This window comes from Chthonobacter rhizosphaerae (assembly GCF_013839525.1).
Lineage (GTDB): Bacteria > Pseudomonadota > Alphaproteobacteria > Rhizobiales > Pleomorphomonadaceae > Chthonobacter > Chthonobacter rhizosphaerae.
On sequence record NZ_JACDIS010000002.1, the window covers coordinates 1 to 112269 of the forward strand.

105 protein-coding genes and 3 tRNA genes (1 of these 108 only partly in view) are annotated in these 112269 nt (G+C 69.9%); 78 read left to right on the forward strand and 30 right to left on the reverse strand.

The window, feature by feature from the left end:
• The 28 genes from HND91_RS03775 to rplQ form a co-directional block, all read left to right on the forward strand.
• On the forward strand, window positions 1-160 hold a 160-nt coding region (locus HND91_RS03775; protein ID WP_484482106.1), incomplete at its 5' end, for an EF-Tu C-terminal domain-related protein.
• 61 nt (window positions 161-221) lie between these two features.
• Window positions 222-530, forward strand: a complete 309-nt coding sequence (gene rpsJ, locus HND91_RS03780) for a 30S ribosomal protein S10 (RefSeq protein ID WP_181705216.1) — start codon at window positions 222-224, stop codon at window positions 528-530.
• A 28-nt stretch (window positions 531-558) separates the two neighbouring features.
• Complete coding sequence (gene rplC / locus HND91_RS03785) at window positions 559-1275, forward strand: 50S ribosomal protein L3 (RefSeq protein WP_181705217.1); 717 nt, start codon at window positions 559-561, stop codon at window positions 1273-1275.
• Entirely contained in the window at window positions 1275-1895 is a 621-nt protein-coding gene (gene rplD / locus HND91_RS03790; protein ID WP_181705218.1) for a 50S ribosomal protein L4, read from the forward strand. Before rplC ends, rplD begins: the two co-directional genes overlap by 1 nt.
• A complete protein-coding gene (locus HND91_RS03795; RefSeq protein WP_181705219.1) occupies window positions 1892-2185 on the forward strand; it encodes a 50S ribosomal protein L23 in 294 nt (97 codons plus the stop codon). Before rplD ends, HND91_RS03795 begins: the two co-directional genes overlap by 4 nt.
• A gap of 19 nt (window positions 2186-2204) precedes the next feature.
• Window positions 2205-3044, forward strand: coding sequence for a 50S ribosomal protein L2 (rplB, locus tag HND91_RS03800; protein WP_181705220.1), 840 nt, complete (start codon window positions 2205-2207; stop codon window positions 3042-3044).
• A 12-nt stretch (window positions 3045-3056) separates the two neighbouring features.
• Entirely contained in the window at window positions 3057-3335 is a 279-nt protein-coding gene (gene rpsS / locus HND91_RS03805) for a 30S ribosomal protein S19 (RefSeq protein ID WP_075216587.1), read from the forward strand.
• Between the two features lies 1 nt (window position 3336).
• Window positions 3337-3717 (forward strand): 50S ribosomal protein L22, encoded by a 381-nt coding sequence (gene rplV / locus HND91_RS03810; RefSeq protein ID WP_181705221.1) that lies wholly within the window; start codon window positions 3337-3339, stop codon window positions 3715-3717.
• Entirely contained in the window at window positions 3717-4490 is a 774-nt protein-coding gene (gene rpsC / locus HND91_RS03815) for a 30S ribosomal protein S3 (RefSeq protein WP_181705222.1), read from the forward strand. Before rplV ends, rpsC begins: the two co-directional genes overlap by 1 nt.
• 27 nt (window positions 4491-4517) lie before the next feature.
• Window positions 4518-4931: a 50S ribosomal protein L16 gene (gene rplP, locus HND91_RS03820; RefSeq protein ID WP_181705223.1), complete on the forward strand. Its 414-nt coding sequence runs from the start codon at window positions 4518-4520 to the stop codon at window positions 4929-4931.
• A gap of 165 nt (window positions 4932-5096) precedes the next feature.
• Entirely contained in the window at window positions 5097-5297 is a 201-nt protein-coding gene (rpmC, locus tag HND91_RS03825; RefSeq protein ID WP_181705224.1) for a 50S ribosomal protein L29, read from the forward strand.
• Window positions 5298-5308: 11 nt separating this feature from the next.
• The gene (gene rpsQ, locus HND91_RS03830; RefSeq protein ID WP_181705225.1) at window positions 5309-5551 is read left to right on the forward strand and encodes a 30S ribosomal protein S17; all 243 of its coding nucleotides are present in this window, start codon (window positions 5309-5311) and stop codon (window positions 5549-5551) included.
• Window positions 5552-5635: 84 nt separating this feature from the next.
• The gene (gene rplN / locus HND91_RS03835; protein WP_181705226.1) at window positions 5636-6004 is read left to right on the forward strand and encodes a 50S ribosomal protein L14; all 369 of its coding nucleotides are present in this window, start codon (window positions 5636-5638) and stop codon (window positions 6002-6004) included.
• A 2-nt stretch (window positions 6005-6006) separates the two neighbouring features.
• Window positions 6007-6324 carry a 50S ribosomal protein L24 gene (rplX, locus tag HND91_RS03840; protein ID WP_181705227.1) on the forward strand — a complete coding sequence of 106 codons (318 nt, stop codon included), beginning with the start codon at window positions 6007-6009 and terminating at the stop codon, window positions 6322-6324.
• Window positions 6317-6874, forward strand: a complete 558-nt coding sequence (gene rplE, locus HND91_RS03845; protein ID WP_181705228.1) for a 50S ribosomal protein L5 — start codon at window positions 6317-6319, stop codon at window positions 6872-6874. The genes rplX and rplE overlap by 8 nt, the downstream gene beginning before the upstream one ends.
• 18 nt (window positions 6875-6892) lie before the next feature.
• Complete coding sequence (gene rpsN / locus HND91_RS03850; protein ID WP_181705229.1) at window positions 6893-7198, forward strand: 30S ribosomal protein S14; 306 nt, start codon at window positions 6893-6895, stop codon at window positions 7196-7198.
• 13 nt (window positions 7199-7211) lie between these two features.
• The gene (gene rpsH, locus HND91_RS03855) at window positions 7212-7607 is read left to right on the forward strand and encodes a 30S ribosomal protein S8 (RefSeq protein ID WP_181705230.1); all 396 of its coding nucleotides are present in this window, start codon (window positions 7212-7214) and stop codon (window positions 7605-7607) included.
• A gap of 29 nt (window positions 7608-7636) precedes the next feature.
• Window positions 7637-8173, forward strand: coding sequence for a 50S ribosomal protein L6 (gene rplF, locus HND91_RS03860; RefSeq protein ID WP_181705231.1), 537 nt, complete (start codon window positions 7637-7639; stop codon window positions 8171-8173).
• Window positions 8174-8182: 9 nt separating this feature from the next.
• Window positions 8183-8542 (forward strand): 50S ribosomal protein L18, encoded by a 360-nt coding sequence (rplR, locus tag HND91_RS03865; RefSeq protein WP_181705232.1) that lies wholly within the window; start codon window positions 8183-8185, stop codon window positions 8540-8542.
• A 26-nt stretch (window positions 8543-8568) separates the two neighbouring features.
• On the forward strand, window positions 8569-9141 hold the full coding sequence (gene rpsE, locus HND91_RS03870) for a 30S ribosomal protein S5 (RefSeq protein WP_181705233.1): 573 nt from the start codon (window positions 8569-8571) through the stop codon (window positions 9139-9141).
• A gap of 55 nt (window positions 9142-9196) precedes the next feature.
• Window positions 9197-9400: a 50S ribosomal protein L30 gene (gene rpmD / locus HND91_RS03875; protein ID WP_181705234.1), complete on the forward strand. Its 204-nt coding sequence runs from the start codon at window positions 9197-9199 to the stop codon at window positions 9398-9400.
• A gap of 27 nt (window positions 9401-9427) precedes the next feature.
• A complete protein-coding gene (rplO, locus tag HND91_RS03880) occupies window positions 9428-9904 on the forward strand; it encodes a 50S ribosomal protein L15 (protein ID WP_181705235.1) in 477 nt (158 codons plus the stop codon).
• Between the two features lie 305 nt (window positions 9905-10209).
• Window positions 10210-11541: a preprotein translocase subunit SecY gene (gene secY / locus HND91_RS03885; protein WP_181705236.1), complete on the forward strand. Its 1332-nt coding sequence runs from the start codon at window positions 10210-10212 to the stop codon at window positions 11539-11541.
• On the forward strand, window positions 11538-12131 hold the full coding sequence (locus tag HND91_RS03890; protein ID WP_181705237.1) for an adenylate kinase: 594 nt from the start codon (window positions 11538-11540) through the stop codon (window positions 12129-12131). The genes secY and HND91_RS03890 overlap by 4 nt, the downstream gene beginning before the upstream one ends.
• 245 nt (window positions 12132-12376) lie before the next feature.
• Window positions 12377-12745, forward strand: coding sequence for a 30S ribosomal protein S13 (gene rpsM, locus HND91_RS03895; RefSeq protein ID WP_181705238.1), 369 nt, complete (start codon window positions 12377-12379; stop codon window positions 12743-12745).
• A 267-nt stretch (window positions 12746-13012) separates the two neighbouring features.
• Window positions 13013-13402: a 30S ribosomal protein S11 gene (gene rpsK, locus HND91_RS03900; RefSeq protein ID WP_181705239.1), complete on the forward strand. Its 390-nt coding sequence runs from the start codon at window positions 13013-13015 to the stop codon at window positions 13400-13402.
• Between the two features lie 76 nt (window positions 13403-13478).
• Window positions 13479-14543, forward strand: coding sequence for a DNA-directed RNA polymerase subunit alpha (locus HND91_RS03905; protein ID WP_181705240.1), 1065 nt, complete (start codon window positions 13479-13481; stop codon window positions 14541-14543).
• A gap of 97 nt (window positions 14544-14640) precedes the next feature.
• Window positions 14641-15063: a 50S ribosomal protein L17 gene (gene rplQ, locus HND91_RS03910; RefSeq protein WP_181705241.1), complete on the forward strand. Its 423-nt coding sequence runs from the start codon at window positions 14641-14643 to the stop codon at window positions 15061-15063.
• A gap of 80 nt (window positions 15064-15143) precedes the next feature.
• Here the strand turns inward: rplQ and HND91_RS03915 are convergent, their stop codons facing one another.
• Window positions 15144-17159, reverse strand: a complete 2016-nt coding sequence (locus HND91_RS03915; RefSeq protein ID WP_181705242.1) for an O-linked N-acetylglucosamine transferase, SPINDLY family protein — start codon at window positions 17157-17159, stop codon at window positions 15144-15146.
• Window positions 17160-17352: 193 nt separating this feature from the next.
• Here HND91_RS03915 and HND91_RS03920 point away from each other — a divergent pair, with 193 nt between their 5' ends.
• Window positions 17353-18753 (forward strand): DegQ family serine endoprotease, encoded by a 1401-nt coding sequence (locus HND91_RS03920; RefSeq protein WP_181705243.1) that lies wholly within the window; start codon window positions 17353-17355, stop codon window positions 18751-18753.
• A gap of 103 nt (window positions 18754-18856) precedes the next feature.
• Window positions 18857-20167, forward strand: a complete 1311-nt coding sequence (locus tag HND91_RS03925; RefSeq protein ID WP_181705244.1) for an AAA family ATPase — start codon at window positions 18857-18859, stop codon at window positions 20165-20167.
• A 102-nt stretch (window positions 20168-20269) separates the two neighbouring features.
• Here the strand turns inward: HND91_RS03925 and HND91_RS03930 are convergent, their stop codons facing one another.
• Window positions 20270-20707 carry a c-type cytochrome gene (locus tag HND91_RS03930; RefSeq protein ID WP_181705245.1) on the reverse strand — a complete coding sequence of 146 codons (438 nt, stop codon included), beginning with the start codon at window positions 20705-20707 and terminating at the stop codon, window positions 20270-20272.
• Window positions 20708-21110: 403 nt separating this feature from the next.
• Between HND91_RS03930 and HND91_RS03935 the strand changes: the two genes are divergently transcribed.
• Window positions 21111-21668 carry an AprI/Inh family metalloprotease inhibitor gene (locus tag HND91_RS03935; protein WP_181705246.1) on the forward strand — a complete coding sequence of 186 codons (558 nt, stop codon included), beginning with the start codon at window positions 21111-21113 and terminating at the stop codon, window positions 21666-21668.
• Between the two features lie 116 nt (window positions 21669-21784).
• Entirely contained in the window at window positions 21785-22792 is a 1008-nt protein-coding gene (locus HND91_RS03940) for a hypothetical protein (protein ID WP_181705247.1), read from the forward strand.
• Window positions 22793-22817: 25 nt separating this feature from the next.
• On the opposite strand, the gene HND91_RS03945 is transcribed toward HND91_RS03940, so the two are convergent.
• The 3 genes from HND91_RS03945 to HND91_RS03955 all read right to left on the reverse strand — a co-directional run bounded on the left by HND91_RS03945 (window position 22818) and on the right by HND91_RS03955 (window position 26180).
• The gene (locus HND91_RS03945) at window positions 22818-23861 is read right to left on the reverse strand and encodes an AI-2E family transporter (RefSeq protein WP_181705248.1); all 1044 of its coding nucleotides are present in this window, start codon (window positions 23859-23861) and stop codon (window positions 22818-22820) included.
• Window positions 23862-23977: 116 nt separating this feature from the next.
• A complete protein-coding gene (locus HND91_RS03950; RefSeq protein ID WP_181705249.1) occupies window positions 23978-24754 on the reverse strand; it encodes a DUF1194 domain-containing protein in 777 nt (258 codons plus the stop codon).
• Between the two features lie 148 nt (window positions 24755-24902).
• Window positions 24903-26180 carry a lytic murein transglycosylase gene (locus HND91_RS03955; RefSeq protein ID WP_246329299.1) on the reverse strand — a complete coding sequence of 426 codons (1278 nt, stop codon included), beginning with the start codon at window positions 26178-26180 and terminating at the stop codon, window positions 24903-24905.
• Between the two features lie 179 nt (window positions 26181-26359).
• Between HND91_RS03955 and HND91_RS03960 the strand changes: the two genes are divergently transcribed.
• The gene (locus HND91_RS03960; protein ID WP_181705250.1) at window positions 26360-28369 is read left to right on the forward strand and encodes an acetyl-CoA carboxylase biotin carboxylase subunit; all 2010 of its coding nucleotides are present in this window, start codon (window positions 26360-26362) and stop codon (window positions 28367-28369) included.
• A gap of 336 nt (window positions 28370-28705) precedes the next feature.
• On the opposite strand, the gene HND91_RS03965 is transcribed toward HND91_RS03960, so the two are convergent.
• Together HND91_RS03965 and lipB are read right to left on the reverse strand one after the other, a co-directional pair.
• Window positions 28706-28873, reverse strand: coding sequence for a hypothetical protein (locus HND91_RS03965; RefSeq protein WP_181705251.1), 168 nt, complete (start codon window positions 28871-28873; stop codon window positions 28706-28708).
• A gap of 155 nt (window positions 28874-29028) precedes the next feature.
• Window positions 29029-29775: a lipoyl(octanoyl) transferase LipB gene (lipB, locus tag HND91_RS03970; RefSeq protein ID WP_181705252.1), complete on the reverse strand. Its 747-nt coding sequence runs from the start codon at window positions 29773-29775 to the stop codon at window positions 29029-29031.
• Window positions 29776-29886: 111 nt separating this feature from the next.
• On the opposite strand from lipB, the gene HND91_RS03975 reads away from it, so the two are divergent.
• The 4 genes from HND91_RS03975 to HND91_RS03990 all read left to right on the forward strand — a co-directional run bounded on the left by HND91_RS03975 (window position 29887) and on the right by HND91_RS03990 (window position 33060).
• Window positions 29887-30153: a FliM/FliN family flagellar motor switch protein gene (locus tag HND91_RS03975; RefSeq protein WP_181705253.1), complete on the forward strand. Its 267-nt coding sequence runs from the start codon at window positions 29887-29889 to the stop codon at window positions 30151-30153.
• A gap of 133 nt (window positions 30154-30286) precedes the next feature.
• Window positions 30287-30371, forward strand: a tRNA-Leu gene (locus HND91_RS03980).
• A gap of 243 nt (window positions 30372-30614) precedes the next feature.
• Entirely contained in the window at window positions 30615-32021 is a 1407-nt protein-coding gene (gene mgtE / locus HND91_RS03985) for a magnesium transporter (protein ID WP_181705254.1), read from the forward strand.
• 196 nt (window positions 32022-32217) lie between these two features.
• Window positions 32218-33060 (forward strand): glycoside hydrolase family 25 protein, encoded by an 843-nt coding sequence (locus tag HND91_RS03990; protein WP_181705255.1) that lies wholly within the window; start codon window positions 32218-32220, stop codon window positions 33058-33060.
• A gap of 82 nt (window positions 33061-33142) precedes the next feature.
• Here the strand turns inward: HND91_RS03990 and thiE are convergent, their stop codons facing one another.
• Window positions 33143-33799, reverse strand: coding sequence for a thiamine phosphate synthase (thiE, locus tag HND91_RS03995; RefSeq protein WP_181705256.1), 657 nt, complete (start codon window positions 33797-33799; stop codon window positions 33143-33145).
• A gap of 8 nt (window positions 33800-33807) precedes the next feature.
• On the reverse strand, window positions 33808-34608 hold the full coding sequence (thiM, locus tag HND91_RS04000) for a hydroxyethylthiazole kinase (RefSeq protein ID WP_181705257.1): 801 nt from the start codon (window positions 34606-34608) through the stop codon (window positions 33808-33810).
• A gap of 232 nt (window positions 34609-34840) precedes the next feature.
• On the opposite strand from thiM, the gene HND91_RS04005 reads away from it, so the two are divergent.
• Genes HND91_RS04005 through HND91_RS04015 form a run of 3 tightly spaced genes read left to right on the forward strand, consistent with a single transcriptional unit; the run spans window position 34841 to window position 36714 of the window.
• The gene (locus HND91_RS04005) at window positions 34841-35470 is read left to right on the forward strand and encodes an ATP-dependent Clp protease proteolytic subunit (protein WP_181705258.1); all 630 of its coding nucleotides are present in this window, start codon (window positions 34841-34843) and stop codon (window positions 35468-35470) included.
• Window positions 35471-35492: 22 nt separating this feature from the next.
• Complete coding sequence (locus HND91_RS04010; RefSeq protein ID WP_181705259.1) at window positions 35493-35864, forward strand: hypothetical protein; 372 nt, start codon at window positions 35493-35495, stop codon at window positions 35862-35864.
• Window positions 35865-35916: 52 nt separating this feature from the next.
• The gene (locus HND91_RS04015) at window positions 35917-36714 is read left to right on the forward strand and encodes a YdcF family protein (RefSeq protein ID WP_181705260.1); all 798 of its coding nucleotides are present in this window, start codon (window positions 35917-35919) and stop codon (window positions 36712-36714) included.
• A 17-nt stretch (window positions 36715-36731) separates the two neighbouring features.
• Here the strand turns inward: HND91_RS04015 and HND91_RS04020 are convergent, their stop codons facing one another.
• Together HND91_RS04020 and HND91_RS04025 are read right to left on the reverse strand one after the other, a co-directional pair.
• Window positions 36732-37097 (reverse strand): DUF3253 domain-containing protein, encoded by a 366-nt coding sequence (locus HND91_RS04020; RefSeq protein ID WP_181705261.1) that lies wholly within the window; start codon window positions 37095-37097, stop codon window positions 36732-36734.
• A 20-nt stretch (window positions 37098-37117) separates the two neighbouring features.
• A complete protein-coding gene (locus HND91_RS04025) occupies window positions 37118-37807 on the reverse strand; it encodes a DUF599 domain-containing protein (RefSeq protein WP_181705262.1) in 690 nt (229 codons plus the stop codon).
• A 224-nt stretch (window positions 37808-38031) separates the two neighbouring features.
• Here HND91_RS04025 and HND91_RS04030 point away from each other — a divergent pair, with 224 nt between their 5' ends.
• The gene (locus HND91_RS04030; protein ID WP_181705263.1) at window positions 38032-39441 is read left to right on the forward strand and encodes an SDR family oxidoreductase; all 1410 of its coding nucleotides are present in this window, start codon (window positions 38032-38034) and stop codon (window positions 39439-39441) included.
• A gap of 78 nt (window positions 39442-39519) precedes the next feature.
• Here the strand turns inward: HND91_RS04030 and HND91_RS04035 are convergent, their stop codons facing one another.
• Entirely contained in the window at window positions 39520-39954 is a 435-nt protein-coding gene (locus HND91_RS04035) for a VOC family protein (RefSeq protein ID WP_181705264.1), read from the reverse strand.
• 260 nt (window positions 39955-40214) lie between these two features.
• On the opposite strand from HND91_RS04035, the gene HND91_RS04040 reads away from it, so the two are divergent.
• Window positions 40215-40655 carry a PaaI family thioesterase gene (locus HND91_RS04040; protein WP_343057082.1) on the forward strand — a complete coding sequence of 147 codons (441 nt, stop codon included), beginning with the start codon at window positions 40215-40217 and terminating at the stop codon, window positions 40653-40655.
• 7 nt (window positions 40656-40662) lie between these two features.
• On the opposite strand, the gene HND91_RS04045 is transcribed toward HND91_RS04040, so the two are convergent.
• Complete coding sequence (locus HND91_RS04045) at window positions 40663-40947, reverse strand: hypothetical protein (RefSeq protein WP_181705265.1); 285 nt, start codon at window positions 40945-40947, stop codon at window positions 40663-40665.
• A 94-nt stretch (window positions 40948-41041) separates the two neighbouring features.
• Between HND91_RS04045 and HND91_RS04050 the strand changes: the two genes are divergently transcribed.
• Window positions 41042-41782: an EAL domain-containing protein gene (locus HND91_RS04050; protein ID WP_181705266.1), complete on the forward strand. Its 741-nt coding sequence runs from the start codon at window positions 41042-41044 to the stop codon at window positions 41780-41782.
• 90 nt (window positions 41783-41872) lie between these two features.
• Here HND91_RS04050 and HND91_RS04055 read toward each other — a convergent pair.
• Both HND91_RS04055 and HND91_RS04060 read right to left on the reverse strand, forming a co-directional pair.
• Window positions 41873-41947: transfer RNA gene (locus HND91_RS04055), tRNA-Val, on the reverse strand.
• A gap of 101 nt (window positions 41948-42048) precedes the next feature.
• Window positions 42049-42738, reverse strand: coding sequence for an HAD family hydrolase (locus tag HND91_RS04060; RefSeq protein WP_181705267.1), 690 nt, complete (start codon window positions 42736-42738; stop codon window positions 42049-42051).
• Window positions 42739-42941: 203 nt separating this feature from the next.
• Here HND91_RS04060 and rpiA point away from each other — a divergent pair, with 203 nt between their 5' ends.
• From rpiA to gor, 3 genes are all read left to right on the forward strand, one after another.
• Entirely contained in the window at window positions 42942-43646 is a 705-nt protein-coding gene (gene rpiA, locus HND91_RS04065) for a ribose-5-phosphate isomerase RpiA (protein WP_181705268.1), read from the forward strand.
• Window positions 43647-43666: 20 nt separating this feature from the next.
• A complete protein-coding gene (locus tag HND91_RS04070; RefSeq protein WP_181705269.1) occupies window positions 43667-44173 on the forward strand; it encodes a DUF2059 domain-containing protein in 507 nt (168 codons plus the stop codon).
• Window positions 44174-44242: 69 nt separating this feature from the next.
• The gene (gor, locus tag HND91_RS04075; protein WP_181705270.1) at window positions 44243-45613 is read left to right on the forward strand and encodes a glutathione-disulfide reductase; all 1371 of its coding nucleotides are present in this window, start codon (window positions 44243-44245) and stop codon (window positions 45611-45613) included.
• Window positions 45614-45652: 39 nt separating this feature from the next.
• On the opposite strand, the gene HND91_RS04080 is transcribed toward gor, so the two are convergent.
• On the reverse strand, window positions 45653-47371 hold the full coding sequence (locus HND91_RS04080; RefSeq protein WP_181705271.1) for a methyl-accepting chemotaxis protein: 1719 nt from the start codon (window positions 47369-47371) through the stop codon (window positions 45653-45655).
• Window positions 47372-47770: 399 nt separating this feature from the next.
• Between HND91_RS04080 and HND91_RS04085 the strand changes: the two genes are divergently transcribed.
• The 5 genes from HND91_RS04085 (at window position 47771) to HND91_RS04105 (ending at window position 53287) form a co-directional block, all read left to right on the forward strand.
• Window positions 47771-48205 (forward strand): DUF1489 family protein, encoded by a 435-nt coding sequence (locus HND91_RS04085; RefSeq protein ID WP_181705272.1) that lies wholly within the window; start codon window positions 47771-47773, stop codon window positions 48203-48205.
• A gap of 172 nt (window positions 48206-48377) precedes the next feature.
• Complete coding sequence (locus HND91_RS04090; protein WP_181705273.1) at window positions 48378-49766, forward strand: class II 3-deoxy-7-phosphoheptulonate synthase; 1389 nt, start codon at window positions 48378-48380, stop codon at window positions 49764-49766.
• A 299-nt stretch (window positions 49767-50065) separates the two neighbouring features.
• A complete protein-coding gene (locus tag HND91_RS04095; protein WP_181705274.1) occupies window positions 50066-50590 on the forward strand; it encodes a response regulator in 525 nt (174 codons plus the stop codon).
• 54 nt (window positions 50591-50644) lie between these two features.
• Window positions 50645-51982: a nitrilase-related carbon-nitrogen hydrolase gene (locus tag HND91_RS04100; RefSeq protein WP_181705275.1), complete on the forward strand. Its 1338-nt coding sequence runs from the start codon at window positions 50645-50647 to the stop codon at window positions 51980-51982.
• An 81-nt stretch (window positions 51983-52063) separates the two neighbouring features.
• Window positions 52064-53287 (forward strand): MFS transporter, encoded by a 1224-nt coding sequence (locus tag HND91_RS04105; protein WP_181705276.1) that lies wholly within the window; start codon window positions 52064-52066, stop codon window positions 53285-53287.
• Here the strand turns inward: HND91_RS04105 and HND91_RS04110 are convergent.
• Window positions 53218-54534 (reverse strand): glycosyltransferase family 87 protein, encoded by a 1317-nt coding sequence (locus HND91_RS04110; RefSeq protein ID WP_181705277.1) that lies wholly within the window; start codon window positions 54532-54534, stop codon window positions 53218-53220. The genes HND91_RS04105 and HND91_RS04110 overlap by 70 nt on opposite strands.
• 225 nt (window positions 54535-54759) lie before the next feature.
• Here HND91_RS04110 and gltX point away from each other — a divergent pair, with 225 nt between their 5' ends.
• Together gltX and HND91_RS04120 are read left to right on the forward strand one after the other, a co-directional pair.
• On the forward strand, window positions 54760-56127 hold the full coding sequence (gltX, locus tag HND91_RS04115) for a glutamate--tRNA ligase (RefSeq protein WP_181705278.1): 1368 nt from the start codon (window positions 54760-54762) through the stop codon (window positions 56125-56127).
• Between the two features lie 164 nt (window positions 56128-56291).
• The gene (locus HND91_RS04120; protein WP_181705664.1) at window positions 56292-56792 is read left to right on the forward strand and encodes a CreA family protein; all 501 of its coding nucleotides are present in this window, start codon (window positions 56292-56294) and stop codon (window positions 56790-56792) included.
• A 261-nt stretch (window positions 56793-57053) separates the two neighbouring features.
• Here HND91_RS04120 and phnE (HND91_RS04125) read toward each other — a convergent pair whose 3' ends face one another.
• From phnE (HND91_RS04125) to phnC, 4 genes are all read right to left on the reverse strand, one after another.
• Window positions 57054-57929, reverse strand: a complete 876-nt coding sequence (phnE, locus tag HND91_RS04125; protein WP_181705279.1) for a phosphonate ABC transporter, permease protein PhnE — start codon at window positions 57927-57929, stop codon at window positions 57054-57056.
• On the reverse strand, window positions 57926-58804 hold the full coding sequence (phnE, locus tag HND91_RS04130) for a phosphonate ABC transporter, permease protein PhnE (protein WP_181705280.1): 879 nt from the start codon (window positions 58802-58804) through the stop codon (window positions 57926-57928). The genes phnE (HND91_RS04125) and phnE (HND91_RS04130) overlap by 4 nt, the downstream gene beginning before the upstream one ends.
• Before the next feature lie 96 nt (window positions 58805-58900).
• On the reverse strand, window positions 58901-59815 hold the full coding sequence (gene phnD / locus HND91_RS04135; RefSeq protein WP_181705281.1) for a phosphonate ABC transporter substrate-binding protein: 915 nt from the start codon (window positions 59813-59815) through the stop codon (window positions 58901-58903).
• An 84-nt stretch (window positions 59816-59899) separates the two neighbouring features.
• Complete coding sequence (gene phnC / locus HND91_RS04140; RefSeq protein ID WP_181705282.1) at window positions 59900-60697, reverse strand: phosphonate ABC transporter ATP-binding protein; 798 nt, start codon at window positions 60695-60697, stop codon at window positions 59900-59902.
• 391 nt (window positions 60698-61088) lie between these two features.
• Between phnC and cysS the strand changes: the two genes are divergently transcribed.
• The 6 genes from cysS to cimA all read left to right on the forward strand — a co-directional run bounded on the left by cysS (window position 61089) and on the right by cimA (window position 66400).
• The gene (gene cysS, locus HND91_RS04145) at window positions 61089-62495 is read left to right on the forward strand and encodes a cysteine--tRNA ligase (RefSeq protein ID WP_181705283.1); all 1407 of its coding nucleotides are present in this window, start codon (window positions 61089-61091) and stop codon (window positions 62493-62495) included.
• Window positions 62495-62887 carry a nucleotidyltransferase domain-containing protein gene (locus tag HND91_RS22425; protein ID WP_210272583.1) on the forward strand — a complete coding sequence of 131 codons (393 nt, stop codon included), beginning with the start codon at window positions 62495-62497 and terminating at the stop codon, window positions 62885-62887. The genes cysS and HND91_RS22425 overlap by 1 nt, the downstream gene beginning before the upstream one ends.
• On the forward strand, window positions 62884-63285 hold the full coding sequence (locus HND91_RS04155) for a HEPN domain-containing protein (protein WP_181705284.1): 402 nt from the start codon (window positions 62884-62886) through the stop codon (window positions 63283-63285). Before HND91_RS22425 ends, HND91_RS04155 begins: the two co-directional genes overlap by 4 nt.
• A complete protein-coding gene (locus HND91_RS04160; protein WP_181705285.1) occupies window positions 63282-63791 on the forward strand; it encodes a GFA family protein in 510 nt (169 codons plus the stop codon). The genes HND91_RS04155 and HND91_RS04160 overlap by 4 nt, the downstream gene beginning before the upstream one ends.
• Window positions 63788-64744: a prolyl aminopeptidase gene (gene pip / locus HND91_RS04165; protein ID WP_181705286.1), complete on the forward strand. Its 957-nt coding sequence runs from the start codon at window positions 63788-63790 to the stop codon at window positions 64742-64744. The genes HND91_RS04160 and pip overlap by 4 nt, the downstream gene beginning before the upstream one ends.
• 66 nt (window positions 64745-64810) lie before the next feature.
• Window positions 64811-66400 carry a citramalate synthase gene (cimA, locus tag HND91_RS04170; RefSeq protein WP_181705287.1) on the forward strand — a complete coding sequence of 530 codons (1590 nt, stop codon included), beginning with the start codon at window positions 64811-64813 and terminating at the stop codon, window positions 66398-66400.
• A 272-nt stretch (window positions 66401-66672) separates the two neighbouring features.
• Here cimA and HND91_RS04175 read toward each other — a convergent pair whose 3' ends face one another.
• Window positions 66673-67278 (reverse strand): LOG family protein, encoded by a 606-nt coding sequence (locus HND91_RS04175; RefSeq protein ID WP_181705288.1) that lies wholly within the window; start codon window positions 67276-67278, stop codon window positions 66673-66675.
• 388 nt (window positions 67279-67666) lie between these two features.
• Here HND91_RS04175 and HND91_RS04180 point away from each other — a divergent pair, with 388 nt between their 5' ends.
• The 5 genes from HND91_RS04180 to HND91_RS04200 all read left to right on the forward strand — a co-directional run bounded on the left by HND91_RS04180 (window position 67667) and on the right by HND91_RS04200 (window position 74498).
• The gene (locus tag HND91_RS04180; RefSeq protein WP_181705289.1) at window positions 67667-69304 is read left to right on the forward strand and encodes a LysM peptidoglycan-binding domain-containing protein; all 1638 of its coding nucleotides are present in this window, start codon (window positions 67667-67669) and stop codon (window positions 69302-69304) included.
• A gap of 161 nt (window positions 69305-69465) precedes the next feature.
• Window positions 69466-71379, forward strand: coding sequence for an ABCB family ABC transporter ATP-binding protein/permease (locus HND91_RS04185; protein WP_181705290.1), 1914 nt, complete (start codon window positions 69466-69468; stop codon window positions 71377-71379).
• Between the two features lie 169 nt (window positions 71380-71548).
• Entirely contained in the window at window positions 71549-72553 is a 1005-nt protein-coding gene (locus HND91_RS04190; RefSeq protein ID WP_181705291.1) for a metal-dependent hydrolase, read from the forward strand.
• Window positions 72554-72864: 311 nt separating this feature from the next.
• Complete coding sequence (locus tag HND91_RS04195) at window positions 72865-73566, forward strand: phosphatidylserine decarboxylase (RefSeq protein ID WP_181705292.1); 702 nt, start codon at window positions 72865-72867, stop codon at window positions 73564-73566.
• A 29-nt stretch (window positions 73567-73595) separates the two neighbouring features.
• A complete protein-coding gene (locus HND91_RS04200; protein WP_246329300.1) occupies window positions 73596-74498 on the forward strand; it encodes a CDP-alcohol phosphatidyltransferase family protein in 903 nt (300 codons plus the stop codon).
• A 60-nt stretch (window positions 74499-74558) separates the two neighbouring features.
• Here HND91_RS04200 and HND91_RS04205 read toward each other — a convergent pair whose 3' ends face one another.
• Window positions 74559-74795 carry a transferase gene (locus HND91_RS04205; RefSeq protein ID WP_181705293.1) on the reverse strand — a complete coding sequence of 79 codons (237 nt, stop codon included), beginning with the start codon at window positions 74793-74795 and terminating at the stop codon, window positions 74559-74561.
• A gap of 185 nt (window positions 74796-74980) precedes the next feature.
• Here HND91_RS04205 and HND91_RS04210 point away from each other — a divergent pair, with 185 nt between their 5' ends.
• The 6 genes from HND91_RS04210 to HND91_RS04235 all read left to right on the forward strand — a co-directional run bounded on the left by HND91_RS04210 (window position 74981) and on the right by HND91_RS04235 (window position 82408).
• Complete coding sequence (locus tag HND91_RS04210) at window positions 74981-75283, forward strand: hypothetical protein (RefSeq protein WP_210272584.1); 303 nt, start codon at window positions 74981-74983, stop codon at window positions 75281-75283.
• A gap of 97 nt (window positions 75284-75380) precedes the next feature.
• Window positions 75381-76304 carry an allantoinase PuuE gene (gene puuE, locus HND91_RS04215; protein WP_181705294.1) on the forward strand — a complete coding sequence of 308 codons (924 nt, stop codon included), beginning with the start codon at window positions 75381-75383 and terminating at the stop codon, window positions 76302-76304.
• Window positions 76305-76611: 307 nt separating this feature from the next.
• Window positions 76612-78216, forward strand: coding sequence for a peptide ABC transporter substrate-binding protein (locus tag HND91_RS04220; RefSeq protein ID WP_181705295.1), 1605 nt, complete (start codon window positions 76612-76614; stop codon window positions 78214-78216).
• Between the two features lie 496 nt (window positions 78217-78712).
• Entirely contained in the window at window positions 78713-79636 is a 924-nt protein-coding gene (gene oppB, locus HND91_RS04225) for an oligopeptide ABC transporter permease OppB (protein ID WP_181705296.1), read from the forward strand.
• 14 nt (window positions 79637-79650) lie between these two features.
• The gene (locus HND91_RS04230; RefSeq protein WP_181705297.1) at window positions 79651-80781 is read left to right on the forward strand and encodes an ABC transporter permease; all 1131 of its coding nucleotides are present in this window, start codon (window positions 79651-79653) and stop codon (window positions 80779-80781) included.
• A gap of 1 nt (window position 80782) precedes the next feature.
• Window positions 80783-82408, forward strand: a complete 1626-nt coding sequence (locus tag HND91_RS04235; protein ID WP_343057088.1) for an ABC transporter ATP-binding protein — start codon at window positions 80783-80785, stop codon at window positions 82406-82408.
• 294 nt (window positions 82409-82702) lie between these two features.
• Here the strand turns inward: HND91_RS04235 and HND91_RS04240 are convergent, their stop codons facing one another.
• Window positions 82703-83995 carry a capsule biosynthesis protein gene (locus HND91_RS04240; protein ID WP_181705298.1) on the reverse strand — a complete coding sequence of 431 codons (1293 nt, stop codon included), beginning with the start codon at window positions 83993-83995 and terminating at the stop codon, window positions 82703-82705.
• A 152-nt stretch (window positions 83996-84147) separates the two neighbouring features.
• Here HND91_RS04240 and HND91_RS04245 point away from each other — a divergent pair, with 152 nt between their 5' ends.
• From HND91_RS04245 to HND91_RS04255, 3 genes are all read left to right on the forward strand, one after another.
• The gene (locus HND91_RS04245) at window positions 84148-85449 is read left to right on the forward strand and encodes a capsule biosynthesis protein (RefSeq protein WP_181705299.1); all 1302 of its coding nucleotides are present in this window, start codon (window positions 84148-84150) and stop codon (window positions 85447-85449) included.
• Window positions 85446-86234 (forward strand): SDR family NAD(P)-dependent oxidoreductase, encoded by a 789-nt coding sequence (locus HND91_RS04250; protein ID WP_181705300.1) that lies wholly within the window; start codon window positions 85446-85448, stop codon window positions 86232-86234. The genes HND91_RS04245 and HND91_RS04250 overlap by 4 nt, the downstream gene beginning before the upstream one ends.
• Before the next feature lie 133 nt (window positions 86235-86367).
• On the forward strand, window positions 86368-88869 hold the full coding sequence (locus HND91_RS04255) for a cation:proton antiporter (protein WP_181705301.1): 2502 nt from the start codon (window positions 86368-86370) through the stop codon (window positions 88867-88869).
• Window positions 88870-88974: 105 nt separating this feature from the next.
• Here HND91_RS04255 and HND91_RS04260 read toward each other — a convergent pair whose 3' ends face one another.
• Together HND91_RS04260 and HND91_RS04265 are read right to left on the reverse strand one after the other, a co-directional pair.
• Window positions 88975-90927, reverse strand: a complete 1953-nt coding sequence (locus HND91_RS04260; protein WP_181705302.1) for a CHASE2 domain-containing protein — start codon at window positions 90925-90927, stop codon at window positions 88975-88977.
• A gap of 3 nt (window positions 90928-90930) precedes the next feature.
• Window positions 90931-94536, reverse strand: coding sequence for a TonB-dependent receptor domain-containing protein (locus tag HND91_RS04265; protein WP_181705303.1), 3606 nt, complete (start codon window positions 94534-94536; stop codon window positions 90931-90933).
• Between the two features lie 159 nt (window positions 94537-94695).
• Between HND91_RS04265 and HND91_RS04270 the strand changes: the two genes are divergently transcribed.
• On the forward strand, window positions 94696-95184 hold the full coding sequence (locus HND91_RS04270; RefSeq protein ID WP_181705304.1) for a Pycsar system effector family protein: 489 nt from the start codon (window positions 94696-94698) through the stop codon (window positions 95182-95184).
• Between the two features lie 77 nt (window positions 95185-95261).
• Here the strand turns inward: HND91_RS04270 and HND91_RS04275 are convergent, their stop codons facing one another.
• From HND91_RS04275 to HND91_RS04290, 4 genes are all read right to left on the reverse strand, one after another.
• Window positions 95262-96635: an aminotransferase class I/II-fold pyridoxal phosphate-dependent enzyme gene (locus HND91_RS04275; RefSeq protein WP_181705305.1), complete on the reverse strand. Its 1374-nt coding sequence runs from the start codon at window positions 96633-96635 to the stop codon at window positions 95262-95264.
• Entirely contained in the window at window positions 96635-104185 is a 7551-nt protein-coding gene (locus HND91_RS04280; protein ID WP_181705306.1) for a type I polyketide synthase, read from the reverse strand. The genes HND91_RS04275 and HND91_RS04280 overlap by 1 nt, the downstream gene beginning before the upstream one ends.
• 286 nt (window positions 104186-104471) lie before the next feature.
• Complete coding sequence (locus tag HND91_RS04285; RefSeq protein WP_181705307.1) at window positions 104472-106085, reverse strand: peptide chain release factor 3; 1614 nt, start codon at window positions 106083-106085, stop codon at window positions 104472-104474.
• A 66-nt stretch (window positions 106086-106151) separates the two neighbouring features.
• The gene (locus tag HND91_RS04290; RefSeq protein WP_181705308.1) at window positions 106152-106352 is read right to left on the reverse strand and encodes a hypothetical protein; all 201 of its coding nucleotides are present in this window, start codon (window positions 106350-106352) and stop codon (window positions 106152-106154) included.
• Window positions 106353-107206: 854 nt separating this feature from the next.
• On the opposite strand from HND91_RS04290, the gene HND91_RS04295 reads away from it, so the two are divergent.
• The 4 genes from HND91_RS04295 to HND91_RS04310 form a co-directional block, all read left to right on the forward strand.
• Window positions 107207-107280, forward strand: a tRNA-Gln gene (locus tag HND91_RS04295).
• Window positions 107281-107484: 204 nt separating this feature from the next.
• Entirely contained in the window at window positions 107485-110874 is a 3390-nt protein-coding gene (hsdR, locus tag HND91_RS04300; protein ID WP_181705309.1) for a type I restriction-modification system endonuclease, read from the forward strand.
• Entirely contained in the window at window positions 110871-111725 is an 855-nt protein-coding gene (locus HND91_RS04305; protein ID WP_181705310.1) for a DUF429 domain-containing protein, read from the forward strand. The genes hsdR and HND91_RS04305 overlap by 4 nt, the downstream gene beginning before the upstream one ends.
• Window positions 111722-112269, forward strand: partial view of a class I SAM-dependent DNA methyltransferase gene (locus HND91_RS04310; RefSeq protein ID WP_181705311.1) — the beginning only. 928 nt of this gene lie beyond the right edge of the window; only the first 548 of its 1476 coding nucleotides appear in the window; the start codon lies at window positions 111722-111724; the stop codon falls past the right edge of the window. Before HND91_RS04305 ends, HND91_RS04310 begins: the two co-directional genes overlap by 4 nt.

The following is a 112269-nucleotide window of genomic DNA, read 5'->3' on the forward strand; positions in this document are numbered from 1 at the left end:
GACGCTGCCGGAAGGCACCGAGATGGTGATGCCGGGCGACAACGTGGCCATGACCGTGAAGCTGATCGTGCCGATCGCCATGGAAGAGAAGCTGCGCTTCGCCATCCGTGAAGGCGGCCGCACCGTCGGCGCCGGCGTCGTCGCGTCGATCATCGAGTAAGGTCAGGCCAGGACGGGGCACGGGTCGTGCCCGTGCTTCGTCTCACAAGGTAGTCAAGACAATGAACGGCCAGAATATCCGTATCCGGCTCAAGGCGTTCGACCATCGCATCCTCGATGCGTCGACCCGCGAGATCGTCAACACGGCGAAGCGGACCGGCGCTCAGGTCCGTGGACCGGTTCCGCTCCCGACGCGGATCGAGAAGTTCACGGTCCTCCGCTCGCCGCACATCGACAAGAAGAGCCGCGAGCAGTTCGAGATGCGCACCCACAAGCGCCTCCTGGACATCATCGATCCGACCCCGCAGACCGTGGACGCGCTGATGAAGCTCGATCTGGCGGCCGGCGTGGACGTCGAGATCAAGCTCTGATCGAAGGGCCGGGTTGAGAGAGAACGCCATGCGCTCAGGTGTCATCGCACAGAAGGTGGGCATGACCCGCGTCTACAACGACGCGGGCGAGCACGTCCCCGTGACGGTTCTCAGGCTTGAGAACTGCCAGGTCGTCGCCCATCGGACGGAAGAAAAGAACGGCTATACCGCGCTCCAGCTTGGCGCCGGTACGGTCAAGGTCAAGAACGTCTCGAAGGCCATGCGCGGTCATTTCGCCGTGGCGAACGTCGAGCCGAAGCGGGAACTGGTCGAGTTCCGCGTCTCCCCGGACAACATGATCGAGGTGGGTGCTGAGATCACCGCCGATCACTTCGTCCCGGGGCAGTTCGTGGACGTGACCGGCACCTCGATCGGCAAGGGGTTCGCCGGCGTCATGAAGCGCTGGAACTTCGGCGGCGGTCGCGCCACGCACGGCAACTCGCTGTCGCACCGCGTCCACGGCTCGACCGGTCAGCGCCAGGATCCCGGCAAGGTCTTCAAGAACAAGAAGATGGCCGGTCACATGGGCGACGAGCGGGTGACCACCCAGAACCTCAAGATCGTGCGCACCGACGTGGAGCGCGGCCTGATCCTGGTCGAGGGTGCGGTTCCGGGTGCCAAGGGCGGCTGGATCCTGGTCCGCGACGCTGTCAAGAAGAAGCTTCCGGACGGCGTGCCGACCCCGGGCAAGTTCCGCAAGGTGGGCGACGCTGCGCCGGCGGCCGCCGCGGAGGCAGGTGAGTGATGGAACTCGAAGTCAAGACCCTCGACGGCGCCTCCGCCGGAACGGTCGCGCTCGCTGACGAGATCTTCGGTCTCGAGCCGCGCGCCGACATCCTGCAGCGCGTCGTCCGCTGGCAGCTGGCCAAGCGCCAGGCCGGCACCCACAAGACGCTGACGCGCACCGAGGTCAACAAGACCGGCAAGAAGATGTACCGCCAGAAGGGCACCGGTGGCGCCCGTCACGGCAACAAGGCGGCCCCCCAGTTCCGTGGCGGCGGCAAGGCCTTCGGCCCGGTGGTGCGCAGCCACGAGCACGACCTTCCCAAGAAGGTGCGCGCGCTCGGCCTGAAGCTGGCCCTCTCGTCCAAGGCCAAGGGCGCCAACATCCTGGTCCTCGACCAGGCGGTGGCGGCCGAAGCCAAGACGAAGGCGCTGAAGGAGAAGCTCGCCGGCCTCGGCCTCACCAACGCGCTGATCGTCGACGGCGCCGAGCCGCAGGAGGCCTTCCGCCTCGCGGCCCGCGCGATCCCGAACGTGGACGTCCTGCCGATCCAGGGCATCAACGTGTACGACATCCTGCGTCGCGAGACGCTGGTGCTGACGAAGGCGGCGGTGTCGGCGCTGGAGGAGCGGTTCAAATGAGCACCCTGAAGCACTACGACATCATCCGCAGCCCGGTGATCACCGAGAAGGCGACCATCCAGGCGGAAAACAACAAGGTGGTCTTCAACGTTGCCAAGACGGCGACCAAGCCCGAGATCAAGGCTGCGGTGGAGCAGCTGTTCTCGGTCAAGGTCAAGAGCGTGAACACGCTCATCCGCAAGGGCAAGGTGAAGCGCTTCCGCGGCGTTCTCGGCACCCAGTCGGACGTGAAGAAGGCGATCGTCACGCTCGAGGACGGGCATTCGATCGACGTGACGACCGGCCTCTGAGCGACTTGGCAGGACGACAATGGCACTGAAGACTTACAAGCCGACGACCCCGGGCCAGCGCCAGCTGGTCCTCGTCGATCGCAGCGAGCTCTACAAGGGCGGTCCGGTCAAGACCCTGACGGAAGGCCTGAACAAGAGCGGCGGCCGCAACAACACCGGCCGCGTCACCGCCTTCAACCGCGGCGGCGGCCACAAGCGGTCCTACCGCATGGTGGACTTCAAGCGGCGCAAGCTGGACGTGGTGGCGACCGTCGAGCGGCTCGAGTACGACCCGAACCGCACGGCCTTCATCGCGCTCGTCCGGTACGCGGACGACGAGCTGAGCTACATCCTGGCTCCGCAGCGCCTCGCGGTGGGCGACCAGGTGATCGCCTCGGCCTCGGCCGACGTGAAGCCCGGCAACGCCATGCCGCTGTCGGCCATCCCGGTCGGCACGCTGATCCACAACGTCGAGCTGAAGCCCGGCAAGGGCGGCCAGATCGCGCGTTCGGCGGGCTCCTACGCCCAGCTGGTGGGTCGTGACCAGGGCTACGCGATCGTTCGCCTGAACTCGGGCGAGCAGCGCAAGATCCTCGGCACCTGCTTCGCCTCCATCGGCGCGGTATCGAACCCGGATCATGCGAACGTCTCGATCGGCAAGGCCGGCCGCAGCCGTTGGCTGGGTCGCCGTCCGAGCGTCCGCGGCGTCGCCATGAACCCGATCGACCATCCGCACGGCGGTGGCGAGGGTCGGACCTCCGGCGGCCGTCATCCGGTCACGCCGTGGGGCAAGCCGACCAAGGGCAAGAAGACCCGGTCGAACAAGTCGACCGACAAGTTCATCGTGCGCAGCCGTCACGCGCGCAAGAAGACCAGCTAAGGGGGAACGACCGTGGCTCGTTCTGTTTGGAAAGGTCCGTTCGTCGACGGCTACCTCCTCAAGAAGGCGGAGACCGTTCGCGGCGGCGGGCGCAACGAAGTCATCAAGATCTGGAGCCGGCGCTCCACGATCCTGCCCCAGTTCGTCGGCCTCACGTTCGGCGTCTACAACGGGCAGAAGCACATTCCGGTCTCGGTCAACGAGGACATGGTGGGTCACAAGTTCGGCGAGTTCGCGCCGACCCGGACCTACTACGGTCACGGCGCCGACAAGAAGGCGAAGAGGAAGTAACATGGGCAAGCCGAAGCGCGAACGCTCGCTCGCCGACAACGAGGCGAGGGCGGTGACCCGGAACATCCGGATCAGCCCGCAGAAGCTCAACCTGGTCGCGGCCCTGATCCGCGGCAAGAAGGTTTCCACGGCGCTCGCCGACCTCACCTTCTCGCGCAAGCGCATCGCCGTCGACGTCCGGAAGACGCTCGAGTCCGCGATCGCGAACGCCGAGAACAACCACGACCTCGACGTCGACGCGCTCGTCGTCAAGGAGGCCTACGTGGGCAAGGCGCTCGTCATGAAGCGCTTCTCGCCGCGGGCCCGCGGTCGCGTCGGCGCCATCCAGAAGCCGTTCTCGAACCTCACCATCGTGGTTCGCGAAGTCGAGGAGACCGCCTGATGGGTCACAAAGTCAATCCGATCGGTCTCCGGCTCGGCGTCAACCGCACCTGGGACTCCCGCTGGTTCGCCAACAAGGGCGAATACGGCAAGCTGCTGCACGAGGACATCAAGATCCGCGAGTGGCTGATGGAAGAGCTGAAGGCGGCCGCTGTCTCCAAGGTCGTCATCGAGCGTCCGCACAAGAAGGCTCGCGTGACGATCCACACCGCCCGTCCGGGCGTGGTGATCGGCAAGAAGGGCGCCGACATCGAGAAGCTGCGCAAGCGCATCGGCGACTTCACCGACAGCGAAGTGCACCTCAACATCGTCGAGGTCCGCAAGCCGGAGACGGACGCGAACCTGATCGCGCTCTCGATCGCCCAGCAGCTCGAGCGCCGCGTGGCCTTCCGTCGCGCCATGAAGCGCGCCGTGCAGTCGGCCATGCGCCTCGGCGCCGAGGGCATCCGCATCAACGCGGGCGGCCGTCTCGGCGGCGCTGAGATCGCCCGCCTGGAGTGGTACCGCGAGGGCCGCGTGCCCCTGCACACGCTCCGCGCGGACATCGACTACGGCACCGCCACGGCGCACACCGCCTACGGCACCAACGGCATCAAGGTCTGGGTGTTCAAGGGCGAGATCCTGGAGCACGACCCGATGGCCTCCGAGCGCCGCGCCATGGAAGGCGGCGGCGATGGCGATCGTCCGAGCGGCGAGCGTCGGCGCGAGCGTGATCGTGACCGCGAGGGCGGCCGTGGCCGTCGGGATCGCGACCGCGATCGCGACGCCGGCTGAAACAGATAAGGACTTGGGAGAGGCGTCATGCTTCAGCCGAAGCGCACCAAATTCCGCAAGGCCTTCAAGGGCCGCATTCACGGCGTCGCCAAGGGCGGCACGGACCTGAACTTCGGGGCCTTCGGCCTCAAGGCTCTGGAACCGGAGCGGGTCACCGCGCGCCAGATCGAGGCGGCCCGCCGCGCGATCACCCGTCAGATGAAGCGTCAGGGCCGCGTGTGGATCCGCGTGTTCCCGGACGTGCCGGTCTCGGCCAAGCCGACCGAAGTCCGCATGGGTAAGGGCAAGGGTTCGCCCGAATACTGGGCGGCTCGCGTCAAGCCGGGCCGCATCATGTTCGAGCTCGACGGCGTTCCGGAGGAGGTGGCCCGCGAGGCTCTCCGTCTCGGCGCCGCCAAGCTGCCGATCAAGACGCGCTTCGTTCAGCGCATCGCCGAGTAACCCTGGCGACAGGGCCATTCAGGGCGGACAGGACTCGCCGGCGGGACGATTGTCGTTCCGCCGGTAAATCACGCTTGCAGTATTGACGACGGCACGGCATATGAGCGCCGGGTTCACTGAACCGGCGAACTGTCGCGTCAGACTCGACTTGAGGACGACACAACGATGAAGGCGAACGATGTCCGGGTGATGACGCCCGACCAGCTCGAGGACGAGCTGGTGAAGCTGAAGAAAGAGCAGTTCAACCTGCGCTTCCAGAAGGCAACGGGCCAGCTCGAGAACACCTCGCGGGTGCGGGTCGTTCGTCGCGACATCGCCCGTATCCATACGGTCCTGCGCCAGAAGCGCACGGCCGAGAACGCTTGAAGGAGACGAAGATGCCGAAGCGCGTGTTGCAGGGCACCGTCGTCAGCGACAAGACCGACAAGACCGTGGTGGTCCGGGTGGAGCGTCGCTTCACCCATCCGCTGCTGAAGAAGACCGTGCGCCGCTCCAAGCAGTACCAGGCGCACGACGAGACGAACCAGCACAAGGTCGGGGACGTGGTCTTCATCGAGGAGAGCCGTCCGATTTCCAAGACCAAGCGCTGGATCGTCGTCGGGGCCGAACAGGCCGGCTGAGGACGGAACTTAGCGTTTGGTTTGGTTTCCCCTCCTGCTGCGGATACGGCAGGGGGGACGAGAAGAAGATAAGGCGGCCAAGTCATGATTCAGATGCAAACAAACCTCGACGTGGCGGACAACTCCGGCGCCCGTCGTGTCATGTGCATCAAGGTGCTCGGCGGCTCGAAGCGGAAGTATGCCTCCGTGGGCGACGTGATCGTCGTCTCCGTGAAGGAAGCCATCCCTCGTGGTCGCGTGAAGAAGGGTGACGTGATGAAGGCGGTCGTGGTCCGCACGGCCAAGGACATCCGTCGCCCGGACGGCTCGGTGATCCGGTTCGACCGGAACGCCGCCGTTTTGATTAACAATCAGAAGGAGCCGATCGGGACCCGTATCTTCGGACCGGTTCCGCGCGAACTGCGCGCGAAGAACCACATGAAGATCATCTCGCTGGCCCCGGAGGTTCTGTAACAATGGCCGCCAAGATCAAGAAGGGCGACAAGGTCGTCGTTCTGACCGGCAAGGACAAGGGCAAGACCGGCGAAGTGGTCGAAGTCCGTCCGACCGAGGAACGCGCCGTGGTTCGCGGCATCAACATCGTTCGCCGGCACACCCGCCAGACCGCGCAGTCGGAAGGGGGAATCATCGCCAAGGAGGCGGCGATCCACCTGTCGAACATCGCGCTCGCCGATCCGAAGGACGGCAAGGCGACCCGTGTGGGATTCAAGCTTCTCGACGACGGCCGCAAGGTCCGCGTCGCCAAGCGTTCTGGAGAAACGATCGATGGCTGAGGCGAGCTACACCCCGCGTCTCAAGCGCACCTACGAAGAGACGATCCGTCCGGCTCTCGTCGAGCAGTTCGGCTACAAGAACCCGTTCGAAGTCCCGGTGATCGACAAGGTCGTCATCAACATGGGCGTCGGCGAGACGGTCGCGGACAGCAAGAAGATCAATTCGGCCGTCAACGACCTGACCCTGATCGCCGGCCAGAAGCCGGTCATCACCAAGGCCCGGACCTCGATCGCCACCTTCAAGCTCCGCGAGGGCATGAACGTCGGCGCCAAGGTCACCTTGCGCAAGACCCGCATGTACGAGTTCCTCGACCGCCTGGTCACCATCGCGCTTCCCCGCGTGCGTGACTTCCGTGGTCTGAACCCGAAGTCCTTCGACGGCCGTGGCAACTTCGCCATGGGCGTGAAGGAGCACATCATCTTCCCGGAGATCGTCTACGACAAGGTCGATCAGATCTGGGGCATGGATATCATCGTCTGCACGACGGCGAAGTCCGACGACGAGGCGCGCGCGCTTCTCAAGGCCTTCAATTTCCCGTTCCGGCAGTGACGAGAGGGTTCAGACATCATGGCTAAGAAGAGCGCCATCGAGAAGAACAAGCGTCGCGAGAAGCTGACGAAGCAGTACGCCGCCAAGCGGCAGGCCCTCAAGGAGATCGTCTCCAACCAGGAGCTGCCGATCGAGGAGCGGTTCGCCGCCACCCTCAAGCTGGCTGAACTGCCGCGCAACTCCGCCGCCGTCCGCATCCGCAATCGCTGCGAGATCACGGGCCGTCCGCGGGCCTACTACCGCAAGCTCAAGATGAGCCGCATTGCCCTGCGCGAGCTGGGTTCGCAGGGCCTCATCCCGGGCCTCGTGAAGTCGAGCTGGTAAGGAGAACGGTCCCATGTCCATGACCGATCCTTTGGGTGATATGCTTACCCGTATTCGCAACGCCCAGATGCGCAAGATGTCCAAGGTCGTGACGCCGGCTTCCAAGCTGCGCGCCAACGTCCTCGACGTCCTGACCGCCGAGGGCTACATCCGTGGCTACTCCGCCGTCGAGCAGGCGGGCCGCGCCGAGTACGAGATCGAACTCAAGTACTTCGACGGCGAGCCCGTGATCCGGACCCTGGAGCGCGTCTCCAAGCCCGGTCGCCGCGTCTACGCGTCCGTGAAGAACCTCCCCCGCGTGGCCAACGGCCTCGGCGTGTCGATCCTCTCCACCCCGCAGGGTGTGATGGCCGACCACGAGGCCCGCGAGAAGAACGTCGGCGGCGAGATTCTCCTGCGCGTGTTCTGACCACTCCAGACTGGCAACGGAATTTCACAATGTCTCGCATTGGAAAGAAGGCCGTCCCGGTCCCCAAGGGGGTCACGGCCGACATCAACGGGCAGACCGTCTCGGTCAAGGGACCGAAGGGTCAGCTGCAGTTCGCAGTCAACGATCTCGTCCTGGTCTCCAAGGCCGAGGACGGCTCGATCAAGGTCGATCCGAGGGACGACTCCAAGCCGGCTCGCGCCAGCTGGGGCATGTCGCGGACGCAGATCGCCAACCTCTTCAAGGGGGTGACGACCGGCTTCGACCGCAAGCTCGAGATCACGGGCGTCGGCTACAAGGCGGCGGTTCAGGGCAAGAACCTGAACCTGTCGCTCGGCTACAGCCACGACGTCACCTATCCCATTCCCGAGGGGATCACCATCACCACCCCGAAGCCGACCGAGATCAACATCTCCGGCATCGACGCCCAGCGCGTGGGTCAGGTGGCCGCCGAAATCCGCAAGTTCCGTCCGCCGGAGCCCTACAAGGGCAAGGGCGTGCGGTACTCGGACGAGGTGATCGTCCGCAAGGAAGGCAAGAAGAAGTAAGGGTCGGCCATGGCTAAGCTCATTGGTAACGATCGTCGCCGCGCTCGCGTGCGTCGGTCGATCAAGGCGGTGGCTTACGGTCGCCCCCGCCTCAGCGTGCATCGCACGGGACGCCACATCTACGCCCAGGTGATCGACGACACGGCGGGCGCCACGCTCGCCGCGGCGTCCAGCCTGGACAAGACGCTGCGCGAGCAGCTGAAGAGCGGTGCGGACAAGGATGCCGCCGCCGCGATCGGCAAGCTCATCGCGGAGCGCGCTCTCGCCGCTGGCGTGACGAAGGTCGTCTTCGACCGCGGCCAGTTCCTGTACCACGGCCGCGTCAAGGCGCTGGCCGACGCCGCCCGCGAGGGCGGCCTGGACTTCTGACGGTCCCGGACCCGAGAGAGAGAAAAATGGCTGAACGTGAACGTAACAATCGGGACCGGGATCGGGAAGAGCGCGACAGCGAATTCGTCGATCGCCTGGTCCACATCAACCGCGTCGCCAAGGTGGTGAAGGGCGGCCGGCGCTTCGGTTTCGCCGCCCTCGTCGTCGTGGGCGACCAGAAGGGCCGCGTGGGCTACGGCCACGGCAAGGCGCGCGAAGTGCCGGAAGCGATCCGCAAGGCGACGGAAGCTGCCAAGCGCGCTCTCGTCCGCGTGCCGCTGCGCGAGGGCCGCACCCTGCACCACGACACCAACGGTCGGTGGGGCGCGGGCCGCGTGGTGCTCCGGGCGGCTCCGGCCGGTACGGGCATCATCGCCGGCGGTCCGATGCGCGCGGTCTTCGAGGCCCTAGGCATCCAGGACATCGTGACCAAGTCGCTCGGGTCGTCCAACCCGTACAACATGGTGCGCGCGACCTTCGACGCGCTCGCCCGTGAGGACAGCCCGCGCTCGGTCGCGGCTCGCCGTGGTCTCAAGGTTTCCGCGCTCCAGGCCCGTCGTCGCGACGTGGATCCGGATGCCGTGGCGGCCGAGGCCTGATCGACGGACGAGGCGGGTGCCCTGGCGCCCGCCGTCTCTGCCAAGGATCTGACAGATGTCGACCACTGAAACCGCGGGCAAGACCGTCACCGTCGTGCAGACGGGCAGCCCCATCCGCCGGCCGTCCGAGCAGCGCGCGACGCTGATCGGCCTCGGCCTCAACAAGCTCCACCGTCGCGCGGTGCTGCAGGATACCCCTGCGGTGCGCGGCATGATCGCGAAGGTCCGGCACCTCGTCCAGGTCGTGGACGAAGCCTGAGAAACCACCGGTCGGAAGGACTGAGACATGAAGCTCAATGAGCTCAAGGACAACCCGGGCGCCACGAAGGACCGCATGCGCGTCGGTCGCGGCATCGGCTCGGGCAAGGGCAAGACCGGCGGACGCGGCGTGAAGGGCCAGACCTCGCGGTCGGGCGTTTCGATCAAGGGCTTCGAAGGCGGTCAGATGCCGCTGCATCGTCGCCTTCCCAAGCGCGGCTTCAACAACATCTTCGCCCGCGACTTCAACGAGGTCGGCCTGGATCGCATCCAGAAGGCCGTGGACGCCGGCGTGCTCGACAAGGGCGCCCCGATCACCGCCGAGGCCCTGAAGGCCGCCGGCGTGATCCGCCGCGTCAAGGACGGCGTCCGGATCCTCGGCGGCACCGTCACCGCCGCGCTGACCTTCGACGTCGCCGGCGCCTCGGCTCCGGCCGTCGCGGCCATCGAGAAGGCCGGCGGTTCGATCACCGTTCAGGCTGCCCCGGCTCCCGCCGAGGCCTGATCCCGCTCGAGCCCTCGGGAGCGTCGATCGGTCCGTCCCGCACGGACCTTGCCATCGACGCGCCCGGGGGCTTATTCCGTTCAGGCGGCCGCCCCATATGGTCGGTCAGTCCCCGCCGCCCGCCCGCCGATCGGGGAGGGGAGGCGGGGCCGGCATCCCGCGGACGGGCCAGACCTGGCCGGCCGCGTCGGATCCGTCGCAATCGATGCGGCGAGTGTGTCGTCCGGGCCTGTCTCATGGCACGGCGGGCGGCTGGCCGGATCCCGTGTCTTTCGACGACTTGTCCTCTGCGGACGGAGTGACACATGGCTTCTGCGGCAGAACAGCTTGCAGCCAATCTGAATTTCGGAGCCTTCGCCAAGGCGGAGGAGCTCAAGAAGCGGATCTGGTTCACCCTCGGCGCGCTGGTGATCTACCGGCTCGGCACCTACATCCCGATTCCCGGCATCGACCTGGAGGCGCTGCGCCAGGCCTTCCAGCAGCAGAGCCAGGGCATCCTCGGCCTGTTCAACATGTTCGCCGGCGGCGCCGTGGAGCGCATGGCGATCTTCGCCCTGGGCATCATGCCCTACATCTCGGCGTCGATCATCGTGCAGCTGATGACCAGCGTGGTGCCGTCGCTGGAGGCCCTCAAGAAGGAGGGCGAGGCCGGCCGCAAGAAGATCAACCAGTACACCCGCTACCTGACCGTGGTCCTCGGCACGTTCCAGGCGTACGGCATCGCCGTCGGCCTGCAGAACTCCGGCGGCATCGTCATCGACCCGGGCCCGTTCTTCCTCGTCTCCACGGTGATCACGCTCCTCGGCGGCACCATGTTCCTGATGTGGCTCGGCGAGCAGATCACGTCGCGCGGCATCGGTCAGGGCACGTCGCTGATCATCTTCGCCGGCATCGTGGCGAACCTGCCGACGGCGCTCGCCGGCATGCTGGAGCTCGGCCGCCAGGGCGCGCTCGCGACGCCGGTCATCCTCGGCATCATCATCCTCGCCGTGGCGGTGATCGCCGCCATCGTGTTCGTGGAGCGGGCCCAGCGCCGGCTGATCATCCAGTATCCGAAGCGCCAGGTCGGCAACCGGATGTTCCAGGGCGATTCGAGCCACCTGCCGCTGAAGCTGAACACCTCGGGCGTCATCCCGCCGATCTTCGCGTCGTCGCTGCTGCTCGTGCCGGCCACGCTCGCCGGCTTCGCGGGCGCCGGCGAGCCGGGCTGGCTGCAGACCACCACAACGCTGCTCGGCCACGGGCAGCCGCTCTACATGGCGCTCTACGCGGCCATGATCGTGTTCTTCGCCTTCTTCTACACGGCCATCGTGTTCAACCCGACCGAGACGGCCGAGAACCTGAAGAAGCACGGCGGCTTCATCCCGGGCATCCGGCCGGGCGAGCGCACCGCGCAGCACATCGACTACGTGCTCACGCGGATCACGGTGCTGGGCGCGGCCTACCTGGTGGTCGTCTGTCTGTTACCCGAATTTCTCATATCGTCGACCGGCGTTCCGTTCTATTTCGGAGGAACGTCTCTCCTCATCGTGGTCAGCGTCACGATGGATACTGTCGCGCAGATCCAGGGGCACCTGCTTGCGCACCAGTATGAGGGGCTGATCAAGAAGTCGAAGTTGCGGGGGAGGCGTCGATGAGGCTGATTCTGCTCGGGCCACCGGGCGCTGGGAAGGGTACGCAGGCTCAGCGGCTTGTGGAACGGCACGGGATCGTGCAGCTGTCGACCGGAGACATGCTCCGGGCCGCGGTGGCCGCGGGCACCGAGATCGGCAAGCGGGCGAAGGCCGTCATGGACGCCGGCCAACTGGTCTCGGACGAGATCGTGATCGGCATCGTGGCCGACCGGATCGACGAGCCGGACGCCCGCAAGGGCTTCGTGCTCGACGGCTTTCCCCGGACGATCGCGCAGGCCGAGGCGCTGGACGCGATGCTGTCGGAGAAGGGCCTGAAGCTGGACGCGGTGATCGAGTTCAAGGTCGACAACGAGAAGCTCGTCGACCGGATCGTCAAGCGCGCCAAGGATGCCGAGGCGGCCGGGCAACCGGTGCGCAAGGACGACAACCCGGAGGTCTTCGCCAAGCGCCTCCAGGAGTTCGCCAGCCTCACGGCGGCGCTGTCGCCCTACTATCTGAAGTCCGGTCTCCTGCGGACTGTCGACGGCATGGCGCCGATCGACGAGGTCTCGGAGGAGATCAACCAGATCCTCGCGGAGGCGGTCTCCGCCTGAGCGGGAACGCTTGGCCGCCGGGCCATTCGTTCGGAATCGGTTGACGGGTGAGGGCGGGTCGTTTATCTACCCGCACCTATCCACGATCTGCGCACGGTCGGGGCGATGTCGCGCGTTCTCACGGGAACGCCGCGGTTCGGGCCCCGGTCGGTGCCAAGACACACACCTCCGCTGATGGACGCAATCGTCCGATCCGATGGAGGGAGCGGCGAGGGCACCTCCCGCGGCGACAGGAGAAGAACACAGTGGCCCGTATTGCAGGCGTCAACATTCCCACCGGCAAGCGCGTTCTGATCGCGCTCCAGTACATCCACGGCATCGGCCCGAAGTTCGCGTCCGAGATCCTGGAGAAGGTGGGCGTGCCGGTGGAGCGTCGCGTCAATGAACTCAGCGACGCCGAAGTGCTCCAGATCCGCGAAGTGATCGACCGCGACTACGTCGTGGAAGGCGATCTGCGTCGCGAGACCGCGATGAACATCAAGCGTCTGATGGACCTCGGCAGCTACCGCGGCCTGCGTCATCGTCGCGGCCTGCCGGTGCGCGGCCAGCGCACCCACACCAACGCGCGGACCCGCAAGGGCCCGGCGAAGGCCATCGCGGGCAAGAAGAAGTAATTCGGACGGCGGTGCGGCCGCGCGGGGCATGCCTCGCGCCGCCGCGTCGTCGTGCGTGCGCGTCACGGCGCCCCGCGATCCGTCGCGGCCGGCGCCTTGTTCGCGTTACGGCGGGGCATCCCGTCGTCCGGTGGCCGCTTCGGGCGGTTCGACCGGGATCACATGTCCGGCGCGCGGGTTCGAGACTGATTGGCGTGCGCTCCGGTGGAGCCGCTGGCATTACGGCGGTGTCGAGATCGTCCTTGTAGAACAAAAGGCAAGACCAAAATGGCCAAGGAAGCTGCACGCGTTCGTCGCCGCGAGCGCAAGAACATCACGTCGGGCATCGCCCACGTGAATTCGACCTTCAACAACACCATGATCACCATCACGGACGCGCAGGGCAACACGATCTCGTGGTCGTCCTCCGGCACCATGGGCTTCAAGGGTTCGCGCAAGTCGACCCCCTACGCCGCCCAGATGGCCGCCGAGGACGCCGCCCGCAAGGCGACCGAGCACGGCGTGAAGACCCTCGAGGTCGAGGTCCGCGGTCCGGGTTCGGGCCGCGAGTCCGCGCTGCGCGCGCTCCAGGCGGCCGGCTTCCTGGTCACGTCCATCCGCGACGTCACCCCGATCCCGCACAACGGCTGCCGCCCGCGCAAGCGTCGTCGCGTCTGACGATCCGGGTCGCACTCCCCGGCGCCGTTCCGCGGCGCCGGTCCTGCCGTTTCGAGCGCCGTACTCGTCCGATTGAATGGGGCGAGGCGGGTCCGCTCTCAAGGAAAGGGTCCCCATCGTGAGCATCCAGAAGAACTGGCAAGAGCTCATCAAGCCGAACAAGCTCGAGGTCGCCCAGAGCCGCGACCCGAAGCGGGTCGCGACCGTGGTCGCCGAGCCGCTTGAGCGCGGGTTCGGCCTCACGCTCGGCAACGCGCTGCGTCGCGTGCTGCTGTCCTCGCTGCAGGGTGCGGCGGTGACGGCGGTGCAGATCGACGGCGTGCTGCACGAGTTCTCCTCGATCGCCGGCGTGCGCGAGGACGTGACCGACATCGTCCTCAACATCAAGGAGATCGCGGTCCGCATGCTGGGCCAGGGTCCGAAGCGCATGGTCGTGCGCAAGTCGGGCCCGGGCGTGGTGACGGCCGGTGACATCCAGACCGTCGGCGACATCGAGATCCTGAACCCCGAGCTCGTTCTCTGCACCCTCGACGAGGGCGCCGAGATCCGCATGGAGTTCACGGTCGACACCGGCAAGGGCTACGTGGCCGCCGACCGGAACCGTCCGGAAGACGCCCCCATCGGCCTCATCCCGGTGGACAGCCTGTATTCGCCGGTCCGCAAGGTCAGCTACAAGGTGGAGAACACCCGCGAGGGCCAGGTTCTCGACTACGACAAGCTGACCCTGACGGTGGAGACGAACGGCGCGGTCAAGCCGGACGACGCGGTCGCCTTTGCTGCCCGCATCCTGCAGGACCAGCTGTCGATCTTCGTCAACTTCGAGGAGCCGCAGAAGGACACGAAGGTGGAGTCCGTTCCGGAGCTCGCCTTCAACCCGGCGCTCCTGAAGAAGGTGGACGAGCTGGAGCTGTCGGTCCGTTCGGCGAACTGCCTGAAGAACGACAACATCGTCTACATCGGCGACCTGATCCAGAAGTCCGAGGCGGAAATGCTCCGCACGCCGAACTTCGGCCGCAAGTCGCTCAACGAGATCAAGGAAGTCCTCGCGCAGATGGGCCTGCACCTCGGCATGGAAGTGCCGAACTGGCCGCCCGAGAACATCGAGGATCTCGCCAAGCGCTACGAAGACCACAACTACTGACGAGAGCCGCCGGCGGGCCGTTCCGGTCTGCCGGCTCCTTTTGAAAACACCCGCCCGGCGTGATGCCGCGCATAGAGAAGACACGAAGGAGAAGGCCATGCGTCACGGTTTTGCTGGCCGCCGGTTCAGCCGGACCCAGAGCCACCGCAAGGCGATGTTCGCCAACATGGTGGCTTCACTCGTCGAGCACGAGCAGATCGTCACCACGCTTCCGAAGGCGAAGGACCTGCGTCCGATCATCGAGAAGCTGGTGACCCTCGCCAAGAAGGGCGACCTCGCCGCCCGTCGCCAGCTCATCGCCGAGCTGCAGAACAACGAAGTGGCCGCCAAGAAGCTCTTCGAGGTTCTCGGCCCGCGCTACAAGGCGCGCTCCGGCGGCTACACCCGCATCCTGAAGGCCGGTTTCCGCTACGGCGACTCGGCCCCGGTGGCGGTGATCGAGTTCGTCGACCGCGACGTGAACGCCAAGGGCGCCGCCGACAAGGCCCGCGCCGAGGCCGAGGAAGCCGAGGCGGCGTGATCGCCGTCATCGGGTCCATCGGATCGCGGTGAAGGATCAGGGCGGCTTCGGCCGCCCTTTTTCGTTTCGGCGGAGGGGCGTCAGCCGGTCGCCCAGAGCTCCTCGTCCGCGTCGGCGACGGGGGGAGGCGGCCGGCGTTCCGCGACGGCGCGGACGAGGAGGCGCTCCAGGGCCTGGACCGGGCGCATGTCGCCGTAGAGCTTCGGCCGGCCGGCGCGCTGGCGCTCCACCAGGGCGGCGCGGCGCTCCGGATCGGCGAGACGGACGGCGCGGGTGATGTAGTCCACGATGCCGGTCGCGATGGTGTCGCCGAGACCCATCTGGGTCAGGATGGCGGCCGAGTGGCGGCCGCGCATCAGGACGGTCGGCAGGGTCACGACCGGAAGGTCGCAGGCCACCGCCTCCAGGGTCGTGTTGCCGCCGGACCAGCCGATGCTGTCGAGATAGATGTCGCCGGCCTTCAGGAGCGCCGGGAAGGCGTCCGGCGCGACCGGCGGCGTGATCGCCACGTGTCGGGCGAAGTCCAGCCCCGCCTTGCCGAAGGCCCGCTCCAGCCGGGTGCGGAACACCGCCGTGGCCGGGTGGCCGCCGTCGCCGATGAACAGGAACTGCGCATCCGGCCGGGCGACCGCGATGGCCAGGAACACCTCGTCGTGGCGCGGCAGGTATTTGAACAGCGACTGGCAGCACACGTAGACGACCGCGTCCTCCCGCAGGCCCAGGCGGTCGCGGGCCATCGTGGCGTCCCCCACGGGCAGGGGCGCGTAGGCGATGGACAGGCCGGGCAGGCGCACCAGGCGCTCCACATAGTGCTGGTCGCCGGTCTCCGGCTCCATGAGCGCGCTGGAGAGAAAATAGTCTACCGTCTCGAGGCCGGAGGTCACCGGGTGGCCCCAGGCCATGGCCTGGACGGGCGCGAGCCGCTGGGCGGCGAGCTGGACCGCCAAGGGGTGCATGCCGATCTCCGGATAGATCAGCACGTCCGGGGCGTCCTCGGCGAGGATCCGCCGCCAGGTCTCGCCGTCGTGGTCGCCGGAGACGAACCGCTCGCACCAGCCGGCGATCTCGTCGCGGGTGGGGTCCGCGTCGGGCGAGAGCTGGTAGCCGAACACCTCGAACTTCGACCGGTCCAGGTCCCGGATCCAACCGCGGAAGAGCTTGGAGACGGAGTGGAGCGTCATGTAGGCGGTGACGAAGCCGACGCGGATCCGCGGCCGATCCGTCGGCGGCGGCGGCAGCGGGTCCGGGAAGCGGGCCGCCATCATGGCCGACACCACGCGTCCGTAGCGGCGCTGCAGGTCGGTGTCGTCCTCGCCCTGGTAGGAGAGGAAGAAGGGCTTGGCCATGCCCACCTCGCCGGCGGCCGACGCAAGCTCCTCCGCGCTCGCCTCGGCGACGGCGGCTTCGAGGGTCGACAGCGCGTCGGCGTAGCGGGCGCGGCGGTCGCGCACCTCCGCCTCGGACATGTGCACCACCCGCAGCGTCGCCATGGCGCGGATCAGGAGCGCGCCGAGGTCGCGTGGGTGCTGGGCGAGCCGCAGGTCGAGGAGGACGTTCGCCTCGTCCTCGTGGCCGCCGATCCGCAACATGTTGGCGAGGCGGGACCAGGTCCGCGGCGGGTGGCCGATCTCGCGCAAGGTCGCGACCGCGTCGCGGAGCACCGCCGGCGCGTGCGCCTCCACGGCGCGGCCGCAGAGCACGCCCATCACGTCCGCCGCCGCGGCGAGGTCGCCCTCCCGCTGAAGGAGACCCGCGAGCGCCTTGTAGGACGGCACGTAGTCGGGCGCCGCCTCGATCACCCGCTGCTCCAGGGTGATCGCGTCCATGGTCTGGCCGAGCCGCCCGAGGGCGATGGCCATGTTGTGGTGGAGGCGCGGACTCGGCGCGATGAGCTCCACCGTCCTCAGAAGCGTCAGCGCCGCGCGTGGGTCGCCCTGTTCCAGGCGCACAAGGGCGAGGGCATGGAGGCCGTCGGCGGTCCGGGCCTGCGCGAGCCGGGAGAGGGCGAGGCTGCCGGCATCGCCGAGGGCGCCCTGTCCGATGAGCTGGAGGGTCTGTTCGATCCAGGAGTCGGCCGGGCGGTCGGCGAGTGTCATGAGCGTCTCGTGTCAGCGCGGCGATTCGCCGTCGGTCCAGCATAGCGCGCCCGACGGCGAATGCGCGGGGGCGCTCGCCCGGGCGCAAGGCCCGCGCAAGCCCGGCGGCGCGGCGCCGCCGTCCGGCCCCGTAGCGGGATCGGCCGCGATCAAGTAGAGGACAGGCGTGCGCCCCGCGCGACGAGGATCATCCATGTTGAGACACATCACCGCCCTCATCCTGACGGCCGTCCTGGCCGGCCCCGCCGCCGCGCAGGACCGGGCCGTGCCGCTCACCGACGGCGACATCAAGCTGTCCTTCGCGCCCGTCGCCCGGGAGGCGAGCCCGGCCGTCGTGAACGTCTACGCGTCCCGCCGCGTCGCGGACAACCGGTCCGCCCTGATGGACGACCCGTTCTTCCGCCAGTTCTTCGGGCGCGACCTGCCCATGCCCCGGCGCGAGCGCCAGCAGAATTCCCTCGGCTCCGGCGTGATCGTGGACCCGAGCGGCCTGATCGTCACCAACAACCACGTGATCGCCGAGGGCACGGACGTGAAGGTCGCCCTCAGCGACCGGCGCGAATACGAGTGCGACGTGGTGCTGAAGGACGAGCAGCTCGACATCGCCATCCTGAAGATCCGGGACGGCCGGGGCGACTTCCCGGCGCTGCCGATCGGCGACAGCGACAAGCTGCAGGTGGGCGACCTGGTGCTGGCCATCGGCAACCCGTTCGGCGTCGGCCAGACCGTCACGCAGGGCATCGTGTCGGCGCTCGCCCGCAGCCAGGTGGGCATCTCGGACTACCAGTTCTTCATCCAGACCGACGCGGCCATCAACCCCGGCAACTCGGGCGGCGCGCTCGTGGACGTCGAGGGCGCGCTCGTCGGCATCAACACCGCCATCTTCAGCCGGGGCGGCGGGTCCAACGGCATCGGCTTCGCCATCCCGTCCAACATGGTCCGGGTGGTGATCGACCAGGCCCGCAAGGGCGGGTCCACGGTGGAACTGCCGTGGATCGGCGCGGAGATGCAGCCGGTCACCGCCGACATTGCCGAAACGCTCGGCCTGGAACGCCCGTCCGGCGTGCTGATCACCTCGGTGATCGAGGACAGCCCGGCGGAAGAGGCGGGCCTGAAGGTGGGCGACCTCGTCACCGCGGTGGACGGCGCGGAGGTGTCCGACCCCCGGGTGTTCAACTATCGCCTCGCCACCAAGGGCATCGGCAACGAGGCCGAGCTCAGCGTCAACCGGGACGGCCGCGAGACGACCATCCGGGTGCCGCTGGAGCCGCCGCCGGCCAGCGCCCCGCGCGAGGAGATCACCGTCACGGAGCCGTCGCCCTTCCAGGGCGCCACGGTCGCCAACCTGTCGCCGGCGGTCGCGCGCGAGCTGAACATGCCCTACCGGGGCCAGCCGGGCGTGGTGATCACCAAGGTCGCCCGCCGCTCGCCGGCCGCGCGCGTCGGGCTCGCGCCCGGCGACGTCATCGTCGTGGTGAACGGCACCGAGATCACCTCCACGGAGGACCTGGCCGCCATCACCTCCGACAATCCGCTGCTCTGGCGACTGACGCTCGACCGGGGCGGGCGCATCATCCGGCTCGCCTTCCGCTGAGACGGACCGCTTGCGCGGATCGGCCGGGCGGTGCTTGGCTGATCCCCACCGCATCGCCCGCCGGCCGAGATGCCGGCGGGACAGCTTGAGAGCAGGCTTCGCCGTGACCGACCTCTTCTCGGACGCCGCCCGCCAGGGACCTCGCCCGCTCGCCGACCGGCTGCGGCCCGAACGGCTCGCGGACGTGGTCGGCCAGGATCACCTGGTCGGGCCGAACGGCACCATCACGCGCATGCTGAAGTCGGGCAGCCTGGGCTCGCTCGTCCTCTGGGGCCCGCCCGGCACGGGCAAGACCACCGTCGCGCGCCTCCTCGCCCGCGAGACCGACCTCGCGTTCGAGCAGATCTCGGCCATCTTCTCCGGCGTGGCCGACCTGAAGAAGATGTTCGAGGCGGCGCGGGCGCGCCGGCAGCTCGGTCGCGGCACGCTTCTCTTCGTCGACGAGATCCACCGGTTCAACCGCGCCCAGCAGGACAGCTTCCTGCCCGTGATGGAGGACGGCACCATCACGCTCGTCGGCGCCACCACGGAGAACCCGTCGTTCGAGCTCAACGCGGCGCTTCTGTCGCGGGCCCACGTGCTGGTGTTCAAGGCCCACGACGAGGCCTCCATCGGGGCGCTGCTCGCCCGCGCGGAGGAGGTGATGGGCAAGCCGCTGCCGCTCGACGAGGAGGCCCGGGCCGTGCTCGTCCGCATGGCGGACGGCGACGGGCGATCGGCCCTGACCCTCGCGGAGGACGTCTGGCGCGCGGCCGGGGAGGGGGAGGTGTTCGACGCCAGGACCCTCCAGGAGGTCGTCCAGCGCCGGGCGCCGGTCTACGACAAGGCGCAGGACGGCCACTACAACCTGATCTCGGCGCTCCACAAGTCGGTGCGCGGGTCGGACCCGGACGCGGCGCTCTACTATTTCTGCCGCATGGTGGATGCCGGCGAGGACCCGCTCTATCTCGTCCGCCGCCTGATCCGCATGGCGGTGGAGGACATCGGGCTCGCCGATCCGCAGGCGCTCGCCGTCACCGTGGCGGCGAAGGACGCCTACGAGATGCTCGGCAGCCCGGAAGGCGAGCTCGCCATCGCCCAGGCCGTCGTCTACGTGGCGACCGCGCCGAAGTCGAACGCGGTCTACAACGCCTACAAGGCGGCCCTGCGCGCCGCCAAGGAAAACGGCTCCCTGCTGCCGCCGAAGCACATCCTCAACGCCCCGACCAAGCTGATGAAGGGCGAGGGCTACGGCACCGGCTACCGCTACGATCACGACGAGCCGGACGCCTTCTCGGGCCAGGACTATTTCCCCGAGAAGATGGGCCGGACCGTCTTCTACGAGCCGGTGGAACGCGGATTCGAGCGGGACCTGCGCAAGCGTCTCGACTATTGGGCGCGGCTCCGGCGGGACCGCCAGTCGCAGGGCGGCTGACCGCATCCGCTTTCCCGGGCGCCGTCCCGCGTTCCGGCGCGGCGCACGAAAAAGCCGCCGGCGTCGGCCGGCGGCGGCGTCCTGGCCAGAGGCTGGCGAGCGTCAGCTCGGCTTGCGGTACTTCTCGTGGCAGCTCTTGCAGTTGGCGGCCACCGCGCCGAACGCGGGCTTGAAGGTGTCCAGCCCGCCGTCCACCGACGCCATGGCCGCCTTGGCGTCGTCGGACAGCTTCTTCGACCGGGTCTCGAAGTCGGCCTTGTTCTCCCAGATGGCCGGCAGCGCGTCGCTGTTGCCGATCGAGCCGTCGGGGAAGTGGTTCGGGAAGTCGGCGGCGTTGGTGGAGATCGTCGTGAGGGCGGCCGACACCTTGGCGGCGTCGTAGCCCATCTTGCCCTGGGCGGTCGGGCCCAGCACCTTCATGGCGTCGCCGATCTGCTCCATCAGGGTCTCGCGGGCCTTGATCGGATCGTCCTGTGCGGTGGACGTGCCCGCCATGGCCAGCATCGACAGCGCCACAAGTCCAAGAACTCGCTTCTTCATGAAAACTCCCACCCGATTCTGGTCCGCCGGGCGACACGACCGGCCCGCGGAAACGTTGCAACGGCGAGGCATCGGCGCAAGCGAACCCGGTTCACCTCCCCATCAACACGCCGTGACGAGGCCGGCCGGACCACCCAGCCCGGAAAACGTCGCTGGTCAGGGGCGGTGCGTGATGTATGCTGTTCCCGATGGTCGCCTGTCGGGGAACAGCAACCGTCCCTCTCGACCTCTTCACCCGACAGGCCGGCAGCCAGCTCCCGCTCCCGGGACTGACTGAGGGTCGTGGTGCCCCTCCTGCCACGACCCCCATTTTTGGGGATCCCGACATCCGTTGTTCTTGCGGTGGCGGGCGGAACGGTCGAGCATCGGCTCGCGTTCCGCCCGGCAACGGAAGGATTCGCGCATGCCGTCCCCTCCCACGCCGCTTCCCGTGATGATCGCACCGCTCAGAACGCTTGCCCTCGTGTCGATCGCCGTCGGCCTCTCCGCCTGCCAGATGACCGGCGAGTCCGGGCTCCTGGACCCGCGCGCCTCGGTCTTCTCCGGCACCACGCGGGTGGACGCCGCCGAGATCCGGGCCGAAGGCGCGGGCGCCTCGCTCGGCACCCCGGTGGGCGGCGTCGGCGCCGGCGTCGGGGCCGCGACCTTCACCGCGCCCGTGTCTCCCACCGCAGCCGCGTCGCCGCCGCCGGAGCTGTTCGGCCCATGGACGCTCGCCCGCTCGGGCAGCCGGGGCTGCAGCGTGACGCTCGGCTCGCAGAACGCGGTCGGCGACTACACCGCCCGCACCCGCGGCTGCGAAACCCTGCCGCTCGCCCGCGTGGCCCTCTGGACGCCGGTGGACGACGGCCTCGTGATGTTCGACTTCAGCCGCGCGCCCGTGGTGGCGCTTCGTCCCGCGGGCCGGAACGTCTACGAGGGCCGCCTCGCGGACGGCAGCGCGGTCACGCTCTGGCGGTGAAGGGATGCGCGAAGCGGTTGCGGTGAAGTCTTAACCTTGCCGCTTAAGATCGTGCCCATTCTTCTGCGCTAGCGTCTGGCCAACCGTGAATGGCCCGCCGGGCAGGGGTTTGGACGATGGCTGAGAAGACGTGGCCTCCGGCCGTGTTGTCGCTGGTGCGCAAGGGCCGGATCGATCCGGAGGACGTCCAGCGGCTGCGGGCGACGGTCTACGGCAAGGTGATCGTGACGCGCGAGGAGGCCGAGTGGGCCTTCGCGCTCGACGAGCGCGTGCCTGAGACCTGCCCGGAGTGGACCGGCTTCTTCGTCGAGATGGTCACCGACTTCGTCGTCTGGCAGGAACAGCCGCGCGGCTACGTGACGCCGGCCGCCACCGCCTGGCTCGTGGGGGCCGTCAGCGACCGCAATCTGGTCAAGACCCGGTCCGAGCTGGAGGTGCTGATCCGCGTGCTCGAGGCCGCCCAGTCGTCGCCGCCGGAACTCTCCGCCTTCGTGCTCCGACAGGTGGCGGCGGCCGTGCTCGCGGGCGAGGGGCCGCTCGCGCCCGAACACCGGGGGGCCGCCTGCGTGATCACCCGCGACGAGGTGGAACTCGTCCGCCGCGTCCTCTTCGCCTTCGGGGGCGGCGGGTCGATCGGCATCACCCGCGACGAGGCGGAGGTGCTGTTCGACCTCAACGACAGCCTCCTGGAGGGCGAGAGCGATCCGGCCTGGTCGGATCTCTTCGTCAAGGCGGTCGCGAACTTCCTCATGGCCGCGCGCGGCTACACGGTGCCGCCTCGCGAGGAGGTGCTGCGCCGCGAGGCATGGCTGGACGCGCCGTCCGGCGGGGTCGTCGGCCTCTTCGACGACGCCATGTCGGGCCTTCTCACCCATGGCCTCAAGGGCATCTGGAGCGCCTTCCGGGCGCCGGAGCCGTCGCCCCAGGCGGAGCAGACCCGGGCCTTCGAGGCGGAGATCCGCGACGCCGAACCGCTGACCGCCGACGAGGTGAAATGGCTCGCCGAGCGCATCGGCCGGGACGGTCCGCTGCACGCCAACGAGCGGGCGCTTCTGACCTTCCTGCGCGAGGAGAGCCCCGACATCCACCCGTCGCTGCGCACCCTCCTCGACACCGCCGCCTAGAACGCCGTCCGACCAGACGGGATCGTCAGGTCGGATGACGGGCGGGATCGGTGTCCATCCGGTCCGACGCGCGCCGGTCGTCGAGCCAGCCCTTCACGTAGAAGATGCGCGTGACCCGGAGGACGGCGGCCGCCAGCGGCGTCGCGAGGGCGAGACCGAGCGTCCCGAACAGGACGCCGAACAGGAGCTGCGCCGCGATGGTCAGCGCGGGCGGCAGGTCCACGCTCTCCTTCTGCAGGGTGGGCGTGACGAGATAGCTTTCCACGGTCTGAACGGCGAGGGTGAGCGCGATCACCTGCAGGGCCAGCGACCAACCCTCCGTCATCGCCAGGAGGACGGCGGGCGCCGCGCCGAGGATGGGACCGAGGTTCGGGATGAAGGCCAGCAGCCCCGCCAGAAGCCCGAGCACGGGCGCGAGCGGCACGCCGAGGAACCAGAGGCCGAGCCAAGTGAGCACGCCCACCACCGCCATGGAGACCAGCTGCGCGCCGATCCAGCCGCGAAGGGCGACACCCGACTCCCGGAGCATCATCCGCACGCGCGGCCGCAGCGACGGGTCGAACAAGAGCGCGAAGCCGCGCACGTAGGCGTCCGGGTTGATGGCGAGATAGAGGCCGAGGAAGAGCACGATCACCGCGTTGCCGAGGCTCACCACCATGCCGGCCGCCATGGAAACCGCCGACATGCCGCTGGACGTGGCCTGCGACGCCACCTCCTTCGGCTCCACGTTCTGGATCAGCTCCCGGCTCCAGCTGTAGCTCTGCAGCCGCTCGCGCAGGCTCGCGATGGCTTCAGGCACCTGTCGCCAGAGCTGGTCGACCTGTTCGGCGAGGAAGGGCGCCGCTCCGGCGATGAAGGCCCCGAACGCCGCCAGGAGCAGAAGGGCGAACAGCGCCAGGCCGCCCACCCGGGAAAGGCCCAGCCACTCCGCCAGTTTGTCCCCCCCGCCGGTGAGGAAGACCGCCACCAGGATGCCGGCGAAGAGCAGCAGCAGTACCGTCGGGGCGAACCAGAGGATCGCGACGAACACCGCGGCGAGAACGACGAGACTGATGGTGCGGCGCGACATGCCGTGAACCCCCGGGCGGCCTCTCCGCCGCCCGACATGGGCGGCCGGACGGCGACGCTCGGGGACCAAACGGCCGGCGGGCGGTGTTTGTTGCCGATGAGGAGCTCTCCGGTCCGCTACCGCGCCGCCGCAACCGTGGCCTCGCCCGTGACGCCGGCGACTTCGAGCGCGATCTTCTCGCGCACCGCCTCGGCGAAGGCCGCGTAGGACGAGGCCGGCACCATGAAGGCGCCGGGGCCGCCGATCACCTCGGCGCGGTAGTAGTCGGCGACCGCCGGATCCGCGCCGATCGGCAGGCCGTTGATGACGATGCCCCGGCTCAGCACCCTCTGGCGCGACTGGGCCAGCGGCGGCCCGTCGTTGTTGGTCCCGTCGCCGGAGACGTCCACCACGTGGCGGTCCGCCGACCAGGGCAGCTTCGTGATCAGGAGGGCGGCCGTCTCCAGGGCATAGGAGATGGACGTGCGCCCGTAGGAGTTCCGGCCGCTGCGCACCATCGGGCCGCGCAGCTCGGCCGCCGCGCGCCTGGCGCTCTCCGGGCCGTCGATGATGGTCCAGTCGAGCACCAGGCGCTTTCGGCCGGCGGTGGACCATTCCATGTACGCCACCGCGATCCGGCCCCGCGCGCCGGACCGGATCGCCGCCTGGACCTTGTCGGAGACGAGGGCGTCCGCGTAGCCCGCCCGCTGGAGCTTGGCCTCCTCGTAGTCGACCGAGCTGGAGACGTCGGCGGCGAGCACGATCGCCACGTCCACGCCGGGCGCGGCCTCCTCGTGGGGCGGCGGCACGGCGCCGCCGAGACCCACCGTCAGCAAGGCGACGGCCGCGACGCGCCCGAGCGGCCTCCATACCGCCGGCGCTCGCGCCGACGCGTCCCGAACCGATCCGGCCATGAGACCCTCCACCGCATGGGAGGCCCGTCCGGTCGAGACAGGGCCTCCGCTTGGACCGAGGTAGGCTAGCAGCGGCGGAGTCGGGCTTCGTACTTAGTTTCGGTGATGCGCAACAATAAATGTATGTAGATCGCCACCGATCGGGCGCTCAGCGGCCGAACAGCGCCTTGTGGGGATAGCAGGTGGGCGCGCGGCCCTCGGCCGCCTCTAAGGCGCCGATCGCCGTGCGGGTCTGCCAGCCGACCAGCCCGTCGGCGCCGCCCACGTCGTAGCCCGCCGCGATCAGGCGCTTCTGCAGGTCGCGCACGTCGCCCCGCGTGAAGCCGGACACCTCGGCCCAGCGGCCGCGGATGGCCGTGTCGGCGCGCAGCCGGTCGCCCAGGTGGCCGATGAAGATGGCGTAGAGATCGCTCTCGTTGTAGCGCTTCAGAACATAGAAGTTCTTCGACACCAGGAAGGCCGGCCCCTTCCGCCCGGCGGGCATCAGGAGGTGGGCATCCGGATTTCCGCGTCCGAGCGCGTCGGCGGAAAGCGGGCGGCCGTCGGCGAGGGTGACGCCCGCGCCGGCGAAATCCGCCAGCGGACGGCCCTTGTCGGGGCCTTCCAGCGTGCACGGCACCGTCTCGGGCAGCGTCACCTCCACGCCCCAGCGCACCCCCGGCAGCCAGCCGAAGTCCTGCAGATAGTGGCCGATCGACCCGAGCGTGTCGGCGGTCGAGGTCCAGATGTCGCGCCGGCCATCACCGTCGAAGTCGACCGCGTGGGACAGCATCTTGGTCGGCATGAACTGCGGCTGGCCGAGCGCGCCGGCCCAGGAGCTGCGGATGTCGGCGAGCGGCAGGTGGTCCTCGTCCACCACCTTCAGGGCCGCCACCAGTTCCTCCAGGAACATGGCCTTGCGGGCGCCCATGAAGGCCTGGGTGGCGAGCACCCGGATCGCGGAATGCTTGAGCGGCACCCGCCCGAAGTCGGACTCCCGGCCCCAGATCGCCACGATGATCTCCGCCGGCACGCCGTAGCGCTTCTCCGCCGCCGCCAGCACGGCGCGGTGCGTCTTCAGGCGCGCCCGCCCGGCGCTCGTCAGCCCGGCGAGGCGCTTGGCGTCCAGGTACCGCCCCGGCGAGGAGAACTCCGCCTGGTAGGACGGCCCGCGCGGCGGCGGCGAGCCGGGCGGCGCGAGGTCCGGCAGCGACCAGTCGGGCGTAAGGCCCGTCGTCGCCTCCGCGATGGTGGCGTCCGACACGCCCGCGCGCCGGGCGGCGGGCGTCACGGTGTCGGCGAGCCAGCGCTGGAAGGCGGCCTCCGTCGCCGCGCGCGACTGGGCGGCGGCCGGCGCGGGCGCGGCCGAGAGGGCGATCGCGACGGCGACGACGCGGGCGAGAAACAGGTCGGGGAGGGGGATGCGGAAGCGAGTCATGGGGCCCATGATGGCACGTCCGCGCCGGCGTGAAACCCGCGCGCGCCGCGCCTCGGACCTGCGACCGACTGCCCCGTGCGTCACTCGACCCTGCGTATCAGCCCATCGGCTGAGTTTTCGGCGGTGCGGAAGTCATTTAGAAGTCCGGATCAAATCACGCGAAACCAGTGCAGGGGCGGCCCAAGAGAATGTTCTCCAAGATCCTGATCGCCAACCGTGGTGAGATCGCCTGCCGAGTCATCAAGACCGCGCGCAAGATGGGCATCAAGACGGTCGCGGTGTTCTCCGACGCCGATCGGGACGCCCTGCACGTGGACATGGCCGACGAGGCCGTGCACATCGGCCCGCCCCAGGCGGCGCAGTCCTACCTGGTCATCGACAGGATCCTCGCCGCCTGCAAGCAGACCGGCGCCGAGGCCGTCCACCCCGGCTACGGCTTCCTCAGCGAGCGCGCCGCCTTCCCGCGCGCCCTGGCGGCCGAGGGCATCGTGTTCATCGGTCCGAACCCGGACGCGATCGACGCCATGGGCGACAAGATCCAGTCCAAGATCTTCGCCGACCGGGCCGGCGTCTCCACCGTGCCGGGCAACCTCGGCGTCATCGAGACGCCGGAGGACGCCGTCCAGGTGGCGAACGACATCGGCTACCCGGTGATGATCAAGGCCTCCGCCGGCGGCGGCGGCAAGGGCATGCGCATCGCCTGGGACTCCAGCGAGGTGGCCGACGGCTTCGCCCGCGCCAAGTCGGAGGCCGCGTCCTCCTTCGGCGACGACCGCGTCTTCATCGAGAAGTTCATCGTCAACCCGCGCCACATCGAGATCCAGCTTCTCGGCGACAAGCACGGCAACGTCATCTACCTGAACGAGCGCGAGTGCTCGATCCAGCGCCGGAACCAGAAGGTCATCGAGGAGGCGCCGTCGCCGCTCCTCGACGAGGCCACCCGCCGCGCCATGGGCGAGCAGTCCGTCGCGCTCGCCAAGGCGGTCGGCTACGACAGCGCTGGCACGGTGGAGTTCGTCGCCGGACAGGACAAGTCCTTCTTCTTCCTGGAGATGAACACCCGTCTCCAGGTGGAGCATCCGGTCACCGAGCTCATCACCGGCATCGACCTCGTGGAGCAGATGATCCGCGTCGCCGCCGGCGAGAAGCTGTCGATCACCCAGGCCGACGTGAAGATCGACGGCTGGGCGGTGGAGAGCCGCGTCTACGCGGAGGATCCCTACCGCAACTTCCTGCCCTCCACGGGCCGCCTCGTGAAGTACCGCCCGCCGGCGGAAGGCGTCGCCGACGGCATCACGGTGCGCAACGACACGGGCGTCGTGGAGGGCTCCGAGATCTCCATGTTCTACGACCCGATGATCGCCAAGCTGGTCACCCACGGGCCGACCCGCCTCGCCGCCATCGACGCCCAGGCGGAGGCCCTCGACAGCTTCGTGATCGACGGCATCCAGCCGAACATCCCCTTCCTGACCGCGCTCATGCAGCATCCGCGCTGGCGCTCCGGCACCCTCTCCACCGGTTTCATCAAGGAGGAGTATCCGGACGGCTTCATGGGCCGCGCCGTGGACGCGGACACCCGCTCGGTCCTCGCCGTGGCGGCCCTCAGCATGGACCTCATCCGCCGCGAGCGCCTGGAGCACCACTCCGGCCGCCTGCGCCCCGCCTCCGGCAAGTGGCGCACCGACTACGTGGTCCGGCTCGACCGGGAGCACATCCCGGTCACCGTGCCGGAGGGCTACGCGGCCGTGCCGCTGGAGATCGACGTCCGCATCGACGGCAAGGCGGTCACCGTGCGGTCGGAGTGGCGGCCGGGTGACCCGGTCTGGATCGGCACCGTCGGCGACACCAGCGTCGCCGTGCAGGTGCGCAGCGCGCCCGGCGGCTCCACCCTGTCCTGGCGGGGCGTCACCGTCTTCACCCGGGTGATGACGCCCGAGGTGGCGGCGCTCGACGCCCTGATGCCGGTGAAGCAGCCGCCGGACATGTCGAAGTACCTGCTCTGCCCCATGCCCGGCCTGGTGGTCTCCATCGCGGTCGCCGAGGGCCAGGAGGTCAAGGCCGGCGAGACGCTGGCGGTGGTGGAAGCCATGAAGATGGAAAACGTGCTCCGCGCCGAGCGCGACGGCACCGTTTCCGCCATCAAGGCCAAGCCCGGCGACAGCCTCGCCGTCGACGCTGTGATCCTGGAATTCGCGTGAGCCAAGAGGGTGGGGTAAGGTTGTGGCATATCGCGCCCCTACCATGCCCCGATCCCGTCATCCCGGCGAAAGCCGGGATCCAGCCCACGTCTTCATCAACCTGACAGGCAACCTGACCGGCGCGGCTGCGGACCCGACAGTTGGATCCCGGCTTGCGCCGGGATGACGGCTATCCGCCCCGCCTCCGACGCTCCGTGCCCACCCCGCCTCGACCGTCATGGTCGGTGCAGGCGGATCACCCACGCTTTCGGGGTGGTCGATGGCTGGCGGGGCGAATGCGTGGATCATCGGCCCCCGCGAACCATGACCGGTTCGCGCCCTAGATCCACACCCCTGTCAGTCGCCCCCGCCATCCCCGCCGCCGTCGCCGTCCCCATTGCCGTCGCCGTCGCTGTCGCAGTTGAACCAGAGCACGCCGTCGCCGGCCTTTCGGATCGCCGCCGTCAGGGCCATGATGGCGATCAGCGTGCCGGCCAGCACCCATTCGTTCTGGAAGAACTCCAACGCACACCTCCGGGCCGCAGCCCTTGGCTCGGCTTTTCGGTCGGGACCGCGCTGTCGCTGTGCCCGCGAGCGCCAGCGGCATTATGCGGCGTTCGCAACTGCGAATAATTGCATAAATCGTGAGAATTCGACCGATCTTCCATATCACGGTGCAATCAGCTGAGCACCCCCGGTGAGTCTGCCCCGACGGTGTCGCCGCTCACCGCCACCGTCGTGCCGAACACCCGCTCGAAGGCCGCGCGGAGCGCCACGTCGGCGTCGTCCATGGTCACCGGCAGGCCGAGGTCGACGAGGCTGGTCACGCCGTGCCGCGTGACCCCGCAGGGCACGATGCCGGAGAAGTGGGTGAGATCCGGCTCCACATTCAGGCTGATGCCGTGAAAGGTCACCCAGCGGCGCACGCGAATGCCGATGGCGGCGATCTTGTCTTCCGCGTCGGCGCCCTTGTCCGGGCGGCGCACCCAGACGCCCACGCGGTCTTCCCGGCGCTCGCCGCGCACGTTGAAGGCGTCGAGGGTGCCAATGATCCAGGCCTCGAGCGCCGCCACAAAGGCGCGCACGTCCTGCCGCCGGCGCTTCAGGTCCAGCATTACGTAGGCCACCCGCTGGCCCGGCCCGTGGTAGGTGTACTGCCCGCCGCGGCCGGTGGCGTAGACCGGAAACCGGTCGGGCTCGATCAGGTCCGCCGCGTCGGCGCTGGTGCCGGCGGTGTAGAGGGGAGGGTGCTCGACGAGCCAGATCCGCTCGGGCGCCCGGCCGTCCGCGATGGCGGCGGCGCGGGCCTCCATCTCGGCGACGGCCTCCGGATAGGGCACCGGCGCGTCCGCGATCACCCATTCCACGGGCGGCGAACCGGGGGTGGCCGGGAAGCGGGTGTCGAGGTCGTCGCGTTCGTTAACCATCCGGTAACCATGAGGCTCGAAACATCGGGACGAAGCCCGCTCCGGCAGGATCGACTCGCCCTCAAGCCCGGCGACCGACGCCGGGGGCCGTGTTGAGGATCCATAGTCCGCATGTCGACCTTCGAGAAGATCTTCGTCGATATATCGGTGGTGCTCGGCGGCCAGACCATGCCGATCCACCAGCTGCTGCGCATGGGCCGCGGCGCCGTCATCGAACTCGACAGCCACGCGGACGACGACGTGCAGATTCTCGCCAACGACGTGCCCGTCGCCCGGGGGCAGGTGGTGCTGAAGGGCGAGCACATCGGCATTTCGATCACCGAAGTCCTGCTGCGCCGTCCGGACGTGCGGCCCCAGGTGGCCGTGAAGAAGCTCTGAACCGCGGTTTTCCGCGGCGTGTTCGGCGGTGCGCCGGCCGCCCCACAAACCCATGCGAAACCCCTTGTCACCCCCACGGGGGTTTGCTACTAAGCCGGCGCCGACGGGACGCCCGGCGGCACAGTCCACGAGAGCGGTCGTGGCGGAATTGGTAGACGCGCAGCGTTGAGGTCGCTGTGGGGCAACCCGTGGAAGTTCGAGTCTTCTCGACCGCACCAGTGTTTGACGAAGCGATCGGCCGCCCCTCGGGGCGGCCGTCGTCGTTTCGGGGGCAGGCTCCGCGCGCGGGCCGCGGCCGCGTCCTTCCGGACACAGGGTCGTGAGGCTGAGCGTCAGGCGGAATTTTGCCTTTGAGTGAGGGCCTTGCTCGGGCTATGTCCGCGTCTGGGCGCCGGCCGTTCCGCACGGGCGCCGCCCGCCTCATCCGCCTCTGACATCCTGCTCATGCCCCGGGGGACGCCATGGTCGACACCGACCCCATCGCGCCGGAGGAACCCGAACTCGCGCTGACCCTGCGCGACGAGGAGGGCGACCTCAACCCGGCCTTCGTGGCGGCCGTGACCGACGCGATCGAGCGGGCCGATTCGGACCGGGTCTGCGCGCTCGCCGGCGACCTGCACGAGGCCGACGTGGGCGACCTCCTGGAGGCGCTGCACCCGGAGGACCGCGCTCCCTTCGTGCGCCTGCTCGGCGACGAGTTCGACTTCACGGCGCTGACCGAGGTCGACGAGGCGATTCGCGTCCAGATCCTGGAGGAGCTGCCGACGGCCACGGTCGTCGAGGGCGTCCGCGAGATGGACAGCGACGACGCCGTCTACCTCCTGGAGGACCTCGCCGAGGAGGACAAGGCCGAGATCCTGGCCCAGCTGCCGTTTCCGGACCGGCTCGCGCTCCAGCGCAGCCTGGACTATCCGGAGGAGACGGCCGGCCGGCGGATGCAGACGGACTTCATCGCCGTCCCGCCCTTCTGGACCGTCGGCCAGACAATCGACTACCTGCGCGAGCGCGAGGACCTGCCGGAGGAGTTCTACGAGATCTACGTGATCGACCCCGGCTTCCGGCTGCTCGGGTCGGTGTCGCTGAACAAGATCCTCCGGGCGGGCCGCCCGACGAAGATCGGCGACATCATGCACGAGAACCGCCACCTCGTGCAGGCGACCGAGGACCAGGAGGAGGTGGCGCGCCTGTTCGAGCGCTACAACCTGATCGCCGCCGCCGTGGTGGACGAGGGCGAGCGCCTCGTCGGCGTCATCACCATCGACGACATCGTGGACGTCATCCAGGCCGAGGCGGAGGAGGACATCCGCGCCCTCGCGGGCGTCGGCGACGAGGAGATCTCCGACAGCGTCCTCTACACCGTCCGCACCCGCTCGGTGTGGCTGATCGTCAATCTGGCGACCGCCTTCCTGGCCTCCTCCGTGATCGGCCTCTTCGACGCCACCATCGAGAAGATGGTGGCGCTCGCCGTGCTCATGCCCATCGTGGCGTCCATGGGCGGCAATGCCGGCACCCAGACCATGACGGTGGCGGTCCGGGCGCTCGCCACCCGCGACCTCGACGCCAACAACGCGTGGCGGATCATCGGCCGCGAGGTGATGGTCGGCCTCCTCAACGGCGGCGCCTTCGCGCTGGCGGTCGGCGCGGTGGCGGCGCTCTGGTTCCAGGATCCCATGCTCGGCGTCGTGATCGGCGCCGCCATGGTGATCAACCTCGTCTGCGCCGCGCTCGCCGGCATCCTGATCCCGCTCACGCTCGACCGCTTCGACGTGGACCCGGCGGTGGCGTCCGGCGTCTTCGTCACCATGGTGACGGACATCGTCGGCTTCTTCGCTTTTCTCGGCCTCGCCACCATCATCCTCCTGGCCTGAGGCCGGCCCCCGGGGGCCGGCCTCGCCGTTCGTCTGTCCGCTGCAAGTGTCTTAATGCGTCGTTCACCCCGTTGAGGCAGGGTCCGCCGGTCGGTGCCGGCCCGGGTCGCGCGCCGGCGGCGGCCATCGCCCAGGGCGCGCGTCGACGCGGCCCGAGGAGGATGTCCGCGGGACTTCGGGACTTCTGGATCGCGTCATGACTGTTGCCGCCGAACATTCCACCCGCCATCCGGCTCCCGCCGCGGAGCCGACCTTGAGGCGCCCCGTCGCGGGCGGGGAAGGCGGCCGGTCGGCGGCGCCGCGGCTGCGGCGGGCGGTCCGGGTCGCGCTCTCGGCGGCGGTGGGGCTCGCCCTGTCGGCCTGCGCGCTCCTCGATTTCGAGCCGCCCGGGCCGGAGGAGTTTCCCGTCCACGGCATCGACGTCTCCTACTATCAGGAGGAGATCGACTGGATGGCGGTGCGCAACGCCGGCACCACGTTCGCCTGGATCAAGGCCACCGAAGGCGGCGACTGGCTGGACCCGAAGTTCGCCCAGAACTACATGGCCGCCGGCGCAGCCGGGCTCGCCCGGGGCGCCTACCACTTCTATTATTTCTGCCGGCCGGTGGAGGACCAGATCGCCTGGTTCATCCGGAACGTCCCCGTCGATCCCACGGCCCTGCCGCCCGTGCTCGACATGGAATGGAATTCCGAGAGCAAGACCTGCCGCTACCGCCCGCCCCGGGCGGAGGTGCACGCGAACATGCGCAAGTGGCTGACCGCCATCGAGGCGCACTACGGCAAGCGCCCGGTGATCTACTCCACCGTGGACTTCTACCGCGACCGCCTCGCCGGCGCGTTCGGCGACTATCACATCTGGCTGCGCAGCGTGGCCGGCCACCCGTCCGTCCGCTACGGCGACCGCAAATGGCACTTCTGGCAGCACACCGCCACCGGCCGCATCCCGGGCATTCGCGGCAACGTGGACCGCAACGTCTTCTTCGGCTCCCCTCGCCAGTGGCAGACCTTCCTGATGGGCGCCCACGACCCGAGGGCGTGATCGATCGGGGTAAGGTGGCCCGAAGGGCCGGACGGGGTCGTGTTCGCGTTCGCATGGACGACCGTGTCGGAACCTGCGACCGTCACGCGCCCCGCGTCCGCGCCCGCTCCAACGCCGCCCGCAGCGCCCGCGCGGCCGCCGCTGGATCCGGCGCTGCGGAGATCGCGCTCACCACCGACAGCCCGTCCACCCCGGTCCGCGCCACCGCCTCGGCGTTCCTCCCGTCGATGCCGCCGATCGCCACCGTCCTGAGCGGGCTCGCCCGCACGATCGCCGCCAGCCCGTCGATCCCGAGCGCCGCCGCCGCGTCCGGCTTCGTGCCGGTGGCGAACACCGGGCCGACGCCGAGGTAGTCCACCGCGGCGGCGTCGACACCGGAGAGCTGGCCCGCCTCGGTGATCGAAAGCCCCACGATGGCGTCCGGCCCGAGGATGCGGCGGGCGGCTTCGGCGGGGAGGTCCGACTGGCCCACGTGCACGCCGGCCGCGCCTGCGGCGGCCGCCACGTCCACCCGATCGTTGACCACCAGCGGCACCCCGAGCGGCGTCAGCCGGTCCATCAGCGCGACCGCCTGGTCGAGGAGCGCGCGCCCGCCGAGATCCGGGTTGCGCAGCTGCACCAGCGTGACGCCGCCCGCCACCGCGGCGAGCGTCGTGTCGACCAGCGCCTCGAACGGGAGGCGATGGTCGGTGACGACGTAGAGGGCGAGGTCGAACCACAGGCGCGGCGGTCGGTCCATCGGGCGGCTCAGCGCACGGTCACGACGGCATGGCTGTCCAGCGCTTCGAGATCGAGCGCATGGAGCATGTCGAGGAGCGCCACCTGCAGGCTGCCCGGCCCGCCGGCCACCTCCGCCGCCGCCTTGCCGGCCGCCTTCAGGGCGGCGAGCGCCGCGATCGTGGCCCTGAACGGATCGGCTTCCACGGCGAGGCACGCGCCGACGAGCGCCGACGCGGTGCAGCCGAGGCCGGTGACGCGCGCCATCAGCGGGTGCCCGCCCTCGATCAGGGCGGTCCGGCGGCCGTCCGTCACCACGTCCACCGCGCCGGTCACCGCCGCCACCGTGCCGTGCCGGGCCGCGAAGGCGACGGCCGTCTCGGCGGCGGCCTCGGACGAGTGGACGCTGTCCACGCCCTTCGGCCCGCCCGACAGCGAGCCGGCGATCGCCAGCACCTCCGAGGCGTTGCCGCGCACCACCGTCGGCTTCAGGGCGAGGAGGCCCGTCGCCGTGCGCGTCCGGTAGGGCGTCGCGCCCGCGCCCACCGGGTCGAGCACCCACGGCTTGCCGAGCCGCCCGGCCGTCAGGGCCGCGAGCCGCATGGCGGCGGCCCATTCGCTCGACAGGGTGCCGATGTTGACGACGATCGCGCCGGAGATGGCTGCGAAGTCCTCCACCTCGTCGGTGGCGTGCACCATGGCGGGCGACGCCCCGAGGGCGAGAAGCCCGTTGGCGGTGTTGTTCATCACCACGTAGTTGGTGATGTTGTGGACGAGCGGCGCGCGGTCGCGCACCGCCTCGATCACGGCGAAGATCTCTTCCGTCTGCATGGCTCACCTCTTTGGCCGGGATTGGTGCGGCAAGGAGTCGTCAAGGTCAATCGCCGGCCGGCTCGATTTCCGAACGCCCTTGAACGCGGTGGTCACCAGACCTCTATAGAAGGGAGCGGCGGCCGCCGGCCCGGGCGGGTTGCCGCCGGGCCGAAAACTGCGCTACGAACTGATCGATCACGAAAACGTCCCGGAGTCGGCTTTCCGGGCCATACCGTCGAAGAAGGTACCCATGACCAAGGCCATCGCCACCGAGTGGCTCGCCCGTCTCGACGACGAGGACGAGAAGGAAGAGAAGAAGGACGCCGCTCCGGCGCCGCAGGTCGACAAGTATCTCTTCAAGTCCCGGACCGTCCTCATCACCGGCGGCATCAACCAGGACCTCGCGCGCGACGTCACCGCGCGCCTGCTCGCCCTCGCCGAGGCCAGCCACACCGACCCGATCACCGTCATCGTCTCCTCGCCCGGCGGGCATGTGGAGAGCGGCGACATGATCCACGACATGATCCGCTTCGTGCCGGCCCCGGTGAACATCCTCGGCACCGGCTGGGTGGCGAGCGCGGGCGCGCTCATCTACGTGTCCGTGCCCAAGGAGCGCCGCTTCTGCACGCCGAACACCCGCTTCCTCCTCCATCAACCGTCCGGCGGCACCGGCGGCATGGCCACCGACATCGAGATCCAGGCCCGCGAGATCCTCAAGATGCGCGACCGCCTGAACAAGATCTTCGCGAACGCCACCGGCCAGCCGATCGAGCGCATCGAGAAGGACACGGACCGCGACTACTGGATGAGCGCGGACGAGGCCATCGGCTACGGCCTCGCCGGCAAGATCGTCAACTCGGCGGACGAGATCGGCCGCTGATCGACAGGGCAGGGGGGCGCCCATGACAGGAAAGCCGGTACGGGCGGCCGCGATCGCGGCGGCCGTCGGAGCGGTGCTGGCGGTTGCGGTCGCGGCGGGGTCGGGCGATGCGCTCGCCCAGTCCGCGTCGCCCTACGACACCACGTTCAGGCTCCGGACCGGGGGCGCCGCCCTCCTCTATGCCGACATGGCCACCACCGCCAAGGTGGTGGGCGAACTCCCCGAAGGCGCGACCGGCATCGTGCTGCGCTGGTGCCGCAAGGAATTCTCCTTCGGCAACTGGCAGTTCGGGTCGGAGCGCGACAAGCTCAAGATCCTCGACGAGCGCTGGTGCGAGGTCTCGCACAAGGGCAAGGTCGGCAACGTGCCGGGCAGCGTTCTCGCGCCGGAGTGACCGGGGCGGACCATCCGCCCCGGCCGATTCGCCCCAACCGAACGCGCCCTTCATGTTCTTCATCGCATCCAAGCTGATCTTCCTGGTCCTCCGCCCGTCCAACGCCGTCCTCCTGGCGATGCTGGTCGGCCTCTTGCTGCGCCGGCTCGGCCGGCGGCGGACGGGGGCGATCGTCTTCTCGCTCGGCCTCGGCGCCGCGGTCGTGGCGGCCTGGACGCCTCTCGGCAACGCCCTGATCCTGCCGCTGGAGCAGCGCTTCCCGCAGATCGCGCCCCCCGCCGACGAGCCGACCGGCGTCATCATCCTCGGCGGCTCCATCGACCCGATCGCGACGGCGCAGCGGGGCGATTACCCGCAGCTCCTCGACGGCGCCGAGCGCCTGATCGTGGGCGCCGAGATGGCGCGCCGCTATCCGAACGCCAGGATCGTGTTCACCGGCGGGTCGGGCGACATCATCTCCACCGAGCGCCAGGAATCCGACGTGGCGCTGACCCAGCTCACCGGCCTCGGCGTGCCGCGCGAGCGGCTCGTGCTGGAGACCCGGTCCCGCAACACGCGCGAGAACGCCGTCTTCACCTACGACATCCTGAAGCCCCAGCCGGGCGACCGCTGGCTGCTGGTCACCTCGGCGTGGCACATGCCGCGGTCCGTGGGCGTGTTCCGGGCGGCCGGCTGGACGGGTCTGATCCCCTATCCGGTGGACTACCGCTCCGTGCTGGATCCGCCCTGGTTCGGGCGCAACTTCGCCAGCGAAGGCCTCTTCCTCACCGATATCGCCGTGAAGGAATACATCGGCCTCGTGGCCTATCGCTTCGCCGGCTTCACGGACGCGCTCTTCCCGGCGCCCTGACCGGGGCCGGATCGGGCTCAGTCCTCGTCCGCGTCGTCCTCGTCCAGCCAGAACTCGTCGTCGTCCGGGTCCTTGTCGTCCGACACCGGATAGGTCGGCGCAGGCTCGTCCTCGCCGAGGAGGCGGAAGCGGTAGAGGCCGCGCACCTCGCGCGGCGGCACCGGCCGGTTCTTGCGCAGGATCACGATGCGGCCGTCCTCGGCGAGGCGGATCACCTCGTCCTTGATCGGCTTCATGAGCTGGCGCCAGAGCTTCTCGTTGGTGCCCACGAGGGCGCGGGCCACCTCGCTCGGGTCCACCGGCCGGGAGGCCCGGCGGTCCGTGGCGAGGGCGAGGATCTGCTCGCGGATGGCGGCGGCCTTGATGCGGCGCGGGTCGATCATGGTCGTGTCTCGGTCTTCGGTCACGGGTTCGGCACGGCGACCGCGGCCCGCGAGGGGGAAAAGAACTGGCGCCGCGCCAGGACGGTCAGCACCACCGCCGAACTGATCAGGAAGGGAACCGGTCCCACGAACCAGCCCAGATAGCCGACGGACATGAAGAAGGCCCTGAGGCCCTGGTTGAATTGGCTGCCGGCGATCACCACCATGGCGGCGGTCCGCTTCACGGCGGCCTCCATCTCGGGCGTGCCCATCCGCTGCCGGTTCGGGATCGCGCCGATCAGGATCGAGGCGTAGTTGAACAGCCGGTAGGACCAGCCGAACTTGAAGAACGCGTAGGCGTAGATGAGGATCAGCCCCACCGCCTTGGTCTCCCAGGCGGCCCGGCTGACCGAGAGGCCGAGCGGCAGGTCCCGGGCGATCTCCACCACCCGGTCGCTGGCGTTGATCGCCGCGAAGGCGCCGCCGACCGCGAGCAGGCTCGTGGAGGCGAAGAAGGCCGTGCCGTTCTGGAGGCCGGTCATGATGCCGGTGTCGATCATCCGCAGTTCGCGCTCGGCCAGCTGGTCGATCCAGGCGCGCCGCTGCTGGTTCATGGCGTGGGTCAGCGTCCGCGTCCGCCAGCGGCTGTTCTCGATGATCCAGCCGTAGAGGAGCCAGGCGAGCGCGAAGACCGCGACGGCCACGATGTCGAGGGTCGAAAAACCGGACATGGACGGCCCCTGCCGTTCGGACGGCGACTCCGAAGCGGAGACGGAGGCGGACCGTGCCAACAGGAGCGCGCGCCCGCAAGCCCGGAATGGGCCGCCACCCTCCATCGGCGCCCGTCGCCCGTTGCCGTCGCTAAGGAACCATTGCGGCGGCGCGTGCGTCTTCCGGGCGGCTAGCCTTCCCCCTCGCGGCCGATCGACGACGGCCGCCATCCGGAGATCTCACCATGCTCGGACGCTCCCGCCTCAAGCCACTCGCCGACCAGGTGATCGTCATAACCGGCGCCTCCAGCGGCATCGGCCTTGCGACCGCCCGCCTCGCCGCCAAGGGCGGCGCCCGCGTCATGATGGTGGCGCGGAACGCCGAGGCGCTCGCCGCCGTCGCCGAGGAGATCCGCATCGACGGCGGGGTCGTCGACACGGTGGTGGCCGACGTCTCCGAGGAGGAGGACGTCCGCCGGGTGGTGTCCACCACCGTCCAGCGCTTCGGCGGCTTTGACACCTGGGTGAACAACGCCGCCGTGGCGCTGTTCGGCTCGGTCGAGGAGGTCTCCATCGAGGACCATCGGCGCCTGTTCGAGGTGAACTACTGGGGCGTCGTCTACGGCACCCTCAACGCCATCGAGCACCTGCGCCACAAGGGCGGCGCCATCATCACCATCGGCAGCATCCTGTCGGAGATCCCGGTGCCGCTGCAGGGGCCGTACGTGGCCGCCAAGCACGCCGTGAAGGGCTTCATCGACGTCACCCGCCAGGAACTCGACATGGAGCGGGCGCCGATCAGCATGACGCTGATCAAGCCCTCGGCCGTCGACACGCCCTATCCGGACCACGCCCGCACCTATTCTAGCAGTCAGCCGAAGACGCCGCCGCCGCGCTATTCGCCGAATCTGGTCGCCCGCGCCATCCTCACCTGCGCCATCCATCCGCGCCGGGAGATGACGGTCGGCGGCGGCGGCAAGGCCATGGTGCTGACGCACCGGGCGTTCCCGTGGCTGTTCGACGTGATCATGTCGTCCGGCGGCGAGGCGCTGCAGAAGCGCGACGAGGCGGTGGGCGAGGGCGACCAGCCGACCCGCGACAATCTCTATCAGCCCCGCCGCGACGGCGATTCGCGCGGCGTGTCCGGGCTCGGCGGCCGCGAGGTGTCGCTCTACACGGAGGTGCGCCTGCGGCCGGGCGCCGCCATCGTGCTCACCGGGGCGGCGATCGCGATCGGCTTCGCGGTGGCGAACCGGGTCAGCACCGGCCGCTGGTTCTGGGAAGAGGAGCCGCGCGGCTGGCGCCGCCTGGTGGCCGCCGACTGGCTCCACCGCCGTCGCCACCCGATCGCCGACTGGACCGACCACGCCCGCCACCGCATCGGCGACGTGGCCGGCGAGGCCCAGTACCGGCTCGGCACCGCGGCCGGGGAGGCGGGTCACCGGATCGGCTCGCTCGCCGGCCAGGTCGAGACCGGCCTCGGCGCGCTCGCGGGCGGCGCCAAGGCGGCCCTCGGCGGCATCGCCGGCGCGGCGAACCGGCGGCTCGGCTGGCTCGCCGGCACCGCCGAGGCGGAGAGCGAGACGCTCGCCGAGCGTGCCCGCGCGGCCCTGCCGGAGTGGACCGACCACCGCCGCCACCGCTCGTGGTGGTGAGCGCGGGCGCCCGGTCGCTCCCGGGCCGGCGGGCCGGTGGCTCGCCGGTCGGGCTCTCGTCCCTCACGGGGCGCGAGATCAGGGCAGGGTGATCCGCCCGTCGTCCGACAGCGGGAAGAAGGGGTTGTGCGCCACCTCCCAGAGGTGCCCGTCCGGGTCGGCGAAATAGCCGGAGTAGCCGCCCCAGAACACGGTCTCCGCCGCCTTCACCAGCGTGCCGCCGCAGGCGACCGCGTGCGCGATGGCGGCGTCCACCTCCTCGGTCGAGGCGCGGTTCTGCGCCAGGGCGACCGCCCGGAAGCCGGAGCCCTCGCTCGGCACGTAGGCGTCGGCCGCGAGGGCGTCCCGGCCGAACACGGCCAGCACCACGCCGGACAGCTGGAAGAAGGCCACGCTCTCGTTGGACTGGGACGAAGCGGTGAAACCCAGCGCCTCGTAGAACCTCCGGGACCGGGGCACGTCGGCCACGCCGAGGGTGATCAACGACACGGCGGGCAGGAAGGGCGTCGTCATCACGGCAGTCTCCTCGAAGATCGAACGACGAAAGTCTGGTCCGCGGCCAGTGGCCCGGGCGGCTGGCATCATGCTAGAGCGCTTTCCGACCTGACGGAATCGTCAGGTCGACAAGAAATCGCTCCAGATTCAATAAGCTGGAGCATTCTCTCGGCGATCAAGTCGTGCAACTTGATCGGAGAATGCTCTAGCAGGACCAGCCTGACCGAGGGGCTGGACAGGCGCCGTCAGCAGGCCCGGCTTTGCGAGGAGACCGCCGCGTGAGACCCGTGATGACCCCGGACGAGATCAACGCCTATCTCGACGACGTCTTCCCCGAACTCAACGCGACCCGCCGGGCCTATCTGGCGTCGGAGGTGGGCGAGGGCACCGCGGTGGTCACCTGCTCCGCCGGTCCGGAGTCCCTGCGGCCTGGCGGCACCGTGTCCGGCCCGACGCTGATGACTCTGGCGGACATCGCCGCCTGGGTGGTGGTGCTCGCCCACGTGGGCCGGTCGGCCCTCACCGTGACCACTCACCTCTCCATAGACTTCCTGCGCAAGCCGGAGCCCGGCCTCCTCTACGGCCGCGCCCGCCTGATGAAGCTCGGCAAGCGCCTCGCCGTCTCCGCCGTGGAGATCGGCGACGAAACGGGCCGCGAGCCCTACGCGATCGCGAGCGCCACCTATTCCATCCCGCCGCCGGACTTCCGGCAGCGCTGAGGTCGAGTCACCGTTTCCCGTCAGAGTCTTCGGCCGGATCGTTCGAATCCCGAATCCGCCCGTTCATGTGACGGTTGGACTCTTCACGCGGCGGATGAACGATGCGGACGCCGTCGGGCGACAACGCCCGAAGATGCGATTGAGTGACCGGAAGCGGTCTCCAATACGCATGATGATCGTTCGCTCGCAAAAACGGTTCAGACGGATCGGAGACCATCCGGTCGGCCAGCGGACCGGAAGCGAGCCCACCGGCGTCGGCTGCTGCGTCCCGCTCCGTGCGGTCGTTGGCCAACCTGACGCTCCGCGGATGTGCGCTACGCATTCCGCATTCATATGACATTAGCCGGTTTCGGCGACCATGCATCCCGGACTGTGAGGAATGGGACATGCTCAACTGCAACGCTTGCCGGACCGGCCTCGATTTCGACTTCTCCATGGCGTTCCAGCCGATCGTGGACGTGCGCACGGATACCGTCTTCGCCTACGAGGCCCTCGTGCGGGGCATGGCCGGGGAGGGCGCCGGCGCGGTCCTGTCCCGCGTCACCGACGAGACGCGCTACGCCTTCGACCAGAAGTGCCGCACCAAGGCGGTGGAGCTGGCCGCGTCGCTCGGCATGTCGGAGAATCTCTCCATCAACTTCATGCCGAACGCCATCTACGAGCCGCGGCTCTGCCTGCGGTCCACCTTCGAGGCGTCGAAGCGGTTCGCCTTCCCGGCGGACAGGCTCATCTTCGAACTGACCGAGGACGAGCGCATCACCGACCGCGCCTGGATCCACCGCATCATCGTGGAGTATCGGCAGAGCGGCCTGAAGGTCGCCATCGACGATTTCGGCGCCGGCTACGCCCAGCTCAACCTGCTCGCGGAGATCAGGCCCGACATCGTGAAGCTCGACATGGAGATGGTGCGCGGCGTGGACGTCGACCGCGGCCGCCAGGCCCTCGTCCGCGGCATCGTCCAGGCCTGCGACGTCATGGACGTGCGCGTGGTGGCCGAGGGAATCGAGACCGAAGCGGAGGCCCGGACCCTGAAGGACATCGGGATTCCCTACCTCCAGGGCTACCTGTTCGCGCGACCGGGCTTCCAGTCCCTGCCGACGCCCCGCTTCGCCGTCGGCGTCGCCTGAGGCGCGGAAGACCCGGTTTTCAGAGGTCGAAGGGTCCCGAAATGCCGAAGGGCCTGGCACCGTCCGGTGCCAGGCCCTTCGCGAATGGAATGGTGGGCGCGACAGGGATCGAACCTGTGACCCCCTCGGTGTGAACGAGGTGCTCTCCCGCTGAGCTACGCGCCCCCGACGTCGTCGGCGTGGGGGCGATATAAGGGGCGGCATGCGGGCAAGTCAAGCGGGGATCGACGCGATCCCCGATCGGCTGCCGGGCGGCCGCCCGAGGGTCAGGACAGCGCCGCCTCGAAGGCCGGGGAGATGCGGGCGAGGGTGGCGTCGATCGCGTCGAAATGGTCGATGGTGGCGGTCGGGCCGAACTCCGCGATGGGCCTTGCCGTGTAGCCGAAGGTGACGCCGATCACCGGCACGCCCGCGCCGTGGGCGGCGGCCACGTCGGCGTCGCTGTCGCCCACCATGACGGTGGCGGAGGAAACGCCCCCGGCCGCCTCGATGGTGCCGGTCAGGTGGTCCGGATGCGGCTTGCGCACCGGCAGGCTGTCGCCGCCGAGCACCGCGTCGAACCGGCCCGCGAGGCCCAGCGCGTCGAGGAGCGGCAGCGCCAAGTGCTTGCGCTTGTTGGTGCAGACTGCGAAGCGGATGCCCCGGGCGGAGAGCCTGTCGAGCGCCGCGATCGCCCCCGGGAAGGGGCGCGTCTCGTCGGCGATCCGGCCGGCGTAGAGGGCGATGAAGCGGTCGGTCAGCGGCTCCAGCGCCTCCACGGGGAGCGGCCGGTCGGCGCGCCGGAAGCCCTCCACGATGAGGGCGCGCGCGCCCTGGCCGAAGTTGTTCTTCACCGCCGAGCGGTCCACGGCCGGCAGGCCTTCCTGGTCGAGAAGCGTGTTGAGGGCGCCGAGAAGATCGGGCGCTGTGTCCAGAAGCGTGCCGTCGAGATCGAGCACGAGAAGCGGCGCGGGCATGAGCGAGATCCGGTTGCGTAACGCCATTCCTAAGGTGCCCACCCTGCGCCGGCAAGCGGCCGCGACCATCCGCGCGGGCCGCGGCCGGCGCGGCCCGCTCCCGATCCGGGCGGGAACCGAACCGTCCAAGCCCGCCGGCTGCTTGACCCGCCGCGCCACCATGCTATGAGCCGGACGGTCAAGAAATGTCCGGGACGGGGTCCATGTCCGCCGACGAGATGAAGAAGGCCGCCGCTGCGGCGGCTCTGGAGGAGGTGCGGCCGGGCATGCGCCTCGGCCTCGGCACCGGCTCCACGGCCGCCTGGTTCGTGCGCCTCCTCGCCGAGAAGGTCCGCGACGGGCTCGACGTGGTGGGCGTCCCCACGTCGGTCGCCACCGAGCGGCTCGCGCGCGAGCTCGGCATCACGGTCATCACCCTCGACGACGTGGCCGGCCTCGATCTCACCATCGACGGGGCCGACGAGTTCGACCCGGAGCTCAACCTCATCAAGGGCGGCGGCGCCGCGCTCCTGCGCGAGAAGATCGTGGCGGCCGACAGCCGGCGCATGATCGTCATCACAGACGAAAGCAAGGCGGTGGAGACGCTCGGCGCCTTCCCGCTGCCGATCGAGGTGGTGACCTTCGGCGCCACCGCCACCGTGCGGGCGATCGCGGAGGCGGCCCGCAGCGTGGGCCTCGCCGGAGCGCTCGCGTTCCGGCGCGCGCCGGACGGCGAGAAGCTCGTGACCGACCAGGGGAACTGGCTGGTCGATGCATCATTTCGCCAGATTTCGGACCCAAAAGCACTCGCAATCGCGCTATCGCGAATCCCCGGCGTGGTCGAACATGGCCTTTTCATCGGCCTTGCCTCGAGCGTGATCGTGGCGGGCCGCTCGGGCATCCGGCGCATCGATAGACGAACGACATGATCTCCTTCCGGAGGATTTCGATGAGAAGCACGTTTTCGCGCCTCGGCCGTGTGACCGGCCTGGCGCTTGCGGTGGCGGTCCTGGCCGCTCCGACCCGAGCCCAGGAATTCAGCGAGTCGCACCTCGCCGCCGCGCGCGCCACCATGCAGGCGGCGAAGGCCTCCGAGCAGTTCGACACCATCCTGCCGATGCTCGCCGACCAGGCGAAGGCCCTGTTCCAGCGCTCCAACCCGGCGCTCGTGCAGGAGATCGACGAGGTGGTGAACCAGGTCGCCCTCGACCTCGCCAAGCAGCGCCCCCAGCTCGACCGCGAGCTGGAGCGGGCCTGGGCGGCGCGCTTCTCCGAGGACGAGCTGAAGGAGATCACGGCCTTCTACACCTCCCCGGTCGGCATCAAGTTCGGCCAGACCATGCCGGTTGTGATCCGCGATTCCATGCGGTCGGCCAGCATCTGGCGGGATACACTCTCCACGGAGCTGGTGACCAAGGCCCGCGAGGAGCTGATCAAGCGCGGACACCAGTTCTGAGGAACCGGGTCCCGAAGCATCGGCCGCCGGTCCCTCCGGCGGCCGTTTTCGTTCGGGGAGGGGGGTGACATGGCGGCCTTCGACAGGGATCTCTTCGTCATCGGCGCCGGCTCCGGCGGCGTGCGCGCCGGCCGCATCGCGGCGGGCTACGGCGCCCGGGTGGCGATCGCCGAGGAGCACCGCGTCGGCGGCACCTGCGTGATCCGCGGCTGCGTGCCGAAGAAGCTCCTGGTCTACGCCTCCCGTTTTCCGGACGAGTTCGAGGACGCCGCCGGCTTCGGCTGGACCGTCCCGCCGGCGAGCTTCGACTGGCCCACCCTCCGCGCCGCCAAGGACCGCGAGATCGACCGCCTGGAGAAGGCCTACGTGGCCAACCTGGAGCGGTCCGGCGCCACCATCCTGCGCACCCGCGCCGAAGTGGTCGACCCGCACACGGTCCGGCTCGGCGACGGGCGCACGGTCACGGCCGAGCGCATCCTGGTCGCCACCGGCGCCTGGCCCTTCCTGCCGGCCGACGTGCCGGGCATCGAGCACGCGGTCACGTCCAACGAGGTGTTCGACCTTCCCGCCCTGCCGCGGCGCGTGGTGGTGGTCGGCGGCGGCTACATCGCGGTGGAGTTCGCCGGCATCTTCGCCGGCCTCGGGGTGGAAACGACGCTCGTCTATCGCGGCGAGCAGATCCTGCGCGGCTTCGACCGCGAACTCACCGACAAGGTCGCCGCCGCCATGTCCCGGCGGGGCATCCGCATCCTCTGCGGCACCGACGTGAAGGCGCTGGAGCCCGCCGCCGGCGGCGTCGCGGCGGTGCTGTCGTCCGGCGAGACGCTCGCCCCCGGCCTCGTCATGTACGCCACCGGCCGCGTGCCCAACACCCGCGGCCTCGGCCTGGAGGCGGCCGGCGTCGCCCTCGACGGTCTCGGCGCGGTGCGGGTCGACAGCGCCTCGAAATCGTCCGTGCCGTCCATCTACGCGGTCGGAGACGTCACCAACCGGGTCAACCTCACGCCCGTCGCCATCCGCGAGGGACATGCCTTCGCGGATACGGTCTACGGCGGCCGGGAGGTGCTCGTCGACCACGCCCTGGTGCCGACGGCGGTGTTCACCACGCCCGAACTCGGCACCGTCGGCCTCACCGAGGAGAAGGCCTGCGCCCACCATCCGGCGGTCGACGTCTACAAGGCCGAGTTCCGGCCCATGCGCAACACGCTCGCCGGCCGCGACGAGCGCATGTTCATGAAGCTCATCGTCGACGCGGTCTCCGACCGGGTGCTCGGCGTCCACGTGATCGGCCCCGACGCGGGCGAGATGGCCCAGCTCCTCGGCATCCCGCTGATGATGAACGCCACGAAGGCCGACTTCGACCGCACCCTGGCGGTCCACCCGACCGCCGCCGAAGAGCTCGTCACCATGCGCACGCCCAGCGTCAAGCACCGGCGCTGACGACGCCGGTCCGGCCGGCCCCGTCCGCCCGGCGGTCGGTCACATGCGGTAGGCGGTCCGGAAGCCGCCCCACATGCGGCCCCTCACCCGGATCGGGGCGTCGATCTCCTTCATCAGGACGGTCTGGCCGTTGCCCATGTCGCGCTGGTAGGCCTGCACGACGAAAGGCCGCACGTTGCGCGCCGCCACGAGGCCGGTGCGGTCGTCGAAGATGCGCTTGTTGCGGCTGTTGGCGGCGTTCCACGCCGGGTCGCCGGGGCGCTGCGGCTTGGAGAAGATCGTGTTGTGCACCGGCAGCCAGCCGTTGCGGTCCACGGCGCAGCAGAAGGTCATCCGCGTGTCGGTGGCGAGCAGCGCCTCCTGGACCGGCGGCAGCACGCGCTCCAGGAAGCGGATCGCGGACGTATCCACCTGCAGCGGGTCGGTTCCGGCGATCGGCCGGTAGTCCGTGTCGAACAGGCCCGCCTCGGTGATCTCGCCCCTGGCGAGCGCCGCCTCGAACAGATCCGACACGTCGGCCGCGGCCTTCATGGCCCGGTCGATCAGCTCCTGGTAACCGCCGCGGATGTCGGCGAGGAGCGAGCCGAACGCCGCCTTCGCGGCGCCGTCCGCCTCTCCGAAGGCGATATGCACGCCCACCGGGCTCACGCCCACCACCCGGGCCGGCAGCGCCGCCCCGGAGGCGAGCTCCACCGAGAGGGGCGTCCCGACCGGGGCGGAGAGCCCCGCCGTCGCCTTTGCGAGCAGGCCGCCCGCCGAGACGTCCACGGTCGAGGTCCGGTGGCGGCCGTGCGGCAGCGACAGCGTCACCGGCACCTCGGCCGGGAAACGGTCGTGGCGGCGCCGGTCGCCCATCTCGGACTGGCGGAGCACGGTCATCAGCCGGGCCGTCGAGCGGTCGCTGTCGGCCGCGAGCGCGTCCGAGGCCTGGCGCACCGCCAGCACGTCCTCGCCGACCCTGAGGCTCGTCTGCCGCATGGCGGTCGCCCGGGCGGAGACGCCGTCCACGAAGTCGCGTGTGGCGTCGGCCGCGCGGGCCGCGTCTTCGATCACGCTCGCCTGGGCGGAGACCGCGTCGGCCACCGCCGCGAAGGTCGGCGTGATCCGGCCGATCACGTTCACCACGTCGTTCACCGCCGCCACGGACTGCTCGGCTGTGCCGCGCAGCTCCTGGATGGTCGCGCGGATCTCGCCGGTCGCCCGCTGGGTCTCCACCGACAAGGCCTTCACCTCGTTCGCCACCACCGCGAAGCCGCGGCCCGATTCGCCGGCGCGCTCCGCCTCGATGGTGGCGTTGAGGGCGAGGAGGGTGGTCTGCTTGGTGATCTTGGAAATGAGGCCGATCACGCTCTCGATCCTGGCGATCGCCGTATCGAGGTCGGCGACGCCGGTCCCGGCCCGCGTGGCGCCCGCCTGGGCCTCCTCGGCGAGCGAGGTCGCCCGGCTGATCTCCGATCCGATGCCGCGGCCCGCCTCGGCGATGTCCTCGAACGTGCGGGTCAGGCTCGCGACCGTGGTCTTCGCCCGGTCCACCGCCGCCGTCAGGCCGTCCGCGTCCCCGGCGATCTCGCCGGTGCGGTCCAGCGCCTCGCGCACCCGATCGGCGACCGCCGTGTTGGCCTTGGCCAGGCGCCGCCGGGTCTCGCGCACGTCGTCCTCGATGAGGTCGACGGCGCCGCCCACCATCGCGGTCTGGTGCGCATCGGCGAGCGGATCGGACGGGCTGGCTTCCGGCAGCGGGGTGGCGGCGGACGGCAAGGGTCCGGCCTGCCGATCGAGACGGCGTCGAAACTGGGAAAGCAACGGCGTCAACCTCTCGAACGTTTATATTGTAAGAGTTACATGTGAACAGTCTAGATTGACGGGGTTAACGCGGCTTGAACGCCGGTCCCGCCGTGAAGAACACTATCCACCGGGCGATGGCGCCTAAAGATTACTGTTGCACGTCAGTACATCTACGGATTGCAAATGCTTGCGTCGGCTGCCGATCGCCCTCCTGCGTCATCCGTCGTCCCATCGCCGCATTTGCGGATATTATCGCCAGGGCGGGACGAACTCGGCTGTGGACGGTGGTTCCGTCTGTTTGACGGACGGGCGCGTAGGCTCCACATCTGAATGGCCGGCCTCGCAGCGGCCGGACCCGGGATACCGCAGGACATGCCGCTTCATCTCATCAAGCTCTGCGTCGGCGCCGAAAGCGTCGAGGACCTGGACCAGTGGATCCGCGAGCGCCTGGCCGTGCAGGCCGCCGCCGGCCTCGATCCGGAGCAGACCCATACAACCCGTATGATCCCGAAGCGCGCGCCGGAGATCGTCGACGGCGGCTCGCTCTACTGGGTGATCAAGGGCCAGGTTCAGGTCCGCCAGCGGATCCTCGCCATCCGGCCGTTCAAGGACGGGGACGGCATCGAGCGCTGCGACCTGGTGCTGGAGCCCGAACTCGTGCGCACCGCCTTCCAGCCGCGCCGCCCATTCCAGGGCTGGCGATACCTGGAGGCGAAGGACGCGCCCGCCGACATCCTCCGCCGGCGCGGCGACGACGGCATGCCCGCCGAACTGCGCCGCGAACTGCAGGAACTCTGCCTCATCTGAAGCCCGCCGCCGGTCCGTTGCGGGCCCCGTCGACGCTGCGGCATGCCCGTACGTTAACGAGTGGTGTTGCGCCGGGCGGACGTGTATAACCGCGCGTCTTGGAAAGATCGACGAGCGCGCACGGGGCAAAGAGAAAAGACCTGACGCGCCCGCCACCAACAGAGCACCGACGATGAGCACCGCCTGGAAGCCCGACACCTGGAGAGCGAAGCCGATCCAGCAGGTCCCCGACTATCCCGATATGCAGGAACTGGCGGCCGTCGAGTCGCGCCTGGCCACCTATCCGCCGCTCGTGTTCGCGGGCGAGGCGCGCAAGCTGAAGAAGCAGCTCGCCACCGTGGCGGCCGGCGAGGCCTTCCTGCTGCAGGGCGGCGACTGCGCCGAGAGCTTCGCCGAGCACGGCGCCGACAACATCCGCGACTTCTTCCGCGTCTTCCTGCAGATGGCGGTGGTGCTCACCTATGCGGCGGCCCAGCCGGTGGTGAAGGTCGGCCGCATCGCCGGCCAATTCGCCAAGCCGCGCTCCAAGCCGACCGAGACGATCGGCGGCATCGAGCTGCCGGCCTACCGGGGCGACATCGTCAACGGCACCGAGTTCACGCCCGAGGCCCGCATCCCGGACCCGCAGCGCCAGGAGATGGCCTACCGCCAGTCCGCCGCGACGCTGAACCTGCTGCGCGCCTTCGCCCAGGGCGGCTACGCCAACCTCGACAACGTGCACACCTGGATGCTGGGCTTCGTGAAGGGCTCGCCCCAGGCGAGCCGCTACGCCCAGATCGCCGAGCGCATCACCGAGAGCCTCGCCTTCATGCGCGCCTGCGGTGTCGATCCGGAGACCGCGCCGGCCCTGCGGTCGACCGATTTCTACACCAGCCACGAGGCGCTCCTCCTCGGCTACGAGCAGGCGCTCACCCGCGTGGATTCCACCTCCGGCGACTGGTACGCCACCTCCGGCCACATGATCTGGATCGGCGACCGCACCCGCCAGCCGGACCATGCGCACGTGGAATTCGCCCGCGGCGTGAAGAACCCGATCGGCCTGAAGTGCGGCCCGAGCCTGCAGCCGGACGAGCTGCTGCGCCTGATCGACATCCTCAACCCGGAGAACGAAGCGGGCCGCCTGACCCTGATCGCCCGCTTCGGCGCCGACAAGGTCTACGAGCACCTGCCGCAGCTCGTCCGCGCCGTGGAGCGCGAGGGCCGGTCGGTGGTGTGGTCGTGCGATCCGATGCACGGCAACACGATCACGCTCAACTCGTACAAGACCCGGCCGTTCGACCGGATCCTGCGCGAGGTGGAGGCCTTCTTCGCGGTCCACCGGGCCGAGGGCACCCACGCCGGCGGCATCCACGTGGAGATGACCGGCCGCGACGTGACCGAGTGCACCGGAGGCGCCACCGCCATCTCGGCGGAGGACCTGTCGGACCGCTACCACACGCACTGCGACCCGCGCCTCAACGCCGACCAGGCTCTCGAGCTCGCCTTCCTGGTGGCCGAGAACCTCAAGGCCGAGCGCGACAGCCGCGGCGCGCCGGTCCGGATGGCGATCGCCGGCGAGTGATCGCCGCCAGGCCCGAAAACGACGTTCGGAAGGGGCCTTCGGGCCCCTTCTTCATGTCCGGCGTCAGCCCGGTCGGACCTGATTCCGCCGCGGCGCCTTCACTATTCGGAAAGGTGAGCGGTCGGGAAGACTTGCCGGCTTTGCGCTTGCCGTCGGTGCGGGCAGCCGGACCGCCTTGGTTGAAAGACGCACTTAAGGACATCCGACAGGATCCATTGCGTGCGGCTGTGATGCATACTAAACAAAAGATCCGAAATGGCCACCCACCCCGTCTGTTCGACGGGACGGACCAGAAAAGCATGATTTCTTATCTTGCGCTCGACGGATTAAGAATCGGAATAGTCGACGACAACAGCTATTCGCGCCGCCTGGTGCGGACCATGCTGACCAGCTTCGGCATCCGGCAGATCAACGAGGCCGGGTCCATCACGGAAGGCTGGTCCATCGTCGTGCGGTTCCGTCCCGACATCCTGATCCTGGACTGGAGCCTGCCGGGCGGCGACGGCGTGGCGCTACTCGATCGGATCCGCTGCCATCCGGACGACGAGATCGCCACCCAGGCGGTCGTTTTCCTGTCCGCCCACAGCGGCAAGCGCCAGGTCCTGTCGGCGGTCCGTCTCGGCGCCAACGATTTCATCGTCAAGCCGGTGTCGCCGCGCCTCCTCTACGACCGCCTGAAGCGGGTGGTGATGACCCGCGTCAACTACATCCGCCGCGACGGCCGGCTCGTGCCGGTCCACACCGCCGGGATGCCGCTCGCAGCCCTGCCGGCGCCCGCGCTCGTCGCCGAGGCGAGCGACACGGCCGACATCGCCTTTCTCTAGGCCTCCGGCCAGCGGCCGGTTGCGGCGACACCGGCCGGTTGCTACACGGGCCGGATGACATCCGCCCCCGCCCGACTCCGTCTCGCGCTCGCCCAGATCCGGCTCGGCGGTTCGCCGCGGCATGTGGCGGCTCGCCTGCGCCATGTCCGCGCCGAGGCGGCCGAGGCCGGCGCAGACCTCGTCGTCACGCCCGCCCTCGCGCTCACCGGCGGTCGCACCGACCCGGCCACCGTCGCCGAGGCCCGCGCCGCGCTCGATGGCCTCGCGGCCGAAACCGCCGACGGCGGCCCCGCTCTTCTGGTCGGCACGGCGCTCGTCGACGGTGGCCGCCTTCACGACGCCGCCGTCCTCCTCGACCGGGGCCGGATCGAGGGCCTTCGTTTCCGTGTCCGTGTGGATGCCCCCTATGCGGCCGGCCCCATGCCCGGCCCGCTCGCCGTGCGCGGCGTTCGCGTCGGCATCGTGGTCGGATCGGATCTCGACGGCGAGGATGTGGCCGAGTGCCTCGCCGAGACCGGCGCCGAACTCGTCGTCGTCCTCGGAGCCTGGACCTTCGGGCCGGACGCCGCCGAAACCTCCCTGCAGACGGCGGTCGCCCGCGTCGTGGAGACCGACCTGCCGCTCGTCGCGGTCAACGGCGTCGGCGGCCTGCCCGACGGGCGCCTGCTCGCCGGCGCGTCCTTCGGCCTGGAGGCCGACCGCGGCCTCGCCTGCCAGCTTCCGCTGCTGGCCGAGGCGGCCCCGCGTCTCGACCTCCACCGCGCGGACGATGACCGCTGGGTCGCGTCCGGCGGGCCGGTCGCGGATCTGCCGGGACCGGAGGAGGCGCTCTGGCGCGCCCTCGGCGCCGCCGGCGACCACGTTCTCCGCCTTTCCGGCGCATCCGCCGTGGCGGTCGACGCGACCGACGGTGCCGCCGGCTTGGCCATCCAGGCCCTCGCCGACGCGCTCGGCCCGGATCGGGTCCTCGCCCTCGTCCCCGACGACCGGCCCGTTCTCCCGCCCGGCCTCGATGCCCGCGTGCGCCGCGTCCCGCTCGCCCTCGCGCCCTTGGTGGCGGCCCTCGGCCATGCGGTCGGCGCGCCCGCCGACGCCGCCGATGCCGCCCTCGAGGCGATCGCGCGCGTGGCGCTCCTAGACGCGGCGGCCGTCTCCGCCGGCGCGGTGCGCATCGCCGCGTCACCACACGGTCCGGGCGCGGCCGACGCCTACGACCTCTGCCTCGATCTGGACGCCGCCGACCTGGACCGCCTCGCCGCCTGGCTCGCCGCCGCCGGTTCCCCGCCGCCCCCGCCGGACGAGCCCGCCCGGAAGAACGCCGGCGGGAGCGCCGGCCACCGCCGATCGCTCGGCGCCGGGCCCGGACTCCGGCTCGCCGGCCGCTCGCCCTAGCGCCGGCGGCCCGGCGGTCCGGCGGGCGCCGCCGGACCGACCGGACCGCCGGCGATCACACACGTTGGACCCGTCCCCCGCATGCCCGAGACCCTCCGCGCCGGTGCCCGCTGGCTGATCGCCGGCTGGCTGATGACCCTGTCCTCCAGTTTCGGACAGACCTTCTTCGTGTCCATCTTCGCCGGCCACCTGCAGGCGTCGCTCGCCCTTTCAGCCGGCGCGTTCGGCACGCTCTACTCGGTCGCCACCCTGGCGAGCGCCGCCACTCTGATGGCGGTCGGCAAGGTCACAGATCGGCCGCGCCTGCGCTTCGTCGCGATCGGCATGATGGCCGGCCTCGCGCTCACGGCCGGCCTCATGAGCGTGGTCTCGCACCCGGCCATGCTGGTCGTGCTCCTGTTCGGCCTGCGCTTCTTCGGTCAGGGCATGATGAGCCACGTGGCCATGACCGGCATGGGCCGCTGGTTCCCGAAGGCGCGCGGCAAGGCGGTGTCGCTCGCCGCCCTCGGCCATCCGTCGGGCGAGGCGGTGTTCCCGCTGATCGCCGTCACCCTGATCGGCGCGCTCGGCTGGCGGCAGACCTGGCTCGCCGGCGCCGCCTTCCTGGCGCTCGTCGCCATTCCGGCCATGGCGGTCCTGCTCGCCCGCGAGCCCTCCGACGACCGGACCGGCGCCGGGCCCGCCGGCGGCGATCCGCTCGAGGACGACCGCCGCCACTGGACCCGCGCCGAGGTGCTGCGCGACGGCCTGTTCTACGCCCTCCAGCCGGGCGTGCTCGCGCCGCCCTTCGTGCTCACCGCCGTCTTCTTCACCCAGGTTCCCATGATGGCCGAGAAAGGCTGGCCGCTCACCTGGTTCGCGGGCGCGTTTCCGGTCTACGCGGCCACCACCGTGTTGACGAGCCTCGTCGCCGGCGTGGTGATCGACCGCGTGGGCGCGCGCCGCATCCTGCCGGTCTATCTGCTGCCGATGGGCATGGCGGCGGTGCTGATCGGCGTCGCGGAAGACCCGGTGCTGATCCCGGTCGCCCTTGGCCTCGCCGGCATGACGGCCGGCGGCGCGAACACGCTCCTCGGGGCGCTCTGGGCCGAACTCTACGGCACCCGCCACCTCGGCGCCGTGCGCGGGCTCGCCACGTCCGGCCTCGTGTTCGCCTCGGCCCTGTCGCCGGCGCTCGTCGGCCTTCTGGCCGACGCCGGGATCCCGGTCACCACCACGCTGATGGCGCTCGGCGGCTACTCGGTGGCCGCCGCCGGGCTCATGGGGGTGGTGGCGGTCCGGGTCGGCAGGCGTCGGGTCGCCTGATCGGGCGCCTGCGCCCGTTCCAGCAGCCGCCAGATCATGACGACCACCGTCAGCATCAGGGCGCCGGTGATCGACAAGGGCAGCGGGTCCTGGCCCACGTGGATCAGACCCGTGTCGAGGACACCGAGCCGGAACGACTGCACCCCGCCGAAGCCGCACATCACGAAGATCGCCGCGAACAGCGCCACGCGCTCGCGCGCGCCGATCACCTTCAGGATGTCCGGCAAAACCAGACCCACGCCGACCGCGAACACCGGCAGGTCATAGTCGTAGGCGTAGGGACTAATGGAGAGCGACAGCAGCGCCGTCATCCCGATCGCCTGGCGAGGGTTGAACCGCCGGATCGCCAGCACGGTCGCCGCGAGGGCCCCGACCGCTGCCAGAGCCTGCACCGCGATGGCGACTTCCGGCGACGGCACCAGCGTGCGCACGGTGGCGTAGACCGACACCATGCGGTACAGGGGGAAGTAGCCGTTCACGAGGAAATACTTGGCCTCGCCGGCCCCGGCCACGAAAGCGGGCCAGACCTCGCCGCCGAGCGCCACGGTCGCGCCCAGGCTCGTCAGCGCCACGACCGCCGCGGCGAGGATTATCGGGGCGACACGGCGGGTGACCACCGCATGGAGAGCGAAGGTCACCGCCAGATGCGGCTTGATGACCATCAGCCCCAGCGGCAGGCCCGCCAGGGTTCGGTTGGCGATGAGCGCGAGCGCCGCCCAGCCGATCAGGGCGCCCGTCAGGAAGCCGTTCTGGCCGCAGTTCAGCGTCACCAGGAACATCGGGTAGAAGAGTCCGACCACCAGCGGGAAGTGCTCGCCCGCGATCCGGCGCAGCACGAGCAGGAAGGCCGTCAGCGACAGGCCGGTGAAGAGCAGGTAGGCGACGCCGATCGGCAGCAGACCGAAGGGCGCGACTATCACGTCGAACTGCGGCGGGTAGTTCCACGGCATGAAGGTCTTGGGCTCGTCCCAGCCCGCGTGCGCCGCCTGCGCCACCGCCATGTTCGGAAAGTGATACGCGTCGGCGATCCGGCCCTCCCAAACCATCTGCGCCGCCACGTAGAAGGCGTCGAAGTCGACGAGCGACACTTCCTCCGGCTTCGTTGGGATGCCGTGGAAGGACAGCGCCTTGAGGACCAGGCTGACCGCGAAGATGCCGAGGACGATCGGCAACCGCCGGGCCAGAAATTCTCCGAGGTTGAACGACGGCTGCGAGGGCTGGGCGGTGTCAAGGGTCGGGGCGCTCATGCGGGTCCGGCAGGCGAGGGGGATCCGATGCGGCACAGCCTAGACGCCAGCGCTTAAACATCGGTTCTTCTGCTTGGAAAAACATGGCGGCCAGCAGGGTCCGTCCGGCCCGCCGGCGCATCTCGCCTCCCCGTCCGCCCTGCGGTGCCTCGCCGGCCGCGAAGTCCGTCATCAGAGCCCCGTGCCGAGTTGCCCGCGTCCGAGGCACGGGGTACACCCGTCGCCATGAGCGCCACCGTCCGTTTCGCCCCGTCTCCCACCGGCTACATCCACATCGGCAACGCCCGCACGGCGCTGTTCAACTGGCTGTTGGCGCGCCGCGCCGGCGGGCGCTTCATCCTGCGCCTCGACGACACCGACCGCGCCCGCTCCACCGACGCCTTCGCGGCCGCGATAGCGGAGGACCTCGCCTGGCTCGGCGTGCGGCCCGACCAGGTGGTCCGCCAGTCCGACCGGTTCGGTCGCTACGACGCCGTCAAGGCCGACCTCGTCACCAAGGGCCTTCTCTACCCGGCCTACGAGACTGCCGAGGAGCTGGAGTACGGCCGCCGCCGCCGCCGCGCCCGGGGCCTGCCGCCCGTCTACGACCGCGCCGCCCTCCGGCTCACCGCCGACGACCGGGCGCGCCTGGAGGCCGAGGGCCGGCAGCCGCACTGGCGCTTCCTGCTGCCGAATTTCGCCGCCGACCCGTTCCAGCCCGAGCGCCGCGAAGTCCACTGGGACGACCTCTGCCGCGGCCCGCAGACCGTCGACCTCGGCTCCCTGTCCGATCCGGTGCTGATCCGCGCGGACGGCACCTATCTCTACACGCTGCCCTCGGTCATCGACGACTTGGACCTCGGCGTGACGCACGTGATCCGCGGCGAGGACCACGTCACCAACACCGGCGTCCAGATCGCCATCTTCGAGGCGCTCGGCGGCCCGGTGCCGGCCTTCGGCCACCACAATCTCCTCACCGACGCGAGCGGCGAGGGCCTCTCCAAGCGCACCGGCGCCCTGTCGCTCCGCTCCCTCCGCGAGAAGGGCCTGGAGCCCGAGGCCGTGGCGGCCCTCGCCGTCGGCATCGGCACCAGCCACGCGGTGGAGCCGGTCGCCTCGCTCGACGACCTCGCCGCCGGGTTCGACCCCGCCGCCGCGTCCAGGTCCGCCGCGCGGTTCGATCCGGCCGATCTCGACCACCTCAACGCCCGCACCGTCCACGCGCTGCCGTTCGAGCGCGCCGCGCCGCGCCTCCAGGCGCTCGGAATCCCGCCGGACCCGGCCTTCTGGTCCGCCGTCGCCGGCAACTGCGCTACCTTCGCCGAAGCATCGCTCTGGTGGCGCGTGGTGACGGGCGAGGGCCTGACGCCCATCATCGCCGAGGAGGACCGCGCCTTTCTCGGCGACGCCGCCCGCCTCCTGCCGCCGGAGCCGTTCGACGCCGACACCTTCCGGGCCTGGACCGGCGCCCTCAAGGACGCCACCGGCCGGAAGGGCAGGGCGCTCTTCATGCCGCTCCGCCTCGCCCTCACCGGTCTCGACCACGGCCCGGAGATGGCCGCGCTCCTGCCGCTCGTCGGCCGCGCCGAGACGCTGCGCCGCCTCGCCGCCTGAAGCCGGGCGCGGACAGCCGCAGCCGCGCCGGCCCCGGCATCGCCCCGTCGGGCGTCGTCGGTGACCGATCCGGGATCTTGCGTCTTTCAATCGTCATCGCGACACGCCATCTCTCAGCCGTCGGCAGCGAGCCGATCTCCCGGAGGGACGTGGACACACCCATGATGAAGCGCATCGTTGCGGCGGCGGCCGCGCTGGTTCTCACCGCCACCGGCGCCCTGGCGCAGGACCCCGATCTCATCTTCAAGCGCTCGACGGTCTGGAAATTCCTCACCCCCGACCACAAGCTCGCCGTCTATGCCATCGACGACCCGCTGGTGGAGGGCGTCTCCTGCCACTTCACGGTGCCCGAGAAGGGCGGCGTGGAAGGCATGCTCGGCCTCGCCGAGGAGGTCTCCGACATCTCCCTCGCCTGCCGCCAGATCGGCCCCATCGTGTTCAAGCAGAAGTTCGATCAGGGCGAGGACATGTATCGCCAGAGCCGGTCGCTCTTCTTCAAGAAGATGCAGATCGTCCGCGGCTGCGACGTGAGGCGCAACGTGCTGGTCTATCTGGTCTACTCGGACAAGCTGATCGAAGGCAGCCCGAAGAACTCCACGTCCTCCGTTCCCATCATGCCCTGGAACGGCGGCGAAGCGCCGAAATGCGCGGAGTGGCTGGACTGAGACGAGGGGGAGGGCGGATCGGAGCCGGTCGGCCGACGGTGGCGGGCCTGTCCGTCCCGGTGATCCGCCACCCTTCTTCCCCCCGGACGTCACCCCGGCGAAAGCCGGGGCCCGACCGTCACCCCTATGATCCGCACCGGCGGGCCTTCCCCGACCTCCGTTCGGATCCCGGCTTTCGCCGGGATGACGGAGCGGAAGGGGAACCCGGCATCCGCCGGGAGAATGGCCGAGGGTGCGTCCGACCACCCCGCCCTCTTTCCCTCAGGTCTGACGGATCCCGATCACCGAGAACCGCAGGCGGCTGGACACCCAGTCGATCAGCGACACCGCCGCCAGCACCAGGATGATGATGAACGACACGTGCTGGTACTCCAGCGTCCGGATCTGCTCGTAGAGGTGCAGGCCGATGCCGCCGGCGCCCACGATGCCGATGATGGTGGCCGAGCGGGTGTTGCTCTCGATGTAGTAGAGCACCTGGCTGGCGAACAGCGGCAGCACCTGGGGCAACAGGCCGAAGCGCACCTGGTGCAGATCGCTGCCGCCCGTCGACTTGATGCCCTCGGAGGCCTTGGCGTCCGCCGCCTCCACCGCTTCGGAGAACAGCTTGCCGAACGTCCCGAAGTCCGACGTCATGATGGCGAGCACGCCCGCGAACGGCCCGAGGCCCACCACGTTCACCCAGATCAGCGCCCAGATCAGCGCGTCCACGCTGCGGATGGTGTCGAGGCTCCGGCGCATCAGGAAGCGCAGGATCCAGCTCGGCACCACGTTGCGGGCCGCCAGGAAGCCGAACGGCAGCGCCAGGATGGCCGCCAGCACCGTGCCGAGGATCGCGATCGCCACCGTCTCGGCCAGCGCGCCCAGGTAGACGAGCGCCTTGGACCAGCTGCCGGGATCCGGCGGGATCATGTAGACGACGAACTTCCCGAGCTCGCCGAGGCCGAGGAAGACCCGCGTCCACGACGTTTCCAGCATGGTCAGGCCGAGGGCGAACAGCCCCACGAGCAGGCCGATCCCGCCGATGGTGAGCGCGCGGCGCTTCAGGTCCACCCGGAACACGTCCGGATAGGCGGCGCGCAGGCGTGGCGCCTCCTGGGCCGCGATGGCCGAGAGGGTGCGGAGCGTGGTGGCGGTCATCGATGGGCCTCCCGGCCGATGAGGGCGTGGCGGGCACGCTCGGTGACCATGTCGATCACGAACACGGTGGCGATGATGAGGAGCAGGATGGCGCTGACGTCCGAGTAGTAGAACTTGCGCACCGACTCCAGGAGGTCCTGGCCGATGCCGCCGGCGCCGACGAAGCCCATGATGGCGGCGCCGCGCACGTTGATCTCGAAGCGCAGCAGGGCGTAGCTGAGGAAGTTGGACAGCACCTGGGGCACCACCGCGAAGCGGATCACCTGCACCCGGTTGCCGCCGCTCGCCAGGATGCCGTCCACCGGCTTCATGTCGATGTTCTCCACCACCTCGGAGAACAGCTTGCCGAGCGCGCCCGTGGTGTGGATCGCGATGGCGAGCACGCCGGGCAGGGGGCCGAGGCCGAACGCGACCACGAAGATCAGCGCGAACACGATCTCCGGCACGGTGCGGCAGAACTCCAGGAAGCGGCGGACGATCGCCATCTCCCAGGCGGATCGGGTCAGGTTGCGGGCCGCCGGGAAGCATAGCAGGAAGCCGAGCACCGCGCCCACGATGGTGCCCACGTAGGCGATCATCAAAGTTTCGGCCAGAAGCTTCAGCCAGTGGTTGAGGCCCCAGAACCATTCGCCGATGTCCGTGGTCACCAGGGCGCCGCTGTCCAGGTGGGCCAGGCGCTCGAAATAGCTCGTGAAGTTGCCGAACTTGGCCACCAGCTTGCCGATGTTCACCTCGGCCACGATGGCGGAGCCGACCATGACGGCGAGGAAGATGGCGATGCCGAGGAGCGTCCGGTTCCGCCGCGCCGCGCTCGCGCTGGCGTAGGCGGCTTTCAGCGCGTCCAGGCGCTCCGGATTGGGCGTGACGGTGGACAAGGGCCTCTCCCGACCTCAAGACGCGCGGACAAGGCCGCAAGAAAAAGCCGGCCGGTCCCCTGCAGGAGGCCCGGCCGGCGCTGTCGTGTCAGGCGATCAGGACGCCTTCTTCTTCTTCAGGGCGTCGACGAACTTGTTCAGCTCGATGATGGTGTCGTAGCGGCTGTTGTCGTTCTCGGCCCACGGCTCGTTCTTGCCGTCGGAGATGCGGTCGAACGCCTCCTTGGCCTTGACCGGCGATTCCAGGAAGGCGGCCTTGATGGCGGTCTTCATGTCGGCCGGCAGGTCGGCCAGGTAGGCGACCGGCGAGTTCACGATCATCGGCGACTTGTAGATGACGCGGTAGTCCTCGGCCTTGACCATGCCCTTGGTGGCCATGCGCAGGAGGTTGCTGTCGTCCTCGGCGTTCCACCAGTTGGCGGCCACGTCCACGGTGCCCTGCTGCAGCGCCGTCACGGCGTTCTCATGGCTGCCCGCATAGACGACCTTGGAGAAGAAGGTCTCCGGGTCGATGCCCATCTTGTCCATCTCGAAGCGCGGCACGTTGTTGCCCGAGGTGGAGTTCGGGTCGACGAGGCCGAGGTTCTTGCCCTTCAGGTCCTCGATCTTCTGGTAGGGGCTCTCGGCCTTCACGTAGAACACCGAGTAGTAGCCCTGCACGCCGCCCTTGGAGACTTCCATGGCGAAGGCTTCGGTGTTGACGCCGGTCATCAGGGCGCGGGCGAAGGCGGACGGGCCGTAGTAGGCCACGTGGATCTCGCCCGAACGCTGGCCCTCGATCACGGCCGCGTAGTCCTGGGCGATGCGCAGCGTCACCTTCACGCCGAGTTCCTTGGACAGGTAGTCCACGTAGGGACCCCAGCGCTCGGTCACGCCCGAGGCGTTTTCCGCCGGGACGATGGCGAAGGTGATCTCCGGGTATTCGGTCTTCCAGTCGGCGGCGACGGCCGGGGCGGAAGCGAGGGTGGCGGCCGCGAGGGCGGCGCCGAGCACGGTGCGGCGGGTCAGCATGTGACGGTCTCCTGGTCGGGACGAGGTGTTCTTGCTTGGTCGTTGATGCGGCCGCCCGGCGGACTGCCGGGCCGCCCGCATGGGTCAGGCCGAGGCGGCCATTCGGGTCCCGGCGCCCATCTCGTGGGCGTCCTCCATCACGTCCCCGGCCTCCAGGCCGTAGAGGTCGCGCGCCACGTGGTCGGTCAGGTCGAAGCCGCGGCCCTGGAAGACCACGCGGCCGTCGGCCATGCCGACCAGCCGGTCGCAATAGGCGCGGGCGAGGTCGAGCGAGTGCAGGTTGCACAGGATGGTGATGCCGAGTTCCTTGTTGATCCGCTGGAGCGAGTCCATCACCACCTTGGTGTTGCGCGGGTCGAGCGAGGCGATCGGCTCGTCGGCGAGCAGGATCTTGGGCTCCTGGACCAGCGCGCGGGCGATCGCCACGCGCTGCTGCTGGCCGCCCGACAGGCTGTCGGCGCGCTGGGCGGCGAACGGCGCCATGTCCAGCATGTCGAGCGCCGCCAGCGCCCGCGCCTTGTCGTCGTCGCCCCAGAGTCGCAGCACCGACCGCCCGGTCGACACCTTGGCGAGGCGGCCGGTCAGCACGTTGGTCAGCACGTCCAGGCGGCCGACCAGGTTGAACTGCTGGAAGATCATGGCGCAGTCGGCGCGCCAGTGGCGCAGCGCCTGGCCGGAGAGGGCGGTCACGTCCACGCCGTCGCACACGATCCGGCCCTCGCTCGGGTCGACGAGCCGGTTGATCAGCCTGAGCAGCGTGGACTTGCCGGCGCCCGAACGGCCGATCACGCCCACGAAGGCGCCCGGTTCGATCTCCAGAGACACGTTGCTCACGGCGGCCTTGGTGCCGAAGCGGCGTGTCAGTCCTTCGATGGCGAGCATGCGCGGTCTCCCGATGCCTTGATCAGCTTCGAGACCAGTCCTATCGACGGCCGTTGACGGTCCAACGAAGGTTCGATGTCAGTTCTGTTACAAACGTCTAGATGTGCCGACGGCTCTACCGGACGCCTCCGCGCCGCCCGGTTTCGGGCCGGTCCGCCTTGACGTCCGACCCGCCGTCGCGCATAGACATCGGCATGACGACGGACACGCGCGACCGCGCCCGCACGATGATCGCTCTTTGCATCATTTGTGGCTGAGCTGAAGAAGCTGGCCGCGGCCGTCCCCGTCTGACCCTCACCAGATCGAACGGATGACTGCTTCCGCCAGCCGGTGGAACGGCCGGCCGCGCGCGCGTCCGGCGCCGACGACGATGGGGAAGGGGATCTGTGCCGTGAGCCTGAAGCTCTACAACACGCTGACCCGCACGAAGGAGGCCTTCGAGCCGATCGATCCCGCTCACGTGCGCATGTACGTGTGCGGCCCGACGGTCTACGACTTCGCCCACATCGGCAACGCCCGCCCGGTGATCGTGTTTGACGTGCTGTTCCGGCTGCTCCGCCATATCTACGGCGCCGATCACGTCACCTATGTCCGCAACATCACCGACGTGGACGACAAGATCAACGCGCGCGCCATGCGCGACTTCCCGGGCGTTCCGCCGGTGGAGGCGATCCGCACCCTCACCGAGACCACCTACGGCCAGTTCCAGGCCGACGTGGCCGCCCTCGGCTGCCTGGAGCCCAGCGAAACGCCGCGCGCCACCGAGCACGTGGAGACCATGGTCGCCCTCATCGAGCGGCTGATCGCGCGCGGCTACGCCTACGAGGCGGAGGGACACGCGCTCTTCCACGTGCCCGCCATGCCGGCCTACGGGGCGCTCGCCCGCCGCTCCCTCGACGACATGATCGCCGGCGCCCGCGTGGACGTCGCGCCCTACAAGCGCGATCCCATGGACTTCGTGCTCTGGAAGCCCTCGTCCGCCGACGAGCCCGGCTGGCCGAGCCCGTGGGGCAGGGGCCGTCCCGGTTGGCACATCGAGTGCTCGGCCATGTCGCTCGCCACCCTGATCGAGCCGTTCGGCGGCGGCTTCGCCTGCGACGATCCGCTGAAGAACACGTTCGACATCCACGGCGGCGGCATCGACCTCGTCTTCCCGCACCATGAGAACGAGATCGCCCAGACCTGCTGCGCCCTCGGCACGCCCCAGATGGCGCGCGTCTGGATGCACAACGGCTTCCTTCAGGTGGAAGGCGAGAAGATGTCGAAAAGCCTCGGCAACTTCGTGACGATCCACGAGCTGCTTGCCGACTGGCCCGGCGAGGTGCTGCGCTTCAACATGCTGAAGACGCACTACCGCCAGCCGATCGACTGGACGGTGAGGGGCATGGAGGAGAGCTGGCGCGTGCTCGACGACTGGTACGCCGCGACGGCGGATGCCGGGCCTGGGACGGTTGCCCCGACCGTTGTCGAGGCGCTGTCCGATGATCTGAACACCCCGAAGGCGGTCGCGGAGTTGCATGGCCTGAGGTCGGATCCGGCCGCGCTCGCGGGCGCGCTCCGTCTCCTCGGCTTCCTGGCCGATACTCCGGCCGAATGGGCTGCTCGTCGCCCGGCCGCCTCGGTGGATGCGGCTGCCGTCGAGAGGCTCATCCAGGCCCGCCTCGCCGCCCGCAAAGCCAGGAACTTCGCCGAGGGCGACCGCATCCGCGACGAGCTCGCCGCCATGGGCGTGAGCCTCAAGGACGGCAAGGACTCCGCCACCGGCGAGCCGGTGACCACCTGGGAGGTGAAGCGGTGATGTCCAGAACCGCGACCTACGATCTGACGCGTCTCGCGCAGCCGCCCTCCGACGCGGCGGCGAGCGACGCGCTCGGCCGGGTCGCGGACGCCCTCGTCGAACGGTACGGGCCGACCCTCGTCGAGACGGTCCTGTTCGGCAGCCGGGCCCGCGGCGATCACCGCCCGGAGAGCGACGCGGATGTCGCGGTCGTGCTTGCCGGCGGACCGTGGGAGCCGTGGCAGGAGAAGATCGCGCTCCTGCCGCTCACCGAGGAGATCCTCGACCGGTGGGGCCTCTACGTCCAGTTCTGGATCGTCAGCGCCGAGGACTGGCGCGACCCCGACGGCGCGTCCGCCCCGTCGCTCGTCCGGGCCATCCGCCGGGACGCCCGCCCGCTGCGTGCGCCATGACGGACCTGCGCGCCAAATCCGCCGAGGCCCTGGCCGCCGCCCGTCTTCTTCTGAATGCGGGCGACGCCGACGGCGCTGCGAACCGCGCCTACTACGCGGTGTTCAACGCGGTGCGCGACCTGCTCGCCACGGTGGAGGGCGTGGATCTCGCGACGATCAAGACCCATCGCACCGTGTCGCGGCTGTTCTCCGAAGCGTTCGTCAAGACCGGCCGCATGCCGGCCCACCATGGGCGCGAACTCCACCGCCTGTTCGAGGCACGAGCCGTCGCGGACTACGATCTGGCGTCGGTCGGTCTCGACGAGGCTCGCCGCGACGTCGACATGGCTGCGGAAATCGTCGCCGCCGCCGCGCTTCTGACCGACAGTCGTCGAGGACCATCGGAGGATACCCCATGACCACCGACACCGGGTCCGCCGGCCCCGCGCCCGTCCACACCGGCGGCTGCCAGTGCGGCGCCATCCGCTTCCGCTGCGACGGCGTCAACGCCGCCTCCATCTGCCACTGCCGCATGTGCCAGAAGGCGACCGGCGGCCTCTACGGCGCGTTCGTGAACGTGGACCCGGAGAGGCTGACCTGGACGCGCGGCTACCGGAAGATCTTCCGCTCCTCCACAGTGGCGCTGCGGGGCTTCTGCGGCGACTGCGGCACCCCGCTCACCTGGGAGGCGGGGGCCGAGATCGCCCTCACGATCGGCAGCTTCGACGACCCGTCCCGCTTCAAGCCGAAGTACCAGCTCGAGATCGAGAGCCGCGTGCCCTACGTACACGACCTCGCCGACCTGCCGGTGCGCAACAACGACGAGGACCCGGCCGTGGCGGCGTTCCTGGCGTCGGTCGTCTCGCACCAGCATCCCGACCACGACACGCCCCGCTGGCCGCTTCCCCCGGAGGACACCCGATGACCGAACGCCGAGGTTTCTACCCGCCGATCGAACCCTACGCGAGCGGGATGCTGGACGTCGGCGACGGCCACACGATCTACTGGGAGCGCGTCGGCACGCCGGGCGCGAAGCCGGCCGTCTTCCTCCACGGCGGCCCGGGCGGCGGCTGTTCGCCCAGCCAGCGTCGCGTGTTCGACCCGGCCCTCTACGACGTCCTCCTGTTCGATCAGCGGGGCTGCGGCCGCTCCCGCCCGCATGCGGAGCTGGAGGCCAACACCACCTGGCATCTCGTCGCCGACATTGAGAAGCTGCGCCGGATGATGGGCGTCGAGGCCTGGCTGGTGTTCGGCGGTTCCTGGGGCTCCACCCTGGCGCTCGCCTATGCGGAGACCCATCCGGAGCGGGTGTCGGAGCTCGTCCTCCGGGGCATCTTCACGCTCCGCCGCGAGGAGCTCCTCTGGTACTACCAGCGCGGCGCCTCGCTCATGTTCCCCGACAAGTGGGACCGCTTCCTCTCCGTCATCCCGGAGGCGGAGCGCGACGACCTCATCATGGCCTACCGCCGCCGCCTCGTCGGCGACGACGCGGCGGCCCGGATCGAGGCCGCCAAGGCCTGGTCCATCTGGGAGGGCGAGACCATCACCCTCCTGCCGGACCCGTCCATGACCGCCGCCTTCTCCAACGGCGAGTTCGCGCTCGCCTTCGCCAGGATCGAGAATCACTACTTCGTCCACGCCGGCTGGCTGGAGGAGGGTCAGCTCATCCGCGACGCCCACAAGCTGCGCCGCATCCCGGGCGTCATCGTGCAGGGCCGCTACGACATGGCGACGCCGCCGAAGTCCGCCTGGGACCTGCACAAGGCTTGGCCGGAGGCCGAGTTCCACATCGTGGAGGACGCCGGCCACGCCTTCAGCGAGCCCGGCATCCTGCATCATCTCGTCCAGGCGACCGACCGCTTCGCCGGCAAGCCCTGACACAGCCCGGCGCCGCCCGGCCCCGTCCGGGCGGCTCGCCCCATCCCCGAGCCCCGAGCCGACGCCATGTCCGCCAGAGACCGCCTCTACCTCTACGACACCACGCTCCGCGACGGCGCCCAGACGCCGGGCATCGACTTCTCGGTGGAGGACAAGATCCAGGTGGCCCGGCTCATCGACGAGCTCGGCGTCGACTACCTGGAGGGCGGCTATCCGGGCGCCAACCCGACGGACGACGAGTTCTTCGCCGAGAAGCGCACCCGCCGGGCCACCTTCACGGCCTTCGGCATGACGCGCCGCCCCGGCGTCTCCATCGACAACGACCCGGGCGTGCGCGCCCTCGTCGGCGCGGCGACCGACGCGGTCACCTTCGTGGCCAAGACCTGGGACTATCACGTGGAGGTCGCGCTCGGCACCACGGGGGAGGAGAACCTCGCCTCCATCCGCCAGTCGGTCGAGGCCGCCCGCGCCGCCGAGCGCGAGGTTTTGGTCGACTGCGAGCACTTCTTCGACGGCTACAAGGCCAACCCGGACTATGCGCTCGCCTGCGCCGCCGCCGCCTTCGAGGCCGGCGCCCGCTGGGTCGTGCTCTGCGACACCAACGGCGGCGCCCAGCCGGACGAGGTGGCCGCCATCGTGAGGGCCGTGTCCGCCGTCGTCCCCGGCGACCACCTCGGCATCCACGCCCACGACGACACCGGGCAGGCGGTCGCCAACTCGCTCGCCGCGGTGCTGGCCGGCGCCCGCCAGATCCAGGGCACGCTCAACGGCATCGGCGAGCGCTGCGGCAATGCCAACCTCACCACCCTCATCCCTACGCTGAAGCTGAAACCCCTCTACGCCGACCGCTTCGAGACCGGCGTCTCGGCCGAGGCGCTTGCGACGCTCACCACCATCAGCCGCGCCTTCGACGAGATCCTCAACCGCGCCCCGTCCCGCCACGCACCCTACGTCGGCTCGTCCGCCTTCGCCACCAAGGCCGGCATTCACGCGTCCGCCATCCTGAAGGACCCGCGCACCTACGAGCACGTGCCGCCGGAGAGCGTCGGCAACCGCCGGCGCGTGCTCGTCTCCGACCAGGCTGGCAAGTCCAACCTCGTCGCCGAGCTGGACCGCCTCGGCGTCACCGTCGACAAGGCCGACCGCCGCCTCGACGGCCTCCTCGCCGAGGTCAAGGACCGGGAGGCGCGCGGCTTCGCCTACGAGGCCGCCGACGCGTCCTTCGAACTCCTCGCCCGCCGCCATCTCGGCGGCGTGCCCGACTATTTCCAGGTGAAGAGCTACCGCACCTCGGTGGAGCGCCGCTTCAACGCCAACGGCGACATGGTGGTCGTCTCCGAGGCGGTGGTGAAGGTGCTCGTCGACGGCGAGCTCCTCATGTCCGTCGCCGAGGGCAACGGCCCGGTCAACGCCCTCGACCAGGCGCTCCGCAAGGACCTCGGCAAGTACCAGGCCGAGATCGAGAGCCTGGAGCTGGTCGACTACAAGGTCCGCATCCTCAACGGCGGCACCGGCGCCGTCACCCGCGTCCTCATCGAAAGCCTGGACCGCCGCACCGCCCGCCGCTGGTCCACCATCGGCGTCAGCGAAAACATCGTCGACGCCTCCTTCCAGGCCCTCATCGACAGCATCACGTACAAGCTGATGAAGGGGTAGGGTGCTGACGGTGGGGTGGAGTACTGGCGAAGGGGCAAGGTGTTGGCGAAAGACCAGCGGCGGCCCTGAGAACCCCCACCTGACCCGCCACCGTCATCCCGGCGAAAGCCGGGATCCAACCGCCCGTCCCATCATCCGTGCCAATCAGGATCCCCCGCCGTCGGCTGGATCCCGGCTGTTGCCGGGATGACGACACTGGGAGCGGCGCCGTATCGCCGATCCTGGGACCCGGAGCCACCGCGCAACCGCCCGGTCCCGCAGCCCTATCCCCCTCACATCTTCTCCAGGCTCCGCCGATCGCCCTCCAACGCCGCCTCCTGCTGCCCCGCCGCGGCGGAGAGCACCGTCGGGACGATCTCCTCGGCGGTCGGCGCCACCAGGAACTTCACCTCGTAGCCCGGGCGGATGAAGGCCTCCTCGGACATGTGGGCGAGCAGGTCCTTCAGCGGCTGCCAGAAGCCCGCGATGTCGGCGAGCACGATCGGCTTCTTGTGCCGGCCGAGCTGCGCCCAGGTCATCTGCTCGACGAGCTCCTCCAGCGTGCCGACGCCGCCCGGCAGGGCCACGAAGGCGTCGGACCGCTCGAACATCATGCGCTTGCGGGTGTGCATGTCCTCCACGATGTGGAGGTCGTCCACGCCCTCCAGCATGATCTCGCGGCGAAGGAGGAAGTCCGGGATGATTCCCGTCACCGCGCCGCCGTGCTTCAGCACGGACTTGGCGACCGCCCCCATCAGGCCGATCGAGCCGCCCCCGTAGACGAGGCGGATGCCGGCCTCGGCCATGGCCCGACCCAGGGTCTCGGCGGCGGCGAGGTGGAGTGGATTGCGACCCGAAGACGACCCGCAGAAGACGCATATGCTGGAAACGTGTGCCATGGATCCATGTCGCATCGCCCGCGCCCGAGCGTCAAGAGTCGGCGGCGGCGCGCCCCGGGGGCATGCCGCCGCGCCCGGGGCGGATCCGCCACGGCCGCGCCCGGACCGTCCGTCGTGCCTTATGCCGCGCTTGTGGGGTTTTTTCTCTCGGTATAAGCATTTACTCAGTCGACACGGTTATGCCGTGAGCTGAGTTGGAGTTCCGGTGAAGGCGCCCATCCGATGGGGCCCGCTGCCGGGGTCCGGCCGGTCGGATTGTCGTCGATGGCGCCGCGAACGGCGCCGGTACGAACAGATCGCCCGCCGGTCCGCGTCCGAGCAGAACCCTGCGCATCGCAGTGTCGCCGATGGATGCCCGGGGTGGACGGGCGGGGCAACGGGACAGGTCATGACCAGACAACAGGGGATCGCCCTCGTCGCGGCGATCTTTGCGGCCATAGCGCTCTCGCTCGCCTACGGGAGCGGCGCCCTCGACGAAGCGTTGAGGATGGCGGGCCTCGCTCCCGAGGCGGCCGCGCCGGACGCGCCCGGCGGCGCCACCGCCGTCGTGTCGGAGCCCCCGAAGGCGGCGGCGCCGACCGGGTCCAGGCAAGTCGTCCCCGTGTTCGACCTCGTCCGGGTCGAGCCCACCGGCGACGCCGTCATCGCCGGCCAGGCCCAGCCGGGGGCCGCGATCGAGATCCTCTCGGGCGCCACCGTGATCGCCAAGGGCACCGCCAACACCGCCGGCGAGTGGGCCATCGTCCTCTCCGATCCCCTGAAGGCCGGCGCCCACGACCTGGTCGTCCGCACCACGTCCCCGAACGGCGGCACCCTCGTCTCCGAGCAGAGCGTCGCCGTGTCCGTGCCGGAAGGCGGCAAGGGCGAGGTGCTCGTCGTCCTCAACCAGCCGGGCGTCGCCAGCACGGTGCTGCAGGTGCCTGGCCTGGACGAGGCGCGCGAGGCGCTGACCGAGGCCGGCGTCGGGACCGACGCGTTCGACAAGGCCGAAGCCGCCCGCGCCGCCGGTGCCGCGCAGCCCCCCGCCAGCGCTCCCGCGCCGGCTACCGATCCCGCCGCACCGCCGGCGGCCGTCGCCGAGGCCGCCCCGGCCGCCCCGGCCGGTCCGGAGGGCGAGACCCGGGTCGCCGCCGCGCCCGCCATGCCGCAGGCGCCGCCCGACGGTGGCGCCGCCAGCCCTTCGGCCGGTGCCGGAACCGCCGTCGAGGCCACCGTTCCGACGACCGCGCCCGCCCCGTCGCCCGCCGGAGACGCCACCGCCGGGGCCGCCCCCGGCCAGACGGCCGGAGCTTCACAGCCCCCGCCGGCCGAAGCGCCCGTCGCGCCCGGCGCTGCGCCCTCCGCCGCGGATGCGCCCGCCGCCGATGCGCCCGCCGCCGATGCGCCCGCCGCACCCGGCGCCGACACCGCCGCGTCGCCGCCCGGCGCGGCCGACACCGCCGCGGCTCCCTCCGCGTCCGAACCTCCGGCCGGTCAGGCGCCCGCAGCCGCCGCGCCGCCGCGCGTCACCATCGAGGCCGTCGAGACCGAGGGCGGCACGCTCTACGCCGCCGGGTCCGCCGAGGCCGGCGTCACCATCCGTCTCTACGTGAACGAGACGATCGTCGCCGACGCGCGGGCCGACTCCAACGCCCGCTGGCTGGTGGAAGCGCCGCGCACCCTGGAACCCGGCTCCCACACGGTCCGGGTGGATCAGGTCGGGCCGGACGGCTCCGTGGTGGCCCGCTCGGAGGTGGTGTTCGAGCAGGTCGAGGATCCCATGCAGGTGGCCGGCGCGGGGTCCAGCCAGGTGGTCGCCGGGTCCGGCTCCGCCGGCGAGGCGCGGGTCGGCAGCGCCAAGACCATCATCATCCGCCGGGGCGACAACCTCTGGCGCATCGCCCGGCGGCTCTACGGCATGGGCGTGCGCTACTCCACCATCTACGAGGCCAACTCGGACCAGATCCGCAATCCGGGCCTCATCTACCCCGGCCAGGTATTCGTGCTGCCGGAGGGCGACGCGGCATGGTCGCAGGCGGCACCTTGAAAACCACCGCCGCCGCCTGATCTAAACCACATCCCGTCCCGCGCGCCGTCAAACCGGCCGCGGGCGGCCCGCGTTCATTCGGCCGATGCATGGTTTGGCCATGCTAAGGCCCGTTCATGGCTTGCCGACCGATTCGGGCCGGCCCCGCACGTCAGGTCGTCATGCTGAAATCCACTCGCGATCCCGCCGTCCGGACCGTTTCCGCGGACGACGCCACCCTCGTCACCACGATCCGCAACCTCTGGCCCTACATCTGGCCGTCCCACCGCCCGGACCTGAAGTGGCGTGTCGCGCTGGCGGTGCTGGCGCTGATCTTCGCCAAGATCGCCACCGTCGCCGTGCCCTATTTCATGGCCTGGGCGACCGATGCGCTCGCCCCGGAGAGCCGCGAGCAGCAGACCCTCCTCATCGCCGCCTCGCCGGTGGTGCTCGTCCTCGGCTACGGCGTCGGCCGTCTCGTGCTCAGCGCCTTCAACCAGCTGCGCGACGCGCTCTTCGCCGAGGTCAGCCAGCACGCGGTCCGGGCGCTCGCCCACCGCACCTTCGTGCACCTGCACGACCTGTCGCTCCGCTTCCACCTGCAGCGGCGCACCGGCGGCCTGTCCCGCGTCATCGAGCGCGGCGTGAAGGGCATCGACGCCATCGTGCGCTTCACCATCCTGAACGCCTGGCCGACCGCGCTGGAATTCGCCCTCTCGGCGGCGCTCATCGCCTGGCAGTTCGGCTTCACCTACCTCGCCGTCATCAGCGTCACCGTCTGGCTCTACGTCTGGTTCTCCGTCCGCTACTCCGACCGGCGCATCGACATCCGCCGCCGCATGAACGACAGCGACACGGACGCCAACACCAAGGCGATCGACAGCCTCCTGAACTTCGAGACCGTGAAGTACTTCGGCAACGAGCGCATGGAGGCCGGCCGCTTCGACGCCGCCATGGCCCGCTACGAGCGGGCGGCGGTGGAGACCTGGACGTCGCTGTCCTGGCTCAACATGGGCCAGACCGTCATCTTCACCGTCGGCATGACCATCTGCATGGTCATGTCCGCCCGCGAGGTGATGGCCGGCACCCAGTCGATCGGCGAGTTCGTGCTGATCAACGCGCTCCTGATGCAGCTCGCCGTCCCGCTCAACTTCATCGGCTTCATCTACCGCGAGATTCGCCAGGGCATCGCCGACATCGAGCAGATGTTCGAACTCCTCGGCCAGCCCGCCGAGATCGTGGACGCGCCCGACGCGCGGCCCCTGACGGTCGGCGGCGGCACCGTCCGGTTCGAGGACGTGCACTTCTCCTACGACCCGGACCGCAAGATCCTCGACGGCGTCACCTTCGAGGTCCCGGCCGGCCGCACGGTGGCGATCGTCGGCCCGTCCGGGGCCGGCAAGTCCACCCTGTCGCGGCTCCTGTTCCGCTTCTACGACGTCACCTCCGGCCGCGTCACCATCGACGGCCAGGACGTGCGCTCGGTCACGCAGGAAAGCCTGCGCGCCGCCATCGGCATGGTTCCCCAGGACACCGTGCTCTTCAACGACACCATCCTCTACAACGTCCGCTACGGCCGGATCGACGCCACCGAGGAGGAGGTGCGCGAGGCCGCCGCCATGGCGCAGATCGCCGGCTTCATCGAGACGCTGCCCCAGGGCTTCGACACCCAGGTCGGCGAGCGCGGCCTGAAGCTCTCCGGCGGCGAGAAGCAGCGCGTCGCCATCGCGCGCACCATCCTCAAGGGCCCGCCTATCCTGATCCTCGACGAGGCGACCTCCGCTCTCGACACCAACACCGAGCGCGAGATCCAGGCCGCCCTCGACCGGGTCTCCGCCGGCCGCACCACGCTCGTCATCGCCCACCGGCTGTCCACCGTGGTCAACGCCGACGAGATCATCGTGCTGGAGAAGGGCCGGATCGCCGAGCGCGGCTCCCACGCGGCCCTCATCGAGAAGGCCGGCCTCTACGCCACCATGTGGAACCGCCAGCGCGAGGCCGCCGAGGCGGAGGAGCGCCTGAAGCAGGTCCGCGCCCACGACGACCTCGGCATCGTCACCCGCGGCGAGCGCGCCGGCGAACCCCGCCGCGGGTGAGGGCAGGGGCATCCGACCCTGTGTCGCCGGTATGCGGTGAGGGGGGCGATGAATCGCCTTCCGCCCGCGCCGGTGCTTCCTCTATGACTGTGCGACCGGCACGGCGCGGTGACCCACACCCGCCGGTCGCCGTGTCGTCATCGGCTCTCACCTCCGGCTGAGCGGGGCAATGGATCCAGTCACCCAGGGCGCGATCGGCGCCGCGCTGCCGGCCTCGGTGCCGGGCAAGCGCCAGACGCGCGTCGCCGCCGCCGTCGGTTTCCTCGCCGGCATGGCGGCCGATCTGGACGTGCTGATCCGGTCGCGGACCGACAGCCTTCTCTTCCTCGAATATCACCGGCAGTTCACCCATTCCCTGATCTTCATTCCGGTCGGCGGGCTTCTGGTCGCGGCGGTCGTCTTCCTGTGCTTCCGCCGGTGGCTGACGGTCGGCTTCGCGCGGCTGTGGCTGTTCAGTTCCCTCGGCTATGGCACCCACGGCCTTCTGGACGCGGCGACCTCCTACGGGACGCTCCTGTTCTGGCCGTTCAGCGACCGCCGGTTCTCCTCCAGCATCGTGTCCATCGTCGACCCGCTGTTCACCCTGCCGGTCCTGGCGCTCGTCGCCGCGGGGGTCGTGCGGCGAAGCCCCCGCTGGGCGCGGTTCGCCCTCGTCTGGGCGGCGTGCTATCTCGCCGTCGGCGCCTACCAGCACCAGGCCGCGGAAGCCCTGGCGCACCGTCTCGCCCGGGAGCGCGGTCACGTGCCGGTGCGCCTGGAGGTCAAGCCGACCTTCGCCAACCTGATCGTCTGGAGAAGCATTTACGAGACCGAGGACCGCTTCCACGTGGACGCGATCCGTCCGGGCTTTGCGGCGTGGGTCTTCGAAGGCGCGTCGATCGAGAGGCTCGATGTGCCGAGCGCCTTTCCCTGGCTCGACCCGTCGTCCCAGCAGGCGCGGGATGTGGAGCGCTTCACCCGCTTCAGCGACGGCTTCGTCGCCAAGGCGCCCGATGGCGGCGAGCGGATCATCGACGTGCGATACGCCTTCCTGCCGACCGCGATCGCGCCCCTCTGGTCGATCCGCCTCGACCGGGCCGCGCCCCCGACCGCCCACGTGCGCTTCGAGACCCACCGCAACGACGCCGCCGAAAACCTCAGCGCCCTGATGGCGATGGTGCTGAACCGGCCTTGACTGCGGTGGACCCGCTCCGGGCGCGAAGGTCCACCTCCGTCATCCCGGCGAACGCCGGGATCCAGAAGACGTCGATGTCCGCCTCACCGGCGCGGATGCCCCGCGGTCGGTCGGACCCCGGCATCCACGGGGGTGACGTCCGGAGACGCGCGGAGCGCGCCGACGGCCCCGTCGCGCACCTCCCCCCTCGATCGTCCTCGTCACGATCCGTCCCGGCGGGCCACCTGCGCCACCCGCCGCCTTCCCAACCCCTCCGTTCCGTGCCAAAGGGGAGGGACCTTTCGCGCCCCTCGCACGTTGAACGCCCCGACATGTCCATTCTGACGTCCATCAAGAACGCCGTCCCGCCGATCCACCCGGAGGGACACAAATTCATCGCCATCTTCGCGGTGGTCACCGTTTTCGTCGGCTGGTTCGTGGACCCGCTGTTCTGGATCGGCCTCGCGCTCACCATCTGGTGCGCGCTCTTCTTCCGCGATCCGATCCGCGTCACGCCGGTCCAGCCCGGCCTGGTGATCAGCCCGGCCGACGGGCGGATCTCCTCCGTCGGCCCGGCCGTCCCGCCGCCGGAACTGCAGATGGGCTCCGCGCCGCTCCTCAGGATCTGCGTGTTCATGAACGTCTTCGACGTCCACGTGAACCGCATGCCGGTCACCGGCCGCATCCGGCGCATCGCCTACCGGGCCGGCAAGTTCATCAACGCCGAGCTCGACAAGGCCAGCGAGGACAACGAGCGCAACGGCGTCGTCATCGAGATGCCCGACGGTCGGGCGGTCGGCGTTGTGCAGATCGCCGGCCTGATCGCGCGACGCATCGTCTCCTTCACCCGCGAGGGCGACGGCCTGACCGTCGGCGACCGCTTCGGCCTCATCCGCTTCGGCTCCCGGGTGGACGTCTACCTGCCGGAGGGCTCGGTCGCCCGGGTCGGCCTCGGCAGCCGCGCGATCGCGGGCGAGACCGTCCTCGCCGACCTCGCCGGCGAGAAGCCCACGCCGGCCATGCGCGCCACCTGATCCATCCTCCAGCCCCGCGAGGACCGCCCTTGGCCACCATCTTCCCGCCCGTCGATCACCACGAAGCGCCCCGGCCGAAGCGCCGGCGCGCCGTTCGCGGCATCCCGGTCCGGATGATCATTCCGAACGCGGTGACGCTGCTCGCCCTCTGCTCCGGCCTCACCTCGATCCGGATGACGATCGAGGGCCGGTGGGAGATCGCCGTCTACGCGATCCTGGTGGCGGCCGTGCTCGACGGCCTCGACGGCCGCATCGCCCGCTATCTGCGCTCCACGTCCCGCTTCGGGGCCGAGCTCGACAGCCTCGCCGACTTCCTCTGCTTCGGCGCCGCGCCGGCCATCCTGCTCTACGGCTGGATCCTCCACGGCGTGAAGTCCTTCGGCTGGCTCGCCGCGCTCGTCCTCGCCATCGCGATGGCGCTCCGCCTCGCCCGGTTCAACGCCATGCTGGACGTGGAGAAGCCCGCCTGGCAGGCGAACTTCTTCACCGGCGTGCCGGCGCCCGCCGGGGCCCTGGCGGTTCTCCTGCCGGTCTACATCTCCTTCGTGGGGGTGGAGTTCGCCCCCTGGGCGGCGCCCATCGTGATCGCCTACGTGTTCCTGATCGCCTTCCTGACGGTCAGCCGCATCCCCACCTTCTCCGGCAAGAAGATGGCGCGCATCCGCCGCGAGTGGGTGCTGCCGGTCCTCGTGGCGCTCGTCGTCCTGGTGAGCCTCATCGTCAGCTTCCCGTTCGAGATGCTGACCGCGATCGTGATCGCCTATCTCGCCTGCATCCCGTTCGGCTGGCGGCACTGGAACCGGCTCGCCCGCGAGCACGGCGCCCGCGAGGACGAGGTCGGCTTCGACGGCGACGGCCAGGTGGTCCTGCCGGCGGACGCGGACGACCTTGGCGGCGAGACCGGCCGCGACCCGCGCTCGCGCTCGTCCTGACCCCCGCCAGGGACATCGATGGCTGCGAAAGCGCCCCCCGTCCTGCCGGGGCGCATGCCGTCAGAGCGGCTTCGACCGCCGCGACTGCAGATCCGCCGCCCGCACCCGGTCGGCGAGCGACGTGCCCGGAAAGGCCTTGCGCAGCAGCCGCAGCGCCTCCTGGCCGGAGACGGCGCCGGCCGCGGCGAGGTGGTCCATCATGGCGAGGACGGTCGCGGTCTCCGCAGCGCCCGCCGGGCTCGCGTCGAGAACGCCGGCCGCTCGGGGCTGACCCTGCTCGAACTCGACGACGGTCATGACGCGCCCTCCCGGTTGTCCACCGGCGGGACCGCGAAGCTCACGCTCGCGCCGGCCGTGTCGAGGACAACGCACGAGATGGTGAATTGATCCCCTGCCGACGGGACCTAAATAGGGAAACGGGCGACGGAACGTTCCGTGGAATGGGATGTTGTCCGAAGACATACCGTGTCGGGAACTTGACCATGCACCGTCACCGCCTTCTGCGCCTCCTCGCCGTGAACGGCCTCGCCGGATCCCTTGCCGGCCTCGTCGTTGTCGGCGGACTTCTCGCCCTCAACGTGGGCGGGCTCGGCAGCCTCGTGGCGGCCGCCGACAACCCGGTCCTGCCGGTCGTGCTGATGACCGTCGGCTTCGTCGTCACCCTGGCGAGCGTCGCCATGGGCTCGGCCGTCATGCGCATCGGCTCCGACGAGGACGAGCGCTTCGAGGGTCGCCTCATCCCGATCCGCATCGAGGCCGAGGACCGCCGCCGCCGGCGGCGCTGACCTGATGTCCGGGCGTCGGCTCCGCTTCAGCTGACGCCTTGCAAAACACGTTGTCTTGCCCGACCTTACCGCAATCGCGAACGGACGGGAGGCGACGATGGACGCGAACTATCCGCGGGACATGATCGGATACGGGCGCACGCCTCCGCACGCGGCGTGGCCGGATGGCGCGAACGTCGCCGTCCAGTTCGTCGTCAACTACGAGGAGGGCGGCGAGAACAGCATCCTCCACGGAGACGCGGCGTCCGAGGCCTTCCTCAGCGAGATCGTCGGGGCCCAGCCCTGGCCCGGCCAGCGCCACATGAACATGGAGTCGATCTACGAATACGGCTCCCGCGCGGGCTTCTGGCGCCTGTGGCGTCTCTTCACCAGCCGCAACGTGCCCGCCACCGTCTACGGCGTCGCCACCGCGCTCGCCCGCAATCCGGAGGCGGTCGCCGCCATGAAGGAGGCGGACTGGGAGATCGCCAGTCACGGCCTCAAGTGGATCGACTACAAGGACTTCACCTACGAGGAGGAGCGCCGCCACATGATGGAGGCGATCCGCATCCACGAGGAGGTGACCGGCGCCCGCCCGCTCGGCTGGTACACGGGCCGCTCGTCCGTCCACACCACGCGGCTCGCCGCGGAGGAGGGCGGTTTCCTCTACTCGTCCGACAGTTACGCCGACGACCTGCCCTACTGGATCAAGGGACCGAACGGCCCGCACCTGATCATCCCCTACACGCTCGACAGCAACGACATGCGGTTCGCCACGAACCAGGGGTTCAACTCGGGCGACCAGTTCTTCACCTACCTGAAGGACGCGTTCGACGTGCTCTACGCCGAGGGCGAGGCCGGTTCGCCCAAGCTCCTCAACGTCGGGCTCCACTGCCGTCTGGTCGGCCGGCCCGGCCGGGTCGCCTCGCTCGCCCGCTTCCTGGACTATGTGCTCGGCCACGAGAAGGTCTGGCTGCCCCGCCGGATCGACATCGCCTGGCACTGGACCGCCCACCACAAGCCGGCCGGCGAGCCCGCCTGAGCCCGGACCCGAGTCGTGGTCGACCCGGCCGCCTGTTCCGGATCGGTCCAAGACGATCCCGTGAATGAAACATTCCCTCGGAATGAGTCGGTGTCGCGAAATGATATTCCACAGCTATAGGGAATCTGGGGATCACTTTTCATCCCCTAACGGCACCCTCGGTAAAAATCGCTAAAAAAACACTTGCCGAACGAAACAGCCGGATTAGCCTGACGATCGCACCTCGGAAGGTCGTGTCGTCCAGGGGCAGTCGGGCCGTCAGGCGTCGACTCGGACCGGCCTTCCGCCAGAACAAGGAGGTCGTTCCATGAGTGTTGCTTTCCTGCCGCGCGCCTTCGTCGCCGCGCTGCTCGCCGGATCGATGCTGGCCGCGGCCGTGGCGCCGGCCGCCGCCGAAGTGGTCTACAACCGCGGTAACGACGGTGACCCGGAGACGCTGGATCCCCAGCTCACCTCCACCGTCGCCGAAATGCACATCATGAAGGATCTCTTCGAAACCCTGGTGGTCTACAACCAGAAGGCCGAGCCGATTCCCGGCGCCGCCACCAGCTGGACCACCTCGCTCGACGGTCGGACCTGGACGTTCAAGCTGCGCGATGGCGCGACCTGGTCGAACGGCGATCCGGTGACGGCGACCGACTTCGTGTTCGCCTGGCGGCGCATCCTCAACCCGGAGACCGGCGCCGAATACGCCTCCATGCTCTATCCGATCAAGGGCGCGCTGGCCTACAACAAGGGCGAGGGCAGGATGGAGGACGTCGCCGTCACCGCGATCGACGACAAGACCCTGGAGGTCGTCCTGGACGGGCCGACCCCGTACTTCGTCGAGATGCTCACCCATCAGGCCACGGTGCCGCTCCACGAGGCGTCCGTGTCCAAGCTCGGGGCCGAGTATTCCAAGCCGGGCAACATGATCACCAACGGCGCCTACACGCTGGTCTCGGCCACGCCCGGCGACAAGGTGGTGCTCGCCAAGAACCCGAAGTTCCACGACGCCGCCAACGTCCAGATCGACACGGTCAACTACATCCCGTTCGAGGACCGCGCCGCCTGCGTGCGCCGCTTCGAGGCGGGCGAGATCGACAGCTGTTCCGATCTTCCGGCCGACCAGATGGCCCAGCTGCGCGAGAAGTTCGGCGATCAGGTCCGCACGCCCCCCTACCTCGGCACCTACTATTTCCCGATCAAGACCGACAAGCCGCCGTTCAACGATCCGAAGGTTCGCCGCGCCCTCGATCTCGCCATCGACCGCGAGTTCCTCGCCGACGAGATCTGGTCGGGCACCATGCTGCCGGCCTATTCCTTCGTGCCGCCCGGCACCGCCAACTACGAGAACGGCCCGACGTCCGACTTCAAGGACATGAGCCAGCTCGACCGTGAGGACGAGGCCAAGAAGCTGATCGAGGAAGCCGGCTTCGGCCCCGGCAAGCCGCTGAAGATCGAGATCTCCTACAACACGAGCGAGAACCACAAGAACACGTCCACGGCCATCGCCGACATGTGGAAGACGGTGCTCGGCGCCGAGGTCACCATGACGAGCCGCGACGCCGCCACCCACTACGCCTACCTGCGCCAGAAGGGCGACTACGACGTCGCGCGCGCCGGCTGGATCGCCGACTACAACGACGCGGAAAGCTTCCTCGGCCTGATGAAGTCCAACAATCCCGGCTTCAACTACGCCAACTACTCCAATCCGGAGTTCGACAAGATCATGGCGGAGTCCTACCAGGAGGGCGACTTGGCCAAGCGTTCCGAGATCCTTAAGGAGGCCGAGAAGATCATCCTCCGGGATACGCCGAACCTCGCGCTCCTCTACTACTCCTCCCACACCCTCTATTCGCCGAAGCTGACCGGCTGGGAAGACAACATCATGAACGTCTATCCGACCCGCTTCCTGAAGCTGCAGAAGTAAGGCGCTGGGGCCGGGCAGGGGCGTCGCTTCCCACCGACGCCCCCTCCTTCCCGCAGGCGCTCCGTATTTCCTTTGTGCGAAGTGCCCCTGAAGGAAGCCGCAACGCGTCGCCCCCGCCATCCTTCCCCTCAGGGGAAGGTGGTCCCGCAGGGACCGGAAGGGGTCGTCTTTCCGGTCTCCACCGGGACCGCAACGGGTCGCCCCCGCCATCCTTCCCCTCAGGGGAAGGTGGTCCCGCAGGGACCGGAAGGGGTCGTCCTTCCGCCTCCACAGCAACCGGGAGGGCCCGCCCTTTCCGATCGTGACTCGGCCCCCGCCGCCTCACCCCGGACCGGCCGGAAGGCAACTCCTTCCGGCCGGCTCCGCCGTCCACCTTCCCCTGAGGGGAGGGATCTCGCGCCTCCTATGCACCGGACCCGTGCCGGCGCTCGTTTCCGTCGGTTTCGTCGTCCGTCCCGCGATCCATGAGACCCCGCCGCCCGGTTGAGGCCTGCCCATGCTGTCCTACATCCTCCGCCGGTTCCTCGGCGCCATCCCGACGCTCTTCGTCATCATCACGGCGTCCTTCTTCATGATGCGCGCGGCGCCCGGCGGCCCGTTCAACCTGGACCGGCCGCTCGACCCCACCGTGATGGCCAACCTCAACCGGGTGTTCCACCTGGACGAGCCGCTGTTCACCCAGTACCTGCGCTACCTCCGCAACCTCCTCGCGGGCGACTTCGGGCCGAGCTTCATCTATCGCGACTTCTCCGTCGGCGACCTCTTCGCCAACGGCCTGCCGGTGTCGATCCAGCTTGGCGGCGGCGCCATCGCGCTCGCGCTCCTGGTCGGCGTCACGGCCGGCGTCTACGCCGCGCTGCGCCAGAATTCCTTCGCCGACTATTTCGTCGTCGCCACCGCCTCCATCGGCACCACCATCCCGACCTTCGTGGTCGCGCCCATCCTGTCGCTGGTGTTCGGCGTCTGGCTCGGCTGGCTGCCGGCCGGCGGCTGGGGCGACGGGGCCATCGCCAACAAGATCCTGCCCATCGTCACCCTGGCGCTGCCGCAGATCGCCGTGATCGCGCGCCTCACCCGCGGCGCCACCATCGAGGCGCTCCGCTCCGACCACGTCCGCACGGCTCGCGCCTACGGCCTGCCGGCCCGCTCCGTGGTGATCACCCACACCCTCAGGGCGTCCATCCTGCCGGTCATCTCCTACCTCGGCCCGGCCGCCGCCGCGCTCGTCACCGGCTCGGTGGTGGTGGAGACCATCTTCGGCATTCCGGGCATCGGCCGCTTCTTCGTCCAGTCGGCCCTCAACCGCGACTACACGCTCGTGATGGGCACCGTGGTGGTGATCGCCATCTTCGTCGTCATCTTCAACCTGATCGTCGATCTCCTCTACGCGTGGCTCGATCCGCGCGTGCGGCTCGACTGAGCGGGAGCTTGCCCATGTCCGTCTCCGACACGACCGCGCCCGTCCCGGCCGCCGGCGAGGGGCGCTCCCTCTGGCAGGACGCCTGGCGCCGCCTTCGCCGCAACAAGGCCGCCGTCCTCAGCGCGCTGGTGCTGGCCGTCGTCATCCTGGCCGCCGTGTTCGGCCCCTATGTGGTGCCGCACGCCTACGACACCGTCTACAGCAACTACGTCCGCACCCCCGCCAGCCTGGAGCCCTATCCCCGCGCCGACGCGATCGAGCCGGAGATCCGCGCCGCGCTCCGCCGCGCCCGGGTGGACATCGCCTCCATCGCGGTGGCGGACGGCGTCGCCACCGTGGAGGTCACGTCCGAGCGGGAGATCGACCCGCGCGTCACCCGCTACCTGGAGCGATCCGACCTGTTCACGAACGGCGCGGTCCAGCGCCTCTCCGACGACAGGCGGTCCGCCACCCTCACGGCCGACGTGCAGCAGTTCCACTTCTACCTCGGCACCGACGGCAACGGCCGCGACATGCTCGCCCGCATCCTGGTCGCCACCCGGGTGTCGCTCGCCATCGGCATCCTGGCCACCGCCGTCGCCCTCGTCATCGGCGTCACCTACGGGGCCGTCGCCGGCTATTTCGGCGGCAAGGTCGACGACGTCATGATGCGCATCGTCGACGTGCTCTATTCGCTGCCCTTCATCTTCTTCGTCATCATGCTGGTGGTCTTCTTCGGGCGGAACTTCGTCCTCATGTTCATCGCGGTCGGCGCCATCGAATGGCTCGACATGGCCCGCATCGTCCGGGGCCAGACCCTCGCGCTCAAGCGCCGCGAGTTCGTCCAGGCGGCCGAGGCGCTCGGCGTGGAGAACGCCGGCATCCTGAAGCGCCACATCATTCCCAACACGCTCGGGCCGGTCGTCATCTACATGACCCTCATGGTGCCCCGGGTCATCATCCTGGAGAGTTTCCTGTCCTTCCTCGGCCTCGGCGTCCAGGAGCCGTTGACCAGCCTCGGCGTCCTCATCGCCGAAGGCGCCCGCAACATCGAGGGCGCCACGTGGCTGCTCGTCTACCCCGCCATCACGCTCGCGCTCGTGCTCTTCGCCCTCAACTTCCTCGGCGACGGCCTGCGCGACGCGCTCGATCCGAAGGACCGCTGACGTGACCGATCCCGTCCTCTCCGTCTCCGGGCTCGACGTCCGCTTCGCCACCCCCGACGGCGACGTGCATGCCGTCAAGGGCGTCTCGCTCCAGGTCGCCCGCGGCGAGACGGTCGCCATCGTGGGCGAGTCCGGCTCCGGCAAGAGCCAGACCATGATGGCCGTCATGGGCCTCCTCGCGTCCAACGGCCGGGTCGCCGGCTCGGCCCGGTACCGCGACCAGGAGCTCGTCGGCCTGCCGCTGAAGCGGCTCAACACCATCCGGGGCTCCAGGATCACCATGATCTTCCAGGAGCCGATGACCTCCCTCGACCCGCTCTACCGGGTCGGCCGCCAGATCGCCGAGCCGCTCATCCATCATCGCGGCCTCGGCCGCCGGCAGGCGCGCGCCCGCGTCGTCGAGCTCCTGCGCCTCGTCGGCATCCCGGAGCCGGAGCGCCGCGTCGACAGCTACCCGCACGAGCTGTCCGGCGGTCAGCGCCAGCGCGTCATGATCGCGATGGCGCTCGCCTGCGAGCCGGACGTCCTCATCGCCGACGAGCCCACGACCGCGCTCGACGTCACCATCCAGGCCCAGATCCTCGATCTCCTCGCCGACCTGAAGGCCCGCCTCGGCATGGCGATCGTCTTCATCACCCACGACCTCGGCATCGTCCGCCGCTTCGCCGACCGGGTCTACGTGATGAAGTCCGGCGAGGTGGTGGAGGAGGGGCCGGTCGGCCGCCTGTTCGCCGCGCCCGCCCACGCCTACACGCGCATGCTCCTCGCCGCCGAACCGACGGGCCGCAAGGAGCCCCCGCCGGACACCGCGCCCGTCCTCCTGGAGGGCCGCAACGTCAAGGTCGGCTTCAGGCTCGGCGGCGGCTTCCTTGCCGGCCCGCCGATCGAGATCAACGCCGTCGACGGCGTCACCGTCCGCCTCGTGCGCGGCCAGACCATCGGCATCGTGGGCGAATCCGGGTCCGGCAAGTCCACCCTCGGCCGGGCGCTCCTGCGCCTCAACCACGGCACGGGCCAGATCCGCTTCGAGCACCACGACATCTCCCGCGCCGACCGGCGCGAGATGCGCCGCTACCGGCGCGAGCTCCAGCTCGTCTTCCAGGATCCGTTCGGCTCCCTGAGCCCGCGCCTCACGGTCGGGCAGATCATCACCGAAGGCCTCCTCGTCCACGAGCCCCGGCTCACCCGGGCCGACCGCGACCGCCGCGCCGTGGAGGCCATGCGGGAAGTCGGCCTCGACCCCGCCACCCGCAATCGCTACCCGCACGAGTTCTCCGGCGGCCAGCGCCAGCGCATCGCCATCGCCCGGGCCATCATCCTGAAGCCGAAGGTGGTCGTCCTCGACGAGCCCACCTCCGCGCTCGACCGGTCGGTGCAGAAGCAGATCGTCGATCTCCTGCGCGACCTCCAGGCCCGCCACGGCCTCTCCTACCTCTTCATCAGCCACGACCTCGCGGTCGTCCGCGCGCTCGCCGACCACATCCTGGTCATGAAGGCGGGAAGGGTGGTGGAGGAGGGTCCGACCGACGCCATCTTCGACGCCCCCCGCCACCCCTACACCCAAGCCCTCATGTCCGCCGCCCTCGGCCACGCCACCCGCCCCGACACAGCTCACGCAGCCGGCTAGCCAGACTCCGAAGTCAGCTCAGAGCCGGTTTACGATCAAGCTTAGCCGGCGTCGGGCCGCGGCCAACCGCACCCATCCCTCCCCTCAGGGGAGGGTCCGGCGCAGCCGGGGGAGGGGTCGCCTTTGTAGTTGGGCGACGGGCGCGTTTTCCGTCCATGAACCCGCCTTGCCACCACCGAACACGACCCCTTCCGGCGCTTCGCGCCACCTTCCCCTTCGGGGAAGGATAACGCCGCGTTCTCCGTCCGCGAACCTGCCTTGCCCCTACCGAAGACCACCCCCTCCAGCACCCCCTCAGCGGATCGGCACCCCGATCGCCCGCGCCCTCCGCATCCGCGGCAGGGCCGGCACGAAAGCGTCCGGCTGGTTCACCCGGTCCTCGGCCACCCGGCGCACCACTTCGCGCACCGCCGCCTTGCGGCCGTCCGGGTGGTAGAACGAGCCCTTCACCTGGATCGCCGCAGCCATCAGGCGCACCAGCGCGTCGCAGAGGCCCAAGTCCACCGCGCCCGGCTCGCGCCAGAAGCCGTCCAGCGGTCCCTGGTGGGTCAGGCCGCGCACGTCGAACACCGCGATGCCGAGCACCTTCGTCGGCCGTCCCAGCCGCAGCGACTGCAGCCCCACCGTAGAGTTCACCACCAGCACGCCCTTGGCGTGGCTGAGGAGCACGCCCAGATTGCCGCCCTCGATCAGGATCACCCTGTCGGCCACCCCGTGCGCTTCGGCGATCCGCCTCACCACCTTCGGCCAGTTCTCGTAGCCGTTGTCGAGCGGATGGGTCTTGATCACCAGCCGGTCCTGGGGATCGGCGTTCGCCTTGAACGATCCGATCACCTCGTCGAGCATCATGGAAAGGTGGCGGTAGGGCGAGTTCGCCCGGATCTGGTAGTCCATCTGCAACTGCAGGGCGACCAGGAAGAACGGCGTCCGCTCCTTCTCCAGGCCGCGCACCACCGCGTCCGCGTGGGCGAGGGCGGCCTTCGACGTGGCGAGCCGCCTCACCCAGGTCAGGTAGTCGACGATCGGGTGATAGTACTTGTCGGCGTCGTAGAACGGATAGAGGAAGCCGCAGAACACCGTCGACAGGTTATACGTCACCTCGTACCAGGCTTCCTGGTTGAAGGTGTGCGAATAGATCTGGGCGACGCTCGCCGCCGGCACCTTGGCGGCGGCCGCGCGGATTAGGTCGGGGTCGTCCGGAAAGTGGGAGTAGACGCCCATTCCGCCCCGCTCCAGCGTCAGCCAGTCGGGCCTCAGATAGCCGAACTCCATGGCGTAGGCGCGGATGCCCAGCCGCTCCGCCAGCGCCTTCGCGGCCACGTGATAGGGGTGCCGGTCCGCGAAATAGAGGATGTCCGTCACCCCCTCGCGGGCGACGAGCGCCTCCAGCCAGGCCGACCAGCCGGACAGGCGGCCGCGATAGTCGAGCGCGCCCTTCCGCCGCCACAGCACCCGGTCGCCCATGCAGAGGTTGACCCGAAGGGTCCGGTGCCCGGCCGCCTCGAACCCGTCCGCCAGGTCCGCCCAGAAGGGCGTCGGTGGCCCTTGGAGAAAAAGCACCGTTCGGCGGCCGCCAGCCAGCGTCATCCAAGCCTCTGTCCCTTGGCCGGCCGCGCGCGCCTCATCCAGGGCGACCAGTCGTCTGTCGGTAGGTTCCGCCCGGCGGGATGTCAATGGCGAGAAGCCGGCAAATCGGCTATCACGCCGGGGCGCCTGGAAACCGCGCCAGACCGAGGCTCATGACCGCTCCGCCCCGCACCGTCCTCTTCCTGCAAGGCCCCGCTTCGCCCTTCATGGCGCGGGTCGGCGCCGAGGTGGCGGCCGCCGGGCATCAGGTGCGGCGAATCAACCTCGCCGTGTCCGACGAGCTCTGCTGGCGCCTGCCCGGCGCCGTCTCGTTCCGCGGCCGGTTCGAGGACTGGCGTCCCTTCGTGGCCGATCATCTCGCGCGCGAGGGCGTCACCGATCTCGCCCTCCTCGGCGACTGCCGGGCCTATCAGGCGGTCGCCATCGAGGAGGCCCATCGGCGCGGCATCCGGGTCCACGCCGTCGAGCACGGCTACTTCCGGCCCGACTGGCTCACCGTGGAGCGGGACGGCATGTCCACCTTCTCCCACGTGCCGCGCGATCCGGACGCGATCCGCGCCCTCGCGCCCGGCTTGCCGGATCCGACCGTGGAGCCCATCGCCGAGGCGAGCTTCCTCACCTACGCGGTCTGGGACGTGATCGCCAACATCGGCAACGTGGTCCTCAACCCGGTCGCCTATTGCCACTACCGGCACCACGCCATCTACCACCCGCTGGTGGAATACGGCGGCTGGCTCCTGAAGTTCGCGCTCGCCGGCACCGAGCGCCGGCACCGCGACCGGGTGCTGAAGGCCATGGCGGCGTCCGGCCGGCCGTTCTGGCTGGTCCCCCTCCAGCTCGCCACCGACTACCAGATCCGGGTCCACAGTCCGTTCCCGCACCTCACCGACGCCGTCCGCTGGATCGTCCGGTCCTTTGCCCGCAACGCGCCGGCCGGCGACGACCTCCTGTTCAAGATCCACCCGCTCGACAACGCGCTCGCCTTCTGGCGCCGGCGCATCGCCCGCGAGGCGCGGGCGGCCGGCGTCGAGGGCCGGGTCCACGTGATCGACGGCGGCGATCTCGACGCCCTCTTGCGGATCACCCGCGGCGTCGTCACGGTCAACTCCACCGTCGGCATCGCGGCCCTGCGGGAGGGCGCGCCGCTGATCGCCCTCGGCAACGCCGTGTTCGACGTGCCGGGCCTCGCCTTCGAGGGGCCGCTCGCCCGCTTCTGGCGCGAGGCCCAGGCGCCGGATCCGGAGCTTGCGCGCGACTTCCTCCGTGTCCTCGCCCACACCACCCAGGTGCGCGGCGGCTTCACGGCCGAGCGCGCCATGGCGATCGGCGCGGCCAACGTGGCGGCCCGCATCCTGGAGGAAGGCGAGCGCCTGCCCCGCATCGCCCCGCAGGACCGGTCGAACCCGCCCTATCGCCGGCTTGCCGAATGGTCAGCCGAAAGGGATCTGCCATGACGTCCCGCTTCTCGTCCGTGGTGCTCACCGGCGCCTCCAGCGGCATCGGTGAAGCCCTCGCCCTGGAGCTCGCCGCTCCGGGCCGGGCGCTTCTCCTCGTCGGGCGCGACGCCGAGCGCCTCGCCGCCGTCGCGGACCGCTGCCGGCGGGCCGGCGCCAACGTGGACACCGCGCTAGTGGATGTGCGCGACGCGGAAGCCCTCGCCGCCACGCTCCTCGCCTTCGACGACCGGCACCCGGTCGACCTTCTCATCGCCAACGCCGGGGTCTCGGCCGGCCTCGCGCCGGGGCGCGGGCCGGAAGCGCCCGGGGTCAGCCGACGGCTCCTCGACATCAACTACGGCGGCATGCTCAACACGGTGGAGCCGCTTCTGCCGCGCCTCATCGCGCGGCGGGGAGGGCGCATCGCCCTCGTGTCCTCGCTGGCGGGTCTGCGCGCCCTGCCGGACATGCCGTCCTACTCGGGCACCAAGGCGGCCGTCCGGGGCTATGGCGTGGCGCTGCGCGGCTGGCTCGCCCGCTATGGGGTCGGCGTCACCCTCGTGTACCCGGGCTTCGTCACCTCGCCCATGTCGGCCCGCCACGGCGGCGCCCGACCGTTCGAGATCAGCGCCGAGAAGGCCGCCCGGCTGATCGTCCGCCGCCTGGAGAAGGGCCGGCGCGTCATCGCCTTCCCGTTCCCGCTCGCCCTCGGCATCTTCCTCGGCAACCTCCTCCCGCCGGCCCTCTCCGACCTCACCATGAAGCCTTTCGAGGCCGACGTGGCCCCCGACGACGGGCGGTGACGTCCTAAATCAGACAATTGGCGGCTTCCCGCGGTTCAGCTACCACTTCCCCTTTGATTGCGCGTCCGCCGGCGGGGGAGCCGGGCGGGCGAGGGCGTCGGCGGAGACCGTCGCCCTTCGGGGGGATCTTACGATGGACGTTCCGTCCCTGGTTCTCGTCATGGCGGCGCTGCTCGTGGTCGTGGCGCTCACCGAGCCGATCGCGCGCGCGGTCCGGCTGCCGTCCAGCGTGGTGCTCGCCGGGTTCGGCGTCGGCGTCGGGCTGGTCGCGACGGTCCTCATCCACGGCGGCGTGGTGCCTGCGGACAACGCCACCGCGCGCTTCTTCGCCGACCTGCCGATCGGCTCGGACATCTTCATCTACGTCTTCCTGCCGACGCTGCTCTTCCATTCCGCCCTCGGCATGGACATCCACCAGCTCGCCGAGGACGGCGTGCCGGTGCTCATGCTCGCGGTCATCGCAGTCGTGGTGGCGACGCTCGCCATCGGTTTCGCCCTCTGGCCCGTCGCCGGCGTCTCCCTCGCCGCCTGCCTCCTTCTCGGCTGCATCGTGGCCACCACCGACCCGGTGGCGGTGATCGGCATCTTCAAGGACGTGGGCGCGCCCGAACGCCTCGTCCGCCTCGTGGAAGGCGAGAGCCTCCTCAACGACGCGGCCGCCATCACCATGTTCGTGGTCTTCTCCGCGCTCCTCACCTCCACGGCGGCGGTGGACGGCACTCTGGTGGCGCTCGATTTCCTGGTCATCCCGCTCGGCGGGGCCGTGGTCGGCGTGGTGGCGGGGAGGGCGACCGCCGGCCTGATCGGGGTCGTCGGCGACAACCGCCTGGTCGAGGTCTCGCTCAGCCTCGCCTTGCCCTATCTCGCCTATGTGGTCGCCGAGCAGCTTTTCCACCTGTCTGGCGTCATCGCCGTGGTGGCCGCCGGCCTCACCCTGGCGAGCGCCGGCCCGGCGCGCATGACCCCGGAGGCCTGGCGCTACCTGAAGGACATCTGGGACCAGCTCGCCTTCTGGTTCTCCAGCCTCATCTTCCTCCTCGCCTCCATCCTGATCCCGCGCCTTCTCGGCGGCGTCGACGCCTACGACGTCCTCCTCCTCGGCGTGGTGATCGTCGCGTCCCTGGCGGCCCGCTGGATCATCCTGTTCGGCGTGTTGCCGCTCCTCACCGCCGCGAACCTGTCGCCGCCCGTCTCCGGCGACTACCGGCTCGTCATCTTCTGGGGCGGCCTTCGCGGCGCCGCCACCCTGGCGCTCGCGCTCGCCGTCACCGAGAACGCCGCCATGCCGCCGGAAGTGGCGCGCTTCGTGGCCGTGCTCGCCACCGGCTTCACCCTGTTCACCCTCCTCGTCCAGGGGCTCACCCTCCGTCCGTTGATGCGCAGCCTCAGGCTCGACAGGCTCACCGCCGTCGATCAGGTCCTGCGCGACCGGGCGGTCGCCGTCGCCTATGCGCACGTGGCCGACCGGGTGGCCGACGTGGCGGCCCGGCATCAGCTCGACTCCGCCCCCACCGCCGATCTCGTCGAGGCCTACCGGGCGCGCGGCGCGTCCGCGCGCACCGCCGCCGAGACGACCACGCTCCTCGGCGCCGACGACCGGCTCGCGCTCGCCCTCGTGGCCGTCGCCGGGCGGGAGCGCGAGCTCGTGCTGCAGCACGCCGGGGAGGGCACCGTCAGCCAGGACCTGGTCGATCGCCTGCTTTCCCAGGCCCGCGGCTTCCTCGACGCCGCCCGGCTCAAGGGCGTCGCCGGCTACCGGGCCTTCGCCGAGAAGCGGCTCGCCTTCACCTGGCGGGACCACCTCGCCTACCGGGTGCACGCCCGGCTCGGCATCGACCGTTTCCTCGCCCGTCGCCTGGAGGACCGGTTCGAACTCCTCATGGAGACCCGCATCGTCCTCGACCAGGTGCTGCCCTTCGTCGAGCAGGACGTCACGCCCGTGTTCGGCACCGAGACCGGCGACGCCGTCCGGCGGGTCCTCGGCGAGCGCCGGACCGCGGTCAACCGCGCCATGGAGGCGCTCCGGCTCCAGTACCCGGACTACGCGGACGCCCTGGAGCGCCGCTTCCTCGCCCGGGTCGGCCTAGCCCTGGAGGCCCGGCACGTGGACTCCCTCCACGAGAACGGCCTCGTCAACGCCGAGGTGCACCGCGACCTCGCCCGCTCGATCGCGGCGGCGCAGGCGCGGACAGCCGGCCGCCTCGCCCTCGACCTCGGCCTCGACACCGCCGTCCTCGTCGCCCGCACGCCGCTCTTCGCCGACTTCACGGCGGAGCAGCGGGCCGAGATCGCCCGGCTTCTCAAGCCGGTGGTCGTCCTTCCCGGCCAGACCTTCATCCGCCGGGGCGAGAAGGGCGAGACCGCCTACTTCATCTCCTCCGGCGCCGTCTCGGTGGACACCGGCCGGAGCGAGATCCGGCTCGGCCGGGGGGACATCGTCGGCGAGATGGCGCTCCTCACCCGGCTGCCCCGATCCGCCACCGTCACCGCCATCGGCTACTGCTCCCTGCTCGCCCTCTCCCGGCGCGACCTCGACCAGATGCTCGCCGGGCATCCGGTCCTGGAGGCGCACATGCGCCGCGTCGCGGAGGAGCGTCGCCGCCAGAACATCGCCGCCGTCGCCGACGGACCCTGATCCGGCGGCTGGGGATAACCTGGGGATCATAGTGGGGATAACTTCGGGGACAACTGTGGGGACAACCTGCCGATCGGTCGCCGGCCGGGGGTCGACCGGCGACGCTCAGCCCGTCGGGCGGCTGCGGTCGGCGAGGCGGCGGTAGAAATCCGCGAGCGCCGGGATCGCGGCCGACATGTCGGCGACACGCGGGTGTGTGGGGGGCGATTTTCCGACGACAAAGTCCGCGATGAGGGCCTCATGCCGGGCCACATCGGCCTGTGTGGGCGCCATGTGGGCGGGGAGAACCGTCGCGATCGGAGCGCGCTCCGTGCGCCCGCGCACCGCGATCCGGTCGAGCGTCAGCACCGGCATGATCCCCGCCACACGGGCCCGCGTCTCCTCCCCGAGCACGATCGGCACGCCATAGTCCTTCGAGGCGCCTTCCAGCCGGGATGCGAGATTCACCGCATCCCCTAGGACCGTATAGTCAAATCGCGCCGTCGACCCCATGTTGCCGACCACGCAGTCGCCCGTGTTGACGCCAACGCCGACCGCGATCGAGGGCAGCGGCTGTCCCGACGGGTCCGCTTCCTGGCGCAGTTGCTCATCGAAACGCCGCGCCGCCTCCACCATCCCCAACGCCGCCTCCACCGCATGAACCGCATGGTCCGGATCGGGCAAAGGGGCGTTCCAGAAGGCCATCACACAATCTCCGATGTACTTGTCGATTGTGCCGCCGCGCTTCAACACCTCCTCCGAAAGCGGGTCGAGGAGGCGGTTGACGAGGGTCGTGAGGCGTTCGGGGTCATCCTTAAGTCGTTCCGCTATCGAGGTGAATCCGCGAACGTCGCAGAACAGCACGGTCAGCGTCCGCCGGTCGCCGCCGAGCTTCAGGGCGGCCGGGTCGCGGGCCAGCCGTTCAACCAGATCGGGTGCCAGGTAGTGTTCGAACGCCCGCGTCACCATCTGCCGCATCCGCCGTTCGGCCACGAAATCGCGGGCCCCCACGAGCCCGAGGGCGAGCGCGACGGTCACCATGGGCGCCGCCGGCGAGACCCAAATCCGGCCGAGGAGGAGCAGCGCCGCGCTGCCGCCGACGAGAAGCAGCGCCAGCCCGAGACCCGCCGCCACCGTGCGCCAACTCGTGCCCGTAAGCACCGACGCCGCCGCCGAAATCGCCGCCAGGGCGATCAGCAGGATCTCCGCCCAGGCCGGCACCGGCGCGATCGCGAGCCCGCGCCGGAGCGTCTCCAGAAGCGTCGCCTGCACCTCCACGCCGGAGGTCAGCTGGTTCGTCCGCGTCGTATAGGACGTCGCGAACGCATCGGCCCCGCCGGCGTCCGCCGAGGCCGCCGACTGCAGGCTGAGGCCGACCAGGACGATCTTGTCCTTCAGGAAATCAGGCGGCAGGAACGCAGCCGGATCAAGGGCTTGGTAGTAGGACACGGTCGGAATGGTCCGCGCCGGACCGAAGGCCGGAACGAGCGCCCCGGCCGGCACCGGCGGGATCTCGCCGGCGAGATCGGCGAGCCGGCGCGCGAACCCGTCCTCGTAGGGCGGCATCCGGCGGATGACGCCGTCGCCGTCGAGAAGGACGGACGCGAGACCTGCGACCGCGCCCGTCATGGTGAACTCCGGCAGCGGCTCGGTCCGCACCACGCTGGAGGCCTGCGGCTGCTCGATCAGAGTCTCGTCGGCGGCGAGCACCACGTCCGGGCCGAGCGCCGCCGCGAGCGCCACGTCGTCGGCCATGTCGGCGGACGGCTCGGCGAAGATGAGGTCGAGCCCGATCGCCTTGACGCCCGCCTCCCGCAGCGCCGCCACCAGCCGCCCGTGCATCGATCGCGGCCAGGGCCACTGTCGGCCCACGTCCGCGAAGGACGGCTCGTCGATGGCGACCACCACCACCTCGCCGGACGGATCCGGCGGGGCGGCGGTGACCAGGAGGTCGAAGATCCGCGCGTCCAGGAGACGCCAGGTCGGCACCGCCGTGAGGAGCGCCCCGACCAGGCTGGCGACCAGGGCGACGGCCGCCACCGCGGCCGCCCGCCTCCGGCCTCCGCGGGCGCCCGCCATCGCTCAGAACCGGACGGCGACCCGGCCGACGACCGTACGGCCCCAGCCGGGGGTGTCGGGGGCGACGTCGAAGTCCTCGTCCAGGATGTTGTAGACCGAGAGGTCCAGCTGGAAGCGCCGGTCCAGCGGCTCCCAGGTGACGTTCGCGTCCAAGGTCACGTAGGGGTCCAGTTCGGTCCCGGCGAGGTCGCCGCTGCGCTCGCCCACGTAGGTGGATGACAGGGTCGCCCGCACCCGGGACGGATGAGCGTAGGTGATGCCGGCCCGGGCGGCCATGTCCGGCACGAACGGGATGGCGTCGTCGAAGCCCGGCGCGTCGAGGCCGTTGTCCGACCGGGCATAGGCGACGGTCGCGAAAGCGCCGAAACCGCCGCCGATCCAGGCATTCGCGGTCAGCGCCACCCGGTCGATCGAGCCGTTTTCGAGGGCGATCCCGGTGAGCGAACCGGGCACCGTGAGGCTCACGCCGTCGAGGTCCTGGTGCTGGTATTCCACGGAGGTGAAGAAGCGCTCGGTCCATTCGGCGTCCCAGCGGACCGCGACGGTGTCCACCTGGCCGCCGACGCCCACGGACGGTTCGTTGGCCTCCAGGCCGAGCACGCCCACGGGCGACAGGGTGACGAGCGTCGGCAGGGTGGTTTCCCGCGCCGCCATGGCGCGGACCGAGTGCCCCTCGAAGAAGGACCAGCTCGCGCCGATGCGCGGCTCCAGGCGCGATATGTCGGTGCCCTCGCCGTCGAGGAGTGTGCCGAACACGGCGGCCTCCAGGCCGATATCGTCGGTCGGCTTGGCGAGGACGTCGAGGAAGGCGCGGCCGAGGCGGTATTCGGCATCTACACGGCCCTCGGAAATCTCAACCGGGTCAGGCACGTAGATCGCCCGGCCGATGCTCCGGGTGGTCTTCAGGATGCCGGCGTCGGCGCCATAGCGCACGGTCACCGGGCCGAAGCCGACCGCATGGGCGATCGACCCCACCAGCGTGTCGCTGTCCTCGTCGGTGGTGTCGCGGGCGAGCAGGCTGCCGCCGCCGAAGGGCACGAGGCCGAACTGGCGGGTGCGCTGCTCCGCCGTGGTGGCGGACACCGCCGTCGTGAGCACGTTCCGGTGGGCGAAGGTGTGGCTCCAGGCCAGCACGCCCTGGCCGACGGTCGCCTGCCGGCCGTTGAACGGGTTGCGGTCGGTGTCGGGTCCCACATAGGGCGTGTCGTTGTCGCTGAGGATGCCCATCGCGATGATGCGATCGTCCGGCGAGGGCTCCGCGCCCAGGATGACGGTGCCGGTGAGGCCGCCTTCGCCCACGGTCGTGATGCCGTCCGTGTCGTCGGTCAGCCGGCGCTCCACATTGGCCACGAAGCTGACCGGAATGGGCGCGTTCGAATAGCCCTGGACCTCGGCGAAGCCGATCTTGCCGTTGCTCTCGTCGCGGACGATGAAGCCGCCGCCGCCGCTCGCCTCCACGAACGGCGCCCGCACGATCTGCACCCGCCGACGCGGCGAGGCGACCGCCAGCGGATCGAGCGCGAGACCCTGGACGAGATTGGAGAAGGCCTTGGTGCCGGACCCGAACGACGGCTGCGTTCCATCGTAGGTCGGCGCGTCGAACACCGGGTCGGTGGTGCCGATGATCGACTGGTCGATGTAGCCGCCGGCTTCGAACGGGTCGAACACCGCCGCGCTGTAGTAGCGGCCCCAGGCGTCGAGATCGAGGAAGCGGAAGGCCTCCGCGACCGTGGAGCCCTCCTCGCGGCTCGCCGCGAGCGAGGCGAAGTCGCCGCCCCGGCCGCGGGCGAGCCGGACCGATTCGCGGGCGGACCGGATGGCGTCGTCGGCCCGGTATTCGTCGAGGGCGAGCTTGGTGGCGAACACGGGCGCGAGCGGATCGAAGGGATCGAGCCGCGCCGCGTTGTCGATGGCCTGCCGCCCGGCTTCGGCGTCGCCGGTCTGGTAGGAGGCGGCGGCGAGGAGGAGGAGCGCGTTGGACGCGGCCGGATTGGCGGTCGAGCCCTTCAGGAGATTCTGGAGGGCGAGATCGTTCTCGCCGCGCTGCAGGTGCCAGCGGCCGAGGGCCGTGTAGGCCACGTGGAGCGACGGGTCGAGCGCCAGCGCCTTGTCGATGGCCGCCTTGGCGTCATCGAGCCGGTTCTGGTCCAGGTAGATCAACGCCAGGTTGGCATAAGGGAGCGCGTCCTCCGGCTCCAGCTCGATCGCCTTCAGGTAGGCCGCCTCGGCCTGGTGGCTGTCGTCGCGCTCGGCGTAGAGCATGCCGAGCGCGTCCCAGACGGAGGTGCTGCCGGGCTGCAGCTCGCGGGCGCGGAGGAGGTCCGCCTCGGCGCCCTTCAGGTCGCGCTCGAACTCGGCCCTGTAGTGGGCGCGGGCGAGGAGCACCACCGGATTGTCCGGGTCGAGCGCGACGGCGCGCTCCACGGCGGCCTTCATGCCCTCCCGGTCGCCTTCCAGGAGCGCCAGCTGGGCGCGGACGGCCGGCAGCAGGGCTTCGTCGGGATGGCGGCGCTCGGCCGCCTCCAGCCGGGCGATGGCCGCCGGCGTGCCGTTCACGAAGGCGTCCAGGTACGCTTCGGCGAGCGCGGTGTTCGGCCCGCCGCCGCGGACGGGCGGCGGCGGCTCGGCGCGGCTGGGGTTAGCCAGCGAGCGGGCGATATAGGCCGAATAGGCGGCGACGCCCCGGCGTTCCGGATCGAGGCGCGGCTGGGCGCGCTGGAGGAGCGCGGCCGCCTCGGCGTAGCGGGTGCGGGAGCCGAGGGCGAGTCCTTCCACGAGGTCCACCCGCGCGCTCTGGGCCGGGGTGAGCCGCGCGCGGCGGGCGGCGGCGATGGCGGCCTCGGCGGCTTTCGGGCCGTCCAGCGACAGGGTCAGTTCGGCATCGAGGACGAGATCCTCGGCGGTCCTGAGACTCGCCGGCACGGCGGCGATTCGCCGGTGCTCGGCCACGGCCCGGCGGGAGGGCAGGGTGCTCGGATAGAGAAAGCTGAACGCGCCGCGCAGCGACACGTAGAATTGCATCTGCTCGCGGTCCTTGGGCCGGACGAGCACGACCTTGGTGGGCGCTTCGCCGATGGCGGCCGTGGCGGCCTCGCCCTCCCGGACCAGCACGGAGCCCTGCGGGTTGAAGAGCTCGACCGCGCCCTCCAGCACGATGAGCGCGGTCCGGCCGTCGGGAGCGACGGTGAGCGACCAGTCGGTGCCGCGGACCGCCGCCGCCGCGGCGGGCGTCTCCACGGTCACGCCCGCGCCGCCCCGGGCCGCACGGGCCCAGATGGCGCCCTGCTGCAGCTGAAGGCGGGCGTCGCCGTTGGCGCGCACGTCCTTGACAACGAGCGTGGTGTTGCGGCCGATGCGCACCTGGGTGCGGTCGGCGAACAGGATGGCGAGCTGGCCGAGGGCATTGGTGCGCAGGGTGTCGCCGGAGAGGACCACCTGGGTCGGATCCACGCCGCGCCAGCCGGGCGCCTCGACGAACGTGATCTCCTCGCCGGACTTGACGGCGATCACCGCGCCGGCATTCGGATCGGGCCGCGGCACGGGCTCCGCGAGCGCCGGCAGGGCCAAGAGCGCGGCCGCGAGCGCGCCGCCGAGACGAAAGGAATACATGGTGGATAATGTTCAGCCATCGCCTATAAGTCGGATCAATAGACGGGGGCCACTTCAGGCTGTCAATTGCGAGGAATCGCGGCTCTCCGCGGCTTTCCGGGCGAAATCCGGAGAGCGTTGCGAACGGGCATCGCGCCGGACCAGGACGGACGACGGACGATGGCGACGAAGGACGAATACTTCGATCATCTGAAGGAGGTGAACCGAACCTTCTATGACCAGGTGCGCGGAGCGGACCAGAAGGCGGCCTACATCTTCACCTTCATGCTGGCCCTGCTGATCTGGTCGTCCGAGGCGCGGGACATGTTCACGCTGCACCGCTACGTGGGCGCGCCCCTGCCGGTGATCGCCTGCTCGGCGCTGGCGGCCGTGTCGCTGCTGACCGCCGCCATGGCGGCGATCCTCGTCGTGATGCCGCGCCGGCGCGAGGGCGGATCCTCGCTGTTCTGGGGCAGCTGGGACGCCTCCTCGCTCGCCCTGAAGGAGGCCGAGGCGCGCGGCGACCTGGACTTCCTGATGAACGAATACCGCACCAACATCACCCATCTGGCGGCGATCTGCCGGACCAAGTACCGGCTGGTGGCGCTGGCCTTCCGGGCGCTGGCCGTCGCGCTCCTCGCCCACTTCGCCGTGCTGGCGATCTCCTGACTGTTCGGCGGCGATGGGATCTGAGGCTTGCCGGCGCACGCAATGGCCGGACCGGTCGGGACCTTGCGAGCCTGATCTCAGCGGGCGACGAGCTGGCGGAGCACGGAGCCGGTGCGCCGGATGCCGGCGAGCTCCTCCGCCGTGATGGCGACGGCCCGGTCGATCTCGTCGGCCGTGTGGATGCTGGTGATGAAGAAGCGCAGCCGGGCCGACTTTTCCGGCACGGCCGGGTAGATGATCGGCAGGGCGTTGAGCCCGCGCTTGAACACCCGGTCGGCGAGGACGGCCGCCTGGGCGCTGTCGCCCACGATCACCGGCACGACCGCGTAGCCCTCGGACAGGCCCGTGTCGAGGCCGGCGTCGCGGGCCTTGGCGAGGAAGCGCTCGCCATTGCGGCGGAGCGCCTTGACGCGCTCTGGCTCGGCCGTCATCACCTGGAGCGACGCGATCGCGGCCGCCGCAAGCGGTGCCGAGAGACCGACCGAATAGACGAAGCCGGGCGCCTTCACCTTCAGGTACTCGCAGAGCGCCGCCGACCCGGCGATGTAGCCGCCGCAGCCGGAGAGCGTCTTCGACAAGGTGCCCATCCAGAGCTCGACGCTGGCCGGATTGACGCCCTGGGCCTCGTGGATGCCCCGGCCGGTCGCGCCGAGCACGCCGAGGGAGTGGGCCTCGTCCACCATCAGCCAGGCGTCGTGGCGGCTCTTCACCTCCACGAAGCGGGGCAGGTCGGGGAAGTCCCCATCCATGGAATAGAGGCCCTCGATGACGATCAGCACCCGCTCGTACTGGAGCCGCACCTTGGCGAGCAGGTCGTCCACGTGCTGCCAGTCGTTGTGCGGGAAGGTCATGCGCGCTGCGCCGGACAGGCGGGCGCCCTCCGCGATGGAGTTGTGGATCAGCGCGTCGATGAGGATCAGGTCCTTCGGCCCCATCAGGGTGCCGATGGTGGTGACGTTGGTGGCGTGGCCGCTGACCATGGTGACGGCGGCCTCGGTGCCGTGCACGGCCGCGAGCGCCGCCTCCAGTTCCCGGTGGAAGGGGCGCTCGCCGGCGACGACGCGGCTCGCCGACACGGACGTGCCGTAGCGGTCCACGGCGGCCTTGGCGGCGTCTGTCACGCGCGGATGGCCGTTGAGGCCGAGGTAGTTGTAGGACGCGAAGTTGAGGTAGGGCCGGCCGTCGATCAGGCTGGTGCCGGCGGCGAGGCCGTCGTGGGCGCGGAAGAAGGGATTTTCGATCCCCATCATGTCCGCCGCCGCGCGCTGGATGCGCAGCTGCTTGTAGTCGTCCAGGGTGGAGAAGTCGAACGCGGCGGCCTTGCGGACGGCCGGCGCCGGGGCCGGCGCGTCGGGCCGGACCTTGCGGTTCTGGCTCGCGGCGCGCAGGCCCTTGAGGAGGGCGTCCTTGGCGGCCCCGGACATCCCTCCGTAGGTGCGCTTGTCATCCATCAGCCGGTCAGCCTCTTCACGCTCGTGGACTGGGCCTCGATCGCGCTCACGACCGCGGCGAGTTCGTCGTCCATCTCCTCGCCCACATGGCGGGCGGCGGCCAGCTCGCTGTCCGCGGACGCGGCGTCGTCGCCGCCGGCCGCGCCCGCCTTGTCGACGATGCGCCGGGCGATGTCGCCGAGCGCCGCGCCGTTGGCCAGCGACAGGAGCGGGATGTCGATGCCGAAGCGCTGCTCGGCCGCCATCCGAAGCTCCAGCGCCATCAGGCTGTCCATGCCGATCTCGGTGAGCGGCCGGGACGGGTCGATGTCCTCCACCGGCAGGCGGAGGATGCGCGAGATCTCGCCGGCGAGCGACTCGGTGACGAGCTTGACGGCGGCCCCGTGGTCGAGGCCCTCGATCAGGCTGGCGAGCTGGCCGTCGCCGGCGCCGTCGCCCTGGGCCTCCGCCGCGGCCACCGCCACCCGGGCGGCGAGCGGGGTCTGCATGATGGCGAGCTCGCGCCGGGCGGCGGCCCAGTCGATCCGCGCATAGGCGATCACCGGCTGGTCGAGGCCCGCGTCGAGGGCGAGCTCCAGGCCGGCGAGAGCCGCCTTGGCGGTCAGCGCCTGCTTGCCGAGACGCATGGACAGCATGTCGTTCACGTCGGCGTTGCGGGCGAGATAGCCGGCGTCGGCGATCGCCCCCCAGGCGATGGCGAGCGCCGGCAGGCCGGCTGCGCGCCGGGCGCGGGCAAGGCCCTCCAGATAGGCGTTGGCCGCCACGTAGGGAGCCTGGCCCGGGTTGCCGATCAGCGTGGTCGCCGAGGAGTAGAGGACGAAGAGGTCCAGGTCCTCGCCCCGGGTGGCGGCGTCGAGGACCGCGGCGCCGGCGATCTTCGGCGCCATGACGGCCCGCATGCGCGGCCCGTCCAGGTTCTGGAACAGGGCGTCGTCGAGCACCATGGCGGTGTGGAGCACGCCCTTCAGCGGCGGCAGATCCGCCCGGATCCGGGCGAGGAGCGCGTCGACCGCGTCGCGGCTGGTGATGTCCGTCGCGGTGACGAGCACGCGCGCGCCGGCCGCCTCCATGTGGGCGATCGCCTCGGCGGCGACCGGAGACACCGTGCCGGACCGGCTGGTGAGCACGATCGACCGGGCGCCCCGGCGGACGAGCATCTTCGCCGTTTCCACGCCGAAGCCGCCGAGGCCGCCGGCGACGATATAGGTGCCGTCACCGGTGATCCGCGCCGGGCGGCCCACGGCCTTCGCCGGGGCTTCGGGCGGGAGGACCAGGATCTTGCCGATGTGGCCGGACTGCTGCATCAGCCGGAAGGCCTCGGTGATCCGCTCGGCCTTGAACACCCGGTAGGGCAGGGCGGTGAGAACGCCCGCCTCGAAGCTTTCCACCAGGTCGCGGAAGAGCTGCTCGGTGAGCTTGGGCCGGCGGGTCAGCAGCTGGTCGGCGTCCACCCCGAAGTAGGAGAGGTTCTGCCGGAACGGCCGGAGGCCGATGCGGGTATTGGCGTAGTAGTCGCGCTTGCCGAGCTCGACGAACCGGCCGAAGGGCTTCAGGACCTCCAGGCTGCGCTCCATGGCCTCGCCGAAGAGGGAGTTCAGCACCACGTCGGCGCCCTTGCCGTCGGTCAGGGCCATCACCTCGTCCGCGAAGGCGAGGGAGCGGCTGTCGAGCACGTGGGCGGCGCCCAGCATGGAGAGGAGGCGACGCTTGTCCGGCGAGCCGGCGGTGGCGATGACGCGCGCGCCCCGGGACAGGGCGATCTGCAGGGCCGCGAGCCCGACGCCGCCCGCGCCGCCGTGGATCACCACCGTCTCCCCCTCCTCCAGGCGGGCGAGTTCGACGAGGGCGTACCAGGCGGTCAGGAAGGTGACCGGGATGGTGGCGGCGGCTTCCAGGTCCACGGTGCTGGGCACCGGGGCGAGGGCCTTCTCGGCCACCACCACGTGGGTGGCGAAGCAGGCGGGCGCGAAGGAGATGACCCGGTCGCCCGGCTTGAACCGGCGGACGGCGGGGCCGACCCGGGTGATCACGCCGGAGCATTCCATGCCGAGGGTGGCGCCGGCGAAGCCGTCCTCCAGCGCCTCCTCGGGGAGGAGGCCGAGGGCCCACATCACGTCACGGAAGTTGAGGCCGGCGGCAGCCACCTCGATCTCCACCTCGTCGGCTTGAGGCGCCCGGCGGGCGACCGTCCGCCAGACGAGGCCGTCCAGGGTGCCCTGCCGCTCGATGGCGAGGGTGCGGCCGGCGGGACCGTCGATGGTGGCGGCGAGCGCCGGGGTGGTCAGAGACGGGCCGGAGACGATCCGCACGGCGGCGGCGCCGCGCTCGTCCACCACCAGTTCCCGCTCCGCCCCGGGGGCGGCGAGGAGGGCGTCGAGGCGCGAGGCGGCCTCCGCCGGCGAGAAGGCGACGGCGAGATCCACGAGGCGGGTCTCGATGTCGGGGTACTCGTTCATGAGCACCCGGCCGAGGCCCCAGACAGCGGTTTCCACCGGGCGAGCAGTCCGGCCGGCCATGCCGGAGCCGCCCGGCGCGACGATCCAGAGCCGCGCCGGCGGCTTCATGCCGCCGTTGAGGACGCCGTGGAGGGTCAGCACGCGGGCCTCGGCGGCGTCGAGCGCGTCGGCCTCGCCGGCCGTGGACGGCGACGGGGCGTAGACGAGGTCCTTGACGGAGGAGCCGGAGATCAGGGCGTGGAGGTCCGCGTCGGACCCGGCGTCGACCGCCTCCAGGGCGTAGCGGCCGTCGGTGGCGCGGCGGGCGACCGCCACGCGCACGGGGCGGCCCTCCGCCGCGACGGTCGCGGCGAACGCGTCGGCGAAGGCGCGGCTGGCCGGCTCGCGGTCGACGAGAACCAGGATCGGGTCCTGGGGCGCTTCGGGCGCGACGGCCGTGCGGAGCGGCGCCCGGGCGACGATGAGGGAGGCGCGGGTGGAGCCGCCGACGAGGTCGACCGCCGTGGTGGCCGTGAAGCCGAGCGTCGCGAGGGAAGAGGCGTGACCGGCGCCGGTGCGGCGCGGCCCGACCGGGTAGGACGGGTCCACGCTGTCGGCCCACCAGCGCGCGGACAGGCCGAGGGTGAGGTCGGCGAAGAGGCTCGGGTCCGCCTCGCCCGACAGCACGACGGCGCCGGAGGAGAGGTGGGCCGCGACGGCCTCGACGGCTTCGTTCCCGTCAGGGCGGCCGAGGAGGTCGCACAGGATGGCGAGATCGAACAGGCGCGGCTCGCCGGCGCCGGCGATCCGGTCGAAGTCGGCCACCTCGATGACGCCGCCGGACGCGAGGTCCAGGCGGATCCGGTCGACGCGGCCGGCCTGCGGATCGGTGACCACGATGGTGCCGACGGTCGGGACGGCGGCGAGTCTCCGGGACAGGGCGGCGGCTTCGGGGCCGACGAGGAGGATGCGCAGAGCGCGGTCCGCCGACCAGGACGCGGCGAGATCGAGCGCCGCCGTGGCCACGCCTTCGTTGAGCGCGAGCGTGACGGGCGCGGTGGTCTCCAGGTGATCGGCGAGCCCGGCGCCGAGCGGGGCGGCCCCGTCCGTGGCCAGACCCTCGGCGAGGCGGCGCGGCAGGTCTGCCTGCAGGCGGACGAGCGCGGTCGCCTCCGCGATCCGCTGCGGGTGGGCGGCCACGAGGGTCGCGATCACGGCGTCCGACGTCGGATAGGGGGACTCGGCCGCAAGCGTCACGCCCGCGTCGGAGCGCTCCACGGCGCCGTCCTCGTCGAGAGCGTCGATCAGGCGATTGAGGAGCGGCAGCGCGGAGGCCGCGAGCGCGCCCTCGGCGACGAGCGCGGCCGGATCGATCAGGCCGTTCTTCGCGAACCGGGCGGCGGCCTCATAGGCGAGCGCGCGACTGCCGGCGTCCACGAGCAGGGCCCCGTCGTCGAGGTCCTCCGGTTCCGGAGCGGAGAGGCCGAGCGCGGCGAGGCGCGCGGCCGGATCGGCCCAGGACTCGGGCAGTTCCACCGCGTCGGTCTCATCGGCGAGCCGGAGGGCGGTGGTCGTGAGCACGAACTCGTCCGGGTCGGCCGCCCGCGACAGGAGGACCGCCTTGAACCGCACGCCTGTGGCGCGGGCGACCACCGCGCCGTCGGCCGCGACGAGCGTGAAGCTCGCCTCGACGGACCGGGGCGACGCCTTGGTGACGGTCACGATCGCGCCGGCCGGCGTGGCGCCGGGGGTGTATACCCGCAGGTCGCCGATCCGGACGGGGAGGTAGGCGCTGTCCCCGGCGGCGCCGAAGGACTTCTGAATCAAGTAGAACAGGCCGTGGAAGCTGGCATCGAGCAGGGTCGGGTGCAGCACCATGCCGGCGTCGTCGAGCGAGTCCGCCTGGTCGGCGGACAGCGCCACGAAGAGGGATCGGTCGTCGATCGGCGTGACCGAGACGGCGCGCTGGAAGGCGGGGCCGTAGTCGAGGCCGAAGCGGCGGGTGAGGTCGTAGAGCGCGTCCGCGCCGAGGCTCTCGCCGGTCGGTGCCGGCACGGCCACCGGATCCGCGGTCGCGACCGGCGGACGGGCGATGCGGGCGCGCACGTGGAGGGCAAAGTCGTCGCCGTTCAGGCGGCGACGGCTGGAGATCTCCACCACGTGACGGTCCGGGTCCACCTCGGTCCGAAGCTCGACGGGTTCGTCGGCTTCCAGAACCAGCGGACGGAGGATGTCGAAGTCGCGGATCTCCACCGGCGCGCCGCCGAACACGGCCGCGGCGGCGGCGAGAGCGGCCTCCACGAAGCCGGCGGCCGGGAACACGGTGGAGGATTCCACCTTGTGGTCGGCCAGCCAGGGCACGATGTCCGCGTCGATGGCGGCGATCCACGGGCCGGACCCGCGACGCATGCGGAAGCCGAGGATGGGATGGTCGTCGCCGGCGCCGAACACGTCGGCCGCCTCGTCCGTGTGGTCGATGCGGAAGGGCTGGTTCTGCCAGGCGTAGCGCGGTAGATCCACGTCGACGGCGGCGGGTGCGCCGAAGAAGCGGCTGTCGTCGATCCGGGCGCCCTCCACGAGGGCGCGGGCCACGATGTGGCCGATGACGTCGCCGCCGGTCTCGTCCGCCTTGTCGAGCGTCGGCACCGCGACGCCCGGCCGGGTGACACCGGCAAGGCTATCGGTGACATAGGCCTGGAGCACCGGCTTCGGGCCGATCTCCACGAATACCTTGGCACCGAGCTCCGACAGGCGTTCCACCGCCTGCCGGAAGAGCACCGGCTGGCGCACGTTCCGCCACCAGTAGTCGGCGGAGAGCGCCGCGCCCTCCACCACGTCGCCGGTCACGGCGGAGACGTAGGGCAGGCGCGTCTCGTGCGGCTGCAGCGTGGCGAGCGCCTTCACGAGCGGCTGGCGAATGGGATCGATCAGGGCGCAGTGGAACGGATAGTCGAGCTTCAGCTTGCGCATCGCCCAGCGGTTCTTCTTGGCGACCTTGGCGAATTCGGCGATCTGCTCGTTGGTGCCGGACAGCGTCAGCGACCGAGGGCTGTTGTCCGCCGCGATCTCGATGTCCGAAAAGCCGTTTTCCGAAAGCGCCTTGCGGGCGTCCGCCAGGGGCACCAGAAGCGCCGCCATGCCGCCGAGGTGACGGGTCACCTCCTGCTGGGTCGAGCGCACGTGGATGAGGAAGACGGCGGACTCCAGCGACAGGGCGCCGGCGGCCCAGGCCGCAGCGACCTCGCCGACCGAGTGGCCGGCCACCATGTCGGGCTTCAGGCCGCGGACCGCGAGGGCCTCCACCGTCGCCACCTGGATGGCGAAGAGCAGCGGCTGGGCCACCTCGGTCCGCTCGATGTCGGTCTCTAGGTCCTCGGAGAACAGCGTCGTCAGCAATGACCAGCCGGCGATGCGCATGAACAGGCGGGTGACCGTGTCGAAGGCGGTCCGGAAGGCGGCGTCGCTCTGGTATGCGCCGAGGCCCATGCCGGCCCACTGGGAGCCATTGCCGGAGAACACGAACGCCACCGGCGCGGTGCGGGCCGTGGCCCGGCCGGACACGTGGTCGATGCCGCGTTCACCGGCGAGCCAGCGGTCCAGGCCGTCGCGCAGCTCGTCGGCGGTGCCGCCGAGCACCACCAGCCGGTGGTCCAGCCGGTCGCGCCGGAAGGCGGCGGCGTTGGCGATCCGCGCCGCGGCCGGCGTGTCGGCGTCGTCGAGGCGGGAGCGGTAGTCGGCCGCCAGCGCCTTCAAGGCGTCCGGCGACTGCGCCGAGACGACGAGCGGCGCCACCTTGCCGGGCGCCCGCTCGCGGGCGACCTCATGCGGCGCCGGCTGGCGGATCACCGCATGGGCGTTCGCGCCGCCGAAGCCGAAGGAGTTGACGCCCACGTGGAGCGGCGTGCCGGTGGCCGGCAGAGGCCGGGCGGCGGTGACCACCTCGATATTGAGATCGTCGAACGGGATGTCCGGGTTGGGCGTGTTGAAGTGCAGCGACGGCGGCACCATCGCCTTTTCCAGCACGAGCTGGGCCTTGAGAAGGCCCGCCATGCCGGACGCGGCCTCCAGGTGGCCGATGTTGGTCTTGACGGAGCCGACCGGCAGCCGCTCGCCGCGCTTGCGGCCGAGGATCTCGCCGAGCGCCTGCGCCTCGGCCGGGTCGCCCACGCGGGTGCCGGTCCCGTGGGCCTCGATATAGGCGAGGCCGGCCGGGTCGATCTCGAAGCGGTCGTAGACGTGACGCAGGAGCGCCGCCTGCTGCTGGGCGGACGGCAGCGACATGCCGACGGTCCGGCCGTCCGAGTTGATGCCGGATCCGACCAGGACGCCCCGGATCGGGTCGCCGGCGGCGCGGGCGGCGTCCATGGTCTTCAGCACGAAGGCGACCGCACCCTCCGAGCGCACGTAGCCGTCGCCGTCCGCGTCGAACGCGCGGCAGAGGCCGGTCGGCGACAGCATGGAGGCGCGGGAGAAGCCCACGAAGGCGAAAGGCGACAGGAGCATGTTGACGCCGCCAACGATGGCGGTGTCGATCCGGCCGGAGCGCATGGCCTCCAGCGCCTCGTGGAGCGCCACCACCGACGACGAGCAGGCGGTATCGACCGTGAAGCTCGGGCCCTTGAGGTCGAAGATGTAGGAGATGCGATTGGAGACGATCGACAGGGTGTTGCCCGTCATCATCTGGATGTCCATGGCGGACGGGTCCACCACGAAGCGGTTCGAGTAGTCGACGCTGGACGCGCCCACGTAGACGCCCGTCTCCGTGCCGGCGAGCCGGGACGCGGGCAGGCCGGCGTGCTCCAGGGCCTCCCAGACCACCTGGAGGAGGATGCGCTGCTGCGGATCCATCTGGATCGCCTCGCGCGGGGAGATGCCGAAGAAGGTGGGGTCGAACCCCCAGGGGTCGTCGAGCTGGCCGGCCCGCCACGTGTAGCTCTTGCCCGCGGCCTTGCGGTTGCGGTGGCCGAACCGGTTCAGCGCCCAGCGGCCGGGCTGGATTTCCCCGACCACGCACTCGCCGCGCTCCAGGATGGACCAGAACTCGTCGGCCGTATCGGCCTGCGGAAGGCGGCAGGCGTAGCCCACAATGGCGATGTCGCGCGGAGTGCTCGTCATGGATCCCCGTGAAGGCTGCACTTATTCTCTTCGACGGCAAACGGCGGTCGCGACTGGCCAAGGTTCGCGATCGGCAATAATGACGAGGTTCGCCGCACCCACAATCCACTCACTACGGCGATACGGCAAGCTCCGCAACCGGGTTTTTGCGCTGCAAACTGTCGTTGCGGTGCCACGTATGCAGCAGCAGCATCGGTTATGGAGTCGGGCGGTTCAAGCTGAAAGCGGGGCTTGACCCCGTTGCCGGGTCGCCGGTGTTGCAACGGGGTCGCAGCGCGAATCAGGTTCAGGCCGCCTTCTGGCGGGCCTGAACCTCCTTGATGTCGGTGAAGCGGATCTTCGGCCACTTGTCGCGGATGTAGTTGAAGGCATAACCGGAGGTAGCAAGAAGAACCGGGTCGCCGTCCACGTCCTCGGCGAGCGACGATCGGTTCGTGGCCAGGAAGTCGGCGATGTCCCGGTCCTCGCCGCCGATCCACCGGGCCATGTTGTACTGGCTGCCCTCGAACCCGACCTGGAGGCCGTATTCCTGGTCGAGCCGGTTCTGCAGCACGTCGAGCTGCAGCGCGCCGACGAAACCCACGAGGGCAGGGGACCCGTCCACGGGACGGAACACCTGGACGACGCCCTCCTCGGCGAGTTCCTGCAGCGCCTGCTTCAGCTTCTTGGCCTTCATGGCGTCCTCCAGGCGCACGCGCCGGAGGATTTCCGGCGCGAAGCTCGGTACGCCCACGAAGGTGATGTCCTCGCCCTCGGTCAGCGTGTCGCCGATCCGGAGCGTGCCGTGGTTCGGGATGCCGACCACGTCGCCGGCGAAGGCGGTCTCGGCGAGCTGCCGCTCCTGGGCGAAGAAGAACTGCGGCGTGTGCAGGCTCATGGTCTTGCCGGTGCGCGAGTGCTTCACCTTCATGCCGCGCGTGAGCTTGCCCGAGCACAGGCGGATGAAGGCGATGCGGTCGCGGTGGTTGGGATCCATGTTCGCCTGGATCTTGAACACGAAGGCCGTCATGCGCTCCTCCTCGGCCTTCACGGTGCGCACGTCCGCCGCCTGGTCGCGCGGCGGCGGCGCGAAGGCCGCGAGCCCGTCGAGGAGGTCCTTGATGCCGAAGTTGCGGAGCGCGGATCCCCAGAACACGGGCGTGAGGTGACCTTCCCGGAAGGCCTCCAGGTCGAACGGCGCGGTCCCCTCGCGGGCGAGCTCGATCTCGTCCCGCAGCGGCTCCAGGTGGCGTTCGGCCAGGAGCGCGTTGAGCGCGTTGTCGCCGATCTCGTCGGCGTGGTCGTCGCTCTTCTCGTTCATCAGCCGCGTGCGCTGGGTCCTGAGGTCGTAGGTGCCGAGGAAGTCGCGGCCGGAGCCCACCGGCCAGGTGATGGGAGCGGTGTCGAGGGCGAGCGTCTTCTCGATCTCGTCCAGGGTCTCGAACGGATCGCGCGCCTCGCGGTCGAGCTTGTTCACGAAGGTGACGATCGGGATGTCGCGCATGCGGCAGACTTCGAACAGCTTGCGCGTGCGCGCCTCGATGCCCTTGGCCGCGTCGATCACCATGACGGCCGAATCCACCGCCGTCAGGGTGCGGTAGGTGTCCTCGGAGAAGTCTTCGTGGCCCGGCGTGTCGAGGAGGTTGAAGACGTTGCCGCCATACTCGAACGTCATCACGGACGTCACGACGGAGATGCCGCGATCGCGCTCGATCTTCATCCAGTCCGACCGGGTGCGCCGGTTCTCGCCGCGGGCGCGGACCTGACCGGCGAGCTGGATCGCGCCGCCGAACAGCAGGAGCTTTTCGGTCAGGGTGGTCTTGCCGGCGTCCGGGTGCGAGATGATCGCGAAGGTGCGGCGGCGCGTCACCTCCGCCTTAATGGGATCGGTGGCGCCGCCGCCGGCCGTTTCACTCGTCATGATGGTCCATGGTCTCCGGATGCGTTCCGCCGGGCGTCCGCCCGGCGCCGGAGACGGGCGCTCGGGTCAGGGCTCCTGCTTGAGGAACACGTGTATGTCGTCCGTCGTCAAGAGCGCGGCAAGCTCCATCCGGCCCGCCGCGTCCAGACGCTGTTCAAGGAGGGCGCGGGCGCTGTCCACGCGCCAGACCAGATCCCGCAGGGCCATCATGGCCGTCCGGGTGGAATGGTGGTCCGCGCCGCTGCCGCCCACCAGGGTTCGGGCCAAACCAACAAGCGGCGAGTCGTTTGTCAACCGCAGTCCGTCGTCCCCGGACAGTTCCACCGCCGTGAGGAGGAGGCGCAAGACCCTCAGGACATCGGCTGACCTGCCCCCCTCGCCGCCCGGCGAGGAGAGACCGTCGTCTGGAATTTCTGCGCGCGGCATGAATGTCGATCCCGCAAAAAACGAATGCTTCGAAAATGTCGATGTCGGGCGTCGACGCTATGGTGTTGTGGGCTCGTCCCGCGAAATCGGTGCGGGCGAGCATCTTGGCGCGTGACCGGACGACAGGATAAGTCCCGAGCGGGCCGTTCGGTACAATGCTATCGCTTCAGAACCGTCCACTTTCGCCGGAGCCGTTAACGGATCGTGAAAGGTCGCGGCGAAACAAGGGGGCCTCGGCGGCGAGCCCAAGCGGCGCCGCCGGGCAAGTGCCGCGCCGCCGTCGGACGGCGCGAGGGCAGGGGCCCGGGCACCTTGCCGCGGGGCGCCGGACGGCTCCGGCGGAGCCGCGGCCTCCCACCGCCGCCAGCGTGCGGACGGCCGGGCCTTCGACGGAGCTTTCCCTCGCGATCCGGGCGAAGATCTCGCGCTAAGCCGTTCATTCCGTTCGAATGCTGATTACCCATGCTCGCCACGAGCGGGCACCGGCGGACGGCTGGCGTCACCCGCCAGGGCGCCATCGGACAGGACCTCGGGACGCCGGGCGTCCATATCTTTCGCCGTCCCGCACATCCGTCGCACGATCGTCACGAAGCTGCGACGGACGCGTTGACAGCCCAAGGTCGATGGAGTACCAGAGCGTCGCTGCCGGCGGGGTTGACTCATCCGCCGGTCCGATGTGGAAGCACGGATCCCGCTGGGGGATAGTTTAATGGTAGAACAGCGGACTCTGACTCCGTTAGTCTTGGTTCGAATCCAGGTCCCCCAGCCAATCTTTTTTCTCCTAATGAAATCAATGGTTTAGGGCCCGATGCGTACCTCGCTCGGTACCCTGGAATGTACCTCGTTCCATCCGGCGCGATCGCGGGACTGCCAGCGGTCTGTTCAGCTTCGGCGTGTGACGCCTTCGTCGTAGACGCGAGCCGTGTCCTCGCTCATGATCCCATCGGAGAAGCCAAGCTGAAGTTGGTGGGCGATGGGCAGCAACTTCGCGTTCCTGGAGGAGGTGGAGCCACAGCTCGCGCGGCTGGGAAGGCTTGCCGAGCTGCTGTTCCATCAAGACGCGCCGACATCCATCGTGAAGACGCGCCAGCTCTCGGAACTGGTGGCCAAGCAGGCAGCTGCGAGGGCTGGTATCGAGTTGATGCCTCGGGAGGGCTTCGAGGAGGTTCTTCGTCGCTTGCGTGACAGCGGACTCCTGCCGCGTGAAGTGGCGGACGTCTTCCACTTCGTTCGTCGGGCGGGCAACGCGGCGGTTCATGAGAACGTCGGCACGCTCGGGGAAGCCCTGACGGCCCTCAAGATGGGCCACGGGCTCGCGGTCTGGTTTTATCGAACCTTCGCTGGGCAGCCAAGCTTCCGGCCTGGACCGTTCCGTCCACCAACTCCTCCGCCAGATGCAACTGAAGAGCTACGAGCGGAGATCGGGGAATTGCATCGGCGTCTGGCCGAGAGCGAAACCGTTGCACAGCGGGCGACCCGTCGGGCTGAAGAAGAGCGGCGGGCACGCGAGACGGCCGATCAGCAGTACGAGCGCGAACAGGCCGACCGGATTGCCGCTGAGCAGCTCCTGGACGAGGTTGAAGCAGCAAGGCACGACGTCGAACGGGAACTGTCGCGGCTTCGGGATGCCTCCGTGCCGGAGCGAGAGGCTGCACTGCCGATGCTCCAGAACCTCGCCGAGACCGCTGCAACGGTCGTTGTGCTGGACGAGGCCGATACACGCAGGCTCATCGATGACAAGCTGAGGCAAGCCGGCTGGAAGGTCGACAGCGACCTCATTCGCTACGGGAAGGGAAGCCGGCCGGCGGATGCAGAGGCTATCGCCATCGCCGAGTGGCCAACCGAGAGCGGGCCGGTGGACTACGCCCTGTTCTTGCGCGGGCGGTGCGTTGGTGTGATCGAAGCCAAGCGGCAGGCCGTGACCGTGCCATCGGTCCTTGTCCAGGCTCAGCGGTACGCCCGTGATATCAAGCTCGCACCCGAAGAGCTGGACTTCGACGCTCCCTACCAGCACGGCCTCAGCGGCGCGTACCGGGTGCCCTTCGTCTTCGCGACCAATGGCCGGCCGTTCGTCAAGCAGCTCGTGACGATGTCGGGCATTTGGTTTTGGGATGCACGGCGCGAGACGAACGCATCTGTTGCCCTGCCAGAGTGGTTCTCCCCGCGCGACCTGGAGGAGCGGCTACAGCAGGCCTCTTCAGCGGCCGAGGGATTGGCCGAGGAGGGCTTTGACTATGCCGGGCTCCGTCCCTACCAGCAGGAGGCGATCACGGCTGTGGAGGCCGCTATCGCTGAAGGGCGACGGGACGTCTTGGTGTCCATGGCGACTGGTACCGGCAAGACCCGTATGTGCATCGTGCTGATGTACCGGCTCCTCAAGCACAAGCGGTTCCGGCGCATCCTTTTCTTGGTCGACCGAAGCGCTCTCGGCGAGCAGACGATCCAGGCGATGCAGAACACGGAGTTGGAGGGTCTGCGCAGGTTCGCCGAGATCTACGGTGTGGCTGGTCCAGAGAAGCGTTCGCCGGAGAAGACCGATCGGGTTCACGTAGCGACCGTTCAGGCCATGGTGAAGCGCATCTTCCATGCCGAAGATGAAGACCAGCGGCCGACACCCGGGCTCTATGACGCGATCGTAGTTGACGAGGCTCACAGGGGGTATGTCCTCGACGCCGAGCTTCGAGACGAAGACATCGGGTTTCGCGACCTCGACGACTACCTCTCCCAGTACCGACGCGTCCTCGATCACTTCGATGCCACCAAGGTGGCTCTGACGGCCACCCCAGCCTTGCATACGACGGAGATCTTCGGCCGGCCGGTCTTCAACTACGGCTACCGTCAAGCGGTCGTGGACGGCTACTTGATCGACCATCTACCGCCACGGCGGATCACCACAGCGCTCTCACAGACCGGCATCCAATTCGAGGCCAGCGAAGAGGTTGAGGTGATAGACCCGAGAACCGGCCAGATCGATCTTTTCGAGACGCCGGACGCGGTGAACTTTGAGGTTCAGGCCTTCAATCGGAAGGTCTACACCGAGGAGTTCAACCGGGTAGTCGCGGAGGCTGTGGTGGCCGAAGTGCCACCCGATCGGCCGGGAAAGACGCTGATCTTCGCCGCACGTGACGATCATGCCGAGATACTCGTTACCCAGTTCAGGAAGGCGCTGACGGACCTGTACGGTCCACAGCCCGATGGCACCGTCGTGAAGATCACGGGCTCCGTCGATCGGCCCTCAGACCTGATCAAGCGCTTCAGGAATGACCCGCTGCCGAAATATGTGGTGACGGTCGATCTCCTCACCACGGGTGTCGACATCCCGGAAATCTGCAACCTCGTCTTCGTTCGCCGCGTCAACAGCCGCATCCTCTACGACCAGATGATAGGCCGGGCGACGCGGAAGGCGGACCATATCGGCAAGGAGGTCTTCCGCATCTTCGACGCGGTGGACATCTATGCCAGCCTCCAGGCGATGACGGACATGCGCCCGGTCGTCATCGATCCCACGATAACCCTCGCCGGGCTCGTCAGCGACCTTCGCCGCGCCGAGACGGACGAGGATCGCGTGTTCGTTCGCGACCAGATCGTCGTGAGGGCGCGGCAACACCTGAACCACACGACGCCGGAGGCTGCCGAGACCATCGAGACGCTCACCGGCATCCCCGCGAGGGACCTTGCGAACCGGCTCCGGACCATGCCGCCGGCCGAGATCGTCGCCCTGTTCGAAGCCCGTCCGGAGTTGGTCACGCTCATCCAGAACCAGGCTCCCGCGAGACCGCGCCCGCCCGGTATCTATATCTCTACCCACGAGGACGAACTCGTCTCGGTGACGGATATCTTCGAGGGCGTGCCGTCTCCGGAGGACTACATCACGGCCTTCGAGCGCTACGTGCGGGAGAACATCAACCTCGTTCCGGCGCTCACCGCCGCAGCCCAGAGACCACGCGAGCTGACCCGCAAGGACCTTCGTGAACTCGCGACACTCCTGGACGGCCGAGGCTTCTCCGAGGCGAAGCTTCGCCGCGCCTATGGAACGGTGCGCAACGCCGACATCGCCGCCCACATCATCGGCTTCATCCGTCAAGCTGCGGTTGGCGATCCGCTGGTGCCCTATGCGACCCGCGTCCAGAACGCCATCGCTCGGATGAAGGCGTCTCGCTCGTGGACGGCGAAGCAGCGGCAGTGGCTCGATCGGATCGGCCGAGCGCTGAAGGAGCAGCCAGTTGGCGATCCGACCATCCTCGACGCTCCCGCCTTCCAGCTCCAGGGTGGCTTCAAGGCAGCCGACAGGGAGTTCGAGAACGGCCTCGGTGCGCTTCTCCAGGACATCAACGCCGAGATCTGGGGCAAGCCTGCAGCATGACGAACCAGAGCGGAGACGTGGTCATCGTCGGGTTCGACGCGGCATGGACGGACCATCCGAAGAAGCCCGGCGCGATCTGTTCGGTGCGCTTCCAGGGCGGACGCTGCACGGCTTTCCATCCGCCCCGGCTGGTCTCGTTCGGAGAAGGACTGGCCTTCATCGAAGAGGTGGAGGTCAAGGGCGTGCCGGTTCTGGTGGCGCTGGACCAGCCGACCGTCGTACCCAACGCGACCGGCTCCCGTCCGGTAGACAAGATCGCGGCCACGCTCGTCTCCTGGATCGGCGGTGGCGTCCAGCCGGCGAACCGGAGCAAGCTGGGCATGTTCGATGACGAAGCGCCCGTGTGGCAATTCCTGGAGGCCCTTGGTGCCATTCAGCACCCCGAAGAGGCCCGGACTGCGTCCAGCGGGCGATACCTGATCGAGGTCTTCCCGGCTCTTGCGCTCACCGGTCTCGACTCCTCGTTCTTCGGCCGTCTGGCTGGCCCACGCTACAATCCGGAACGGCGGAAAACCTTCCAGCAGGATCACTGGCGGCGGGTACTGGTAGCTGTGTCGGCCGAGGCTCGACGGCTCGGATGCGAGGCCGTGGCCGACTGGCTACCCGTGCTTGATGTCGAGCCCGTCCGCAAACCTCACCAGGATCTGACGGACGCCGTCATATGCCTTCTCATCGGCATCCGCTGGCGGCTGGAGCCTCGGGAGAGTTCGATCGTGATCGGCTGCACTGACCGGGGTTACATGGTTGCTCCCGTCACACCGCCGATCTACGACAGGCTCTCGGCCGCTGCGCTGCTTCGCGGCGTCCCCATTGATCAACCCACCCCCTCCAATCTCGGGTCGCCCGCATGAACCCTTCGTCCGACCTCGTGAACAAGCTCTGGCGGCTGTGTGCGCTGCTCCGCAAGGACGGCGTCACCTACCAGCAATACGTGACCGAGTTGACCTACCTGCTGTTCCTCAAGATGCTGGCCGAGAAGGGCATGGAGGCGGGGCGCATTCCGGACGGACTGAGGTGGGCGGACCTCGTGTCGGCCGAGGGGCTTCCCCAGCTCGCGCTATACCGGAAAGTTCTCGCCTCACTGGGCGATCCGCTGAAGCCGCTTGACCGCATCGTCCAGGCGATCTTCGCCAACTCGGCCACCTTCATCCGCGAGCCGGTGAACCTGGAGAAGCTGGTCAGCGCTATTGACGAGCTGCACTGGTTCTCCGACGAGCGGGACAGCTTCGGTGATCTCTACGAGGGGCTTCTCCAGAAGAACGCCGAGGAGACCAAGCGCGGGGCAGGGCAGTACTTCACCCCGCGTGTGCTGGTCACCGTGTTGGTGCGCCTGATGAAGCCGCAGCCGGGCGAGGTGATCCAAGACCCAGCAGCTGGCACGGGTGGTTTCCTGAT

Coding starts and splice junctions, on each gene's coding strand:
- rpsJ (WP_181705216.1), top strand. CDS start 222: ATGAACGGCCAGAATATCCGTATCCGGCTCAAGGCGTTCGACCATCGC.
- rplC (WP_181705217.1), top strand. CDS start 559: ATGCGCTCAGGTGTCATCGCACAGAAGGTGGGCATGACCCGCGTCTAC.
- rplD (WP_181705218.1), top strand. CDS start 1,275: ATGGAACTCGAAGTCAAGACCCTCGACGGCGCCTCCGCCGGAACGGTC.
- HND91_RS03795 (WP_181705219.1), top strand. CDS start 1,892: ATGAGCACCCTGAAGCACTACGACATCATCCGCAGCCCGGTGATCACC.
- rplB (WP_181705220.1), top strand. CDS start 2,205: ATGGCACTGAAGACTTACAAGCCGACGACCCCGGGCCAGCGCCAGCTG.
- rplV (WP_181705221.1), top strand. CDS start 3,337: ATGGGCAAGCCGAAGCGCGAACGCTCGCTCGCCGACAACGAGGCGAGG.
- rpsC (WP_181705222.1), top strand. CDS start 3,717: ATGGGTCACAAAGTCAATCCGATCGGTCTCCGGCTCGGCGTCAACCGC.
- rplP (WP_181705223.1), top strand. CDS start 4,518: ATGCTTCAGCCGAAGCGCACCAAATTCCGCAAGGCCTTCAAGGGCCGC.
- rpmC (WP_181705224.1), top strand. CDS start 5,097: ATGAAGGCGAACGATGTCCGGGTGATGACGCCCGACCAGCTCGAGGAC.
- rpsQ (WP_181705225.1), top strand. CDS start 5,309: ATGCCGAAGCGCGTGTTGCAGGGCACCGTCGTCAGCGACAAGACCGAC.
- rplN (WP_181705226.1), top strand. CDS start 5,636: ATGATTCAGATGCAAACAAACCTCGACGTGGCGGACAACTCCGGCGCC.
- rplX (WP_181705227.1), top strand. CDS start 6,007: ATGGCCGCCAAGATCAAGAAGGGCGACAAGGTCGTCGTTCTGACCGGC.
- rplE (WP_181705228.1), top strand. CDS start 6,317: ATGGCTGAGGCGAGCTACACCCCGCGTCTCAAGCGCACCTACGAAGAG.
- rpsN (WP_181705229.1), top strand. CDS start 6,893: ATGGCTAAGAAGAGCGCCATCGAGAAGAACAAGCGTCGCGAGAAGCTG.
- rpsH (WP_181705230.1), top strand. CDS start 7,212: ATGTCCATGACCGATCCTTTGGGTGATATGCTTACCCGTATTCGCAAC.
- rplF (WP_181705231.1), top strand. CDS start 7,637: ATGTCTCGCATTGGAAAGAAGGCCGTCCCGGTCCCCAAGGGGGTCACG.
- rplR (WP_181705232.1), top strand. CDS start 8,183: ATGGCTAAGCTCATTGGTAACGATCGTCGCCGCGCTCGCGTGCGTCGG.
- rpsE (WP_181705233.1), top strand. CDS start 8,569: ATGGCTGAACGTGAACGTAACAATCGGGACCGGGATCGGGAAGAGCGC.
- rpmD (WP_181705234.1), top strand. CDS start 9,197: ATGTCGACCACTGAAACCGCGGGCAAGACCGTCACCGTCGTGCAGACG.
- rplO (WP_181705235.1), top strand. CDS start 9,428: ATGAAGCTCAATGAGCTCAAGGACAACCCGGGCGCCACGAAGGACCGC.
- secY (WP_181705236.1), top strand. CDS start 10,210: ATGGCTTCTGCGGCAGAACAGCTTGCAGCCAATCTGAATTTCGGAGCC.
- HND91_RS03890 (WP_181705237.1), top strand. CDS start 11,538: ATGAGGCTGATTCTGCTCGGGCCACCGGGCGCTGGGAAGGGTACGCAG.
- rpsK (WP_181705239.1), top strand. CDS start 13,013: ATGGCCAAGGAAGCTGCACGCGTTCGTCGCCGCGAGCGCAAGAACATC.
- HND91_RS03905 (WP_181705240.1), top strand. CDS start 13,479: ATGGGGCGAGGCGGGTCCGCTCTCAAGGAAAGGGTCCCCATCGTGAGC.
- rplQ (WP_181705241.1), top strand. CDS start 14,641: ATGCGTCACGGTTTTGCTGGCCGCCGGTTCAGCCGGACCCAGAGCCAC.
- HND91_RS03915 (WP_181705242.1), bottom strand. CDS start 17,159: ATGACACTCGCCGACCGCCCGGCCGACTCCTGGATCGAACAGACCCTC.
- HND91_RS03920 (WP_181705243.1), top strand. CDS start 17,353: ATGTTGAGACACATCACCGCCCTCATCCTGACGGCCGTCCTGGCCGGC.
- HND91_RS03930 (WP_181705245.1), bottom strand. CDS start 20,707: ATGAAGAAGCGAGTTCTTGGACTTGTGGCGCTGTCGATGCTGGCCATG.
- HND91_RS03935 (WP_181705246.1), top strand. CDS start 21,111: ATGCCGTCCCCTCCCACGCCGCTTCCCGTGATGATCGCACCGCTCAGA.
- HND91_RS03940 (WP_181705247.1), top strand. CDS start 21,785: ATGGCTGAGAAGACGTGGCCTCCGGCCGTGTTGTCGCTGGTGCGCAAG.
- HND91_RS03945 (WP_181705248.1), bottom strand. CDS start 23,861: ATGTCGCGCCGCACCATCAGTCTCGTCGTTCTCGCCGCGGTGTTCGTC.
- HND91_RS03950 (WP_181705249.1), bottom strand. CDS start 24,754: ATGGCCGGATCGGTTCGGGACGCGTCGGCGCGAGCGCCGGCGGTATGG.
- HND91_RS03955 (WP_246329299.1), bottom strand. CDS start 26,180: ATGGGCCCCATGACTCGCTTCCGCATCCCCCTCCCCGACCTGTTTCTC.
- HND91_RS03960 (WP_181705250.1), top strand. CDS start 26,360: ATGTTCTCCAAGATCCTGATCGCCAACCGTGGTGAGATCGCCTGCCGA.
- lipB (WP_181705252.1), bottom strand. CDS start 29,775: ATGGTTAACGAACGCGACGACCTCGACACCCGCTTCCCGGCCACCCCC.
- HND91_RS03975 (WP_181705253.1), top strand. CDS start 29,887: ATGTCGACCTTCGAGAAGATCTTCGTCGATATATCGGTGGTGCTCGGC.
- mgtE (WP_181705254.1), top strand. CDS start 30,615: ATGGTCGACACCGACCCCATCGCGCCGGAGGAACCCGAACTCGCGCTG.
- HND91_RS03990 (WP_181705255.1), top strand. CDS start 32,218: ATGACTGTTGCCGCCGAACATTCCACCCGCCATCCGGCTCCCGCCGCG.
- thiE (WP_181705256.1), bottom strand. CDS start 33,799: ATGGACCGACCGCCGCGCCTGTGGTTCGACCTCGCCCTCTACGTCGTC.
- thiM (WP_181705257.1), bottom strand. CDS start 34,608: ATGCAGACGGAAGAGATCTTCGCCGTGATCGAGGCGGTGCGCGACCGC.
- HND91_RS04005 (WP_181705258.1), top strand. CDS start 34,841: ATGACCAAGGCCATCGCCACCGAGTGGCTCGCCCGTCTCGACGACGAG.
- HND91_RS04010 (WP_181705259.1), top strand. CDS start 35,493: ATGACAGGAAAGCCGGTACGGGCGGCCGCGATCGCGGCGGCCGTCGGA.
- HND91_RS04015 (WP_181705260.1), top strand. CDS start 35,917: ATGTTCTTCATCGCATCCAAGCTGATCTTCCTGGTCCTCCGCCCGTCC.
- HND91_RS04020 (WP_181705261.1), bottom strand. CDS start 37,097: ATGATCGACCCGCGCCGCATCAAGGCCGCCGCCATCCGCGAGCAGATC.
- HND91_RS04025 (WP_181705262.1), bottom strand. CDS start 37,807: ATGTCCGGTTTTTCGACCCTCGACATCGTGGCCGTCGCGGTCTTCGCG.
- HND91_RS04030 (WP_181705263.1), top strand. CDS start 38,032: ATGCTCGGACGCTCCCGCCTCAAGCCACTCGCCGACCAGGTGATCGTC.
- HND91_RS04035 (WP_181705264.1), bottom strand. CDS start 39,954: ATGACGACGCCCTTCCTGCCCGCCGTGTCGTTGATCACCCTCGGCGTG.
- HND91_RS04050 (WP_181705266.1), top strand. CDS start 41,042: ATGCTCAACTGCAACGCTTGCCGGACCGGCCTCGATTTCGACTTCTCC.
- HND91_RS04060 (WP_181705267.1), bottom strand. CDS start 42,738: ATGCCCGCGCCGCTTCTCGTGCTCGATCTCGACGGCACGCTTCTGGAC.
- rpiA (WP_181705268.1), top strand. CDS start 42,942: ATGTCCGCCGACGAGATGAAGAAGGCCGCCGCTGCGGCGGCTCTGGAG.
- HND91_RS04070 (WP_181705269.1), top strand. CDS start 43,667: ATGAGAAGCACGTTTTCGCGCCTCGGCCGTGTGACCGGCCTGGCGCTT.
- gor (WP_181705270.1), top strand. CDS start 44,243: ATGGCGGCCTTCGACAGGGATCTCTTCGTCATCGGCGCCGGCTCCGGC.
- HND91_RS04085 (WP_181705272.1), top strand. CDS start 47,771: ATGCCGCTTCATCTCATCAAGCTCTGCGTCGGCGCCGAAAGCGTCGAG.
- HND91_RS04090 (WP_181705273.1), top strand. CDS start 48,378: ATGAGCACCGCCTGGAAGCCCGACACCTGGAGAGCGAAGCCGATCCAG.
- HND91_RS04095 (WP_181705274.1), top strand. CDS start 50,066: ATGATTTCTTATCTTGCGCTCGACGGATTAAGAATCGGAATAGTCGAC.
- HND91_RS04100 (WP_181705275.1), top strand. CDS start 50,645: ATGACATCCGCCCCCGCCCGACTCCGTCTCGCGCTCGCCCAGATCCGG.
- HND91_RS04105 (WP_181705276.1), top strand. CDS start 52,064: ATGCCCGAGACCCTCCGCGCCGGTGCCCGCTGGCTGATCGCCGGCTGG.
- HND91_RS04110 (WP_181705277.1), bottom strand. CDS start 54,534: ATGAGCGCCCCGACCCTTGACACCGCCCAGCCCTCGCAGCCGTCGTTC.
- gltX (WP_181705278.1), top strand. CDS start 54,760: ATGAGCGCCACCGTCCGTTTCGCCCCGTCTCCCACCGGCTACATCCAC.
- HND91_RS04120 (WP_181705664.1), top strand. CDS start 56,292: ATGAAGCGCATCGTTGCGGCGGCGGCCGCGCTGGTTCTCACCGCCACC.
- phnE (WP_181705279.1), bottom strand. CDS start 57,929: ATGACCGCCACCACGCTCCGCACCCTCTCGGCCATCGCGGCCCAGGAG.
- phnD (WP_181705281.1), bottom strand. CDS start 59,815: ATGCTGACCCGCCGCACCGTGCTCGGCGCCGCCCTCGCGGCCGCCACC.
- phnC (WP_181705282.1), bottom strand. CDS start 60,697: ATGCTCGCCATCGAAGGACTGACACGCCGCTTCGGCACCAAGGCCGCC.
- HND91_RS22425 (WP_210272583.1), top strand. CDS start 62,495: ATGTCCAGAACCGCGACCTACGATCTGACGCGTCTCGCGCAGCCGCCC.
- HND91_RS04155 (WP_181705284.1), top strand. CDS start 62,884: ATGACGGACCTGCGCGCCAAATCCGCCGAGGCCCTGGCCGCCGCCCGT.
- HND91_RS04160 (WP_181705285.1), top strand. CDS start 63,282: ATGACCACCGACACCGGGTCCGCCGGCCCCGCGCCCGTCCACACCGGC.
- pip (WP_181705286.1), top strand. CDS start 63,788: ATGACCGAACGCCGAGGTTTCTACCCGCCGATCGAACCCTACGCGAGC.
- cimA (WP_181705287.1), top strand. CDS start 64,811: ATGTCCGCCAGAGACCGCCTCTACCTCTACGACACCACGCTCCGCGAC.
- HND91_RS04175 (WP_181705288.1), bottom strand. CDS start 67,278: ATGGCACACGTTTCCAGCATATGCGTCTTCTGCGGGTCGTCTTCGGGT.
- HND91_RS04180 (WP_181705289.1), top strand. CDS start 67,667: ATGACCAGACAACAGGGGATCGCCCTCGTCGCGGCGATCTTTGCGGCC.
- HND91_RS04185 (WP_181705290.1), top strand. CDS start 69,466: ATGCTGAAATCCACTCGCGATCCCGCCGTCCGGACCGTTTCCGCGGAC.
- HND91_RS04190 (WP_181705291.1), top strand. CDS start 71,549: ATGGATCCAGTCACCCAGGGCGCGATCGGCGCCGCGCTGCCGGCCTCG.
- HND91_RS04195 (WP_181705292.1), top strand. CDS start 72,865: ATGTCCATTCTGACGTCCATCAAGAACGCCGTCCCGCCGATCCACCCG.
- HND91_RS04205 (WP_181705293.1), bottom strand. CDS start 74,795: ATGACCGTCGTCGAGTTCGAGCAGGGTCAGCCCCGAGCGGCCGGCGTT.
- HND91_RS04210 (WP_210272584.1), top strand. CDS start 74,981: ATGCACCGTCACCGCCTTCTGCGCCTCCTCGCCGTGAACGGCCTCGCC.
- puuE (WP_181705294.1), top strand. CDS start 75,381: ATGGACGCGAACTATCCGCGGGACATGATCGGATACGGGCGCACGCCT.
- HND91_RS04220 (WP_181705295.1), top strand. CDS start 76,612: ATGAGTGTTGCTTTCCTGCCGCGCGCCTTCGTCGCCGCGCTGCTCGCC.
- oppB (WP_181705296.1), top strand. CDS start 78,713: ATGCTGTCCTACATCCTCCGCCGGTTCCTCGGCGCCATCCCGACGCTC.
- HND91_RS04230 (WP_181705297.1), top strand. CDS start 79,651: ATGTCCGTCTCCGACACGACCGCGCCCGTCCCGGCCGCCGGCGAGGGG.
- HND91_RS04240 (WP_181705298.1), bottom strand. CDS start 83,995: ATGACGCTGGCTGGCGGCCGCCGAACGGTGCTTTTTCTCCAAGGGCCA.
- HND91_RS04245 (WP_181705299.1), top strand. CDS start 84,148: ATGACCGCTCCGCCCCGCACCGTCCTCTTCCTGCAAGGCCCCGCTTCG.
- HND91_RS04250 (WP_181705300.1), top strand. CDS start 85,446: ATGACGTCCCGCTTCTCGTCCGTGGTGCTCACCGGCGCCTCCAGCGGC.
- HND91_RS04255 (WP_181705301.1), top strand. CDS start 86,368: ATGGACGTTCCGTCCCTGGTTCTCGTCATGGCGGCGCTGCTCGTGGTC.
- HND91_RS04260 (WP_181705302.1), bottom strand. CDS start 90,927: ATGGCGGGCGCCCGCGGAGGCCGGAGGCGGGCGGCCGCGGTGGCGGCC.
- HND91_RS04265 (WP_181705303.1), bottom strand. CDS start 94,536: ATGTATTCCTTTCGTCTCGGCGGCGCGCTCGCGGCCGCGCTCTTGGCC.
- HND91_RS04270 (WP_181705304.1), top strand. CDS start 94,696: ATGGCGACGAAGGACGAATACTTCGATCATCTGAAGGAGGTGAACCGA.
- HND91_RS04275 (WP_181705305.1), bottom strand. CDS start 96,635: ATGGATGACAAGCGCACCTACGGAGGGATGTCCGGGGCCGCCAAGGAC.
- HND91_RS04280 (WP_181705306.1), bottom strand. CDS start 104,185: ATGACGAGCACTCCGCGCGACATCGCCATTGTGGGCTACGCCTGCCGC.
- HND91_RS04285 (WP_181705307.1), bottom strand. CDS start 106,085: ATGACGAGTGAAACGGCCGGCGGCGGCGCCACCGATCCCATTAAGGCG.
- hsdR (WP_181705309.1), top strand. CDS start 107,485: ATGGGCAGCAACTTCGCGTTCCTGGAGGAGGTGGAGCCACAGCTCGCG.
- HND91_RS04305 (WP_181705310.1), top strand. CDS start 110,871: ATGACGAACCAGAGCGGAGACGTGGTCATCGTCGGGTTCGACGCGGCA.